Origin of the sequence: Variovorax gracilis, from assembly GCF_030317115.1 — a bacterium.
In the GTDB taxonomy this organism is placed as follows: domain Bacteria; phylum Pseudomonadota; class Gammaproteobacteria; order Burkholderiales; family Burkholderiaceae_C; genus Variovorax; species Variovorax gracilis.
Map to the genome: position 1 here is coordinate 1 of NZ_JASZYF010000019.1, position 107,730 is coordinate 107,730.

The window sequence follows — 107,730 nt, forward strand, 5'->3', positions numbered from 1 at the left end:
TCCACCTCAAGTAAGCATCTCGACCTCGCCGTACTACTGGACGACCACCATGGCCGGCGATCGTCTACTGGCGCGGGTGACCGCCATGGCGGCCGTTCTCACACAGGCTTAATGGATTGCGGTCGCGCTGGTTCGACATCTCTGGGGACACGTAGAAGTTGGGCGCGGTTCTACACCGGCGGCGTAGGAAAAGCGCCCTTCTTACTGGCGAAGATGTCGCTGGCGTCGCAATCTGGCGAGGAATAGTCGCCCGGAGCCGCGCTGAAGGCGTACAAGCCAGGCAGGCAGAGGGTCTTGTGTTCACCGGGCGCTCACGCTTCGAGTCGGGATCCGTGCGCTGCGAAGCAAGATGAGGGGAGGAGTTGTCTCGCTTGATCGGGTGGGCACCTCACGAGGGTCTCGTACGCAGGTCGGGAAAAGCGGCTCCTACGTTCGCGCTCCGTTCGAACGAGACCGCCGTGGCAACCAAGAAACCTTCCCCTCCGCAGCCGAACTCGATGCGGCCCGCGCGGCGGCCCGAAACACCGACAGTGATCCGCCTCGCCTGCCTCGCCCGCCCCAGGCAAAGGTGACCAGATTGGCTCAAATGGCGATCGACACCGAGGCACTCGCTGGGTAGCATGCCTACCAACGTAAACAAGCCCTACGGAATGCGCAGAGGCGAACACGCCGTCGCCACCGGCCGGCGAGAGCGTGAGTCCTCCTTCGCGATTGCCCGCACGGAGCATGCTCTCCGAACTGATGAACGTCCTCCAAAGCGAATGAGGTAGGCAGTTGCGTCATGCCATTGGCGTGTCGTCTGACGTTACGAGGCGGAGTACCTGGAGAAGATTCAGTCGGATGCGTGCCGACCTCGGTGTGCCGACGAGGTCGACCGCTGCATGTGGTCGCAAGTTTCATATGAGCATGCATCAGCGTGACGAACCCTTGAGACCCACATGACCTCGTCTGAAAACACGCTGGCCGAGCAGCATCGCAAGATGGCACCGCCGGGGTCGGCGACGAAGGCCTGAAGTCGATATACCCGTACGAGCCATGACCACTTCACGCCGCGGCCTGCTGCGCCGCCATCCAGTCTGGTCTGCGGTCGCGCTGCTGATCGCGTTGGTGATCGTCTTCATCGCCCTCTTCGACTGGAACTGGGTGCGGCGGCCGCTCGAGCGCTACATCTCCCAGAAAACCGAGCGCGAGTTCCGCACTTCCGATCTGCGCGTTAAGCTCGGCCTGACGCCGACGATCCGGATGCGCGACGTTTACTTCGGCAATGCCGCCTGGTCGAAGGACGAGCCCGCGATGGCCCAGGTTGAAATGGTGGAGTTCTCGGTGTCGCTACGCGACTTGCCCGAGAAGATTCTGATACCGCGGGTGGCGCTCACGAAGCCCGATCTGGTCTTCGAGCGGCTGCCCGATAACCGAAAGAACTGGATTCTTTCCGATCCGTCCGACACCTCGCCGAGCAAGCTGCGCATCAGCACGCTCTCGGTCGACCACGGCCGGTTGCGCTACGTCGACCATGGCGAGCCGTTCGAGCTCGACATCCAGGGCACGACCTTCGAGCCCGCAGCTGAGGAGAAGTCGAAGGACGCCGACGCCAAGCCCGACAACAGCCGCTACACCACGCAATATGACTTCAAGGGCAGTTACCACCAAGCGAAGTTCTCGGGGCAGGCGCTCACGGGCGACGTTCTAAGTTTCCAGGAGTCTGGCGTCCCCTTCCCGCTCAAGGGCCGGCTCGATGCCGGGACTACGCGCGTGGCGGTCGAGGGCATGATTGCCGATGCCGCCGACATTTCGGGCATCGACGTGCAGCTGCGTATTGAAGGCCAAACCCTCGCGAATCTCTATCCCTTCCTGCTGCTGCCGCTGCCGGCCTCACCACCGTACCGGCTGCAGGGCCATCTGGTGCTGAAGGGCAACCGTTACACGATGAACGACCTGGCGGGCCAGATCGGCTCGAGCGACATCACGGGCAAGGGTACCTACGTCGATCGGGAGCCGCGTCCGCTGCTCACGGCCGATCTCCGCAGCAAGCGACTGAATCTGGCCGACCTGGGCCCGCTGATCGGGGTGCAGACCAAGGAGAGCGGCGGCAAGCCCGCGGCGTCGCAGTCCGAAACGAGCAGCCGACCGGCTGCCAAGGCCAAGGAGAAGGCGGTCGACCCGACGCACGTGCTGCCGGCAGGTAGCTTCGACGGGAGCCGGCTGCAGAAGATCGACGCCGAGGTGGACTTGGTCGCGACCCGGCTCGTGGTGCCGGATGCGCTGCCGCTCGAAAGCCTCAAGGCATCGCTGCGCCTGCGGGACGCGCGGCTCAAGGTGGATCCGCTCGACTTCGGTTTTGCCGGCGGCACCCTCGTCGCCAAAGTCGCGCTCGACGCGCGCGAGCCGACGATCAAGTCCGAGGTGCAGATCGACCTGAAGCGCGTCCGCATCATCGAACTGGTGCCCGACATGCCGGCCACAGTTGCCAAGGGCGCTGGCCGGGTCGGCGCCACGCTACGGCTCAAGGGGACGGGCAATTCGATCGCAGCTGCCGCAGCAAAGGCGGACGGGCGCATCGCCGCTACCGTGGTGAACGGCAGGATCTCGAACCTGCTGGATGCCGCGAGCGGGTTCAACGGCGGTAAGGTGCTGACGCTTCTGGCCGGCGGCGACAAGGACATCGTGATCCGGTGCGGCGGCGTGGTTTTTGACGTTGCTGCCGGTCGCGGCAAGTCGACCCTCTTCGTGGTCGATACCGAGCAGACGCAGGTTCTGGGCGGTGGCAACTTTGACCTCGAGCACGAACGCTTCGACATCACGGTGGCGCCCAAGCCGAAGGAGGTTGGGCTGCTGTCGCTGCGCACGCCGGTCCGGTTGCATGGCTCGTTCAAGCAGCCGGATTTCGAGATCGTGAAAGGTCCGCTGGCCGCGCGCGTTGGCGCTGCGCTCGGGCTCGCGGCCCTCAATCCGCTGGCTGCGCTCCTGCCGCTGATTGAGACCGGGCCCGGAGAGGAAACCAATTGCGGGGACGTTCAGCGCCAAGTGGCGGGCGAGGCGCGGCAGGCCGGCGGCTCCAAGTCATCGCGCACCCAGGGAGCAAGGAAACCATGAGCCCGAAGAAGCTTTTCGATCTCTGCCGCAAGGCCGTCATGGCCTGGGTGGATGACTACGCGCCCAGCATGGGGGCGGCCATCTCGTACTACACGATCTTCTCGCTCGCCCCGCTGCTGGTGATCGTGATCGCCGTCGCCGGCGCGATCTTCGGGCGCGATGCGGTGCAGCAGGAGATCGTCGGGCAGATCGGCGGCTTGGTGGGCGCCGACGGCGCGGGCGCGGTGGAAGCCATGCTGCGCGCGGCCTCCGACACCGACAAGGGACTGATCGCAGGTCTCATCAGCGCCGGGGTCCTCCTGGTCGGCGCCACGACGGTGTTCGCCGAGTTGCAAAGCGCACTGGACCGCATCTGGCACGTGCCGGAAAGGGAGAAACCGTCCGGCCTGTGGGCGGTGCTGCGGGCCCGCCTGCTGTCGTTCGGACTCATTCTGGGCCTGGCCTTTCTCCTCATGGTCTCGCTGATGGTGAGCGCCGCCCTGGCGGCCTTTGACAGCTGGTTTGGTGGCCTGTTGCCGGGTTGGGAAGTGCTGATGCAATGGGTCAACGTGCTCATCTCCTTCGCGATCCTGACCGTGCTGTTCGCGATGATCTTCAAGCTGATGCCCTCTTCGCCGATCGACTGGCGCGACGTATGGATCGGCGCGGCGGTCACGGCGGTGCTGTTCGAAGTGGGCAAGCTGCTGATCGGTCTCTACATAGGCAAGGCCGGAGTGACCGAGTCCTTCGCCGCTGCGGGCTCCCTCGTTGTGCTGGTGGCCTGGGTCTACTACGCAGCCCAAATCTTCCTTCTGGGCGCCGAATTCACCAAGGTCTATGCTGACGAGCATGGCTCGCTCGCGGGCGCGAAGGCGCAGCAAGCCACGAGGCAGGCGGCGCAAGTCGCTGAAGCCGGCACGGATGTAGCCGCGATTGATCCCTCGGCGCGCGCCGCGCCGGTCGTGGCCTTGGACGTGCCTGACTACGCGGGCATCGCGCGGACCGCCGAGGCACAGAGGGAAATAGACCGCCGCGTGTCGAACGCGTCGCGAGCGCTGATCTATCGGCTGATGATGCTGGCCGGGCTGGCGGTGGCCAACGCCGTGGCGGATCGCCTGGCCCGCACGCGCGGGAAGAAGCGGCGATGACCGTGGTCGCTTTGGCCGCGTCACGCAGGACTTGTCGCGCTGCCCGCGACTTTCGTCGTGCCCTCGCGATGCAGCCGGGCGTTCATTGCCGCGGAGTGGTTCCTGTCGCCTCGGCAGTGCAGCTCTTTCGCCAGTGCCGCCGGTGAGCGGTCAGGGGCCTGCCGCTTCCGTCACGACGTCGACCGCGCGCGCGGCACTTAACGTTTGTGCGCGGTCGCCGCCCGTACGAGCTGGTGCAGCACCTCGGTCGGGTCGTTGTTCTCAGTCAACGTGCGAACCTCGCGCTGATCCTTGCCCTCAACCCCCAGTTTGTTGGCCATGCGTGCCACGATCCGCAGAAGTGCGGTCCTCTCTCGTTCGTGAGAACGTCGATGTGCAAGTCGAGGTGGTGACGCCGCTCATTCTCTTCCGCCGCCATGTTCTGGCTGATCAGGATCAGGATCGACAGGAATGGCTTCCGACGAGACGTTGATTAGCAGCAAGGTAAACGGGTGCTGACCGAACTTCAAGATTGCCTCGTGAGCGCAATGCAGACCGCGAAGACTGCAAGGTTGATCCACAGGAACGCCACCGTTCCACAGTGTGGCCACTGCGAAGGCGGGGAGAGGAAAAGAGGGTGGATGTGAAGACGCGGCCGAGGTGCCATCATGTGGCGCGCGAACTTTCAGGAGCAGCCATGTCAATTGAGGATCAGGCGTTTAATTTCATCGACGATCCCCATGCTCCAGACTCTACGTGAGCGGAGCGACCGGGTTCTTCAATGAGAACGGCGTCATTCATATCACTTTTGAGGCGAACCGAATTGACCACTCGACTAGCCCGGGCCCCTGCAAAAGGGTGGTAGTCGGCCGCCTTGCCATGAACGCCATCGCGGCGCAGGGCCTGGCCGTGGGACTTTTCAATTTTCTGAAGAGCTACGGTCTGGCGCCTGACATTTCGCCGCCACCCGAGGTGCAAAGCACTAAAACAGAACGAATCAGCGCCAAGCGAAAGCCAGCTCCCACGTCGTCTCGCCGGGACTATGGCGACGATGCTGGTTGCACGAACGAGTGTTTCGAGATTGCAGTCGCACACGCCAGTTCCCGCAAAGACCTCCCAGACGCCGAGAACTGTACGCGCCTTGGCCGACAGGATCCACCGGGACTCTCGTTGCGTTCACGGTGGGAGGCGCCGACTTGCGCAAAGAGCCGAGGGGTGCAATATTGAGAGCATGAAGAAGCTGATGTCGACAATCATCCTCGCGATTGCGGGACTCATGACTTCCGGATTCGCCTATGCCCAGTGGCACAACAGCGCTCAGTTCGATCGCGATCTCAGGGCTTGCGATCGGCGCGGCGTGAACTTCGAGCGTTGCATGTGGGACCGGGGATGGCAGCGAGGCCAGGGTCGGCGGTGGAATCACAATCAGAACTGGCACCAGCCCCCTCGTCACCCGAACTGGAACAGTCCACCGCCACGTCATTGGAATCAGCCTCCGCCCCCTCGGCGCAATCAGCCACGGCTCAGCGATATGCAGCAACGCGCCTTGAACAATTGCCGACTCCTGCCTCCCGCCGAACAGCCCCATTGCCGTGCGACCGTGATGTCGACCGTGCGTCGATAGGCGGGCATTCGCGACTTACCGTCGTCGCCGTTCGGGGAAACCGAACCGCGTCTCTGACGGCCGGCGCTACGGAACTTGGAGTTGCTTCAGCGAGGAAGGTCGTCACTCCCACCTTCGACAAGCACCTTGCCATCCTGCAGTAGCGTTGCAGCATGGAAGTAGCAGTCCATGGGCTCGGCTGAGGCTATTGGCGGTTCGCGAGGAATCGTGCCAGTTTGCCGAGACCGGGTAACGGCGCTAGCGCGGCAGAACCCTGCGCAACGCTGTCGCCTCTGTCAGATGCCATTGCATGCTCATGTCTTCAAATTCCCGAAGGGCTTGATCGAGGAGAAGTTCGGCACGATCCCTATTCCCTATCACCGCTTCAATTCGTGCGCGGCACAGCTTCGTGACGGCCGCTTCGTGCGCCGACTGTCGTGCTTGCCCCACCTCCATCGCGAAGTCGATGTAGTGCCGGGCTCGCTCGAGATCCGACGATCGCGCAGCCTTGCGAGCCAGCGCGCGATAGGCCGTCGTAGCCCCAAAGAGATCGCCCTTTCGCATGCGACCAATGGCTCGCGCGGCGTGACGCCGCGCTCCTGGACGCCCGTCGGTCATAAAGGCATCCGCGAGCCAACCGTGGGTCAGCGAAGAAAAAGGGCTGCGGCGCGGTTCGAGCCACACCGCCGCGTCCAGCATGGCTTGCAGAGATTGAACTGTCCGCTCCATCGCCCAACTGGCATAGGCGCTCAGCGCGCCGCCCATCGAAAAGTAAGATAGATTGCGACCTGCCTCGGCGATGCGACAACCGTAGACAGCGGCCTGTCTCGCCTCTTCCCAGCGGCCTTGCCATAGCAGCACGATACCCTGCAATATCCGGGCAGCGGCCTCAACCTGGTGGTTGGCGCCGCCGATTGCACGCAAGGCTTCGTCGAAGCACTCGTGCGCCTGCGCGAACTCACCTCGATCCCCCAGCACGTGAGCCTTGGTGGCAAGGGTATAGCCCAGACCGACGGACAGGCGAACGCCTGTGCGGTGACTGCGTTTGACTGCGATCGCACTGTCCAGCAGTTCGAGCGCGCGATCATAGTTGGCTGAAGCGGCTTCAATCTGTCCCAATGCCGCTGCCGCCTGGACCGTCAACCGATCGTCCCCGATGCGTTGAGCGCCCTCGAAGCAAAGCGTGCAATGGTGAAGCGCGGGGCGCGTTTCGCCGAGCGCGCCATTGAAATAGCCCAACCAGTAGTGGGCCCGCGCTACGAGAGCCTCTTCTCCGCTCTCGACGGCCAATTCGAGGGCGCGTTGGAACACCGCCAACTGATCCCTTGATGGATCGAAGACGGACGCAAATCCCAACCTTTGGGCAATTGAGATCCATCGCAATGACAGCGGCTTTGATGGTTCCAGGCGATCCAAAGCAGCAAGCGCAGCCCGGTATTGAACATGTGCTCGATCAAGTGCCGAAGCGTCCATGGCCTTGTCGCCGGCAAGCTCTGCATAGTGGGCAGCTAACGCGTGCTGGCTCGCCGCACCGTAGTGGTAGGCCAATGCCTCGAAAGGTTCTTCCTCGCCGCTTGCCAAGCATTGTTCACGTATCAGATCGGCGATGCGCAAATGCGTAGCCTCGCGCTCGTGCAGGCCCACAGACTGGTAGATCACGTCGCGCGTGATCCCATGCTTGAAGCGCAGCGTTCCAGATGTCTCACCGGGAAAAATGAAGTCCTGCTCTGCCAGGCTGCGCACCACCGGGGTGTCCTGCGCGTAGCCGGTGAGACTGAGGAGCAGCCAGGACGGAATCACATTCCCGATGACCGCCGCGGTGCGGACCAAATCAGATTGCCCAGCGGTCAACCGCGCCGCGCGGGACTCGATCACCGCGTTCAGCCAAGCCGCGCCTCCATGCAGCTGACCGCGCCGGCGAGTCAGATCGCCATGCGCCGCCGAATGGCACAACTCCTCGATGTAGAGCGGATTGCCCCCTGCATACTTTTGCACTTCCTGCACCATGAAAGGGTTGCCCTGGGGTAACAGATGCTGAATGGTTTCGACGGCCTCTTCCTCGCTCAAGGGCGGAAGCTTGAGCACCTGTGCACCGCCGAGGATGGCGTCGCCGGCCATTACACCGCGCGTCGCGATGAGCACGAAGATTGCACTTCGATCAAGGCTGCGAATCGCATTCAGGATCTGGCTCGTAGCGTCATCGGCCCATTGCCAATCGTCGATGAAAAGCACAAGCGGCCGTCGCGACGCCAAGGCCGCGCAGAGTTCACACATCGCACCAGTAACGACTTCCATCGCGGGCCGCTTCGGGTCACCAATTGAGGCCGTGGGGCTGCTGACAGAAAGTGCTCCGAGAATTGCCCTTCGGTTGGCGGCAAGCCCCGGCTGAACTTCGGCGAGCACTTGGTCCACGGAGGCCGCTGCAACGACGCCAGAGGTACCATGATCGAAGTGAAACAAGGAACGCAGCATCTGCAGAAAAGGCTGCATTGGCTCTGCGCTCAAGTAGCTTTCGCAATAACCTCGATGGAGCTGGCATTCCAGTGCCGTGGCGTGAGCGAGAAACTCTTCTATCAGTCGCGTTTTTCCCACGCCCGTAGGCGCGGAGATGGCGACGCAACCGGGTCGACCTGCTAGCGTCTTGCCAAGTGTGCTCTGAAGCGTCGCCAGTTCGTGCCGCCGGCCGACAAAGGGGCTCAGTCCGCGCTGGACGTGCGCTTCGAACCGGGTATGTACAAGCGTCCGCCCAAGTATCGGAAATACGATGACGGTTTGCGTATGACCTTTCAGACGGAGTTCTCGGCGCTCGCCGGTGCGAAAGAACTGGCGTTCGAAGCCTAGCGTCTCTTCGCTTACCAGGATCTCGTTGCGCTCAGCTGCATCGGAGAGCCGAGCGGCGATGTTGGGTGCATTTCCAAGCAGTTCGAAACGCCCCCGGACTAGATCACCCTCGTCGAGAAGAACGAGACCCGCGTGGATACCAGTGTGAAGTCCAAGTGGGCCGAGCGCTTGCAGCCCGTGATGCCGGATCTGCGTCACGGCCTCATGAAAATCCAGCGCGGCCTCGGTTGCCCGCCTGCCATCGTCCTCGCGCCCCTCTGGGTGACCGAAAATCGCCAGCATGCCGTCGCCTTGGATGCGGACAATGGTGCCGCCGTTCCTCGACACAACACCGGCCCAAACTTGACCAAGCTGACCCAGCAGTTCGGCATAGTGCTCCGCCTCCATAGAGGAGGCGAGCGCGGTCGAGTCTGAAAGATCCGAGAAAACGACTGTGAGGTTGCGCCGTGTCGCCCGCCTTGGCGAAGGTGCGGCATGTGAGGACTGGTCGCTCATGCTCTATCCGTCAAAAGGTTCAGGTAGATGCCTGCTCAGTGCATACAACACTGGCCTGTGATGGACTGCCCCGCCTGGCGCGGTGAGGACGCAGTTGAAACCCGAGCAATCTACAGGCTGCGGGCGAGCTGTCAAGGGGCGTCATCGGTTCTGTCGAAGCAAATCGCAGGTAGCGTTCGAGGGCGCGTAGTCTCTCCCTTCTCAAAAGGCCAGCGCATAGAACTTGGCTGATGCGGGCGCGGTTTTTCCCTCGGGGCGGGGAGGTCGGCGACGGGGTTCCAATGTGCCCCGATGTCTTTCAGTGAGGAGTGCCTAGTGCAGGAAACACGTTATTAACTTTCGGCGATGGCAGCGGCTAACCGCCGCCTTGGTTGTCATGAATGACGACGACTTCGTCGAGCCGTTCGATCTGCTGGAGACGTTGGGTATCCAGGTATGCGTGGACGAAGCCGCCCAGTTGAAGTGGGTTGACCCAGTGCCAGTTCGCATCCCTTGCGTGTCAGTTGGTCGTCTCTCAGGTGGCGAATACAGCTCTCAGGAAACGCCTGCGGAGGTCATCTTCTCGTGGCGGCATGACCACGCAGTGATTGGCTTCATGGGACACGACGGCTTCGTCATGCCGGCGCAGAGCGAGTGTCGGGGACGACTACTGCGCTGGGTGCGCAGTGGAAACCGCTCAGTCACGACGAACTCGACGCGTTATTCAGCACCCGCTGACTAGTGACGATTGCGGAATTCCTATTACGCACAATGGCGCGTATGGCCGGCCTGCACGAACCGGCCCCCAATTGTTACGACATGAGCGAAGCCTGCATAAATCAAGGTGTGCGGCAAAAGGCGACGGACGAGTTGTCAGCGTGTGTTCCCGGCGTGTAACTCGGGAGCGCGCTGTTTGAATGGGAGAAGATCGCGCTGCGCCAGGCCCGGCGGGGCGGACTACGTCACGCTGGTATTGGTTCTGGCATGGCAAGGTCTCTTAGGAAGACAACACTCCACCGAGTGGTTAATTGGCGGAGTAGGAAACCGACGCGGAAATCGTCCGAGTCGGGCATTGCCTACCTCAAACAGCGAGGCTTCCGTACACCGAGGTCTCCGAGTGGCTTGTTCCATGCGACGTACACAACACTGAAGGACGACGCCATGGCCACCTACGCTCAAGAACCACCGATGCCGGGCATTGGCGCGAGGCATGATTCCGCCGTGCTCGAAGCTCCCCGATCCGGAGTCTCCTGGGGCGCCGTGTTTGCAGGGGCAGCGGTGGCCGCCGCGCTGACGTTGATTATGATGGTGCTGGGCGCCGGCATGGGACTGGGCCTGGCCTCTCCCTGGGAGGGCGAAGGTGCAGAAGCAAAAACCATCGGCATCGCCGGAATCTTCTGGATCACATTCACTCAGCTCGCTTCTCCCGGTCTGGGCGGATATCTTGCTGGGCGCCTACGCACGAAGTGGAGCGGACTTCATACGGATGAGGCGCGTTTTCGCGACACCGCGCACGGGATCCTTTCGTGGGCCGTGGCGACCCTTGTGACCTTCGCGTTGATCGCCTCTGCCGTCGGGTCGGCCGTGAGCGCTGGGGCCAAGGCTGGAATGGGCGTGGCCACTACTGTGGCTGGCGGCGCAGCGACCGCGGCGGCAGGAGCTGCAGCGAACCGATCGGGGGACGAAGGAAGCAACGGCCCCATGGCGTACATGACGGACTCCCTGTTCCGGAAGGATCTGAGCGCGGCGCCCGCCTCGGGCGGCTCGACCCAATCAGAGGCAGGTCAAGCCACGACGGATCGAGCGACGACCGCTGAAGTTGGGCGAATCTTTGCCAACGCACTGCGTACGGGGACGTTCTCACCTGAAGACAGCCGTTATGCAAGCCAGGTCGTCGCTCAGCGAACCGGTATGAGCCCACAGGATGCGGAAAAGCGAGTCAACGACGTCTATACGCGCGCCAAAGCGACTCTCGAAGAGACCAAGACCAAGGCGAAGGCGATGGCGGACTCAGCACGAAAGGCGACTGCCTATGGATCGCTTTGGATTTTCATCTCGTTGGTTTTGGGTGCGCTCTTTGCGTCCTACTGCGCGACGCTCGGAGGCCGTCAGCGGGACTTATGATCTAGGAATGTGAAGTCCCGGCGGCTACCGGCCGTTCGGGCCCGCGCATGAGGTACAACAGTACGGTGCCGGGACTTATAAGCTACCGCACCTGGCGCGAGACTTGGCCGCGACGCGTTCAGCCATTCAACGGATGCTTCAGAAAAAAGCGCAGCATTTCCGCGCCCGCGTTCGGTCCAGCGGAGTCTGCGAAGATTCCCGCTTCGAGCCTCCCGACCAAAACTTACACCGCCTGCTGGGAGATCAACTTCGCAAGTTCGCTAGGCACTGGCACAGGACGTTCGGCGGGTACGCCTGCCTGCCTCGAGACGGCTTGAATCCTTAGTCATGGAGCGCTCGATCAAGTGGCTTCCCAGGCCGTCGGGGATGAAGCGCGATTCGTTCGCACCTTTGGCATTGGTTCGTCCATTCGTCAATTCTTCTACAAGGTAAAAGTATCAAGGACCGCTCAATCCGCTTTTCGACGCCGTAGGCCTCCTCGCCCGGGAACTTCGAACGTGGCTTCACAAGCCCCGCAACGGACCGCTGCAATTTGGCTCCCGACGCTGAAAGGCACCAAACGCTCTATGCGCCCATGGAGGAAGCACGCCGGACATGGTAGCGGCTCGTTAGGAACCGCAAACGCCCTGTGCCAACGAGCTCCCAGTACTCGATCACAGGCTCCGTAGCGCCTGTAGATTTCAGGAAGCGGAGCAATTCGAGTTGAAGATTTCCAATTGCCATGGCGCTCTCCAACGGACCGAGCGCCGGGTGCATCAACTCGCGAGCGGCCTATGAGCTTGACGCATGCCTGCATACGGCTTGCCGATCGTCGCGTCGAACATGCCCGCAGCCTTGATGAGATGCTCACATCCAATCCTTAGTAGACGAGGCCGGTGTGATGCTGGTGAACTTGCAGGATGCGGCCATCCGCCAGAGTTCCGCGTAGCATCACAGGACAGATTTGAGCAGGTCTACGAACGCAGTCACGGCCGGTGCCAGCTGCTTTCGGCTGGGAAAAGCCACAGTGGCCGCGAGCGACGGTATTCGCATGTCGTGCAAGAGTCTCACCAGTCGTCCCGCTTCGACATCTTCGTCGCAAAGAGGCCCGAGAAGGCAGCCGATGCCTGCGCCTGCAAGCACCAAGTCACGCACTGCCGAGGGCTCGTTCGCGCTGCTTCGAGGTAGCAATACGGTGGAAAACAGTGGTTCCAGAATCGAGTCGACGAAAGAATCCGCTTCGTTACCGTCGTCGACGACAAAGCTGTGCTGGTGTAGGTCCTCAGGTCTGACCGGAATGCCCATTCGCTGAAGGTAAATCGGGCTTGCGCACAGGCGGCGTTCCACGACGCCGAGCTGCGTTCTCGTGGGGTGGGTTGAGGCACCGAGTGACACAGCGATGTCGATGTCCTCGCTCTTCAGTTCCGCCTTGTGGCGTGTGAACCGCAGCGTAAGCCGCACATCCGGAAAGAGCTCGACCCAATGGGGAAGCAGGCGTCGCTGAATTCGAGTAGCCAACCCCGCACTTTCGCTGACGGCGACCACCAGGTGCCCTTGCGGTGGCGCTGCCAGACTTCCAACGTGGCCAATCGAGTCGCTGATCCGATTCAGGATGTCGGTACAACGCTCTTGCAGTGCCGCGCCACGCGCCGTGAGTTGAACCTTCCGGGTGGAGCGGTTCAAGAGCGACGTTTGGAACAGGGCCTCCAGTCGAATGATGCTTCGACTCACACTGGACTTGTGTATCCCCAGGGCTTCGGCCGCCAGCGAAAAGCTGCTCAGCGATGCGACGTAAGCGAAGACGCGAAGGTCATTGAGGTCCAACAGCTCTCCATCGACGGGTTGCTGCTGCTGCGGTGTCTCATCCATTTGATCTGAGTGGCTGCGATCCCAAGCGCCCGATCAACATTCTTCCCGGCGGAGGGTCGGACGTGTTGCAAGGCTGGCCAACTTTAGCGAAAAAAAAGCCACCCGACTTTCGCCGGATGGCTTCAAGAACTTCCCTTGATGCTGGCTTACGCCAGCGTCAGATCAGAAAGCGTGACGGATACCGAAGTCGTAGCCCATGGAGCTCTTCGGGGTCAGGCCAGGCACGAACAGCGGGTTGGCCACAACAGTACCACCAGGGCCGGCGACAGTCGCAGGTGCATTGCCGAAGTACTCGGGGCTGTTGCCGATGGTCAGGTCAGAGCCATTCTTGTTGTCGATGTAAGCCACCGTTGCGTACAGAGCCGTGCGCTTCGACAGGTTGTGCACGTAGCCGAGGGCCCACTTGCTGGCCTTGGGATCAGGCAGACCGAAGAACTGACCAGGCACGGTCGTGTTCTTGTAGTCCACAGCCGAGTACGCAGCGCGGATCAGGCCAGGGCCGACCGGCACGGTCACGCCGAGCAGCCAACCGTCAGCGCCAGGCTCACGGAAACCGAACGCGCCAGCAACCGTGGTCGGGAACGGAGCCGAAGATTCGACCTTCGTGTCCGACTTGGCGTATTCACCGAACAGCTTCACGACGCCGAAGTCGTACGAAGCACCGATGCTGCCCGAATCGAGCTTGTTCGTGGTGCCTTGGTAGAACTGGCTGGCCAGGGTCGTTTCAGCGTAGGAGATCGCGACATCCAGCGGGCCGTTGGCGTAGCCAACGCGACCACCGATGTAACGGCCAGTGCGCGAGTCATTGAAGACAGCGCCGGCAGGGATGGTCGGCTGAATCAGCACGCCCGGATCCAGGCTGGCCTTCTCGTTGAAGGCGTACATGAACTGACCGTAGAAGCCACCCAGGTTCGGCGGCAGGAAGTAGCCGATCGAGTTGCTGGAGCGAACGTACTGGTTGTTGATCGTGAAGCCGCTGTTCGACGCGTTGCCGCTGTTGTAGCCGTTGGCCGTCGAGATCAGGTTGGTACCGACGCCGTTGGTGCCGAACGGATCGAACACGGTGTCGTTCCAGAACGTCGGGGTGTAGTCACGACCGAGGCGGACTTCACCGAATGCGCCAGACAGGCTGACCGTTGCACGACGATTGAACGTCAGGCCGCCACCGCCTTGGGCCGTCGGGCCGAGGCCGGAGATCGTTTGGCCGGTGCCGTCGTCGTTGTTGATACCGGCTTCGAGCCAGAAGCTGGCTGCCAGGCCGCCACCGAGGTCTTCCGTACCACGGAAGCCCAGACGGCTGGAGTTGTAGCCCGAGTTGGTCAGCTTGGTGGCCTTCGTCGTGACGCTGTTGCCGAAGACGTCTTCAGTCTTGTTGGAATAGCCGCTGACAGCGGCGTCAACCACGCCGAACAACGTGACAGACGACTGAGCCGAGGCGACGCCGGCGACAGCCAGAGCAGCCAGGGCAACTAGAGATTTTTTCATTGCAAGTTTCTCCAAGGTTAAACATAGGGCTCCGGTGCGAAGGGCTCACCGTGACTGGCACTTTTGTGCTCCCACCGGACCCCGGGCCAACCTCCTTTTGGGAAGTTGTCGCTATTGCACCAGAGCACGTAAGTCAGAGCAAAGCATATCGAGTGAAATGCACAGCGAATGAACCGTTTCGTTGTGGAATTGCGACACACCTCTTGGTGCGTTCCACAATGTGATCAACGCCGTCTTGGCCCCTCGGAACCGCACCCGCGCGCGTGGTCCTGCCAATCCTCGCTTCTCCTCCCATAGTAGTGAGCTTCACGCGCCAACAGTCGCTGCCATCGGTGAGGTTTTGGCTTAGCCCTCATGCGGCATCTCCGGCGAGTCCGCGTGGGGAAGCACCTTCAGCCACCGAGCATCCGCAAATCTCGATTTCGACGATCACCGTCTCAACACGGGAGGGGGAGTTAGGGGCAACACAGCTGCGACAAAAACATCAGGGGCCCTGTTGAACGCCGTCCGCGCCGTCGCCGACACTCAAGGGTCCGTCTTGCGCCATGTGCACGCTGCGGCAGGCTCGGCCTTACCGCTCCAAGCGAGCAGCTTCGCACGCACAGCGAGCCGATCCCGTGCCGCCATTTCGCCTCGGCGTCGGTGCTTAACGTTAGCACTCACTTCCATTCGGCTCAGATGGCCAAGATATCCCGATCGGGGGGCCCTCGAGGCGCTCTCCTCGGGATGTGCTGGTTGCCGATTTCATCTCGGTGCACTGGAGCGGCTCTCGCGCTCATTTCCCGAGGCACAGGGTGTGCCAGCGGTAGGAATGTTCCAACCGCCTGGTCCTGCTTCGACCAGAGTGCCTGGACCATCGGCACCGGCACCGCGAGCGCGACGGCGGCGATGGACGCCCCAGCCAGCGATTCGTGCCCCCTTGAGCATGTTGGCGTTGTCCACTTGTTCGCCTGCGCGTCTTGCAGAAGCGCCTCCAGTACGGCGACCGTGCGGTGCTAGGCTTGCTCGGTGCTTCAGTTCGCCGCCGGATTTCCCGGCCAGCCAGTCGATGGCGTACGGGCCCTGCGGCCTTGATCTGCTCGCGCCATTCGCTGATCTTGCCCAGCTCGCGTGCCAGCGGGCTCTCTGCGTCGCGTATTGATTGCGCTGCGGTGCACGAAGCCGGCCGGTCTGGACATGGGCCACCTTCCTTACGCAGAGCCTGGCCGGTCGCGGATCAGGTCGGCGAGGGGCCGTTTCCTTGGCGGGTCAGTTGCGTCAGGGGTGTCTGTCATGGCCGGGGCGCCGCGTCTTCGCTGGGCACGCGCGGCCCGATGCGCTCGTCGGTGACCAGCTTCAGCAGCGCGACGCAGCCGGCGTCGAAGGCGTCAAGCCACATGTCGTACGACTCAACGCTGGACTCGATATCCGTCCAGACGCCGCCCTCGGTGGACTCGTGCAGCACCCAGTAGAAGTGGCCCTGCTCTGACTCGTCGACGAAGACGCTGATGCGGCGAAGGTGGCCCATTTCCATATTATGAGTTCTGCCATCGTGGTCCCTCGCGGCGAGGTATTCTTTTCAGCATGAGACGGCTGGACAAGTTGATCACTGTCCTGCTCTGGCTGACCGGCTTGAGCTGGGTTGCTCTGGTCGTGGTTCTATTTCGCGAATCTAGCTGAGGGGTCAGAGCCGGCATCAGCGGTCCCGCTTTCCAAAACTCGGCGACAGGTCATTTGCACGGGATGAGCGCGGGGAGATCGGGAAATGCCGCGCAAGTACGCCGATTCACTGTCGGTGAAAATCGCGCTCAATGCCGAGCCCATCCGCTCGGCGCCACACACGCGCGGTCTCGGCTATCTGCGGAGCGGCCACCAAGGCCTGCCGGACGCGCAATAGGCCTAATTTGCGCGGGGGCTTACGCCCCCTGGCGGGTATCTGATCGGCGGGGTGCAACGACCGGACAGAGGAGAAGATCTGATTTACGCTAACGGCAAACCACTACCTTAATCCGCCCAGGTTCAACAACAAACAGCCTCCCTCCTCGCCAACCATCCGTTTCGCCGTTAGCGTATTTATGCCTTCCTATCCTCTCTTCGACGACAAGCCCTCCGAAATCCACCGCCTGGCTTTCGAGCGCTGGCTCGAGGACCAGCGCGCGTCCGGCTCGCTGCGGCAGCCCTCCTCAATCCAGGTCTACCGAGACATGTGGGGTGCCTTCACCGCGTGGTGCCTCGGTCAGTCGCCCGCCATCACCCTGTCCTCGCTCGACCTGTCCGACCTGCAGGTCTTTCAGGCCGCCCGCTTCGGCCGCAAGAGTTCGGACCTGTCGCTCTCGCCTCGGCACGCGCTGCGGCTCGTCCGACTCATCGACCGCGTGCTGCGTCACCATGCGGCGCAGAGGGACGAGCGCCCAAACACAGCGGCGTCCGATTGGCTGGCCTCCCATCCGGAAGTGCGCTATGCGGAAGCAGCCGAGGCGGACCCCTTGCCCGAGTTCCTCTCGGTGGCAGAGGCCAGGCACCTGATCACCTATCTGTCGAATGCACGACCCAGACCCGGGCTTTCCGGCGCGCGGCGCGACAGTCACGCAGCCTTTACCTGGCAGGAGCTTCGCAACCGCACCGCTGTGGCATTGCAACTGGGCGGCGGACTGACGCCGGGCGATGTTCGGGGGCTGACCTTGGCATCGCCGATCTCGCGCGGCGGCCGCGTGCGCGATCGGCCCTGGAAAGTCTTAGTACCCGGCGATGGGAATTCATCGGCGCACGAGACGCCGATTGCGCCCTGGGCCGGTGAATTGCTGCAGCATTGGCTGCAGGTTCGCGCCCAGACTCGCATCGAGGGCGATCACCTCTTCCCGTCGACGCGCAGTGGCAAACCATGGCACAAGGAGTCGCACTACAAATCCGCGAAGAAGGTACTCGAGGATGCGGGCATCGACAGCCGAGAGGGCGGCTCGTTCCGGTTGCGCCATACCTTCGCGTTGCGCCAACTGCGCCGCGGCTTCGAACCAGAGCAGGTTGCTGCCTGGCTCGGAGTCGAGCCGGAAGCGATGTACCGCTACAGGCGGATCGTGCCGATCGACGTCATTTGAACCAATCGCGCTGGGGCGACTCCATTGCATTTCGGCCTGAATTGGCAGTCGGTGGTTTATTGCAAATGCACAAACGCCAGTGAGCCAGGAAGATGCAGACTTTCAGCCCACTCGACCGCCATCGCACGGGACTGGCAGAATCAGGCGTGAAGGAGTCGCAGTACTCTTCGAACCTCAATCAAAAAGGAAAGCAAGCAATGGCACAAACCTACGAGCAGATCCAGAAGCAGATCGAGCAACTTCAACGCCAGGCGGAAGCCTTGCGGGACACCGAAGTCACGGGAGTTGTCGACCGCATCAAGGTCGCAATTGCGCAATACGGCCTGACGGCGGCCCAACTGGGCCTTGACTCCGGACCGACAAAAGGCGTGGGCAAGAAAACCAAGAAGTCCTTGTCCCAGTTCAGCGACGGCGCAGGCAATGTGTGGTCGGGCCGTGGTCCGCGCCCGCGCTGGCTGCGCGAAGCGCTCGTAGCAGGGCGGTCGGTCGAGGAGTTCAGGGCTGGTTCGACGGTCAAGTCGAAGCCGACTCCCGCAATCGATAAGGTGGCGGCAGCCAAGCCGGTCTCCAAGGCGACCGCGAAGAAGGCCAAGCGCGCTCCGTCGAAGCTTCACTACAGCGACGGCGCTGGCAATTCATGGACCGGCCGCGGTCCGAAGCCTCGATGGCTGAAGGCGGCCATCGACAGCGGCAAGACAATGCAGGACTTCCTCAGCTAGCCTTTCGAACCTCGGGGCCCAACCCCGAGCCGGCTTTCGGCTGACTGTCGGTGTCGGCAATCTCTGGCTGACGCACCAGAAATTCAGGAAAACCCAATGGCATCAGATACTCAGATGCCATCAGCCTGTGCCAACCTGGCACATCGCCCGCGGGATCGGATTGCCGCCGGAGCCTTCCAGGGGGAAGTTCGCTCCACCCGTGTCAAACCGATCGCCGATTCAGAGCGGGCCACTGCGACGTCTGACGAAGCCTGCCCGCAGCCAAATTGCCAGCGTTTCAAGTGCTGCCCCTCGCTAGCCGCAGCAATGCCGCTGACCGTTGTCTCATAGATTCGTGCTCCGGTTCCATGGGCTTTCAGTTCGCTGTAAGGTCTTCCAAGCACGACGATAGATGTAAAGCATCGCGGCCAACCCCAGCGTCGACAACAGAGTCGCCGCCAAACCCGGGGCGCCTCGGTGCGCGGTCGAACAGTCGACCAGCTGGTGGTTGTTGAGTCGTTCGGCTAGGCGGTAGGCCTCGGGCGCGGTCGAGAAGCTGGCGATGCAGTGCCCGCAGAAGCCGTCGGTCTCGGCATTGATCGAGCCGGCCCAGACGTCGTAGACGCTGGTGATATCTCCGGGCTCGAACTGCCGGATCACCTTGTAGATGGTCGACGGGTCACGTCTGCGCAGCAGCGAAAGGAGACTCAAAGCGGGACCAGACGGTGGCAGGTTAAATAAGTTGGACGGGCGGGCGATCCTCATCACTTGAACGAAGGCTGGACGATGCGGGGCGCGACCGTGATCGACCACGGCAACCGGATCGCATGGCTCATCTTGACCTCGTCGATGCCTGGACCGTCGCTTGAACTGGCGGCACAGGCGCCCTGGCCCTGGACGGGACAGACAGACTGCCTTGCGGATGCCGCTGCGACGGCGAGGCATTCGCCGAGACGTTCGTCTTGCCAAGACTGTACGGCGTCGAAGTTCTCGACACTGACATCGAGACCGCTCGATCCGAGGCGAGCGGGCGCGCCATTTCCAGGGCACGCAGCGTGCGCGGCTCGGAAAGCGAGGCCCCATCGATGGCGGATGGACGATGACGGAGTTCGCTCGCTACTTCCTGCACTGCCAATGGCTGCTTCCAGCTTCTTCCAGCTCTTACGTCGACATAAACGAGGCGATCCGCACCGTCTATCAGCGAAACACGCACAGCGACTTCGGGCCGTACCGAACGCTGATCTTCAAAGGCATCGCGACGGAAGGGAGCGCGAGCCTCACGCTTGTCAGGTCTCACGTTCGACCGTGCCTCCTTCGAGCGGTTGGCGGCGCTCGCATCACGCCTGTCCATGGCCCCGCGCAGACTGTCGGGGCAAATGTCCCTCGTGTCCGCCTCACTCGGTGACTCAGGCGTCGACTCAGGCGCTGGCGCCTTGGGCGGCGGGTTCACGAGACCGTTCCTTTTCGGAGTCGTCGCCGGCCAGGTTGGTACGCACGACATTCAGCATCCCAGCGAGATCCGCCAGCGTCACGTCGTTTCGCAGGCCCACGGCAACGTCCTTCATCAGGGTCTCGATCGAGGCCATGCCCTTGGCAGCCGCAACCACAGGGTCCGTCTTCGGAGCCCTGCGAAGCATCTTCATCTCGTCGATCCGTATCTCCAGGCCGCGCTGCTCTGTCCCATCCTTGTCGGTCCAATGCGTCGTACGCTGGCGCCCCTCGACATAGACCTCGCTACCCTTCGTGAGAAACTCCCGGGCAATCTCCGCCAGGCGGTCGTAGCAGATCAATTGGTGCCATTCCGTGTGTTCCACCAACTCGCCCGAACCGCGATCGGTCCAGTACTCGTTGGTTGCGAGGCTGAAGGTCGCATAGCTGCCCTTGCCGCTATGCCCGCCTTCGGGATCCCGGCCGAGCCGGCCGATCAGTTGCACTCGATTCATGACGCTCTCCTTGAGAACGAGGGAAACACCCTCATACATGCGCTGGTTCCACCCACTCACCGCACGACCGACAGCGCATACATCGGGTCGTAGTAGATCGCCGGCACGTGCCGGCCGCGCTCCCTGTCGAAAACCAGTTAAGCGATCACATGGACCAGCGTGTGCAGGAGCCGCATGATCTCGTCAAGCGCCAGGCTGCGACCCTCGTCCGATGCCTTGATCAACAGAGCGATCCGGATGAAGGCTTCCTGCGATGAATTCGCGTGGACGGTCGTGATGCCGCCAGGGTGGCCCGAGTTGAGGACGTTCTGGACGTAGTAGAAGGTTTCGTCGCCCCGCAGTTCGGCCAACAGCACACGGTTTGGCGTCTTGCGCATCACCGCCTGCAATACCTGCTTGGCCGTTGCCCCGACGACGCGCTCGCCCGCGTGGGAATCGCGCCGATAGAAGAGCGCTTGGGAGTTCGCATGGTTCGCGAGCGGCATCTCGGGAATGTCCTCCACCGTGATCAGCCGCTCCCAACGGGGAATCAATTCGATCAACGCTCGAATGAACGAGGTCTTGCCGCTGCCAGTCGCGCCCGACACGATCAGGTTCTGATGTTCTCGCACAGCCTGTGCGAGAAACGCTGGCCATTCCCCGCCCTTCGCCAGTTCCCACAGCTCGATCTGCGCGGGCTCGAGCTCACTGAGGAGCCTGTGGCGCTCGTCTTCAGCTAGGGCTGTCGAGCACACGTGCCGTGTTCGCTCGAAGTAGCCTTGCGCCACGAACTGGCCCAGCTCGAACGACTGGCTTGTGTGCTTGCGCAGATTGAGATAGATCATTCCGCGCGGCGCGGTTGGGGGCATCGTCATCTCGATGCGCTCGCCGCCAGGCAGGTAGGCCGAGAGGATCGGATCTGCCTCGTCGAACGGCTTTTGCGAGATGTTCGACAGGAAGTTGCCAAGAGCCTGCAGATACTCGAAGGTCATCATCGGCGCCTCTACGCGCTCCCACACGCCCTTCTTCCACAGTTGCACGGCACCCGGGGCGTTCACGGCGATTTCGTTCACGCCCGGATCGGCCAGCCAGCCCTCGAAGGCGCGCAGATGGGCCAGGATCGAGACGTATTTGTCAGGTGCACCCATGGCGATACCTCAGTTGTTCGGTGCGGCCGGGCGCAGTTCGTAGACCGTGGAAAAGTCGACGTCGCGCGCGACGAAGATCTTGATGATCTCGCCCTGGTTCTTGTAGAGGCTCGGCTTCAGCTGACTGCCCTGCTTGAGCATCTCCTCCACGATCGTGTTTGTCGCGTTTTCCGTGTTGTTCAGCTGGGCGAGCGTGCCCTGCGTTCCGATGTTGTACGTCGTGCCATAAGGGCTTCCGCTCGCCCTCTGGGCGCGGGCATCGTCCCGCGCGATATAGATCTGCTTGGCGTCCTGGAGCAGGGAGAAGAAGATGGCCCCGGCAAAGCGTTCGAACCACTTGTTGTCGACGTACCCCGAGGTGCCGGCCCGGCCAAGCGCATCGGTCCCTGGCGAGTTCAACTGCACGGACACGAAGTGGGGCGTGACGGCTCGCGACCACAACGTGAAGATCGTCTTCTGCCCCGCCTGCAGCCCTTGGGTGTATTCCCCTTCCATCGTGGTGCCGGCTTCCATGAGCACGACCTTGCCGTCCATCGACATCACCGGCGCGCTCAAGATGCATTTCAGGAAACCGGGCTGATCCGTCAGGATCGCGGTCAGCAATGTGCAGTCGGGCAATGTGCCCTTGGCGAGCGTCACCGAGGGGTTCCGGTTGACCGTTGCGCTGGTCCCGGGCGTGTTCGTGGACGACAACGCACTGGCCAGTGCGTTCGTGCCGCCCTGCGGCGTCGAGGCGCCGGGGAGGCCCGCGGTGGACGCCATCGTCGCCCCGGACCCCATCTGCGCTGCTGCGGCCGCAGCCGGCTGCGTCGCGGCCAGGGTGATCGCGCTCTTGCGTCGACGCTCGCGGATGCGGTCTTCCTCAGACATGCCGCCTTGGACCGTGGGCTGGGCTGCTTCGGCCTTCTTCTCCGGCTCCGGGCAGTTCAGTCCAATCGGCAAGCGCAAGCCGCCAGGGCACTCGACGTAGGACGGAGAGGATGGGACCGAAGGAGTCGGCCCGAGCGCCAGTGGCACCTTGATCTCCGGCGCCGACAGCGGGCGAGAGTCAATCGGCGCAGTGGTCTTCGCCGGCGCGGGCATCCCAAAGAGTCCGAAATAGTTGTTCCTGCTCGCGATCCCAAAAAGAATCAGCAACGCCGCGACGCTCGAGGTCGCCACGAGGATGAGTTTCTGGCCCGGAGCAACGGCTCGCTTGTGCTCGACGAGTCCCTCTCGCTCCTCCTCGGCCACCGGTGCTTCCAGCTTCTGTTCGAACATCACTCCCCTCCCGGTTCGCGAATCGCCCGCTGCACTTTCCCGCTGGCCGTGCCCGTAGGAGCCGACTGGATTGGGAGGGTCGGCGACTTGTTGGTGATGCCCGCGACGAGACCGCCGCGACGCAGGATCATCCGCGTCACGACGCGGTGCAGCACCATCGTGTCCTCCTCGACGTGGTAGTCGACCAGGCTCTCGGTGCCGTCCGGCTCGATGATGAAAGCCGCCGGCATCGGGTTGGCCGCGGACAACAACATGAAGGTCTGACGGCCGTTGTCGTGCATCGACAGTGGCTGCAGTTCCTGCGGCCCGATGATCCAGTAGTCGTAGTTCAGGTTGCCCTCTAGGGCCGATGCCTTGAGGTCCGCCTTCATCTGCTTGCGGTCGGCCTCCTGCTTTGCGATCGCACGCCCCTCAGCGGTCGAAGCATCGCCCTCCAGGTACTGCAGCCGAACCCAGTAGGCGACGTTGCGCGCAGTCCGGCTGGTCGTCTTGAGTTGGAACAGGTAGCTGCGACGGTTCGTGAAGAGCGTCAGGTTGGTGTCTGCCTTGACGTCCTTGGGCTTGAGCACAAACAGGTTGCCGTTGATGGCTGCGTGCCAGGCGTCGCGGTCGCCCATCGCGAAGTCCTTGATCTCTTCGTTCCTGGCGAGCTCGATGGTTGTCACGATGCCTTCGGCCGCGGCGATGCGGATGATGTTGTCGCCGGTGTAGCGAACCGTCTGGATGCGCGCATCATTGGCCGAAGGGACCGTGCCGACCTCGGCATGGCTTGCGGTTGCCGCAAGGGCAACGCACGCAAACCACGCAGAGGAGAGCGGCGTTCTCATCGCACCACTGCCTGAGGCATCCCAACATTGGCTGGGGTGATCGCAGGGACAGTTGCGGTCGCGGACACGGGCGCGGGCGTGGGTGCCGAAGTGGGACCGCCCTGCCCTGCCGAGGCCGTGCCGGCCGTACCGAGCACCTGCGACACGCCTTCCTGATCCCGCCGGTAGTTCACGGCGCAGAAGCCGAACGCGTTGACGTGCAGGTCGCGGATCTGGGAGGGCACGTTCGCCTGCTCGTACCGCACCGTGAGCGTCGAGATGTACCGGGTGCGCACTGGTGGTGCGACACCACGCGTCACCGTCTTGTCGAATCGAACCTGGGCGACGCGCAGGTCGTCCTGGTCGGTCGGCAGGAAGGTGATGCTCTGGATCTCCACGCGCTCCGAGTCGGTCGGTGTCATGGTCTTCACCGGCGACTGCGCATTGAGTTCCGGGTTGAAGAAGTCTTCCCAAGCGGAGCGCACCGGTCCGCAGGACATCAGATAGGCCGTCTTGTAGTTCGCCTCGGCTTCACCTCGGGTGAAGCCCTCGCGCGCGAGCACATAGCGGGCGACATCCGAGAGAATGATCTTCTGATCCCGATCGCGTCCGACGTTCACGATCTCGCCGGGAGCCTGCACGTCGTAGGCACCGGTGGCGTTGTCGACTCGAATGATGGCCGGTACGAACTGCTTGAGTGGCAAGAGGACGGTGACGCTCAGGACGCATAGCCCGCAAAGGATCCCGCATGCCCAGGCAATCCGGGCGTTGCGCGTCGCTCGCCGCTCAAGGTCGAGACGCGACTGGGTGTCCCAGTCGAGTGCCTTGGCGAAGTAGGACTCCTTCTCTGTCACTTGGCTGCCTTTGTGACGTGGGAAGGATTGATGGGCCGCTCGTCACCGGTGGGCCAGCCGGGCGGTGGCTTTGGCCCACCGCAGCCTGAGAGGTACATCACGAGCAACGCAATCACGAAACGAAACGTTGCGGTCATCACTCATCTCCTATCTGACCCGCGAACGAGTGAGAAGAGACTTGGCGTGCGTCAGATTCGTCAGGCCCGCACCGAATGATCCGCCGCTACCTCCCGTCAACGATGCGCAGATGGTCGGGATCTGGAGAAACATGAAGAACATCGCCAACGAAATGATCAGAATCGGAATGGTGATCGCCGCGACATTCAGGCCTTCTCCACTTGCTCCCAGCAGCCGCGCTACCATCGACAACACGTTCCCGCCGCCAACACCGCCGAGCGTCGAATTGAGCTTCCCGACATAGCTGTTCACGATGCCGATAAACATGAAGATGAAAAGTGCCGTGAACACGTGATAGAAAACGAAGTACAGCGCCGTGTTTAACCATGAGTAGAAATAGTTGCGTGTCTGAGGCAGCACGAGTGCCAGAACAAAGAATGGGCCAACAGCAAGCACCATGCTGAGACCAAGCTCAGAAAAGATGACTGAGAAGAGTGCCGCCGCCAGCATTAGATAGACCGCTACGATGACAAGGACTCCCATCAAGAAAAGCGCAATGGCGGGCCCGAACGCCAATTCTTTGATCAACTTTGTTCCAGCAGTGAACATGGCCGATACCAAGTCCACCACCTTCTCGTTCACTTGACCGAGTAGATCCGGAGCCGATCCTGAGGTTGCACTCAGCGCACGCGTCAGTTCGCTGGGCAAAGCGAAGAGCGGAGTCGCCACCCATGACAGGTACCCATTCCCCATCACGTACAACACCACCATGAAGCCGACAAACTTGAGGAGCCAATCGGTGATCGGCATGGTTACCTTGCCTTCAATGATGAGATAGCACCAGATCAGCATGCAGATGCCGAGTAGCACCCAAGCTATCGGGATCACATAGCTTGAAACTCCCATTGCGGCACTTTGGTAGAACCCGGCCAGGGCCCTCTCAAAGTTGTTGTAGATGTCGCCAATGATGTTGTCGGCCACGTCAAGCTCCGCATCAGAATCTGATGTTAAGAGGTTTGGACAGTCTGCGTACCTCATCTTGAGCCGTGCACGCGGATAGGCGCTTCCCGTGCTTTTCGATCTCAAGACTGCAAGCGGCATTCAGCTCGGTAAGCGGGGCAAGGTTTCCTTTGTCTGCCTCAGCGGCGATGAACTTCGGGTCAAACTTGGCGGCCTCGACCACTTCTTGCCGCTTACTGCAACTCGCGATCAACAGAACTCCGATCAGCACCGCAGTTCGCTCGAACAGTTGTTTTTTCATGATCTTCAGAACCTGATTCCGCCAGCAGACCCGCGCGCCATGCCAGCATTGAAGTTGTCGATGGCTGACTGCTGCTGCAGGCGACGATCGGCCTCTTCCATCGCCTGGATCGTCGAGAGCTTGATCTGCTCGTTCTGCATGCGCACGGTCTCGACCTGGATGCGGGCTTGAACTTCGGAGATGGCCTTCTGGTCGGTGGACCCGTTGATCGAGCCGACGAAGGTCTGCAGGTTGCGGATGTTCTCGGAGGCCTTGCGGTACCCCATGTCGCCGATCTGTTTCTGCAAGGCGAGTTGTTGCCACTGCTGCGTGCAGGCGGTGCGCATGGTTGCATCGCTGTTCAGTTCGGCGCACGACTTCAACTGGTTCGCCCGGACGATGTCGTTCAACGAGCCCGATATTCCTGAGAACGAGCCACTGCCGTTCCTGAGACTTTGCGCGGCGCCAACATAGTCGTGCGGCAGATACTGATTCAACAGATCGTTGTTCATCAGATTGCCGAGGTTGCGCGAGCCCTGAAGCGTCCCGTAGACCTGTCTCATCTGGTCGATTTGTTTGCTCATCGCATTCAGTTGCTCGCCCCATTTGGCGATTGTCTGCATCTGGTTCATGGCGGCCGGAATGTCGCTGGTGACAGTCACCGGCACCTGCGCGTAGGCGCCACATGCAACGATCGCGGGGCCTGCAGCCACCACGCCGAGACGACGCGTGGCGCGCTTCAACAGTTGAATCAGCTTCATCACGCTCTCCTTTTCAGAAAGACAGGTAACCACTGACGTGGATCGGGCCCGAATTCATCGATCGCGGCGTGCATGACCTCGACGTTGTCGAGGCTTGCGGAAAGTACGGCAAGCATGTCTTCCATTCCGCTCAGGTCCATCTTCGCGATCACCGACTCGGCGCCCTTCTTGAGGAGGAACTGGCCCGAGTTCTCGGGCGTCTGCTTGATGAGATGAAACTCCCGGGGCGTGAGCTTCAGCCCGTCGATGTAGTCGGCCTGCTCCGCCTCACCATTCGGCAGCAGCAGCTGCGTCGGGAACTGGGACAACAGCGTGCTACCCAACGGCGAGCGGCTGATATCGCTGGGCTCCTGCGTGTCGAGACCGATCACGCCGTCTTCCTTGCGGATCGTCTTGCCCTTGTTCTCGATGAAGGTCTGCATGAGCGGATCCTTCAGCGCGCGCCAGGCCTCCGCGATATCGATGATGTGCGGTGCACCGGAAGCGTTCTGTGCGATCTTGTGGGTGAGGTAGCGCAGGATCGGTGTGCGGGCCTCCGCGATGTCGAGAAAGTTCGTCATGTCGAACCCGAAGGTGTGCGCGCCGTCGAGGTCAAATCGATCCTCAGCGTTGTCGAGCACCCATGCAAACGCGCCGCCATCGCACCAGCGACCCAGTGCCTGATACAGGCTGTTCTCCCGATGGGTCGGAAGCGCATCGCGCACCCTTGCGTACCGCCGATGCTTCGGCTCGAGCTCGTAGACCTGGCGGATGCTCCGCAGCAGGTCCTCTTCGTCCTTGTGCGTCATGACGTACTTGCCGTCGAACTGCGCGTTCCAGCTCATGATGCTCAAGATCACGGAGATGTTCTCCGCCGTCGGCGCCATTGAAAAGGGGTTCATGCCAGTCGGCTCGCCGCCCGCGATACGGAAGTAGCGTCCGCCCATGGCCCGGATGCAGATCTCCTCGCCGTAGTCCTTGTCAAAGCTGAAGACCTTCAGTGGCTTGCCGCTGGCCATCGCCTGCTTGCGGGCGAGCAGGCGCAGCGCCAGCTTGAGCACTGTCTTGCCGCCACCTGAGCGGCCTATGATCTTGTAGTTGCCAAGCTCCTTCCGGTGGGCCTTGACTGCCGGACCATCTCGCCGGTCGTTGGCAGCCTGGTCTCCCGCGAGGTCAGCTCTGGCTGGCTCCTCGTCGTAGTCCAGTCGGATGCCCTGCTCCAGCAACCTGTCGCGGCTCACATGGAAGTTGAAGAAGTAGGGACCGCCGGCCGCCGTCTTCATGAGCGCGATCGGTGCGCCCCACTGACTGCCACTGGCATTCCCGCGCGGATGGTTGTGCATCGGGAAGAACTTGGAGAAGTTCTTGCTGCTGATCGGCATGGCCCGGATGCGGCCGTACTTGAAGTTTGCCGGGAGCGTGCTGAAGTAGGTGCAGATAAGCGCCCCACCCCGCTCGCGCGAGGTGTTCATGCTCTTCTGGTCGAGCAAGGTCACCGCTGCGTTGACGTTCTGATTGAGTTCCTTGATGGAATCGCCGTAGACGAACAGGATCAGCTCGTGCTCGAACATCGAGAACTTGCCGGCCTGCAGTTGGGTGCGGGCGGCCGCGACCTCATTCAACTGCTCCTCGTTGTCGCTGGTGGACTTGATCTTGTTGTACTGGGTCTTGAGCAGCGCGTCGGCCTTGTCGAAGGCCAATACGGTCACCGACTGGCTCAACACGAACTCGAAGGAGGATGACAGGAGCCCATCGAAGACCTTGGAATCCAATTGCTCGGCGCGGTACGGCGCGACCAGGGTGAGGACGGCCGCGAAGCGTGATCCGGAGGCGCCCTCGATCTCGACCGTTTCCGCCCCGAAGTTCAGTGCAGCGGCCTGCAGGCTTTGGCTTAGTTCGTACGCCTCGAGATGGATATGCCGGTCGGTGTTGTTCAGGACCCGGCTATAGAACTCGGCCGTGCGCGAGCAAAGCGCGCCCTGATTCTCATAGGCGCCGAGCAGCCGCGGGTGGTAGCGCTTCAGGCTGGCCATCAACTGCGCCGAGAGTTTCGAGAGTTCGTCCCGCGCGCGCAGGCGCAGTCCGTTCATTCCCTCGCTTGCCCGCTCGGAAAGGCGGATGCTCGCTCGATCCGCCTTGTTCCCCGCCAATCGGTACACCGGTGACACGAACAGCCGATTGACGAAGTGCTGCTCGCCATCGAACTTGCGCGCGTATTGGCGCGCGAACTCCGTGCTGAGGTCGTTGTCGTAGGAGAAGCTCAAGAGGTCGTAGCGAACCCGTCGCCGGTCGACATGCGTCCAGAGCGCTACGTTGGAACTGCGTGCAATGTTGTTGATGGCGGAGAACCATTGCTGGTTCAGGTTGTCGAGCTCCTTGTGGCCAATCGTCTCGAAGGACAAGCCCTGTACCTCGAAGGTTTGGGTCAGATCGCCCTCATAGGTGATGACCGTGTGCTCGTCGATCTGCTGCGAGTATGGCAGGCAACTGGCGACGCTGCGCTCAGCCCCGATGTTGAGCACGTTGGAAACATTGGGGATGGCTGACATCACTTCACCTCGCGGCGACTCGCGTGGGGACTGAAGCTCACAACGCCGTCGCCGTGCGTGTTCTTGTTCTGCGCAAACCAGCGGTGGCGATAGCTGGCCACAAAGTCTCGCACCCAGAACGGGTTGTCGTTGGTCTTGAGCACTAGGACCAAGTGCATCGGCAGCAGGAGCAGCGTCCAGAAGCCAAATAGACGCATGCACAGCAGGAGCATCATGCATTCGGCTCCGAACACGGGAAGCGGCACGTAGGCCTGCAGAACCGGAGCCTGTGGCCCCCTGTAGATCACCGCGCGCTCCAGCGCGGGTTCCTCATGACGATGGTCGATGTCGTTCATGTCGCCCCGGCTCATGCCAGTCTCAGAGGTTGGAGATACCCGACGCCGAGCCGCCCACCATGTCCTTGACGAACTGGACAATGGCCACGACGCCGAAAGCCAGCGCCGTGCCGACCAGCGCCTGGAAGAAGATCTTCTTGGGGTCGTCGCGGCCAAGCCAGTTGCCCGTCACCCAGTTCAGGAGCGTCAGCAGGCATGCGATGGCGCCGATCACGCCAACGACGCCATAGATGACGTTGAAGATGTTGACGCCGGCCTGCCTTAGGCTTTGCGCCATTGCTGGATGGGCTGCCAACGCCAGCACGGCGGTGCTGCCTGTCAGCCGTGTGATCGCAAGGCCTCTTCGAAACCGGAAGGTGTCGATGCGCGACAGTGCGGCGATGACCTGCTCTTTCATGGAGCCTCCCAAAGTGATAGGGCGGAGTTGGTTGGTGTTGCGCTTGCTAAAGGGACGAGCGGCTAGAAGCCCGCCTCCTTGGTCCTCTCGAAGATGTCGAGGGATTCGCCCGGGCGCTTTGCCTTCGCGGAATCCGCCGGAACAACTGGGGACGATACGGGCGTCAGGAAAGCAGCCGTAGGAGCCTTGGTGACCGGCACGTCCGACCCAAGCTGAAACTGCGACGGTGCGCTGCTCATGTAGGCAAAGATCCGGTTTGCGTACTCGTCGCTCACGGCACTGTCGACGCCGCCCGAGTTGTAGCCGCGAAGGGCGGCCCATATGGCGGCAACACCCGAGTAGCCGGACGCAGATGCGCGTTGATAGAAGTTCCAGAGGATCTTCTGACTCACGGCGAGGTTCTGGCAGGCATCGAAGGCCTGCTCCCACGTCATGCCGTAGAGGGCGACATTGCTCACGTGGATCTGGGCCAGACCGACCGAAAACTTCCGGCCCGCTGCGGCCAATTCCTTCGCGGTTGCAATCGCCTCGGCAAGCGTCGCGGGTTGCTTGACGGTTCCCTGCGCGTTGTCCATGCCGATCGCCAAGGGCTGCCAAGCCGACTCGGTACGCACCAGCGCCTGCATTAGAACCGGCGACACCTGCGGCGCGCACTGCTCAAGGAGCGCGGCGATGGTCAGCACTTGGCCGTCTCCCCCTGATACGTGGCGAGCACCGATTCCAATCCCGCCGTGGCTTGATCGAGAATAGAAGCAAACATCACTCACTCGCTTCAGATGTAGCCCAGAGGTTTCAGTTTTTAATCCGTTAGCGGATCAGTTCTAGCAGATGTCGCCCGCCTCGGATCAATTATGTGCCTCTGAAGGAGACAAATGGCATTTAACTGTTGCGCGTAACGATAAATTACAAAAATGGCGTCGATGCACGAATCACACCCTCCTGACCAAGAAGAAGACTTTCCATCACAGGCTGCGCACGCTGTCAGGGCGCTGCTGGAACGCCACGGCATCCCGAAGCACCGGCAGGCCGCCTTCGTTGGCGTTTTTTTTGGGATCTCTCGTGCGGCTTCTCATCGGCGCACGCACGGCACCGCGGCCTGGACCTTGGAAGAGCTACAAGCGATCGCAGAGAAATTCGGAGAGACCTTGCCGGAAATGCTGGGCGGCGGTCGCCTCGCAGGCGGTACGCGTGCGACGCTGCAGCTCGGGGATGTTCAAACGCCCTGCCGCATATGGCTTCAGCCTGACGAAGAAGAATTCGGCAGCGGCGCTTTCGTGGCCATGGAGAACGCCGGGATCTATACGGTTGTGCCGGCGTCGGCAGCGGCTGGCCAGCCCACGCTACGCGTCCAGCGCATCGAGATCGATCAATCCGTCGACACGCCTCCCCGCATCGCCGTGCTGGACGACGACCGGGATGTGACCAAGTCCATCTGCGCCGGCCTTCGCGAAAGGGGCTACGCGGCATCGCCCTTCAACACCATTGACGCATTGATGGCCGAGATCAAGCGGGAGCCATTCGATGGCTACATCCTCGACTGGAAGTTGCGCGGCGGCGCCACCGTCCTCCCACTTATCGCGATGATCCGCGAGGAAACCAAGCACGGCGCGATCGCCCTGGTTAGCGGCAAATTTCGGGACTCCAACCTCAACACCCATGAGGTCGCGGTGGCCTCGAGCGACTACAACTTCCCAACCTTCGAGAAGCCGGTTCAGCTCGAATTCATCGTTGCCGCTCTCGCTCGCGATGGGTTAGCACCCGCTCGAAGCGCGCCGTTTCGATCGGCTTCTCCATGACCTGGTCGAAGGGCCATGGCACGAGCGCTCGCTCGGGCGCAGCCGCGCTCATCGCCACCAGATATCCGTTCTGGTTCGGGCCGTCGAGGCGCCGCGTCTCCATTGCGAGTTCAATCCCGCCTCTCACAGGCATGTCCAGGTCGATCAGCACCGTGTAGTAGGGAGTCGCTGCAAGATAGTTGGCTGCGGCGGCCGCTGAGTCCGCCACATCGCAGCGGTAGCCCATGCGCGTGGCCAAGCTGTGAATCGAGGCGCGGATGTAGCCGCGGTCTTCCACGATGAGCACCGCGTCCATCGCGTCAGAGTGACCGTGCACCGCGTCGGGATCCTCGATGAGCGCTGGCACACGCACCGTGACCCTGGTGCCCTGCCCTTCCTGGCTGTCGATCTCGACAGTCCCACCCAGATGTTTCACCACGGTACGCACGATGGTGAGTCCAATGCCGGCGCTTTCGTCTGCCTTGCCGGGCGCGCCGACACGCTCAAAGGGCTCAAACGCCGTTGCGAGGCGCGCCGAGGGGATACCGGGCCCCGTGTCGGTGACATGAAAGACCAACTTGCTCGAACCGAGCGGCGCGGGTTCGAGTTCGAGGGACACGTGGCCACGCTCCGTGTACTTGATCGCGTTGCTCACGAGGTTCGCTAGGATTTGGCTGATGCGCAGGACATCCGCCATCGCAAAGACTGGTTCTTTGGGCATCAACAGATTGAACGTGAGGCCCTTGTCGCGCGCGCGCTCGCCTGCCACGTCGGCGACATCGTCCATGAGCGCTCGTGCCTCGAACGACTCCGGCCGGATCTCCAACTTCCCGGCTTCGCCTCGGGCCAGCGTCAGCAAATCCCGCAACTGCACGCCTAGCACCATCGAGGAACGCCGGATGCGTCCGATCGCCTGTTCGCGCTCGGCGGGTGGAATCGCCATACCAAGGACGTCGACTGATGACAGTATCGCTTGCAGCGGCGAGCGAAGTTCGTGGCTCACCATGCTCAGGAACTGGGTCTTGGCCCGAACCGCCTCCTCCATTTCTGCCTTGGCATTCTTCTCTGCCTCGAGTGCCAACAGTCGCTGTTGGGCCACCATCCGAAAGGCACGACGCTCACCCAGAATGGACAGGAGCCAGATGCACCCACCGACTCCCAACAACGCCGCGGCGAACAGGGCCATGTTGCGGGTGTGCGTCATCCGGAGTAGCACCTCATCGCCGCTCGCCATTTCCTTGGAGCGGGCAGCTTCGACCCAGTCCTGGACCACAGGCTCGACTTCACTGAAGCGGCTCAGGAGGTCTCGCGCCGCCCCGGCGTCGAAATCCTGTGCATGGACGCGGGCAACAACTTCCTGATCGAAACGAGCGAGTTGTTCAGCCATAGCGGGGTAGCCGTCGATCGTCCTCAACGCGTCGTTGAGCTTCGATGGCGCAAGCAATCGATCGGCGGTTGAGCCGAGCACGGATGTGACGCGATCGAGGGTCTCGGGCCGGACGGTCTCGCCGGCTGCAATCGCACGCAACTCTTCCCTCGCTCTGCCGAACGCCTTCTCATACTGTGCAGCGGACCAATAGAAGCCTTCCCTGGGTTCGCTGCGCGGCCAATCCGACCCACCCGGCCAGAACAACAGCAACGCCGTGACGCTGAAGATCGCGGGGAGCAACCCGATCGCCGCGTAGAAGCGCCGGCCCTTGAACCAGGTGGACATGCGTTCGTTCATACGCTCACCCAAACTCTCACCGAACATGGATGCCGCAGACCTGCCAGATGAACTTCTCTGTCCCAGTCGGGGTGTCAAGCACCGATGCGTACTGATCGCGCGGGTACATCAGGAAAAGCGGCCCGAACTTGCGCTTGGAGAGCCGCTCGCCGTTTTGCGAGTGCGCGAGGATGATGCCGTACCGGTCCATGTCGCTCCAGGGAATCGTGATCGAGTAGTTGTCCAGTGCGAACAACCTGACGGATTTTCCTCGGACCTTGGCAAGCGCGAGGACGTCGCTCAGGAGCGGGCCATCAAAGCGGCTTCTCGGTGTCCAGTCGGTAGCCGTAGTGATCGCATGAACCGGAAGGGAAAGCAGCTGGGCCTCGGATATCGCGATCCCACCCATGGCGACTCCGTTCGGCTGCGCATCTTCCGGCAGCGACTCCGAACGAATCACCAAAAAGGTGTCTGGCAAGCATCGCGCGGCAAGTGCGGGTGCGGGCGCTACAAACTCCAGCCCCATGACGATGGAAGTCACCACGATCAGCTTACGCGCATTCATGTTTCGCGCTTTCATGATCCACCCCGCTGCCGAATGCCGAAAGGTTCGATTCCTCGAGGCGCGACAGTGCAATCGACGTGGACACCCGCACCTCTAGCAACGCACTTTGAGCGTGTCCTCGCGAGGTGCTGTAGGCGGCGGGCGCATCCTGATTTGAGCCGCCAATCTGACCTGCGCCGACCGGTCGATTCTGGCCTTCAGCACTCGAGATTCCAAGCGTCCATCCCGCAACTCCAACGCCGCAAACTTTTTCGGCTCCCGACTCATTGCCGCGGCAAGCTTCGACGCATCGTCCGTGAAAAGCGTGATGTCATTCCGGGGTCGGGAGATCGCCACGTAGAAGACCGCCCTATTGCTGGTCAAGCTCTTGGTGTTGGCATCGACCAGCACGCGGTTCTTCGTAAGTCCCTGCGCCGAATGAATCGTGCTCGCGTAGCCGTGCTGCAGGTGCATGGGCCGGACGCGATTGATGCGAATGTCCGACTGAATGTCCGAGCCTGTTCGTGCGTCGCGCTTCAAGACCAACTGACCGGCTTCCACCGCGCTGACCTGGTAGCGCTCGCCATTGCATACGCCGAGCACCTTGTTGTTGGCCGTTGCGCGAACCCAATCACCGGGCGCGATATCGACCGTCTCCTTCTCATAGAGACGCAACATGGAGCAGCGCGCGGGATTGAAGGTCACCTTTTGGCCCCCTTCGCGCTCGACCGTCACCGTGTTGGACCGGATGTCGTGGCTCACAACCCTGAGCTGCTCGTCTTGCACAAGCTCCCGCGAGTAAGTGCGCTGCGGCACCACAATCTGTCCTGCGTCGTAACTCTGCGCGGATCTCAATTCGGCGCGCGTCATGTCCACGTTGTTCAGGACCTCGACTGACTGCCCCTTCGGCAGCGACAAGCCCTTGCGCACTAACGCATTGATCGAGCGCCGGGCATCGTTCGTTCCGGCCACGATGAGTGTCTCGCTGCGCTCAGCCTCCGGCAATTGAACATAGGCTTGCGCAAGTCGAGCATGGCGGTGCGCATCCTGCCGAACCTCGACGATGGTGTGGTGAAGCACGGCGACGGCCCGAGGTACCTCGTCGTTCGCGGCATGGACCACGGCTGTGCGGATCGCCTCGTTTCTCTGGCGCCTGATCTCTGTGAGAAACGCCTTCGTCATCCCGGCATCCTGGAGTTGCTCGAAGGGTTTACCGGCCTCCACGGCATGCGTCTGCCTGCGGTCACCACAGAGGACGAGCCGCGCATCCTGCTTCTCGACGATCGACATGAGCTTCTCGAGCTGGTGCGCAGGGACCACGCCGGCTTCATCCAGGAACACAATGCTGCGCCGATCCAGCGTGCGCTGCTGGGAAGTTCGGGCCAGAAATGATGCGAGCGTCTGCGATTCCATCCCGAGCGCCGCCAACGCTTCGTTCTGCGACGCATAAGGAGCCAAGCCGATCACGCGATAGCCGTGCTTGCCAGAGAGGCGATACGCCTCTGCCTTGATCCCCTCAACCGCCTTGCTCAACATGTGGCTCTTGCCGGTGCCGGCCAGACCCTGAATACCGACGAAGCGGTCGCTCGCCGTCAGCACCATCGCTACAGCGTTATGCTGGCCCGGATTGAGATCGCTGGTGGAGAGCATGGTGGCGACGCGCTCCTTGGACGCGATTGGCACTACTGCACCTCGCCCCGCTTTCTCAAGCCCGAGGATGCGAATTTCGCTGCGTTTCGCCTCCGGCGTCGCGAACCGGGCCTCCGCCGCGACGAGGGCACCACGCTTGATCGCCGAATCGACCGTCGCCTCGGCCTGCACCTGGGTCTGGCCGCGCGCGGCCATGGTCAGGGCCACCCAAGACGAGCGTGTGAGCTTCTCGAAGTCGTCGTGCCCCTTGAACCGGGCGGCATTGGGATCCTTGGCCAATTCGCCGGCGCTGATATTGAGCGACCTGGCGGTCTGAAAGAGGGGCAGTTCCGGCAGCAGCCGTCCATCGGTCTTGGCCTTGTCGAGCGCTTTCTCCACGGCCGTGGTCGTGGTTCGCGTCGCCGCACGCCCGTAGGCGACCTCGAGCAGTTCCGCCCGGGAGAAGATGCCCTGGCGCTCCGCAAGATGGGCGATCGCGAAGTCGATCGCGTCATCGGCGGCTTGGCGGTTACGGCTCTTGCCGCTGAGTTCCTCGACAATGGCCTCGCCGGCCCTCCTCGCCCGGTGTTGCGCCGCATGGATCATTCCGCTCTGCGCGTCGAGGTCCACACCCGCCTCTCTCGCTGTCTGCAGCCAGTGCGAACGCAGCCAAGCCCGATCGCTCTCGGTCTTCTTCTGCCTTGTCGCGAGCGTGATGATCTGCTTCTGCGCAGTGGTCGCGCTCACCCGATCCTGTCCTCGCGATGCAAGCAGCTTCTCGATTTCCTGGCTGCGCTGGCTGAAATGCTGGATCGCTGCGTCCGTGACGTGCGCCAGTTCCCACCCGCCCTTGCGCGTCTCCCGCAGGTCCAAGCCGAGCGCCTGGAGTTCGGCCGCGAGCGTGGCGCGGTAGAACGCGCCAATCACCTTGACGTTTTTGAGCAAGTCTTCGTTCGACAGTGCTCGCCATTCGCCGTCGGAGCGCCGGGTAAGGTTCATCACGATGGCGTGGGTATGCAGCTGCGGATCCTGCGCTCGTGAAAGCTCATGACGAAAAGTGGCCACAACGAGGTTGCCTGTGCGCTCCCGAAACGACAGACCACCCTGCTTCTTCCGCGTCGCCGCAAACTCCTGCATCAGCTCCAGGCTTCTCCTCACAGCAGCGTCGTGCGCCGCGACGATGCGCTCGTCCCCCTTGACCAGGGCCTGGATACTCACCGACTTCGGCGCACTGAATGTGAAGTCGATGCCCTTGCGGTCCTTGCCGCCCTTGGTCTGGCTCAGGCGCATGCGCCTGCCGTCGGGAAGCTGTCCGTCGAGCAGGTTCTGGAAGCCGTCGCGCTCGATGGTCTGCGCGCCATCCAAGCCCAGATGGATGACGCTCTGGCCGACCCACTCGCCGCGGTGCCCCTCCTTGCCGTAGTAGTCGTCCGAAGTCTCGAAGTAGTGCGCGGCGCCCGCGGCGCTGGTGACGAATTTGAAGGACAGCATGGGCGGCCTCCCGCGTCAGGACGACGAATGCGCAGTCGCGGCAATGGCGGCAGTACCCGACGAAGACAATGCCGTCGCCACGCCGTGAGGGGCCGTGAAAAGCAGATTTCGCTCGCGAGGACGGTCATGGAAGCCGTCCGCCATGATCATGGGCGCGACAACCACCGGACGGGTCTTGTACTTCATCGTCACTCGCGCGATCGGATAGTTGCCGGCGAGCTTGACGTAGCCGGTCAGGTTCGGCAGCAGATGAAACTCCGCCGGCGACACCAGACGTTCAGTGTCCTGCCGGTGCGAGAGCGTGCCCTTGCCGCCTGCCGAGCCGACCGACACGCTCGGAGCGCGACGCAGTACCGTGTGCTCACCGAGTCCGCGCGAAAACTCCTCGGCGGTGTAAGTGTCGAGTTCACCGATGCCGCACAGGAAGGCGCTGCGAAAGCAATTGCGCAAGGTCAGCGCGTCGTCCTTGCCATAGGTGTCGTTGAGCTGGGCCAGCGACTGGACGCCCGGCATGATCCGCAGGCCCTTTTTGCGCCCCTTGGTCGCTGCATCGATGATGTAGTTGAGCTTCTCGAGCGAATCGAGCTCATCGCACACGAGATGCATGCGGCGGCCCGGCGCCTCGGGCATCGAGAGCACGCTGGCACAGGTCACATCGACCCAGCACGAGATTAGCGGCTTCAGTGCCTGCAGCATGTCCTCGCGCCAGGTGATCCAGAGGCTGCCGTGCCCGCGGTCGAGCCAGTCGCGGAAGGAGAAGTCGCCCGACGGCAGGTACTTGTGCGGCGTGATGTACTGAGTCAGCACCGTGCGAATGCTGGCCAAGGTATCCGGCGCCCCATGGAAGCAGCCCGCGGCAGGGGTGCCTGCCAGAAGCGCCTTCAGGTCGTCATTGCTGGCTGTGGTCAGCCAGTGCACCAGCCGCTCTGTTGTTCCCGCACCCTGCCTCAAGAGGACCGTCAACGTCTCGCTGACGATGGTGCGCCCCATGCAGTTCCAGGTCTCCTGCTCGGTCGACGGACTGCGCGGGATCAGGCTGATCGCATACTGCTCGCAGTCGAAGCTGGTGCGGATCTCATTGAAGATGCTCCAGCCCTGGCTGCGCTTGTCGAAGGGGTTCAGGATGACGTCGCCAGGCCGGAAGAAATAGCGCATTGAGGCGCCGTCCGGATCGACGCAGACGATGCGGTCGCCACGCGCCACCGCGCTCTCGATGTAGTCGCTGATGCAGACGCTCTTCCCCGTGCCGGTCGAACCGCCGACGAAGAACTGCGTATTCTCGACCTCCTTCGGGATCGGGATGCTCGCGAAGAGCAATTGCCCGTTGCTCTTGCGCCTGCCTTTAAGAGTTTGCGACGCCAGCACCTTTTGTCCGACCATCCTCGGACCGCGCAGACGCGTGACGAAGACCGAGCCGCCGAAGTGATTGGCATAGCGCTTGGTGCACACCGCGAATCCCAGGACCCCCAACACTAGGCCGAGGGCCGGGCCGATCCAGAGCGCGGGCAGGAACGGCGTGGCCTTGGCTGCATACCAAAGGCCCTTCGCAAAAAGCGGCATCGGCAGACGGTAGTACAGCGCCACGTTGGCGATCCAGCCAGCAATGATGGCCAGCAGCACGCCCAGCGCCAGCCAGGACCGCAAGGTTTTGTCGGGCGTGCGATGGTTGACGAACATGGGAGCCTCATGGTCCGCTGAGATAGCGCTCGATCGCGCTGACATCGAGCGCCTGGTCGGCCTGTGCCCGGATACTGTCGCCCACGGACTTGCGCACCATGACGTAGAGGCCGCACAGGATGCTCAACAGCATCTGGGGGTCGGTGCGCGCGTCATCGCCCCGTCGCAGGCGCTCAATGTTGCTGCCAATCCGGTCGAGGTCTCCGCGGATCTCCTGCAGCACGCTGACGTTGAGCTCGAGCGCGTCGAAGTAGACCTGCTTGATGTGCGAGCTCACGCCTGCCACGCCGGAAGCCGCGTGGGCCCGTGCAAGCACCTCGGATTCCTCGTCGTTGAACTTGATCGATACAACGCTGGCCATGGTCATACCTCCTCAGCCAGCAACCATGAGGGTTTGCGGGCGCGAGGTCCTACCTGCCCGACGCCAGGTCATACCGAAGTTTCGAGGCTGCATGCGGCTTTGCGGGCACCTCGTAGGTGCGTATGGTGTATCGCCTCTAGGCGAGTCGGCGAACCCATTGCCGTCCGCCAGAACGGAGCTTTCGACGAGGAAAACGGGTCGGACGAGCCGAAGGATCGACCGAGAGCGTGTTAGCAGGCCGAAGGCTGACTGCATTCGAACTGCGCCCAAACTGCAGCTTTTCTGTAGCGCTTCAGCATCCCCACTGCACTCGAACTGCATCACTACTGCATCCTTCATTTGCTTCTCCATTCGATCCTCTAATAGAGACAAATAGGTTCGGACAGTTCACAATGTACCCCTCGAAGCAACGATTTGACAAATCAAATGCAAGAGCCGGACGTTTTGCAGCGCGTAAGGAACCGGGCCAGTGAACTGGTGGCCCAAAACCTTCGAAGTGCCTCGATCGTGCTCTGCCACATGCGCGAGCTCATCCTTGAGGCGCACGGTGTCGGTCACAGCCACAGGGCCATCCACACCGCGCTCGAAGCCGCAGGGCTTCGGGCGAGCTGGAACACCTACAAGTCTTGCCTGATGCGCATGAGGAAGGCGTCGCGAGCGTCGCCCGCCTCAGCTGCCACCACTGCCCCCGCTTTCCCGAGCGGCTCTGCATTGAGCGCAAGGAGCGCCAGTTCTTCGATGCAGCCAGGCGCTGCGGTTGCGGACTCGATTGCAGCGCGCCTGGCTCCGGCGCCCTTCACGCACCTCAACCCCACGCATCCCACCTCCACAGCCACCCAAGTCATGGACGCGTTGCGGCAGGCCCGAGAGGTCGCCAGTTCCAAGGACTACGGGCAGATAGCTCGGGATCTGTATCGCCAACAGCAACGTGACAGACGACGAAAGGACCGACCATGAAGATCTGCGTCTTGAACCTCTCGGGCAACGTCGGCAAGAGCACCCTTGCCGTCCACCTGTTGGCTGCCTACTCGCCCGGCTCGCGCATCCTGAGCGTCGAGTCGATCAACGCAAGTGCTGCGAACGACATGCAAGGCCTTGATGTCGAGGAACTCGGGGCCAGTCGGTTCAAGGACATTTTCCGGGAACTCATGCAGAGCGAGAACATCGTCCTGGACGTCGGCGCCTCCAACGTCTCAATGTTCATGACGGAGATGAAGCGCTTCAAGAGCGCTGTCGGGGAATTCGACCTGGTGCTGGTGCCCACCGTGCCGGCCGCCAAGCAGCAGCTTGACACGATCGCCACCATCGACTGGCTTCACGAGCTTGGGCTGGACTCCCGCAAGGTGCGGGTGGTGTTCAACCAATACGCGGGCGATACGCAGGATCCTGTGGAGATCGTCTACTCGCAGGTGCTGGGCTACGCGACGGCCGACGGCAGGGGAAAGGCGGTCTACGAACCTCATGCAGTCATCGACCGCAACGAGGTCTTTGAGCTGGCGAAGGAGGCCGGGCAGGTCGTGCGCGAGCTCGCCGCCAACACAGCCGATTGGAAGGCGGCGCGCGGGGAAGCTAAGCGCGCAGGCGACATGGCTGCCCTGGAGCGCGCCATGACCGGCCAGATGACACACGATCTTGCAGTGACTGCGCACGAAAACTTGATGCGCGTTTACGCGTTGCTATTCGGAGAGCAGAGTGCGAATGATGTCGCTCCCGCATCGCCCGGAAGGAAGCGCGCGTGAATCCGGCAAGCGCTCAGCATGCGGCGCTGCGCATCCTGCTGGAGGACGTCGATCCATTGCTCCAGCGCGCCGAGGAAGCGGCGCAGTCACTCACGAAGGTGCGAGAGGAGCTGAGTGCCGATCTCACGACGTTAGGGTCGCTGGTCCAGCAGTCGCTGGACGCACAGCCTCTCATGCTGGAGGCCGGCCGCAAGCTCAGTGGCTCGGCCGCGCGCATCGAGGCTGCGATTGAAAGGAGCAACCCGCCGGCCAACTCAGCGCCCAACGGCATCCGGATCCCGGTCTGGGTCGCCTGTTCCCTCAGCGCAACGCTGTCGGCGGCGTTGGTCACTGGCACGGTCTGGCTCGGATCGCGTGACGTGCTGGAACAGGCGCGCATCGGCCGCGCACTCATGTCGGCGTGGCCGTCGCTTGACGCAGCCACGCGTATCAAGGTGCACGAGCTGATCGGTAGATCCTGAGAAGCCCGCGACGTTGATCAGTCGTCGGTGCAGGCGGCCAACACAAGCCCTCGAGCTTGGCTGCGTGTCCAGGCCACCAATGCCAAGACAAGCCGAAGCGAAGAAAGGGGGTCACCGACTCGCGGCGACCCCGTGGAGCCGGGAACAAGCTCAGGTCACGATGTGCCCGACACGCCGGGCATCGCGAGCGTATTCGCTCAGGGGCTTGACGGGATGAAAGGCCCGATCCTGTCGCACGGACAGTTCACCGCCAACGCGCAGTTCTTCCAGTTCGTCGAGGCTGATGAAACCCAGCTCCGGGAAGCCAAGATCCGCGAGGCCGAAGGCAATCCCTGGTGTGCGTGGATCGATGGCCGAAAGCAGCCACGTCGCGCGCATGCCGGGCACATAGAGCTTCACGATCGGATGAGGATCGAAGAGCTCGCCGCGCTCATCGTGCAGCCGCGCCATCAGGCCATTGGCGCGCAGCAGGTCGAACTGCTTGTCGGTCAGTAAAGAGAACGCAGACGATGTCAGGAAAGCGATCGAAGTGGTAGTCATGTGAAGCTCCTGGACGGTTGCGGGCGGGATTGCCCGGGACCGTGTCGGGTCACGCGGCAGCGCAGCGGTCAAGGCTCGAAGACGGCCGCAGGCCGCAAGCACGCATCGCGTGCGCAGGCCTTGACGGCGAGAACCGCGTGGCACGATGAAGGTCACAGCAAGCCAGCCCGCCCCCAATCAACCAATCGGACCTAGCCAGCACGATGCGAAGCGAGGCGGCGAGAAGCTCATACGAGGCGGCCTTCAGGACGCGAGAAGGAGCCAGGAAGATTCGCCTGCGTCACGTACCGCCGGCCAGGAGCGCGCGATCTGCGGTTGCCGTCTGAGCAAGGCCGCATCAGCGGGCTCATGCCTGCGGACCCATGCAGCCTCACGCCCGGTTGCGCTGCATGCGGACACCGCCGAGCCGAAGCCCGGCGGACGTGGTGATCACTCCTTGGGCGTCGTCCGATCGATCCACTCGGCCGGCGCGACTTGCGCGAAGAAAGGATTGAGGGCCGGTCGGCGGTTGCCGATGATCCTGCGCACCGCCGAATTCGGATTGCTGAGATCGGTCAGCATTGAAGTCGCTGCGAAGTGGCGCACCTCCTCGGGACTGAGCAGGCGCAGCGGTCCCTGCGAACGCGCGAAATATTTGTCGCGCTCGGTGTCGCGCTGCGGCATGCGGCCAAAGGCCAATGCCCGCTGTGCTTCCAGCATGGGGCGCGATGCCGTCGAACTGAGGGCTGCTGCTTCCAGACCGCTGTCCTTGCCGTCCAGGCGGATCGATTCCAGTTCGGCCGAGCCCATGAAGCTCATGCCGCACCAGAGCGTGCGGATGTCGAGCAGGTAGATGCCCGAGGCCCGGCCCGCGAGTTGGCCATCGTCCGCAATGCGGATGCGCCATCCGGGCGCGACGGATTGCACGAGGCCCGCGGAGCGCACTTCGCGTTAGGCCCGCGTACGACACCCATCAAATGCTGGTTCTGCGGCTGCTGCTTCCACTTGATCGAGCAGGACTTCATGCCGAAGGCGAGCGACGGCAGGGTCTCGTTGGCCAGGCAGTTGCCTTGCAGGTCGTTGTAGGGCGTACCGGGTTGAGTGAGCTTGCGGCAGGTTTCGATGGGTGGCCATCCCCATGCGCGCAGCACGTGCTCGATGCGCGTGATGTGTGCGAGGGTCGGCGGCTTCTCGCCACCGGCGTCGGCGAACGTGATGGCGTCGGGCCTGAGGCCTGCGAGGCGCCGGGCGACGAGCATGGCCGCGGAATCGACGCCGGCGCCAAAGCACAGGACGACGAGACGATTGATCAGCGCGGCGCGCAGCGCCGTACGCTGAACAGAGGTCAGCGAGAAGGACATGACGGGCTCCTGGGAGGTTGCGGCGGAACAGGTGAGGGAAAAGAGAGAAGGAACGCCGGAAGGGACGGGTCGACGCCCTCCCCTTCCGGCGTTCAGCGATCAGTCAGGACTGCCGTCATCGCCGAGATCGCCCTGCCCTTGCGCGTCTTCGGCGGTTTCTGCCCCGATGTCACCCCTGAATTTTTTATCCACACCGGCCGAGCCTGTTGCATACGGGCGCAGCGTCGAAGGCAGCCAGCGCTTGCCTTCCAACTGCGTTGCCGCCGCCTTCACGGCCTCGTCCTTCTTCATCTTCTCCAAGGGCTGCGCCGCCAGTGCGCCGCATGCTTCGGTCACCGCCGCGATCACCTTGGCCTTGGGGACATGGCGCAGGTAGCACTCGGGCGTTGGGGTCCACCAGTCGGCCATGTCGATGCCGAGGGCCTCGGCGATGGCATCGCTCTGATCGCGCGACCGTTCGCGGCCCGCGACGGCGTCGATGCTGCGCGCGGTGCAGTAGGCCAGCAGTTCCAGCAGCGTCTCGCGATCCTGGCCGAGCAGCCAGGCGAACATCGCTTCGGGGTTGCCGGGGAGCCGGTCGCCCCACTCCGTCTCGGCCTGGCCGAGGATCGCGCCGGCCGGCGAGTTCTCGTAGCCGGTGGCGTGCTGCGCGAGGCTGTAGTCGCTGGTCAGGTGCACGTTCACCTTCACCACATCGTTGCCCCGGCTGTACTGGCCGAAGACGGTCTCGGCCATCCGATGCACGAGCGTGACGAGTGCCACCTGCGGGTTCTGCGTCAGTGCGGCTTGAAGGACAGCGGTGCGATGCGCCGTCAGATCGCGCATCAGCTTCTCGCTCAACTCGGGGCGCTTCCGCGTGTCCTCGCCTGCCTCGCGGTGACCGTCTTCTTCATCACCGCTGCCGTTGGCATTGCTGCCGGAGGCCGAGTTGCCTGCGCCTTTCCCGGCACCCTCTTTCCCTGGACCACCCTTGCCCGCACCGCCCTCGTTCTTTCTTTGGTCCTCGGGCCGGATCAAGCCCCGATGGACGCTCGGGCGTCCCACGTGGTCGATGCGAGCAATGCACCGGTGCGCGCCATCTGTTCAGGCGTCCACGCTTGCAAAGCTGCGCGGGCCGCGTCGAGCTTGTCCTCCAGGTCGTCCAAGGCAGTGGACAGGCGCTCTTCCTCGGCCTCGTAGTCGTCGGATTCGGAACTGCCCTTTTCCTCGCTCGGCTCATCCTCGTTCCGGCGATCCTCGTTCCTGTCATAGGCCTTGGAGAGACGCTCGCGCTCGGCTTCCAGGGCTTCGATGGCCTGTGCTTCCTCCGGTGTCGGCACGCGCTCGTCCTGCGGCTCGACCTGGTAGCGGCGCAGCGCGAGGGAGTCGCCCTCGGTGAGGCAGTCCACCCAACCCCAGCCTTCGGCGCGGACTTCCTCGGCCAGGGCGCGCAGCTTCTCCAGCGCGAGGGTCTGCAGCAGCACCGGGTCGTCCAGATAGACGCTCCCCGCGTCGTCGCCATCGGCAAAGAGGTCGCGGCGCACCGTACCGCCCCGGGCCTCATAGGCTTCGATGCCCACGAAGCGAGCCAACCGGCTGTCGCCTGCGCACGACTGTTCGGTCAGCAGGCGCCGGATCGTCCATGCATCGTGGTCATAGGCGGGCAGGCCATCCCACACGGCCTCCTGCGCAGCGTGCTCCTCGATGAGCGCCAATGCCTGCAACTGGTCGGGTTGGATCTCGTCGGCGCGGTACATCGCGAGGAATCGGGGAGCCAGACGTGCGAGCCGGAGGCGGCGTTCGACGGTCAGCGCGCTCACCCCGAAGCGGCCGGCAATCTGCGCCACGGTCAGGCCCTGCTCGACCAGCTTCCGAAAGGCCTCCATCTCGTCGGCGGGATGCATGGCCTCGCGGCCCGAGTTCTCCGCCAGCGACACTTCGGCGGCGCGGGCGTCGTCGTAAAGCTTGCATTCCACGGGCTGCGATGCGCTCCATTTGCCGTCGGCGACCAGCTGGTGCATGGCGCGCAGGCGGCGTCCGCCTGCCACCACGGCGAAGCGGCCATCGGCCCGGGCGACCACCGACAGCCGCTGCAGCAGGCCCTGCGACGCGATGAGCGCGGCGAGTTCGGCAATGCCGTCCTCGTGGAACACGCGGCGCACGTTGGCCTCGCTGAGCACCAGCAGGTGGAGCGGCACCCGCACGTCCCGGGCGGTGGGCTTTGCAGCCTTGGGCGTCTTCGGGGGCTTGGCCCCATTGAGCTTGCGTCGCGTCTTGCCTCGGGCGGCGACGGGAGTCTCGGCAACAGCAGTCATGTCCGTTTCCTTTGCAGTTGAAGTTGAGGAGAGAGGCCGGGCTTCTAGATCTGGAGCCCTTCGACGAAGGGTGGGGGTTCGCATCGGCCTCCTGCCCGGAGCTGGCCGCCGTTCTCCTGAGTCTTTCGCCCGGTGAACGACCGCGACGGCGGGGCCGGAGGAGCAAGGGGGAAGGTGTGTAAAGCGCAGCTTTATGAAAACCCCCTTGCAGGCGAAGCCGGTCCCCCGGCCCCGCGGGCGCAGAGTCACCGGACCAGGCGAAGACGCAGGGGAACGGCAGAACCGCCCGAGGCCGACGCGCACCCCGACCGCCGCGCGGCGAGCGCCTCTACCTGCCGCAGGCAGGTCTGATCAGGGGAAGTCGTGAACGCAGTTCACCGGGCGCAGCCCGTGCGCCAGGGATGCGCAAGGCGGGCCGCGAGGCCCGTCCCCATGAGGGAATGAGTGCGAAGGCGCGAAGCTGGAGCAGCCCGACAGCGGCGAAGCCGGCGGGGCGCCCTACGACCAAAGAGAGTCGATCTTTGAGGGAGGCAGCGCTATAAACGCATCGCCATGGAGCCCAGTCCGATCGTCCGATTCCGTATCGACAAAGACATCTCCAGGCGTGCCCATCAGATGGCCAAGGCACGTGGGATGGAGCTGCCGGACGTTCTGCGCATGATGCTGACGAAGGCAGTGCTGAGCCGCAGTTTCTCGCTCGATCTGGCGAAGGGCGCGGACCAGGGCCAGGCTCCGAAGGAACGCGAGCAGCTGAACCCTTTCGAGCCGCGGTATGGGGGCCCTTGCAAGACCACGATCGATGCCGAGCTTGCCCTCGCCCTGCTGCAACGGTCCGTTGCGGACGCGAGCGCAAGACGCGACGAGGCCAGGCAGGCTGACCCTCAGGACCAGCACGAGAACGAGCACGAGAACGAACACGAACGATTCGACCGGGAGCGCCAGGAGGCGCAGCGCCTCCTGGCGGATTTCGATGTGGCGGACATGAGCGCCATCGCAGGCGTGCTGAAGCGAATGACCGGGACGCCAGCGTCATTGCCCGCGCCGGCCATGGATCTCCACCCCGGTCGACGAGACGGCGGACGACGGCAGGGCGAGACCGCTTCATGGTGGAGTGCTGCCTTCCCGACCTCACCGAGTGCGCGACTCCCACCTCCGCATTCCCATCCGCGCAGCCTGCCGCCATGGTGGTCATGGGCCAGCCGGGCTCCGGCGTATCGGTCGTGGCCGCCTTGCTAGGTCGCGAGATGCGCTGCAGCGCCGACCCTGCGGTTGCCCCTTCGGTGAAGCGGATTCGCGCCTACGAGCCCAGCGCGTCTGATCGCGCCCGCTCTGGCCGGTTCCGACGACGCCCCGCGCGGCCTATTGCTCATGCGCCGCTCAAGCCGTATGACGCGACGTGCTGCCCGAATTGACCCCTTGACTTAACTTTCGTCGGCTGAAAATGGGGAGGACGCGTGCCGTGGCGACGCCGCGTCCACGACGACCGATGCGCACGCGAGGCCAGGAAAAGCCGCATGCTTCCGGCGCGGTGCGCGCCTGCTGAGGCCAGTGCGATGGGCGCTGGACCACAATCCCTCTCGACCTCTCAACCGCAAAGCGGCGCGAGAAGCGAATGCCTCGGCAGGCCGCCGGCTGTGCGTTTCCACGGCAAAAGGGCCGGCGCCGCCGGCCCTGATGACGAGGCCTTAGCGGCCGATGCGCCGCAGCGCCAGATCCCACAGCCCGGTGTTCAGGCGCACGTTCTCGCGGATCGCGCGAATGCCGCGGGTATGCATCGGACGGCCCTTGACGGTGCGGCCAGGCAGGCCGCCCCGGATGACCGCCTCCTGGGTGCGCTGGAAGACCCGCCACACGTCGTCACCGACGTCGGCCATGCGGCGCTCCTGTAGCAGTTGCGTCGGCTGGACCGGCGGTTGCGCCTGCTCCGGGAAGCGCAGCTTCAGCGCCTCGCGTGCGAAGTCCAGCTGCTGGTGTTCCGTGAGCATCGTGCCGCGCATCTGCTCGACCACGTCTCCGACGCGACCGAACTCCCGGGTGATGCGTTGCGCCGCCTCGACGACGTTGGCCACCACGTTGCCGCGATGGCTCACGTGGACCAGCCCGAAGTCGCCCAGCGTCGTGAGCATGCCGTTCATGCATACGGGCCTGTACAACCCAGCGCGCAGCGTGTACGCGCTGCGTCCATCGTGGGAGTTGATCAGCACGATCTCGCCGAGCACGTCGTCCCAGGCCAGAGTCTTGACCACCGGCTGGAAGCGCAGCATGTGCCGCGCGTGCGCTGCGTTGCCCAGCCGGGAGTGCGTCTGCGTGGCCTCGGTCGGTTCGAAGCCCGCGTCCATCAGCGCCCCGACGATGTCCCGGGTACTGATGAAAACATACCTTGCGCCGGTGGTGACCGCGGCCTGTTCGGCGAAGACCGCCGGTGCGCGGTGCTGCACTTGCTCCAGCGTAAGGGATGATCGAGCAACGTGAGAAATCGAGGACAGCGAAGAAGAAGAAGCAGAAGAAAAGGCGAAGTTCATGACGAGCTCCATGGGTGACACAGGCGGGATTGCCTGCGTCGTCCTGCGCTCACGCGGCAGCGCAGCGGTCAAGGCTCGAAGACGGCCGCGGGCCGCAAGCGCCGAGCCTGCTTGGCGCGCTGGCCTTGACGGCGAGAACCGCGTGATACGGTCAAGCGGCACAGGCAAGCCCACCCTTTCCCGCCGCCCGCGCTCGCCCAGCCCTTCGCTCTACGCGTTGGCTACAGGCGTTGGCGTCGACCTACGAGCAGCCGGCTAGGGCCCTGGCCAGCCGCCCGCCCTTAGCGCTCGAGCGTCGCCGAATCGGAGACAGCGACATCCTGGTGGCTCGGGTGCGGCGCTGCCATGGAAGGAAGGCTTGGGCCAAAGGTGTCATGCAGATCGTCAACGAACGACTTGCCGATGGCGAGGAACACCGCGCAACCGACAACCAGCCATGCGGCGTCTTTGATGCGGTCCATCTGGGCTCCTCGTGGGGGATTTATGTCGCTGTCACGAGAGAGTACGAACAAAGGCTTAAGAAGTGCTTATGCTGTCCCTGGTCGGACTGGCACGACGTGGGCAAGCTACGGACAACGGTGGCTCTTCTCAGACAGCTCTCGAAGGTCGGCTGTTGCGCCAACACCGGTCAAGCTCGCTCGTGACGGCGTTATTGTCGGACGACATGGAGGTACGCGGAACGCCCAAGATAGGACACGCCCGTCCCAACCGCGCCGAGCTACTCAGCGTCGAAGGAGTCTGGCAGGACGAGAATGGCATGCAGCCGCTGGTGGCCATGAAGCTCGTTGATCACACGTCGTTCCTGGGCACGCTTCGAACGAAGAGCCGGACTTTCGGTGATCGCCTTCCGCCGTTGCGCGCAATATCAACGGACCACCTGCGGAACCTGATTGGCCGTACGGCGAAAGAGACCAGATGCATCAACATCTTGGCCAAACCACCAACAGCGTCCGCCTTGAGACACAAGCAAAGCATCAGAGAGAAACCTAAGGTCTATTGCGCACGTACCCAGTTCCTTGTCCTCTGGATGGTCCGACCTAGGTGGCCGCAGCTCCGCGAACCGTCAGCACACCATCTTCGACAATGCAGTTGCGTGTCCCGAACCCGTCGTCCGATGGAATCGGATTGCTGGTCACTTCCAGTCGGAAGCGGGCGCGCTTGTCAGATTCCGCTGCCAGCTCCAACAGCCCGATTTCCCGGCCGCCCGAAGGAAACATCGGCGAAGGTGTGACGCGTTCAAAAAAGACGACCTTTGCCAGCCGAGGTCTCTGCATGCACGCTTCCACATAGGCATGCGGTGAATGCGCAAGTTACGACGCCGATGGCGACGGCGGTGGCGATGGCGATGGCGATGGCGATGGCGATGGCCGCCGCCGTTTGAACTCGAGAGGAGATGGTCAGCTGAAGGCTACGCTGCATTTCGGATGTGCCGGGCCTCATGGAACGGCGCGTGCCTCGGCGCGACCAGCGGCCCCCTGCCCTGATTGGATTTGCACAGCCGCCGGCAATCAAAGTGCCGGCAGCTTGCAAATCCTTTCCCTGGCCCAGCTCCGTTAGTTACAAAATGATACCAGGTGACGTATCATACATAGACAAGACTGAGTAGAGGGAGGCTCATGCGGGCCATTTTCGTTAATTTGCAGAGATTCGTAATTGCTTTTTTAACCCTAGTGGGAGCGGCCACCAATGCGTACGCTATAGGAGATTCCGGCGGATGCACTCGCTCGACTAAGATAATCGACGTGGCGTCGTTTGGCACTGCGGAGGAGTTGAGCAGATTAATAAGCGAGGGGGTTGATCGTCAATGGCGTGCGCTTGATGGCGTCATGCAAGATTTGATGCATAGCGATCCAAGGGCATTCGAAGCATGGCAGCGTGACGCGAGGAAAGAGGTCGATCGCAACTTGTGCGCTGAAGGATCGCTTCTTTACTTTGCCGTCCAAAATGGCAATCTAGAGGTTGTGACGTGGCTTCTGGATGCTGGAATCAATCCAAGTGGAACTGACAGCGGGACCGTTCGTAATACCATTTTTTCGGCGTGCCCCGTATCTTATTCCGGCAAGAAACGCCCAGACGGACTCACTTTCGAAGACGTGATGCCTCGAACCGTCAAAGCGTATCAGCTGCTTGTAAGCCGAGGGGGCGACCTGAATCGCGTCGAGGCTTGGGGCGAAAATGCCCTTATGGTGTGCCGCAACGAGGCCATGTGGCCAATCTTGATCGAACTCGGGGTGAGCCGTTCGCCGCAGGGCGACAAGAAGAATGTCCGGCTCGCAGTGCTGCAAGACGCTGTGAACGGCGCTCTCAGTTACGACCAGGCGCGCGCTCCCGCGGCACTGCGCAAGGCACAGTTGTTGGCGATTAATGGGTTCAATGATCTGCGCGGCACGACCGTGGAGAAGTCCGTCTTCGAAGCGTGTAAGAGGCCCGAGAGAAGAGCGACATGTGAAGTGCTTGCGAAGCTCATTTACTTTAGCCCAGGGACATTTGATCCATCTTTTGCGCGGTACTCTTTTCCAGGTGGCGCCGATGAAAAGCCAAAAGAAAAGGAAATTTGTTTTTTCCCAGAGCTTCAGGTTTATACTGAAGATCTTGACGTCCTGCCGGTCCTTGGTACGAAGGGAAAGGCATTGGACGCAGCATTTAATTGGCGCGAAGGGGAAGTGCGCCAGCACGATATAGCCGTAAGGCACCGAGCACGCCCGGTCATCCTTTATCTGCGATCTAAACAACCAGCGCTTTGGAATGTTCGATATGCGACGGACAGCAGGATCGCCGCGGTTATCATTGATCCAAAGCCATACGGCGCACAAAGCAAAGTTATTGGCTTACCCCCAACTACTCCCGTCTATCTCGGCGCCTTATGTAACGCAAGTTTTCTTGATAGAGATATTCCGACTCTTCACAGAAACAAAGATATCGATCCGGGGTCGCTCGATCCGCTAGCGCGCCATCAACGGAAGCCCATTGCGGCTTTGTTAGCGGAAAAAGACGTGATTGGTGACGGTCAGACGATAGGCGCGTTGTCGCCGAGTGAAGCCTGGACCTTAGAGGGCATAGGCGCCAGCACGACCAAGCCAAGAGTGCTTGAAGGTCGCGAGCAGCTGGAGTATCTCGTCAAAAAGGGCCAGCTTCGCCGATCGAATGCGCAGGTTTTCCTTCGCTGGGCGCAAGAGGCGCGAGGAGCTTGGTGGGGGCTGGGCCGAATTCCACGAACAGTTCCTCCTTTTTGGGATGGCTACTACCTTGTTGACGGCGCCTCGAGAGCGTACTTGACCCTTCCGGGTGGGCTGAAGGGCCCAGACGCGCCAGTCCTGTTTGTTCCCGAAACCGCGGGTATCTCGGGTGATCCAGCTGACGCGACGATCTTTTATATGGAGGCATCCAATGGCGACCATCGTTTTCCACAAGGGCGTTGCCAAGGGCCGCGCTGCTAGTTTGGAGCTTTTGAACTACGACGCATTGCCTTCGTTCAACTAGCGTGATACCGCGAAGGCTCCCGCCTCCGTCTTTGGGCACGGGGCAAAGCAAGCGCTCACGCCTTCGTGGTCGGCGTTGCCTTGAGGACACGCGTCTCAGGCCTCGCGGGCCATGCAGCCCTTTGAGATGCTCGAGCGTGGCGTCCGGATGGCTGACCATCAGCCCACGCGGTTGAGAGTGAACAAGCGTGGCAGGATCGCGACGAGGAACACGTCATCGCTGTCGCTGGCTCGGTTGGCTAGGCTGAAGAGCTCGCCAACAAGCGCCGATGCCTGCTTCGCAAGAGATCTACGACCAGTGGCCTAGGCGCTTAAGCCCATGCGCACGCGCGACCAGGCCCCGTCCAGCCACCCTGCGACCTTGGGATTCCAGCGCCCGGCCGCTGACCGAGCCTATTTGCAGAGCTTTGCGCCGGCAGCGATGGCATCGAAGCCATCGGGCCACTTCGTGCTCGCCAGGAAACAGGTGTCGCGAAGGACGACTCCCTCGAGATTGGCCAGAGTCAAGTCGGCGCGGTCGAGGCGGGCTCCACTGAGGTCGGCGCCGGCAAAGGAGGCGCCCTTGAAGTCGACCCCAATCACCAGGGCATTCTTGAGGATGGCCCCATCGAATCGGGTTCCATCGTAGGAACCACTCTGGATGTCCGCGTTGGTGAGGTTTGCACCTCGAAAATCGCTTCCGTCTAGGTTGGTCCTCCAGAAACCGAATCCAGATAGATCCCGCTTCGCGAGCCGCGAACCCTTCGCGTCCACGCTCTGCAGTTTCGGTCCACGCTGGCGCTCATAGCCCGCCGGCAAAGCCGTCATAGGCGGCTCTCCTGCGCAATCGCGCCAGAGCGGCAACAGGGGAAGCGTTTCGACCTTGAGGTGCGGTGAAAACTTCGTACGGCAGTCGATCAGGATCGCGCTCCATTTGACGTCGGTCAGATCGGCACTCGAAAGATCGGCACCGCGCCAGTCTCCGATGTCGGCCATCGGATAGAAGCCCACCTGAGCACCCTTGAGCGATACCCGTCGCAGCACTGCGCCGTTCAGCTTTGCGCTGCGCAAGTCGGCACCAGACAGGTCTTCACCATCCCATTCGACTTCGGTGAGGTCCGCCAGAAGCATCGACGTTCCCTTGAAGTTCGCACCCCGGACCGCAGCACCCTTCAACGAGGTGCTCTCGAGCTTGGCGCCCTCGAAGTCGGCCCTGACGAGCACGGCGTCGTCGAATTTCACATGAAAGAGGTTTGCCTTCCTGAAGCTCGTGAACTGTGCCGCCGCGCCTTTGAAGGTGGAGTTGTAGGAACCCTTCAGGCCGTCAAACTTCGCGCGCTCCAACTTGGCGTCGTTGAAGTTGACCGTGTGGAAGTTGGCATCGCTGAAATCAGCCCCGCGCAGATCCGCACCCGAGAAGTCGACGCCGTTGAGCTTGGCACCCTTGAAGGACGCGCCCCGCAGATCCAGGCCGGCAAAGGAGTAGCGCTTTGCATAGCCGCTATCAAACCCCGTGAAGTCCTTGTCTCCAGGGCCAAGTTGCTCTGGCTTGCTCATTTTGACCAGGGTCATGGTGCGACCACGCTGCGCCTCTGCATCACGCGGCTTGAGCGAGAGCGCAAGATCGAAGTCGGCCAGTGCGCCCTCGTACTGTGTGGTTTGGTATCGGGCAGTGGCTCGCCCCAGGATCGCAGGCACGTCTCGAGGGGCGATCGCCATGAGTTTGCCGAAGGCGACGTCAGCCTCGGCGAAATCCTTATAGCGAACGAACAACTGCGCCCGCTCTCGCAGCGCTTCGCGATCGGCGGGGTTTTTGAGCAGGCGCTGATCCAGGCCATCCAGCTTCGCGCGATACGCCGTCAGCGCGTTCGTGTAGCGCGTGTCCCCCTGCCCCGTGTATGAGGCGAATGGGATCATCATGCACATGCTGGTGCCGTAGACCCCGGGCGCCGAACTGCCCGCGAAGACGGTGACCTCTTGCCCCACCTTGAAGCTCCAGCCACAGTTGGCGCCATCGCTCGCGGTGTACGAGACGTCCACCTCCTCCGGCGCAGTTCCCTTCCAGAGCTTTTCGATCTGGAATCTCGCTCGCATGCCCGATTGAGGGCCGCGGATGGTTACCCCGGCGGCGCCCGCCGGGAGAGCCCCTTGGCCCGCGCCGCCGGCATCCACGCTGAGGACTCTGCCCTTGAACACAAGCCTTGCGGATGCGAGGTACTCGTCGGGCTCTGGATGCCAGCAACTGCAGGCGAACGCGGGACGGGGCAAGAGCGCCAGCGCGGCGAGAAGCGCAAAGTACACGGCTCGGAGGTTTCGCATGTGATCGACGCTGACGTCGCCGGAATGATCGAGGGCGCATTGTTGTCGCCCGGCCGGTGGTGTGCACACGCTTCGTAGAGTTCCGCGATCTGCCGCCGCCGATGACTTCGAGCCCGAAGAGCGTCTCAAGAGACGCTCGTTGTTCAGCGGTTTTGAGCTAGCCCTGGGTGGCCGGCTTTTCCTAGTCACCAACGTCCGCGTTGCAGCCAGCAGGAGCAGTCTTTCGCAGCGCGACGGTCTACGATTCAAGTCTGCCGATACCGGCCGGTCGTCAACGCAGCACATTCATGAAATTCCCGGTCGTCTTTGGCAACAGTTCTTGAGGACGCTGGAGCTCACGAGGCCGCGACCCGGCCTTTCAAGCGTCTTGTATGGCGCCGTCCGCCACTTCACCAAATAGGCGCAGGCTGTAGTCTCAGACGGAAGTGCTGCGGCCGGGCCAGTTTCGGACATTCGCCTTGAGGCAAGACCGCTCGGGTCATGGCGCTGTACGTTGATAGAAATCAAGCGAAGGAGACGTGAATGCGCCAGCCCTCCAAGACTTCACTTTTCGCTGCGGCAAAGAGCTGGGACGAAGCCTCGGTCGCGGCGACATTGACTAGGGCGCCTGAGTTGCTCAGGGCGAATGACCCCAAGGGTCGCGCTGCCCTCCACCTCGCCTGCGCCGTGAAGCCCGGCAGCAAACCACTTGCGGAAACGCACGGGTCGTCAAGGCATTCGGGCAGCAGCGTCACCTGCTGCCGATCCTCGCCTTCGATGAATCGCTTCATAGGCCACCACCTCGCTCAGACGGGTTGGCTCAATATAGGCGACCATCAGGAGAGTTTCCACACAGGCTCGGCCAGAAGCGGACGATGAGACTGTGGCAGTATTCAACGGTTTCGACGATGCCCATGGTAGCGATAAGCCAAGGGCGGGCCACCATTTATGTTTACCAGACCGAAGAACACTCACATAAAAACAGTTGACTATTTTCTTCGTTGCGGATTGGCGATTTTTGCTGCTTGTATGCTCACTGCGTGCGATGCAAGACACGAAGAGCGGGAAGGAATGGAAGCCCGATGCCGGTACAAGATTTGCGAAGGTGACGTGTTTCCAGCATACGATCACAACCGAGAAGTAGTCTTCAAGCGAAATGGTGACTGGTTTGTTGCGCCTCGGGTGTACGGCGATCCAAATTTCGGTGCACTCGCCTTCTACTGGCCCAGCAAAAGGCCTTTGCGAGATTGGAAAGAGCCGGCCCCTGAGCTTCGGCCTTCTTCGGCAAATACCTTGAGCAACTATCCGGACGTTGCGATCGAGCTAATCTTCCACCCTGAGCACATGTTTAAGGGCCAAGAAGCTTCTTGGACTTCCGGTTCGTTGGACAAAGAGACGGTCGTTGAAGGGCGGCACATCCGCCAGGGGCTCGAAGCGGTGCGGATACTGGAAGAAGGCAGAACTTCGAGAGCGACCAAGTACATAGCAACAGACCTAAGAGGATTCGACGATCTTCCGCCAATGCTTAACTGCTATCTCGAAGATTCCCGCAACGGTGCGAGTGCACTTCTGCGGTGGCGCGACGGGGTTCGCGTGGGAATAAGAATGGCTAACAGGCATTGCGGCGACTGGCCCGAAATTTATAAGGAAGTCGCGAATGTTCTCAACAAAGTTGAGAGAAGGTGATAGCTAGCAACGCTTCTGGTGACGACCTATGGCAGCGATGGGCAGGGAGGCGACGACGCACCTGAATGTCCGCTCCGGGGAAGGGGTGAACGTCGCCTTTGGGCCCAACGCAGTCGATCAGCATCCACCGGGTGGGGTCGTTCAAGCCGCAGCGCTTTGACAACGACAGGCGACTCGGGTTGCCACGGGCAAGATCATCAAGCTGGTGCTTCGAGTTCCGAAGCTGACCGTCGTCCACCTGCTCGAATCACCCTTGTCGCAGGACCAGACTGCCGTCGAGACATCGGAAGGCCTGAAGATCACCGCAACGGTGACTGAATGAGAGCAACTCAAGGGGTGGCTGCGCGGTTTCGGTCGCGCCTTGAACTGATCAGCCCGCCAGGCTTTTTGGGTTCGTGATCGAGGCGGCCTGCCTCGCGCCTGCGAGCGGCCGCCTCGCCGCGGCACAATGTGTCGCACATCGCGGCACCATGTTGGCATGAGCCACTCAACCCACGATCCATCCTTTTCGCCGGTGCCAGTCGACCTGGTCGCCGACATCCGCGCAGCCCGCCGCATCGTCGTGTTGACCGGTGCGGGCATGTCCGCGGAGAGCGGAATCGCCACGTTCCGGGATGCGCTGACTGGCCTATGGTCCAGATTCGATCCCCAGACACTTGCAACGCGAGAAGGTTTCAAGCGCGACCCAGCTTTGGTCTGGGGTTGGTACGAGGCGCGCCGCCGAGGCGTGTTGAACGCAACCCCGAACGCAGGCCACCTCGCCTTGCGGGATCTGGCGGCGATGGATGGCGTCGCGGACCTTGCGATCGTGACGCAGAACGTGGACAACCTGCATGAACGCGCTGGTTCACAGCAGGTGATTCATCTGCACGGCAGCCTGTTCGCGCCGCGCTGTCTGGCCTGCGCCCACGCCTACGCGTACGCCGAAACGGACGGCGCCGGGCAGACGTCACCCGGCGAGCCGGATCGCCCCGTCCAGCCACCCAGGTGCACTCACTGCGGCGGGCCGATCAGGCCAGGCGTGGTCTGGTTTGGAGAAGAGTTGCCTACGCGGGAGTGGGCACAGGCTGTCGACCGCGTTCGCGAAGCGGACCTGCTCCTTGTCGTCGGCACCTCCGGACAGGTCTACCCGGCAGCCAGCCTTCCTGCAATCGTCGAGCAAAACGGGCGGCCCGTCTGGATCATCGATCCCGACGAGGGCCTGGCCAAGGGCACAAGGGAGTTCTGGAATTCGACCGCAGCCGCGGGCTTGCCGGCGCTAGTAGCAGCGTGCGCCCGGAAGCAGCACTAAGCATTTTCGAGGCACGGGCTTCACGCCTGCTTGCATGCGACGCGATCTGTCGCATGGCTTCCGAGAATTCCGTTGTCATGCACTACGGGAAATCTGCTTGCTGCAAATCCTCGACATTCAAGCGCATCGCGGCAACGAAAATCCTCATCCGACGCCTGAAGGGCACTGGGTCGGCCTGGTCTTCAAGAATGCATTCGGGACGCACGTCCTCGAACTCAATGGCCGCAAGCCCTTGCCAGACCATGATCCGCAACTGCGCGCGGACCTGGAGTTCCTGCTGTGGGACTACGGGCTGTTATCACAACAGGATAGCGAGACTCCCGAGGAGCGCATCCGCGCGGCGCAGGCGCTGTGGCACACCGACCGCAACCATGCCCATGCGCGCCGCTACATGGAACGGCTGGGCGTCGCTGCCGGGGCTGTAGCGGCATAGCCCGCGCTCTGCACGCCCACGGCTACCCGAGTCACCGCCGTTCGCTTGTTGTCCCACGACGACCTGCGCGAAAGGGAGTGTTGGGAGGTGTTCGTCCTGCGGCATCAGCCGGCGACCTTATGTCCCGCGCAGGCTGGCAGACCGTCCTGCAGCGCGCCTACGGGCATTCCACCACGCCGGTGCGGCTGCTGGACTTTGCAACCCGCTTTGCCGCCTTCTTCTTCGAGCGCGACGCCACAGAAGTCCATGCTGACACAAAGATCGGCGAAGAGCTCGTGGGACATGGGGCAATGGAAGGAGGCACCAATGCGGCGCGGGCCGATTGGACGACCCCTTGGACCTGGCGATCGTCAGCTTCCGTCTTCCAAGCCGCTTTCGGGAAGGCGATTGGGGTTGGATCTTTTGACAGTGACATCGATCCAGAGCACCTCACGATTGGCGATCTGACGAAGGCCATCGCGCAGGTGGTCTGTATTGGGCAGGCCAGCGGAACGCCTGCCGCTTCAACGCGCTCGCGCGGGCGCCGTGACGGCGGGACCCGTGCCCGGATGCCGGGCCCCTCGCGCAATGGCCTGCCGGTTTCGGGCAATGGTCCACATGAGCGTGAGGCGGCCACACGACATGCGACTCAATTTGTCGCGTCAGCGGCCGAAAATTCAGTCTCCCAAGGAAGCCTGATGACCGAGACCCTATACCGCGCCGTCAAGACACTGTCGGCCACCGAAGCCGAGACGATCCACCGCTGGCGCCCCACTGTCCGCCTGCCGTCCAACGTGTCGTACATGGTGGACAACCTCTGGGAGTTCCTGCGGCCCGCGGACATGCCTTGCCGCCGACACGCGGTCTATGCCAGCCCCTCGGCCGAACTGGCTGTGCAGTGTGCAGCCCAGCTGTCCAATCCGCTGCCGACTGCCTATGTGGTCGCGATCACCGGCCCCTACCGCGTCGCTCAGCTGGACGTGGAGGATGCGCGCGAGCATGCCGACCTGCGCGCGGTCCGGGCGATGGTGCAGGAGCGGCAGAAGGAATGGACCGAGCTGCCTTGGGACACGCGCCTGCGGCTCGGCATACTGTTCGCGCCGGGCGCGACCAAGGCCGACTGGGAGCGGGTGATCCGCGAGGACGCGGTGGTGGCCGGCGTCGTTGCCGAGCTGTCCAGCGTGTCCACGTTCTGGGCCTCGGCCCATGCGCCCGTGGCCTCGTCCCGCGGCGAACTGTTCTTCGAACTGCAGGACGACGCGAGTTACCAGCTGCGGCCGCTAGCCGCCACGTGAACGCCATCGCGCCGGCGACGGTGACGCCACGGTACCTGACCAAGAGCCGCTTCAAGCTCGCGCTCGAATGCCCGACCAAGCTGTTCTATACGGGCAAGGCCGGCTACCTTGACAACGCGCTGGACGACAGCTTCCTGCAGGCGCTGGCGGAAGGGGGTTTCCAGGTCGGCGCATTGGCGTGCCTGATGTACCCGGGCGGCATCGAGGTCACGGAGCGCGGGCACGCGGCGCAGCTGGCCCGCACGCAGGAACTGCTGCAACGCGACGAGGTGACGATCTACGAGGCCGCGCTGCAGGTCCAGGGCCTGTTCGTGCGCGTCGATATCCTGCGCAAGCGCGGCGACCAGATCGAGCTCATCGAGGTCAAGGCCAAGTCCTACGACCCGCAGGAGGACGGCAATTTCCGCAACAGGCAGGGCCGGCTGAAGCCGGGCATGCTGCCGTACCTGCAGGACATTGCCTTCCAGCGGCATGTGGCATCGCTTGCCCATCCGGAGTTCCGGTTCCGCAGCTTCCTGATGCTGGCGGACAAGTCGGCCGTCGCGACCGTGGATGGCCTGAATCAGCGCTTCCGCATCCAGCGCGATGGCGGCCGATCACATGTGGAGGTCGCGCCTGGCACCGACCCTGCACACCTGGGGGCGCCGCTGTTGCGCGCCGTGCCCGTGGACGAACAGGTGGACGAGATCCTGGCGGGGAACCTGCGCGTGGGAGACCAAGAGGAACCATTCGCACAAGTCGTCGACCGGCTCGCTGTGGCCTACCGGATGGACAAGCGTTTTCCGGCCAGGCCCGGCGTCCAATGCGCACGCTGCGAGTTCAAGACAGCCGCGCCTCCGATCGTAGGCCAACCCCGCAGCGGCTTCCACGAGTGTTGGAGCGAAGCCTTTGGCTGGCAGGCCGCCGACTTCGCCGGTGGCACGGTGTTGGACCTGTGGAATTCGCGCAAAAAGGCCGAGCTGCTAGCCACTGGCGTGCGCAAGCTGCGCGAGATCACGCTGGCCGATCTGCCGCTCGACGACCCCGTCCCTGGCGCCGAGGGCATGAGCCGCGAGCAACGCCAATGGTTCCAGTGCAGCGGCCAGTGGCCGGAGGGCGGGGAGCAGTACGTCGACACCGCAGGCCTTGCCCGCGCCATGACCGGCTGGCGTTACCCGCTGCACTTCATCGACTTCGAAACCAGCGCTGTTGCCATCCCTTTCGGGCGTGGCCAGCGTCCGTACCAGACCACGGCTTTCCAGTTCTCGCACCACGTCATGCACGCCGATGGTCGGGTCGAGCACAAGACCCAATTCCTGGAAGCGCGTCCCGGTGTCCCGCCCAGCCTGCCGTTCCTGCGCGCGCTGCGCGATGCGCTGGGACAGGACGAAGGCACGGTGTTTCGCTGGGCAACGCACGAGAACACCGTGTTGAACCAGCTGGCGGCCCTGTTGCGCGCCATGGCCTCGCCGCCGCCGGACGCGCAGGCGCTGATCGCTTTCGTCGAGACGCTGACTGAACGCAGGGTCGACAACGTGAAGGTCGTCGGGCCGCGCAACATGATCGACCTGTGCGCGCTGGCCGAGCGGCACTACTTCCACCCGGCGACGCAGGGCAGTTGCTCGCTCAAGAAGGTGTTGCCGGCATTGATGCAGAGCTCGGCCCGGCTGCGGGAGCTCTATGCCCAACCGGCATACGGGCAGGGCGCGCAGATCAACAGCCTGAACCACCAGACTCCCATGGCTTGGTGGGTGCGGCGAGACGTCCGCATCCTGGATCCGTACGAGCTGCTGCCCCCTGTGTTCACGGACCTGCCGGTCGACGCGCGTGCCGAGCTCGAAGACAGCTCCGGCGCGGAGCTGCGTTCGGGCGGCAGCGCGATGGCCGCCTACGCTCGGCTGCAATTCGAAGACCTCGACCCGCGCGAGCGGCAGTCCATCGAAGCGGCGCTGCTGCGCTACTGCGAGCTGGACACGCTGGCCATGGTCATGGCGGTCCAGGCCTGGCAGGCCTGGGTGGCCAGAGCTGAAACCTGATCCCCACCCATGCCGAAACGATCCAACAATCTCGACACCCTGCTGATGTCCCTGGAGATGCTCAAGCGCATCCCGCGCGGCCGCAAGATCTCTGCGCCCGAACTGCAGGAACAGCTGCGCGACATCGGTTTCGACCGCGACCTGCGCACCATCCAGCGCCAACTGGAGGTGCTGACGAATCATTTCGAGATCGAACGCGACGATCGCAGCAAGCCCTATGGTTACCGCTGGAAGGAACTCAGCAAGGGCCTGTCATTGCCGGGGCTGAACGAGCAGGAATCGGTGCTGCTGACGCTGGCCGAACAGCACCTGCGCAATCTTTTACCCGACAACCTGATGCGGTCGATGGAGGGCTTCTTCAGCCAAGCCAAGCTGCGGTTGGAGGACGAGAAGTCCAAGAACGCCAAGATGTGGCAGCAAAAGGTGCGGGTGGTGAGCACCACGCAGCGGCTGCTGCCGCCCAAGATGAAGAAGGAGGTGTTCCAGGCGTTGAGCAATGCGCTGTACGCGGATCACTGGCTGGAGGTCATGTATGTGAACGCGGGGGGCGGGCGCACGGAGTCGAAGGTGATGCCGCTGGGGTTGGCGCAGCAGGGCCCTCGGATGTTGCTGGTGTGCCGCTTCGACGGCTACGACGATGAGCGGTCGCTGTCGCTGCACCGGATCCGCGCGGCCCACGACACGGGCCTGCCGTTCAAGCGCCCGCCGGACTTCAACCTAGAGCGCTACGAGGCAGAGGGTCGGTTTGGCTTCAGCACGGGCAAGCCCATTGACCTTGTGTTCCGGCTGCCGAAGCTAGCGGGTGTGCACCTGACCGAGTCGCCCTTGGCGGAGAACCAGACGTTCATTTCCACCGAGGATGGTTACCAGTTCGCGGTGACGGTGACCGAGTCCGAGCAGCTCAAATGGTGGCTGCGCGGGTTCGGGCGTGATCTGGACCTCATCTGTCCTCGGGGTTATCTGGGCACCTGACGCGCGCCGCCCCCCTGGCTGGGGCGCAATTGATCAAGCACGACACCGCAATCTCCGTTTATTTTCATTTTCGATCCGAGTTCTGACCCTATGAATGAAGCAACACAGCAGTTCTTTAATGACTACGTTAGGCGCCTTGATGCATTGCAGGGGTGGAACGACGTCAACACGCAGCTTGCGGACTGGCACTTTCAACAGAAAGATGAACAGGTCATCGCACCCGTAGTAGACGACATCAATGCTTGCTTGAATTGGGAGAATCACCGAAACAGGTTTCGCGACCATGTGCTCACTACCCTAGTTGGGCAGCCAGGCAACGGGCTCTTGTTCGTGTCTGCAAACCCTGGGTGGAACGAGCGAGCTAACAACGTCGAATCCGCTTTCCGGGCAAATCAAGCCAACAACCAGCAGTTCGGTTCAGACTTTTTCCACGTCTTCCATCAACTCGGATTGAAGAACAACTGGTGGTCAAGGGCAATCCTTCTTGCACACCTCGTTTACACCGGCGGGGAGGCGGAAATTCCAGCGGGGCTTCGCTGGAACTGGGCTCAAGAAGGGCATGCGATTGGCAACTTGGATCTGCTGCCCTTTCATTCGACGGGCGATCAATTCGGCACCCTTCGAGGTCCCGGTGTTAGAGCGGCACTTCGTGATGTTGCTCGCTCCACTCTCCAAACGGCGCTCAGATTGACGCCGATGCCTCGCCTCATATTTGTCGCCTCGGCCTTGGGCGCACCAATCGCCGACGCCTTGTGTGTGGAGCTCGGCATGGTTCATGTGCCAGGTCCCGACGATGCGCCCCAACCGTTTGCGCAGCTGAATCGCTATGTGCACCTGGAGACAGGAGCCCGTGTAATGACGTTCCCGTACCAGACTTTTGCGGGCAATGCGGCGATCTATTTGCCGGTCGGGTTCATGCGGCCGTTGGCAGCGCAATTGCGCCAGTTCGGGAACTTCTGACCAATGCCATGGCGCGTCAGCGCATCGCAAACACAGGTCGCGTGCTCCTGAACGGTAGCCGCCGCCAAGCACTAGCAAGTCGAAGAGCTTTCCACCACGCCGGGCGGCGCCCAGCCGAAGACCTGGCGGAATCGGGGAAGCAGGAACTCATTGGCCCCGCTGGCTCGACAGTGTGGTGGTGGATGACATCGGGGGACTCAAAGAAAGCCGATACGCTGGCCTGCGCCGTCCGACTTGGCACGGTGCTCGGCCTGCAGCTCTTCGAGCCAGGCCGATGCCGGCAGCTCGAGTGTGCGAATGCGGCGCGCCGCATTCGCGTAGTCGCCCGGTGTCAGGCCCTCCAGGCCCTCCAGATGGCGCCGCATGGCGTCGTCGACCGGCAATGCGTCTTGGCCGACCTCCGGTCTCCAACCATGCGCCAGCTCTGCGTACAGCTCCACGCGCTGCTGGTGGTGCAACGGCTGGAACTCCAGACGGAAGGTGAAGCGTCGCATCAGCGCCGCGTCGAAGTCGCTGGCGTGGTTGGTCGCGCAGACGAAGATGCCCTGGAACAACTCCAGCCAGCGCAGGAACTCGGCCGTGACCGCGCGGTCGGCGCGATGTCCACTTTGTTCGCGCGCGCTGAGCAGGATCTCCGCTTCGTCCAGGAACAACAGCTCGGTGCACGGATCGCAGTCGCGGAACATGCGCGCTACGTTGCCTTCGGACTCGCCATACCATTTGGAGTTGATGTCGGAGGCCGTGCGCACGACCAGCCGCCGTCCCAGCCGCGTGGCGATTTCGGCGGCCAGCTGCGTCTTGCCGGTGCCGGGCGAACCGGAGAACAGCAAGGCGGTGCCAGTGCCTGCACCGATCGTTCCGCTCGTGCGCTCCAGCGAGCGGACGACCGCTTCCGGTGCCGCGTTGCCGTGAACGTTCAGGTACCGCAGGTCGAAACGAGTGCTGCGCGATGGCACGACCGCTGGCGAGGCTTTGCCACTGGCCTTGAGGTGCGACTCCAAAACGAAGCGCACGGCGGCATTGGCATCCATGCCCGTCTGCTGGCCCAGGTTTGCGAATCGGGCCGCTGCGTCCAGGTGCGCAGGCGTGACCGCCGGCATCGCCGAGGCGAAGTCGATGGTGGCTTCATTGCAGTTCAGCGCGCCCAGGCGATGATGCGCAATAGTGCGGCGCAACGCGTACGGTGTGGCCGGAAACTCCAGGCAGCACGAGAAGCGGCGCAGGTAGGCCGGATCGAGCTGCGAAATGCGGTTGCTGATCCAGATGACCGGCGCGCTGTTGCTCTCAAGCAGGTTGTTGATCCAGGCTTTGCTCCCTCCTTTCGATTGGAAGACACCGGCCAGCGGGTGGTTGTAGTCGCTCTGGAAGATGTCCTCTGCCTCGTCGAGGACGATGACCGAACGGCCGGCCTGTCCGACGAAGCTCTGGCTGAGCTGGAGGCTGGCAAGGCGCTCCGAGCGGGTGGCCTCGCCGCCGTCTTCATCGGTCTCGTCGACGCAGAAAGCGCTGGCGCCCAACTCGTCGATCAAATCCCGCACGAACGCGGTCTTGCCCGTCCCAGGAGCCCCGTACAACAGGATGTTGATCCCGCGCTCACGGCGCTCGAGTGCGCCGCTGAGAGCCGCTTTCAGAAGCTCACGCTGGCTGTGCAGGTGCGGCCAGTCCAGCTGTGTGGCGGTCGAGGTTGGCATGGGCGTCAGGACGGAGCGCGCCATGGCTTTCTCATCGTCGAACGGCGTGCTCATCAGACGTTCGCCGGTGCCGCTCAGACACAGCAGATCGTCCAGGTCGATGCGACCGCGGCTGGCACTCGTGGCATTCAGCAGCCCGCAGCGGGCGATCGAGCTGTTGCGTCCGAACACACGGGTCAGCGCGCTGACACTGACATCCAACAACGCCTCCAGCGCACGCGTCATGCGCGATGCCGAGTCGACAAAGGCGAACAGCGATCGGTCGATGGTGCTGTGCGAGCAGGCTGTGACCAACCGCAGCAGCCGCGCCTCCGCTGGCGTCAAACCGATCAGGCGTGTCAGCATCTCCAGGTTGCGGTCACCGTGGTACGTGCGATCCGCCACGAACTTCTGCAGAGACTTCAGCATCTTGTCCGCCAGAATTCGGAATCGTGGCAGATCGCGTGAGACACCTTCGCCCAGCCCGGCAAGAACGCGCTCGTTCAGATTGAGCGCTTGCTCGGCGTCCGGTTGCAGACAGGGCTCCCGGCCAGCGGCAATCTGGTCACGGCTGTGACCTTGCAGTGCAGTCTTGAAAGCGCGCGCATGCTTTTGCGCGACCGGTGCCAGTGCCGCGCCGAGATCGTCCCAGTTGGCCTCGCGAAAGGCCGTACCGGACCGCCGCACGCAGATCAACAGCGCCAGCGCCACGCGCGCATTCGGTACGGCGAGCGGATCTGCTTCCTCAAGGTTCCAAAGGTTCTTATTGACGCGGCGGACTGCCATGGACGCTCCTGCTGATTGCTGATATGAGCGCAATGTTCGAGGCGCGTGCGACAGCATGTGTCGCGTCTGCGCCTAGCGGACGTCCGGGAGCCTGCAGCCGTCATGGTGACGGGACATCGGGGGCCGATCGAAAGAACGTTGGCGGGCGCCGGATGACTCCCTGGCGCCGGCGGCCATGCGCATGCCTGCACTGCTTGGCCAGAATGTACGGCTGGTGTTGGAATGGGTGGACGCCGTCTGCGTGCAGCACGGCCAGGTCGTCGTGCTGGAGAACTGTCGTTTGAACATGGCCGAGCGGCAATGCGACGAGCACCTGTCACGGAAGATGGCAAGCTTGTGCGAAATCCAAGGGCGAGCGAGCCGATGTCCGGGACAACGGACCTGACTGCCGCGGGCAGGCCCATTGGCCAACGTCTGGCCCCTCGCCCACTCTTGCTCATGACCCCCGGCACTCACCACCGGGCGTCGACGCCCACTTCATCGGCAATGCGCTGGATGCGCGCGGCGCCTTCGCGCAGTCGCTCAAAGTCAGCCTCGCTCAGCGGGTAGCCATGGGCCAGGTTCCCTGCGGCAATGGCCACCACCATTGCGTCCTCGCGCAGCAGCGCGAGCGCGTCGCGCGCTGGCAGGCCCGACGGGCGGCGCGGCCGACGCGTGGCCTCGTGCTGCGGATCGTCTTCCCAGGCGCCCAGGTCCTTGGCCGCCTCCACGAAGCCCAGGCCCTGCGCGGCCATGTGGTACGCCAGGACATCCCCGCCCCGGGCGCCGCAGCCGGCCATGCAGACAAAGGCCCCGTTTCGCAGGTTCACCCGCATGCTGTCGCTGCCGCCGTGAAAGGCGCAGCGTGTGGTGCGCCACGTGCCCTTTCCGAGCAACGCCAGGTCCTGGCTCTCGTAGTACGCCTGCGGCTCGGGTAGCCGGTCGCGGATCAGTGGCATGTCGCTCTCCTGCAAGAATGAAGTTCTGGCTTCGGTCGATCTGCTTTGGGTGAGCCCTCGGGGGGTGCGGGGGGAACGCCCGCCTGAGCCTTGGCGCCGAGCGCGCCGCGCGATGAAGTCCAAGGGGATGCGTGCATGGCGTGGCCTTTCTGCGGCGGATGCCGCGAGGGATGGATGGGATGTGCTTTCGGAGCCGCCTCGGCGCCATGAAGGCGAGCGCAAGTGACGCAGTCCAGGGACCGCTAGCGGTGGCGAAGCCCCTGCCCTGGACGGCGGAGCGCGCGAGCCAGGCGTCGAGAAGAGGCGGCTGCGGGCAAGCCCATCCGGCCCGAAGAGCCGAGCAGGCCCTGTACGCCAGTACGCCCCGACCGCGCTGTGCACCGATCGTCAAGGCGCTTTTCGAGGGGACGGAAAACCGGGACGCTTCGCGCCCGCTGGCGCTGCACCCATCAAAATCGATGGGCCGAGGTCGATGCATGGCTGATCGACCATGCGCGAGAAAGCTTTCGCCGAAGGCGCCGTTGTCACCGCGGCGCACCGATCCCGGGGCGACGCGACGCCCACCAGTTCACCAGTTGTGCGCGCTTTGGAACCTCGCGCCATTGGCCACCAGCATCGCGAATGGCGCGTCGCTGATGACGGGCAACTTGGACGTCTTGTCGCTCTCCTGGGAACAGCACAGAGCTGCGCGTGTCCGTTTCCGGCATGCCGCAGCGCAAGCGTTCAGGGGCGAAGACGGCGGCGGGCCGCAAGCACCGCAGGCGGGCAGAACTTCTCGGCAAGAACGGCGCGGCATCTTGAAGGAGCAGCAAGCCAGCCGCCCCCTGCCCGCTCTTTTTCTCTTGCCTCTTTCAGCGCGTGGCGAAAACGAGCTTGGGTGAGTCCGACGAGCCGCAAGTCGCCAAGTCGAAACCGGTTTGCCGGACATTGCCCGTCACAATGGAATCGGAGACCCGAGACGAACGCCCATGACCCCAACAATTGGACGCGACGAACACCCGCGCTGCGACGGCGCAGGGAAATACGAGCACCACGACCGAAGGCAGCTGCATGCCGCGCCGGCCGTCGATGCGATAGACCACGCGATCGCCGGTGGCCCCCGCGATCGGACCGTGTGGGGTTGCCCTTTCCACCTTCTTCCGCCGGCCATGGGCGTCACCTTGATTCCAGGGTGATGGGATGCAACTCGACATTTTCGAAAACAGTCGCGAGGTGATGCTGAGGAACGACGCTGCGCATGCGCTCGAGCGGCGCGACGCGGACGGCGCACTGGAAGCGTGTGAACGTCTTGCGCAGGAATACCCAGCCGACGAAGCCTTGCCGGCGCTGCGCGTTCTTGCCGGGTACATCGAGGCGACCGAAGCCGACCGACAGGTTGCGCTTCGCGACCACGAATCCCTGCGCGAGGCGCGGCAGACCTTGCAAGAGATCATTCGTTTCGCTGCGCAGCGCACCTTCGGGGAGCCGGCTGCCGCGGTCTGGGTCGCTGCGAGATGGCAGGATCTTGCTCGGCGCGCCGGGACGCTCGCTTTCGACGCTCGGTATCCGCACGACCATGCCGCGGCGCTGTGGCTTCGCGCGGGCGACTGGGAAAACGCCGCTCAGGCGGTCGAGTCGATCGAATCGTGGCGACGGATACCGGTGCCGCTCGCCTGGATGGCCGAGGCCCGGTTGAAGCTGCTCGGCCTGCGGCCGAGCTGGCCGTTGCTCGCGGAGCTGGGATGGCTGTCGCCTGCGCTGCTCGGGGAAGTCGCGCAACGCGCGGCAGACCCGCTCTTGACGCAGTTGATGCGCAGCTTCGAGGCGAACTTTGATGCGGCCTCCACGGACGGGGGTGAGGCCGGCGACTTGAGCTGGTTTGCGGCGTGGGTGCTCACCGAGCGCTCCGATCTTCGTGAGGCACTGGCGCTCGCGCAGGCCTCGCAGCACAGTGCCCCGGAGCAGGCGACGCGACTCATGGTGGAACTGCTCGGCCTGGAGCGGCAGGGCCGGCACTCCGACATCGTTGCTCGACGCAAGGTGCTGCGCGACCTCCAGCCCGCGCTGTACGCGGCTTACATGAAGCGTCGCTGACGACAGTGGCGCACGCGTGGACTCGGGCGCAGCACTATCCGCGGTCGGTCCGGCTTGCTTCTGCTGCGGCCGCGGCTTGCGCTATTGTTGCCGTCATCGTCAGCCAGGTCTGATAGTCGAACAGCAGAAGCTGTCTCCGGGACGTCCGCGCACGCGCAGTCCGGGCCTGACGGCGAGCGGGCGCAGGCGCAGTTTTTGTGTTCCCTGAGAGAGGAAGTTCGAGATTCTTGTGGCGATCTTTCGCCATGTGGGAGGGTCGCCGGTGCCGCTGGGAATTCCGCGCCATCGACAGTGAACTTACCTCGTCGCCGCGCCTGCTGTCGTTGATGCCGCGCCCGCGGTGGCGTCGGAGGACGCCGCGGGAGACGGCCTTCTGCGCAGCAACTCGCGCAGAGCCGCGCTGGCGGAAAAGTAAAGCCAGCGCGCATCCTGGCTGCCGGCCTGGAGTCCCCGCTCGATCCACGCGAGGTCTTGCGGGCTGGCGGTGGCCCCGGCCTGAACGAGCGACTTGGCTTGCGATGGCGTCAACTGGCCGACCCATTGGTTCGTGGTTGAGCGCTTGAGTTTGCCAAGAAAGCTCTGGATGTCGGGAGGGGTTGACGTCATGGGGCGCATTTTCTCAAGGAACGGCAGCGCCGGACATTAGGGAACGCACGACCATGGACGCGCCAGACCTTATGAGTCACCGCCGGCCAGGTCTCATCGTCGAGCGCCGGCAGAGGTCGACGCGAAGAAGGAATGCGCGACTTCGAGGCTGGCGTCTCTGGTTGTTCGCGCCGCCGGCGCGATATCCAGTCGGGTGGAGCGAGCCTTGCGCATTCGCACAGCATGCCGCTTGCTCGGCCGACTGACAGGTCGTTTCGGCGCCCCTGTCGTGACGCACAAAAAAATCCCCAGGAGCAAGTCCCGGGGATTGAAATCCACCAAGAAAGGGTGGAGGAGACAACCGGATGCCCTCGGATGGGGCAAGAACGTCCGTTCGAGGCCTGGATGCTTGCGATGACGCAAGCAACGTGCCTCGCGCGGCATCCGGCAGTCATGAATGGACGCTCTCCTACAAATCCGGCGCGTGACAGCTTCGTCGACCTATTGCCCCACAGCGACGCAACGGAGGGGCGGCCCATCGCAGCTTTCGTGACCGCCTTCACGTCGACGCGCCATTTTGGCGACAGGCACCCCAATGCGCCGGCTTCCGGATCGCTTTGCGAGAGGTCGGGATCACGTCGCGAAGCTAGGCCGCTTGCAGTTCCTCATCGAGGAGGTGGCGGCGTACCCAGTGGGCGTGCTGCCAAGGATGTGCTGAAACCGCGCGAAGCACCATTGCCCGCCACGGGCGGCGCCACGGGTGTCACGACGCCGATGCGGATCGCCGGAAAGTCCTCGCGCAGCGCGGCGAGCACGGGCTCGGCATCGCTGTCGTTGGAGCACAGCGCGACCTGATCGAAGAGTCCTCTGGCGGCTCACGGTAAATCGCCATCGCCAGGTTGACATCCGTTTTTTTGTCCTCGATCTTCCACACACGCGTTCGGACATTCCGGTCATAGGGAAGCCCATCTCGGAAGGCGGGAAGCAAGGCGCCGTGTGAATCCATGCTGTGGGCACACAACGTGATGGAGAACACGCCCGGGTAGAGGGTCTCGAGCGCGCGGTGGTACCGGTGCTGAGCTTCCACGGACGTCTGGCCGTGTGAAGCGAACCTGGCCAAGCGGGAGCGGTGAAGAACTCGACTGCCTGCACCACTGCGGCGTTGTCCTGAACCCTCAGAAGGGCCGAGAACAGGGCAAGCTCGCCGCCGGTTTTCCGTCTCGACCGATGACTTCCTGGTCAAGCGACACGACCTCCCAGGCGTCTTCAGGCCACCTTCTTCTGGCAGTTCAGCGGCCATCGATGCAGGAGGCAGGCATCGATGACGGCGACATCCTGGTGGTCGATCGCGCCTTGAAACCTCGACATGGCTGCATCGTCGTCGCGCAGGTCGACGGCGATTTCACCGTGAAGACGCTGCACAGCGCGCGGACCGGGTCGAGCTCGTGCCGGCGAACCCGACCGTCCCCGAGATCACCTTCTGGGAGGGCCAGCAACTCATCATCTCCGGGGTCGTCACCGCCGCCATCAAGCGATTTGCCGCGTGAGCGCCCCGCCCGCCAGGGACACAGCAATGAGCGACCGTCCTCCATGCGCTTTGCGTTTGCGCCACCCGGTTGCGTTGGCGCGCGTCGCCCACTTCGTAGGCAGCTCATACCCCGGTCGACGGCAAGAACTTCCATGCCAGCTGAGAGCGCGTGTTCAGGCCAAGTCTGCAGGGCCGCCCTGTCATCGTGCGGGCATAGAGCCATCGCACGTGGACCACTCACGGATGGCCCTCTTTTTTGCCGTAGGGCCGGCGCAGGGGGCCGCTGCTGCGTCGAGAACTTTGTCGCGATTGCGCGCCCTCCTTTCCGCGGGGGATTTGAAGCCACGACGGCGACCGTCATACTGGGCGCATGGCCGGCGAAACTCCGACCGAAGCGCACAACGGCGCCTGGTGGCGCCGCGAACTCGCACGCTTTGACGGCCTGGCCCGGGCCTCCCTCAAGCGCCAGTTTCCATCCGTCGGGAGACTCCACGACGACCTCGTTCACGAGGCCCTTGTCGCTCTGACTGCGCAACTGAGCCAGCGCCCCTCCGCCGCCCTGCCCGCTTCGTGGTTCAAGGACGAGGAGCCGGCGGCCGAAGACGTCCGCCGCTTTCAATCGCTTGCCTTCGCGGTGCTCCGGAATAAAGTGATGGATCACTTCCGTTCGGACTACCGAAAATGGGCGCTCCAGTTGCCGATCGAGGCACTTGGGACGTCGGAAGAGCAAGACCACGATTCGGCCGAGGAGCCGGCAGTGGAAGGCCGGGATGCCGGGGGAGCGCTTGACCTGACGCGAACCGCACGGGCCTTGATGGTCTTGCTCGCGGAGCTCCCGGATCGCGATCGGCTCTTGATGGAGGAGGTCGCCTTGGGTGGTCGCGACCACCCCTTGGATGAAAGTGAGCGTCAACGCATACATCGTTTGCGAGCTCGGCTGCTCGGCGCCCTGAAAGGGCGGCTTGGGCTTGACCCGATCGACTTGCTACGACAGCTTTGAGAGGAGACGGCCATGGACCCCTTGCTGCAAATCATCCACTACACGGACATGCACCTGGTGACGGACGGGTATGCGCGAAGCCGGTGGATGCTCAGGCGCGCCCTGCCCTTCCTCCCGGCCGACCATAAGCAGGGCTGGGCAGGCCCTCGACGGGCTGTGCTCAAGGACTTCGAGAACCTCGTCGCGTCGCTGGCCAGCGAGTGGCGCGAACAGCAGACGTGGTTGGTCGACACTGGCGATGGAACGACCTTCGGAGATGCTGCCTCCCTCGACGAATGGAAGGAATGGTCAGACAAGTTCCTCGCCGCGGCCGGCCCCAAGGGCAGTCTGGTGAGGGTGTATGGCAATCACGATGGCTGGCCAGCCACTTTTCCGGGCTTCGCCGCTGGCCAAGTGCTCATGGACAAGCAGCGGGATCTACTGCGAAGAGACCACTTCCCCGCGGTTTGGCCCGAGAAGCCGCTCACTGTCCAAGTGCCGGCGACGATGCAAAACCGCCACCCGTCGCAGATCGAGCTGTATGTCGTGAACACGGTCGACCATGAGCGCATGCGGAACTCCGCCGCGCTTGGGTTGGCCGCACGCGACTGGCACTGGACTCGTCCTCCGCCCATCGACACCCCGGCTTGCGATCTGCTGGACCACGCCCGGACCCAGCCGGGCGGCGCCAATGGCAAGCACCTGCGCGTTGTGGCCATGCACTATCCGATCGCAGATGCAGCCACGCCGGGAAATCCGACCTGGTCCAAGTCGCTGGCGAATCGAAGGCGCTTTGCCAGGGACCTCCATGCCGAAGTGGCGCCGCCGGTCGCGCATCTCGTGCTGGCGGGGCACACGCACCTGGCCTTCCCTGCCCTGGGTCAGTTGCCAGACACCGCCCTCAACGCTCAGCACAGCCCGCTGGGCGCTGGCAAATGCCAGATCGTGAGTGGGAGCTTGAGCCAGGAGTTGCTGAGTTCCACCAAGCCGAAGGCGGGCATCAGTTGGGCGGACCAGCAGGCCTTCGACTTTCCGCAGCAGTGCACGGTGCTGCGCTTCTATTCGCAGCCCAACGACCCCGATGAGATCGTGATGGATCGGGTCATTCTGGGTGCCGACGACAGCGGGATGTTCGACTACCTCCCGATTGCGCAGGGCTCGCAGCAAACGGTCGAGACGATGACCTTCCGGCTTTAGTCTCACGCAGGCGCGTTCTCCCGGCGCCTCTCTTTCGAGGGGTGCTCGCGGTCCAGTTTCGCGGCACGCGCCTGGATGGCATCTCTTGCACGCCGGTAGCTGGCAACCGCGTCACGAAGGTGCACCTCCAGCGCAGGGCGATCGACCTTGAGTCCGAGCGGCAACCGGAGACACTCGCGGTCCGTCTCCGCCTCGAGCATCGCGTTGAGCGTCTTGAACATGGCGACATTCAACTCCTCCGCGCGGAGTTCAAAGTGCCGGGCGTCTGACAAGACTTCCTCGACGAGCGGGGTCTGCCCGAACAAGAGATCTCCCGGAAGCAACTCGGCCGGAGCGACTCGTGCGTCTGGCCTTCGACGCCGATGCAACTCCGAGACCATGGTGGCCCAGGCTGCGCGTGCGAACTCCCTGGCCATTTCGCTCGCCAAGGCGTCATCGCTCGCCTTTGCCTCATCGGCTGGCAAGCTGACCTGCAAGGAACGCTCCAAGTCCGCTTGCAAGGATCGCAAGTCGGGTCCCGGGTCGTGATCTTCCGACTCGACCTTGTCCAAGAGAAACCTGCGCAGAGCCTCCGCCTGAGAGGCGAACGAACGCGCAAGCTCCCGTGCACTGAATGCGCGAAAGCGAGACTGGAACAACGGTGTGACGGAGGCCGCCATCGCCTCATGAAGGCGTTCAAAGAGGGCTGCATCGCCTTCACGCCCGCCCGGAAGCCGGGCTTGAGGTACCCAACCTGAGCGATCGAGATCTGGCATAGCGTTCTCCGAAAAGGGCACATGCCCTTACTCACTTAGTCGCAGATTGCGGCCAAGTGTGACGGCTCCTCGGTGAATTCTTCCGCACTTTACATTCCCGGCTCGATGGGCTCCTATGCAGTAGTCGCCGTCGTGTGAGTTTCGTGACATGAATCTGGCTCGAAATCCCAAAAGTTCTCACATCAGAGGTTTCACAGAGGTACAAGGCCTTCAAATCAGTGTCAGAGCGCTCTGAAGATGCTCAGCCGTCGGAGGCAGACCTCGGGCGTCCAGCACGGCCGGCAGATGTCGATCGTTTGCATCGGCAAGGCGTCGGGTCACCCCCCGGGCGCTGCGGCCACCAACAGCAATTGCGCGTCGGTGGGCTGGTTCCAGTTCGGGCCATACGCGCCGGCTGCGTAGTAGCTGACCATCTCGTGGCGCACCATTGGGTGCGTCCATCCCTTTCCGACCAGTCGCTGGATGACGGCGGGATGCGCATTTCGACGGACGAGATCCTCCCGCAGCCCCTGCATGAGATCCGCCTGGCGCTGTACTGGGAGCGCAGACAATTCGGCCGTGAGCACTTCGATGCGTTCCGCCAGCCACTTCTTCTCCCATTGCGCCAGACGCTCGTTGGGCGCCACTTGCGGCGCCTGGGGTTCGTGGGCCAGTGCCGCCTTCTCGATCGATTCCTCGTGCGCGGCCACGTGACCGGGTAGCACGCTCTTGAGATACCGCAAAGGATCTCGCAAGGGCTCCGGGAACGCACTGGCAGCGCGCTTTTCCACGGCCTCGATCGCGGTGGCGACGGCCGAATCGCCAAACTCCTCGATCAGCCGCTCGATGCGGGTGTGATCGATACCCAGGCGCTCCGCGCTGGCCAGAACGGCCACGTCCACGGGCTCGGCCGCCGAGCGCTGCTGCAGAGCCAAAACCCGCTGCGGCTTCTTGCGCACCGTGAACTGGAGATCCGACACGAACCGGCCCGACTTGAACTCGAGCATCTCGATTTCAATGTCCGCCAGGGCGTTGATTTCGGCCAGAGCAGGTCGAAGGGTGTCTCTCTTGAAGATCCGGTACTCCAGACGCTGCAGGCGTTCGTCGTCCGGGCGGCCCAGGAGCACGGGGCGCCACCAGGTCCAGGCTTTTCGCGCGGTCTGGCCGACACCCAGGTAGCGCGAACAGATCTCGTAGAGTGCGACCGCAGGATGCGAGCCCAGTTGCGAGATGACTTCGAGCGACAGCTTGGCAAAGATCTCCGGATCGAGGAGTTCGTTACGCATGTTCACCGCGTAGGACCACTCCACCCAGATTTGGCCCCGCTCTTTCACGAGCCGGGCGTGGGAAAGCATCCCGCAGACATCCCAGGTTTGCCATTCGCCTGCGGTGGGCGATTGCCACTCGACGAGCGTCGTGATCATCGAGCGCAGGTGCGTCTTGATGATCTTCATGTCGCCGCTGTTGTAATCGAGGCCCTTGACGATGTCCGTCAGGGCAGCACGAAACGTCTCGCGCTCCAGACCCTGGTTCTGCGCGATGTGGAGCAGGACGTTCCAGGTCCGCCGTCCCAGGGCGGTGATCTTGTTGTTCTGGGGCACGAGGGCCAGGGAGAACACGGGCTTGAGCAACGGCACCGCGCCGCGGGCAGGTGTGGACATATCTCGGTGGGCGGCTGTGACCATGGCTGACTGTAGCGCAGCGGGCGGGTCATGTGAAACCGCGATTCACCTGTCGCATCGGCGCATTCCACGTGAACTTCACTGAAAAAGCTCCACTTCCGCGTGCCCGCAAGGAGCATTCAACGGATGGGAGATCACTGAAAAAGCTCCACTTCGGCGGCTTCACAGTGCCATAAACACCCGGCGCGATCCCTCAGTGAGGGCGATTATGCGTCTACCGTATCCCCTTCTCCTGCAGCCTGCAACGGCTCCGCATGCCACTGAATCCACTCTGAGGCCCACCGAAAAAGCTCCATTGCTGCCTGAAAACACTCCAGAAATATCGCTAAGTTGTTGATTTCATTGAAGAAAATGGACGTAAAGTATTCAAGGAGTTGAAGGAGTTGGACTTCAGAAAATACCCGCTGGAGCTCTTCTGGAGCTTTTTCAGGAAACAGAGCACAAGAGTTGGACGAAACTTCGATTGTTTGCGTAAAACTCGTCCAACACGCACAATCTCGACATCAATCACAAACTCGTTCAATGATGGAAATTCGACCTCAGATCACCCTCGCCGGCGTTCACCAGCAGGCAGCGGATGCGGCAGCCATGTTGTCGAGCATCCGCTCGGCCATGTTGGCGCCCATGGTGCGAAAAGCGGCCCCGTCGTTCAGCGCGGACCAGGTGGCCACCCTTTGCGAAGCGTCGTCGCGTGGCTCGTTCGCGCACCGCGTCGCGAGTCGCAAGGATATGCCGTCCGGCACACTCGTGTCCAACGGACGCAAGCGGATCTTCACCTTGGCCGAGACGCGCCAGTGGGTTCGGGACTACCGCAAGGACATGTTGAGGCCGGAAGGGGCCGAGGCGATCACCATCTCGATCGCAAATTTCAAGGGCGGCACCACAAAGACGACGACCGCCATGACACTGGCGCAGGGTCTCACGTTGCTGGGACACCGGGTGCTGGTCATCGATACCGATCCACAGGCCTCGCTGACGACCCTCTTCGGCATCCTGCCGGATGTCGAGATCGGTGCCCAGGACACCATCATGTCTCTGGCCGATGGCTCCTCCACCACGGTCCGGCCCATGATCCGGTCCACCTATTGGGATGGCCTCGACCTGGTGCCTGCGGCGAGTTCGTTGTTTGATGCGGAGTTCATGCTTCCCTCCCGTCAGGGCAAGGAGGGGATCTCGGGTTTCGAGTTCTACAAGGTCCTGGATCTGGGCATCGACGATGTACGCACGGACTATGACGTGATCATCATCGACAGCCCCCCTGCCCTGTCTTACCTGACGATCAACGCGTTGATGGCGGCGAACGGAATCATCATGCCGTTGCCTCCGGAGACGCTGGACTTCGCCTCCTCCACGCAGTTCTGGTCCTTGTTCTCTGATCTGACCGAGACGATGCTGGAAGGCCGGGGGCAGACCAAGAGCTTTGACTTCATCAATATCCTGCTGTCGCGGGTGCCGCCCAAGGCCGGACGCGGTGCGTCGACGACCGCCGACGCCGTGCGCGAATGGATCGGTGCGACGTACAAGGAGAAGGTGCTGCCGTTGGAGATTCCCCGCACCTCGATCGCATCGCAGAAGTCGTCGGGCTTCGGCACGGTCTATGACAGCGAAGCAGGCGACGCCAAGGACAAGACCTACAAGCGGGCGCGAGATGCGTACGACCTCTTTGTGCAGCACATTGAGGTGTCGATCCGCAATGCGTGGGCCAGGCAACTCCCTCAGCCGCAGGGAGGGTTGTACGGTACAACCCCCCTACGCATCGAGGCTTGACGTGGGAATTTTTCGGGATCGACGGCGTGCGACGACGGGGGTTGTACGGTACAACCCCCTGCCCGCATGGCAAGACGCGACGCCGCCGGCGGGTGCGCGTCAGCCGTCTGTCTCTTCAAAAAGAGCGCAGTCAGCGCTTTTCAAAAGAACCTATTAGGAACATGCAATGGCGAACAAGGACTTGGTGAAGCGTGCGTTCAGCGTCACCGCAAACCTGCCGAGCGCGCAGCGCAACGACGCGGCGAATTCTCAAGAAGCAAGCCCGATCACTCCGAAGCCGGCGGTTTCAACGCCAGTGGCGCAGCCTGAACCTGTGGAGCCGGGCGGGTCGCCCGTAACGCCCAAGACAGGACCGGGCTCCATGCTCGCGTTCATGACCGAGCAATCCGAGGTCCATCGCGAGGTGGTGCATCTTCGCGAGCGGCTGGCCCAATTCGACGGTGCTCAGGCGATGCGCAAGCTCGATCCGAAACTCATCACCGCATCCAGGTGGGCCAATCGCGACGCCTCGCATTTCCAGACCGAGGCGTTCACTCGACTGAAGGAAGACATTGCCGGCGCCGGTGGCAATGTTCAGCCGATCAAGGTTCGGCCGATCGCGGGCGCGCCCTCAGGAGCGCCTCAGTTCGAGGTCGTGTTTGGCCATCGTCGGCATCAGGCGTGTCTGGAACTGGGCATCCCGGTACAGGCCGTCGTGGAACCGGATATGAAGGACGTCGACCTGTTCGTGGAGATGGAGCGGGAAAACCGCGAGCGCGAGGACCTGTCGGCGTGGGAGCAGGGCGTGATGTACATGCGAGCGCTCGAGCAGGGACTTTTCCCGTCGGCCAAGCAACTCGCCGCGGCCATCGATCGCGACCTAGGCAACATTGGCAAGGCCATGGCCCTCGCCAAGTTGCCCAGCGAGGTCGTACACGCGTTCGGATCGCCTCTGAACCTCCAGTTCCGGTGGGCGACGGCCCTCAAGGACGCCCATCAACGCGACCCGGAGGGCTTGCTGGCTGCCGCACGCGAGATGGCCACGAAGGTGCCGGCTGCCACCCCGGCCGAGGTCTTTGCCACGCTCACGGGGGCAGGGAGGGCAGGTCGACAAGGCGAGACGCCGTCGACGGAATGGACGGACGACGACGGCCGGCGCATCGCGGTGTTGACGATCGATCGCAAGGGCAGGGCGACCCTGTCCTTCGACCGGCCCCTGGACGAATCGCAGCGTCGGAGGCTCGCCAAGGCGGTCGATGCCTTCGTGGGGCGAAAGGCGTGAATCAAGTTTCTCTGCGCCGATGTGAGTGAATATTCACTTCAAATTTAGCGCGACGCATGACGGCGTGGGGTTGCGATCTGACTGCTTTGTGCCGTTCTATCGGGTACGCCCAGATCGCGATATGCGCACGCCCATGGCATCGCGACGGTGGCGACCCGCGCCATCGGGCCGTTCGTTCCGATCGGCCTGCAAGTGCTCCACGGGTGGACCGTCGAGAGCCCGGAGCCCCATGGGCGAACTCTGGAGTGAGCGAAGGGTCCGACGAGCAGCGGACTCAAAAACCTCAATCAAATCAACGACTTGAGCGCAGGCGCTCAAAAAAGGTCCCCAGAAGCATCGTAAATCTACATTGATGATAATTGGATTTATCATCTAGACTGGATCAGGGCGCCTCCGGATCTGTCATTCCCAGGCGGAAGGGTGCCGGGGGCAATACCTCATCGTGCCGCACCTCAACTGTCCAGCTTTTGATCGGGTGGATCTCTCCACCTTTTCCGTCCGACCTGTCAATGCCGACCTTGTCCACCCAGCAGCTGGCCCACCTCGATGACGAGGAGGTGGCTCGCCTCGCGGCCATGTGGCGCGCCCGGGCCCTGCGCGGCGACCGCGAGGCCAATGGCATCGCCCACGCCTTCGAGGTCGAGCGGCGCCGGCGAACCAGGGCGAGCTACCTGGCGCAGCTGCCGCCGGAGCCGCCCGAGCGGCCGCGACCCTGGTGGAAGTTCTGGGGCGCCCCTTACCGCAAGAACAGCGAGTCAAGGTGGCCGCCATGAGGAAAGCAGCCCCAGTTCTTCCGCGCAAGCTTCATGGCGGGCATTTCGCCTTCATGCGGGCGCTGGCCCAGGGGCTCGATGAGCGCGCGAGCTGGGACCGGTACCTGCGGCTCGAAGGCGAGCACGCGGACTTGCGGACGGTGCGTCGCACGATCGCCTGGATCCGCGACGAGTTCGCCGCGGCCGCCCGGCGCGAGAACAAGCCGGGGACGGCGCGTCTGATCCTGCTGGACCCGGACCGGTTTGCCGCGGCGCCGAAGCAGCCGACCCTGGCCGAGTTCGCCGCCGAGCGGGGCCTGGAGGACTTTTCGGAAGCCGAGCAGCTCGAGGCCTACGAGGAAGCCTACCCGCCAGGAGGCCAGGGAGGGCGGGGCAAGGCCGCGCCGGGCAGGGGAGGGCAGGGCGGCGCCGTCCCGCCCACGCGCCGAAGCCGGGTGATCGCGCGGCAGCTTGAGGCGCTGCGCTGGCTGCAGGACCTGGTCGCGCAGGATCCGCGGCCTGGCGACCGCGTGAGCGCCTGGTTGAATCCAACGCTCGCGAAGCGCCTCGAGCGCGCGGGGGTGACGACGCTTTTGAATCTGGTGGAACGCATCAACGGGATCGGTGCGCGCTGGTGGGTGCCTGTGCCGGGGGTGGGAGAACTCAAGGCCTCACGGGTCCTCGAGTGGCTGCAGGCCAACGAGGCGGTCTTGGGGCTGCGCGTCGGGCGACATGTGCTGCAGCCACGCTCCCAATTGACGCCTGTGGTGCTGGCCGGGGTCGTGCCGGCGGCCACGGCGCTGCGCCCGTTCGAGAAATTTCTGGTGCCGCCAGCGCTGGACGGGAGGGCGGGGGGGTTCAGGGCGCCGCTCGAACAAAGCGTCCTGCTGGCGCGCAACGACCCCGAGGCGATCGGCGCCTGGCTGGCTTCAAAAAGTGCAGGGCGCGGGAACGCATTGTCGGCGACGCAGCGGGCCTATCGCAAGGAGGCGGAACGGCTGCTGTTGTGGGCCGTCCTCGAACGGCAGAAGGCGCTGTCGTCTTTGACGGTGGAGGATGTGAACGGCTATCGGTCCTTCCTCGCAGATCCCCCGGCGGCCTGGTGCGGGCCGCGCCATCACCAGCGCTGGTCGCCGCTGTGGCGGCCGCTCGAAGGGCCGCTCTCGGCAGTTGCGCTGCGGCATGCGCTGACCATCCTCAAGGGCTTGTTTGCCTTCCTGATGAGCCAGGGCTATGTGACGGGCAATCCGTTCGCGGCGTTCGCGTTGCCGAGTCATTCGCCGCGGCCCTTGGGCTCCCGTCGAACCCTGACCTTCTCCCAGTGGGATCACATTGAGGCGCTGCTGGACCAACAGGTCGACACGGAAGCCGGGCGTCGGCTTCGGCGCGCCATGCGCTGGCTCTATGCGACCGGGTTGCGTCTGGCCGAGATCACGAGCGTAAAGTGCGAGGACCTGGAGAAGATCGACTACCGGGCCACCGACGGGACGATGGCAACCGATTGGATGCTCTCAGTGGTCGGAAAAGGCGGGCGCAGCCGCGAGGTGCCCATTCCGCGCGACCTGGTCGACGAGCTCGGCGACGAGCTGGCCAGGCATGGCTTCGAGCGCGAGGTCAGCGCGCCGGGCAATCGAGGCATCCGCGTGATGGCGCGCTTCCATACAGGCTTCGAAAGTGGCTTCAATAGCGACTTCGTTGTCGGCTTGGATACCGGGCCACAATGCCCCCTATCCTGGCGGCCGGTGCCCTGGTCGGCCTCGGGCCTGTACCAGGCGATCAAGGCATTTCTAGCGCACGCCGCCGACAGTCTCGAAGGGTCGGACGCGCAGCATCTGAAAGAGGCCAGCACGCACTGGTTGCGCCATTCGCATGCATCCCATGCCTTGCAGGGCAGGGCGGGGCAGACCCCGGTGCCCCTTCAGGTAGTGCAGAACAATCTCGGGCACGCGTCCGTCGGCACAACCTCCCTGTACCTGATGACCGAGCGCGACGAGCGGATACGGGCGATGCGAGGGTTTTGGCACTCGAGAGGCGCCCCGTAAAGGGCTGCCATGGAAATCGGCGTCGGCCGACCGTCAAGACCTAGCGGCATTCAGCGACAGGCGTTTCACCGTTCACACGCGTGCAGATATTTCGCCTGAGGGACTCCAGGTACACGCCGTTCGCTCGGTAGAGGGTTGCGAAGATCGGACTGAGCTGTTCTTGAAGGACTGCGATCGATTGGAACTGCTGCGTGCCATCCGACTTGGGCAGCTTCGCCGCAATGGGCTTCAACGCTTCCGCGACAGCGCGCATGCGTTGCTCGAGCGGAGGGTGGTCGATGGCGCGCAACGGATACAGCACGACGCCCTTCTTTTGCGTCAGGACGTCGCACACGAACTTGCGGGCGTTGCTGTCAATCACTGGAGGTGGCGTGGGAAATTCCGTGGCAATGAAACTCGCGTGCGGCTTCGGCTGGCTCATGAACTCGCGCGTCATCGCTGCGCTCTGCCACGCGTTGGCGGCAAGGTAGAGCTGATCCACCGCCCAATAGACAGAGCCCTGTTCGGAGAACGCGGGCTCGCGGTACGGCGGCTTCGGCACCAACGCCTTGAGCACCTCGATCGACATGGCGTCGGCCGCCGCCTCGAGCTTGACGTTTGCCGGCTCGCATGAGCTTCGGAGCTGATTGAGTTTCTCGTCAGCGGGCTTGGCAAGGTCGATACGTTCGAGTCGGCCGGCGTATTCGCCCAACCGACCCTGGCTGATGTGGCCGAGCTCGTGAGCCAGCACGTACAAGAGCGCCGGATTGGCGCGGTCGGGCCGCCCCTTCATCTCCCCAAACACCCGCACAGCCGCGGACGAGCAGCGCAACTCAAGGCGGTCAGCGGCCGTCACCACACAACCGCCGCGCACGCTCCGTTCGTCCAGAACGTCGTCGCGCCCGGGCGCCGCCTTCGCACATCCATCCTTGGAGGTGCCGTCCTTGGCAGCGTCCTTCACCACGAATACGCGAAGCACCCGCTCGCCGTGGGCAGGGGTCGTTGGATTGACCGCCACGTCATCGAAGGGCAGTGGCCTGCCCAGCGCCGCGTACCCTGCGGCCGCACCCTTCAAGGTGCGGCCGACCAAGGCCGCATCCCGGTCGTCCAGACGACAGCGCGGCGGGGCATCAGCCGAAGCGGCCATTGCCGTGATCGAGACGATGCCAAGCAACGTCCCGATCGCCCACGGTGTCGCTGAACGTGCCACGTCAGAGCCCGCGACGGTCGACCAAGACCTCGAACGCGACATACTTGCCGTTGAGTTCGTCCAGCAGGGGCCAGCGCTTGAAGCTGTACCGCAGGAAATCCGAGGATGCCTGGCGCGCCGCCACGATGGCCAGACGGTACTGGCTCAGGTTCTCGAGGTGCGCGACGCGCACCTTGCCGCTTTTCGTGTCCTCGCTGTCCTTGGCGAGGTCTGCATGCGACTGGGCGCCGGCAGGGCACAGCTGCGGGATGCCCCAGAAGACAAAGCCCGAGACCAGGCCGTTTTGCTGAAGCTTGCGCAGCGCAGCGTTTCCTTCCGGCGTCCAGAAGGGGATGACGGCGATGTCGGTCGCATCCTTCACCGTGTCCTTGGTCATTTCGATGTAGTTGCTGTGCGCGTAGAAATCCTGGACCGCGTGCAATGCCTGACCGATCGAGAAGAATGCCTTCTCGCCAGCAGCCACCATGGCCACCGTGTCCTTCTTCGCCTTTCCCGCTTGCGCGACCAGGACCTGCTGTTCGGCCTCGTTGAGCAGCGTATCGACATACGCGGTCGCCCCGTCGAAGTCGCAGTTGTCGAAATGCGCCTTCGATTCGAACTGATGGACGGAGTCCTGGTAGAAGAGGGCGCGGCGTAGCTGCTTCGCATACTCGTTGCTCGCCAGGTCCTTCATTGCCTCCTTGTGACCTTCGCTGCCAAAGGGCTTGTCGCAATTCACGCAGAGGATCGTCACCGAACTCCCAGGCCGCATTGGCAATTCCGCGACCGTCTGCGGGGGAGGCGCAGGCTTGAGCGGATTCGCTGACTGACACCATGCCCACGCAGCGGATCCGAGGGACAATGCGGCCAGCGTGGCCACAAGGGCGGCCCGTCGAGCAAGGCGAAGTGTCACGTCTGGACTCCTGTTGCGTTTTCATGCGGCTGCGGCCGAGAGGGGGCGGGATGGTGTCGGCATCATCGCAGTCCGTTCGCCTGGCAGCGAGCAATTTTGGCCATCGAGGGCTGTTCTCGCTCATCCTTCTCGCCGGGCTGCCCGCATGGAGCGCGACGCTTGACGAGGTGACCGAGCGAGGGTTCCGACATACGACGCTGGACCAGGCTCTGGTGGCGAAAGCCACTGCACGCGCCAACAAAGTCCTGGCGACGACCGGCATCCGGTTCGTGCCAACGTGGCAGATGAAGGCGAACGAGCAGGGCGGTGCCGGGAGCGTGCCACTGTATCTGGTCGATTCCGCGAAGGAAGCGACCACGCCAGCGGCGGTGCCGGAGGGCTGCCATTGCGTCTTCGTGAATCCCAGGTTTTTAGCGAGGTGGGCGACCTTCAACTCGACAGGCGCCGCCCGCATGATGATTGATCGCGACTACTTCCTGACCTTCGTGTTGCTTCACGAGGCGGGACACATCCACGACGGCACCTCGGCGGGCGCCTTCAAGGATGGCGAGATGTCGCAGCTGAATGTCGACCCCAGCAAGGCGAAGACTGAGGAGCGGCAGGCGGACGAGTTCGCCGCCAATCTGCTGCGACAGCGCGCGAACGCGACGCCAGCCAATGATTCCTCCATCGCGGCCAACTTCGTGGTCAACGAACTCACGAAGCTGGGCTGGAACATGCAGGCGTTTCGCACGCTCGATGAATTCGGCTCCTTTTCGGTGGGCAGGCCCAGCGTCTTTTTCGACGATGGCTACTCGCACCCCAACATGGCCTTGCGCATCCTGCGCACCAACAACTTGATCCAGCGCTCGCCAGAAACGCAGCTGCTTCTGGATGCTTTCGAGGAGGCTCGCGAGAGAGGTGCGAACGCGAAGCGGCTGCACGCTCCAAGATAGCCGCGTCACGTAAATTCAGAACATGGTTGAGTTGGACCTCGTACAAGGATTCGAATGTCGGTTCGGCGGCACGTGAACAAGCAGGCGTGATGCGAGAGAAGACCAGATGCCTAGCAACCACCGGCCGTGGCCGCGGATGCCGAAGCCCGAGATTCATCAACCGTCGACATTGGACGCCATAAGGCGCGCTTGCTGACCCCAATGCTTCGGCCGATTTGCCAATGGCGAGTAGGCCGGTGGTGTATGGCGCGAATGGGAGGGAGCCCGCGCGCGGCAGACAACCAAGGCGAATGGCTCTTTCAGACTGATTGTCGCCATTCACGTTGGAAGCCCGGATGGCAGGGGAGGGCCCATCTCAGTCCTTCAGCATCGACCACTGTCCGGCGGCTCGGCAGCGAAAGCGGACCGTCAAAGGTGCCGCGCACATCGACTGCTTGATCGGCGACAGCGGTCACCCGTATTGGCGTCGCGTCCCATGGTTCACCTCAGGTCTTAGCAGGTCCATAGCCTAGCTTTCTGTTGGCTAGGTGGATCACATCGCTGGTAAGCAGGCGATCGACAATGAATTGGACCTTTTGAGGCACCGGCACAGGGCCAAACTTAGTTTGGACGTAGCGTTCCAGTGCAGACAGGCTTTTGGGACGGTTCGGCGCCTTCAGATCTTTGAGAAGGTCACGATACATCGCGATTGGCAGCTTTTCGCCAGTTTTCTTCTTCGCCACCGGTTGCTGTACGGGCGATCCCTTGGGCGCGACGGGAGCCTTCAGCTTTTTCGGCGGCTCCGCGTTTACTGCTGCCTTTTCTTTAGACGTTTTCGCCACCTTGCTTGTCTTTCCTAGTACGAATGGAGACGGCGCTGATTGAGTGATGGCCGGCGAAGCGACGGCCGGGAGCGCCTTCATGCGCTGGACAGAAAATGCCAGGGTTCGCGCGTGCGCGATCGGCGGGTCGTAGCCGGTGTCCTTGGCAAGAACCACGAATCGACAGCTGGGATGCTTGGCAGCAAGGTAGCCGAGGTAGAACACAAGGTGAAAGTCCAGCGAGTTCGAACCGGTTCGCGAGATCGGTATGAGCGTCGATCGCGGGCTGTCGAGTTCAAAAGCTGCCTTGCGTTTGAGCTGGGTCGGGCCGTAGAAGACCCACGCCTGTCCCGCGTCCCCTAGCCACGCTTCCACTTCCTTTGGAGATGGTTGAACGTTCTCCAAGTCGACCAGCAAGTGAATGCTGATTGTCATGTTCAAGCCGTGCCGCGGCAACGCGGATAGTCCGAGCACCCCCAGAATTGCTGGCCCGCGCTGGCCCCTTTCTTTGCCGTGCGGCGGACCATAGTCTGCGCGCATCGTGGGCAGTTCGGAGCAGCGGTACTCGCTGATGCGTAGGCCGGAGCTGCGGGCCGGTTTGGACTGCTCTCAGGTTTCGAGCCCCCGGCGCTCGCGGCCCCTTTCGCCTGCTTGAGCAACTGGTGCAACTTTGAACCATCGATCAGCAAGACGTTGCGCCCGCTGGCAAAGTCTTCCGCCTCGGAGGTGAATCGGCCCGAGGTTACAACGAAGCCGCCGGCCGCCCCCTTTGCCGCCATGACCCCATACAACTCTCGCACCACCGCTACACCGACCTTAAAGGCTCGCCATTGCTTGCACTGCACCAGGTAGTGCTCGCCGTTCTTGCGGACTACCAAATCGACACCGTCGTCAGGGCCGGGCTTGAAGTTCTCCACGACCGAGTAACCCTGCAGGCGGAAACCCTCGCCCACGAGCGTCTCAAACTCCCTCCAACTCATTCCGTCTAGAACGCTTGGAGCATCAGAGCGCGTTGCGCTGTCCAACAACGATTGACGCGAATGACGTCGCCAAGCCGAGATGGCGGCGCCCGCGAGGCAGATGAGCGGCAAGAAGTACTGTCCGACCGAAGCTAGCCCGCGCCACAGTGCTTCAATCATTGTTCCGCCCACCTCGCCGGGCCTGATCGCAACCAATGGCGCTCCTGCGACTCGATGGAGGACGAGGTATCCGACGACGGCCAAGACGACGCCAACATGCCAAGGTAGTAGAGCGACCAGATCGATGAGGTTTTCTGCGGGGCTGTTCTTTTTTCGGCGCGCCATCGGACGATTCTGCCCGCGGGGCACAAGGGGGCACAGTCGTCGATGACCAACTGCGAAATACTTCACAGTCGACTGTGGGCTGAATGCCACGCGGGGCTGCGAACGACTGAGTGCCACCGCGAACTGCGAGCCCGGGCCCGAACGCTGTCGGGGGCTGCCACGTATGATTGCTCGCGACAGACGCGGAGGAAAACGAAATGGAGCAGCAAAACCCGGAATGGCCCGGAAGTCTACAGATCGTCTACGTGTTGACGAACGCAGCGATGCCGGGCCTCATCAAGATCGGCATGACGCGTGGCAATGAGGCGGCTTTGCGCACCAGCCAGCTATACACGACCGGGGTGCCGCTCCCCTTCGAATGTGCATACGAATGCGCGGTGCCAAACGCTGCCGAGGTGGAACGCGCATTGCACGTGGCCTTTGCTCCATTCCGCATCAACCCGAACCGCGAGTTCTTTCGCATGGAGCCGAATCAGGCGATAGCGATCTTGCGACTGCTGCACGCCCGTCCGACCGCAGTAGTGACCCAAGAACTCGAGGCGAACACGCCGTTGGTGGACAAGGAGGCAGCGCAGCGCGAAGAGGATGAGGCCCAACTGCGTCGTGCACGGCGACCACGGTTCGACTACATCGCACTCGGTTTGCCGATCGGCACGGTGCTGACGTATAAGGACGGCACAAGAACCTGCATGGTCGCTGGACCTCGCACCGTCGAAGTTGATGGTGAAGTGTGCAGCCTAACGCAGCTAACCCGGCGCGTGATGGGGCTCGCCGACGACTATCCGCTGCAGCCCAGCCCGCACTGGCTGCATGGCGATCGGACGCTCAAAGAGATCTACGACGAGTTCTACGGGGACCTTCCCGAAGGCGAAGTAGCGAGTGGCGGAACTATCGCTGCACTAAAAGCACACGCGACCCGCGCGCAACAGGCAGCCAGTGAAGCCGAGACGGAATCTGAAAAGTCCGAACTCCTGAAGAAGGCGGACGGCTATCTGCAACGAGTTCGCGAGATGACAACTGGCCTAGAGTCCTGATCGCGGCCTTCGCGCCCTTCGCGCCCAACGAGCGGGCTGCCTTGGCCGGAGCGCAGCGTGTGCCGACCTTAAAGCTAGGACCGCTTGGTGGCAGAGACCTGCCGTTCCCGCCGGGCGCGGAGAAGTCTTCAGTGGGCCCTGAACCGAAATCGGGTTGCCGAGATTGCTCGCCGCAAAGCGGCCGTTCCCAACCAACTGGGTATCGCGGCATTGCTCGACAGACCCGGCAGGCACCGCGTCGATCTTAAACCGCGCGGTGCAGCCCGCGCTGCCACGCGCGATCGCGCGCTGCCCCGGCTCGATGAGGGACCAACCTGGGACGCCGACTTGCAGGAGGCCATCCGTGAAGGCGTGGTGCTACGCGTGCGGCCAAGGTAATGACGGTGCCGTCATCCTGGCCGGCCTGTTCCCGATCATGTTGGGCAGCGTCACCGGCTCCGAGGTGATGCAGCGCATCGCGGCGCCGATGGTAGGCGGGACGCGAGCCAGGCGCGGACCGATCAAATGAAAGCGCTGACATGGGGTTGCTATGCCGCGGATCGGCAGGCGTACGCGGGACTGCTGCCCTGAGGGTTGGCGCAATGCCAGTTTTTCTAATGAAGCATTCGGACGGGAAGTTCAATGGTGAAGACGCACCCGACACCGGGCAAGTCCCGGACGCCCAAGACACCGCCGTCCGCATTCACATGCCGCCGGGCGATGGAAAGACCAAGCCCCAAGCCGCTCTTGTCGTCGCCGACCTGAATGAACGGCCGAAAGATGTTTGCGGTAGCTCCTGGCGGGAGCCCTCCGCAGTTGTCCTTGACGTCGATCAGAACACTGTCGCCCTTGGCGTACGCGCTCAGGGTGACCTCCGTATGAGCATGGGTGAACTTGAATGCGTTGTGGAGCAAGTTGACCAAAGCCGCCAAAAGATGGTCCCGATTCCCCGAGATGCCCAGTTGGGCGTCCACGTCGGCCACCGCAAACGTGCAGCCCTTGACACTCGCGTCGAGCGAAGCGGCATTCTTGGCGTCAGCCACAAACGATGCGAACGCGCGCCTTCTCGCTTGCGCTGGAACTCGACAGAAGCTCTGGAGGGGTCGCCAGGACGACGCGGATCAGCGAGTTGCGGCCAACGTGCAGCGCTGACCAGAACAGAAAATCTGAACCGATCAGCGTCATCATCGTGCTTTCTACCCAGGTCGGCAGCGGCGGCGCGGAATCCGCCTGTGCAGCCGGCTTGTAGGCGAGCGGCACCAGGAGCACCAGCGCAGCGACCCGATCTGGTGGATCGCCATTTGCAGCGCGGATGGGGCTCCTGCCGAGCCGCCCATGACTGCATGCCGTCGAATTCCCAATGCATCCAGCAGACACAAATGAGCGTCGGCCTGCGCGGCTGCCGAGGCATCTGCGGGCATCGGGGTGCGCAGGTAGCCGAAGCGCGACATCGTAATCACCCGGATGCCCCGATGCGTCAGCGCAGCCGCTAACGCCATGCCTTGGTCGTGTCCGCCGCCGCTTCCGTGCACCGCCAGTAGCGGAATGCCTGAGCCCGCCTCCTGGTACTCAATGACGCCGCAGCGGGTGGAGACCAGCGTGCTGCCCTGCGACACGCGGGCCACCGCCAGCTTCAAGTCGCGCTCGAAGCGCCCGCTGATGCACAGGGCGCCCGCTGCAAGGACCAAGCCAATCGCACCGGCGACGGCTGCAGCGACGCGCAGGCGTGCGGTCACGGCAGAAACTCGAAACGCATCGACGTCACGGTGCCGCGGAAGTAGCTTCTGCGCCCTTCTGGCCAAAGCCATTCGACCTCGCCGACGTTCGGCACCGTCATGCCGTTTCGCGTCCGATAGTCGGACCACCGGCCCTCCCACGGGATCATGACCATTTCCCGGCCGACCATGGCGCCGCGCGCGTCCGCACGAAACGAGTCGATCAACCCGGCGTCGTTGAATCGGAACAGCAGTGTCAGCGTGAGCGGGTCATCCACGAGCGTGGCAAATGCAGAGTGATCGTCGAACGCGTCCCAGCGAACACCCTGGCTCGGCAGCAGCGCCGTCGGATACCACGCCGCTTCAGCGAAGAAGCGGAACAGCTCGCCGCGGGCGATCTCACCATCGCCGTGAATGTCGGCCACCTGGAACAGGCCAAGCACCGCGGCGCGCAGCATGCCTTGGCCCCCGATGTACGCGTCGAGCACTCGCACCGCCAACCCGGGCAGCACAACGATCTCGGCGTCCCACAGGAAGCCGGGGCGGCGGGTGACGATCCTGTGCCGCGAGGTGAACGGCTTCCACCGCTCCGAGGTAGGAGACAGGTTGAAGGTGCCCACCAGATCGACGGTCAATGCCGAGATGATCGGTTGTCCTTCCGTCAGCGCGGCACGGAAGTAGCGCTGCACCGGTGCGGGCAGGCCTTGGAGTTCGCGGAAGTGGACGCGGGCTATGGCTGGCGAATGACTCGCATCGTCGACCTGGGTTGCCGCGAGCGTGCCCCTCAGACGCGTTGCAGTGTCGGCCCACCGCCGGGTCCCGAAGCGGAGACACCCAGGACGGCCGCGGTCGGCAAGGACAGGGCCAGAGCGAGCCAGAGCAACCAAGTTGGCATCGCCAAATGTATGCGGTCGCTGCCTCGAGATGTGGATGTCCAGCGCGCCTCTGTCTTACCTCGCAGCGGCGCGAGCGCCGGGAGCCGACGATGGGCACCAGAGTACCGTGAACTCTACGTCTTGGAAGTCTTCCAGGCGCCCACTTTTAGGAGAACTGCCCATGGCCATGATGAAAGCAGCCATCTTCGTCGAGCCGGGGCGCATCGTTCTCGATGACAAACCCATTCCCAATGTCGGTCCGCAGGACGCGTTGCTGCGTGTGACGACGACCACGATCTGTGGCACAGACATCCACATCCTCAAGGGCGAGTACCCCGTGCAGCGGGGCCTGACGATCGGCCACGAGCCGGTCGGCGTGATCGAGAAGCTCGGGTCGGGGGTACGCGGGTACCGCGAGGGCCAGCGCGTCATCGCCGGGGCGATCACGCCGAGCGGCTGGAGCACCGCGTGCCTGTGTGGTGTCGGCTCCCAGGACGGTGCCGGCACGGCGCACGGCTGGAAGGCGATGGGTGGCTGGAAGTTTGGCAACACCATCGACGGCTGCCAGGCTGAATATGTGCTGGTACCCGACGCGATGGCCAACCTGGCGCCGGTGCCCGACTCGCTCCGCGACGAGCAGGTGCTAATGTGCCCCGACATCATGTCGACCGGCTTCAGCGGTGCTGAGAGCGTAGGTGTGCGCATCGGCGACACAGTGGCGGTGTTTGCCCAGGGTCCCATCGGCCTGTGCGCCACAGCCGGTGCCAAGCTCAGCGGTGCTGCGACGGTGATCGGAGTTGACCGGCTCGCCAACCGTCTGGCCATTGCCACGAAGTTTGGCGCAGATCACGTGATCGATGGCAGCAAGGTGGATCCCGTCGAGGAGATCATGCGCCTCACCGACGGCCGTGGCGTGGACGTGGCGATCGAGGCGCTCGGCACGCAACAGACCTTCGAGGCGTGCCTTCGGGCGCTGCGCCCGGGGGGAACACTGTCGAGCCTCGGCGTCTATTCGACTGACCTGACGATCCCGCTCGGCCCCTTTGCCGCCGGACTGGGCGACCACAAGATCGTCACCACGCTTTGCCCTGGTGGCAAGGAGCGGATGCGCCGGCTGATGGCGGTGATCGCCGCGCGGCGGGTCGATCTGGAGGCGATGGTGACGCACCGCTTCAAGCTCGACGACATCGAGGCAGCCTACGAACTCTTCGGCCACCAGCGCGACGGCGTTCTGAAAGTCGCGATCACGCCTTGAGCCAGACGGATTGGATTCAAGCGCGCTCGCTGAAAAACGCCAGACAGGGCCGACCATCTACGGTCCGAGCCGGCCAAGCCGAATCGCAAGGGCTCGGCCTCACTGCGTCTGCCAGCGCCTGCTGGGCCGTGGAATCGCGACAACAACCTCACGCGTAAAGGTGTCAGTCGCCGATGCATCATTCATCGCGATGACCAATGGTTTGGTGGCCGGCACCCGAACCTCGTCCCGGCTGTCAACACCGGTGCTACTTGGCCGTCGCCTTCTGCCGTCGCCGGGGCCGGCCTGTTGGGACTACTGCTGAGCTCCGGCACTCAGCCTGGTCCGGACGCCGATTCAAAGGTGCAGCCACCCGCTTGAACACCCGCTACGCGACGAAGAGCGGACCTTCGACAGGTCATGGCATATGACCGCTCGTGGCCGCGAGAACCTATCGCGGCCGCGCTTGGTAGCTGACCTAAAGACGCGTCGACACGTACCACGGTTTCACGCTCACCGGATCGTGCGTCAACGCACAGACAGGGCCCACGGATCCCTCCATGATTCAAGGTGACAGTCGTCCCAGTTGGTAGAGGTTGCTTCGGCATTCGCCCGCGAGGGCCGGCACCTCGGTGCCGGCGACAGTCCCAGATTCTCTCGACAAACAGGCAACCCGAATTCGGAGCAATATCATGGACCCGGCCGCTGGAGCTCCGCCTGAAGAAGTGCTGGTCGCGCAAGCACTGGCTGCACGCCAGCTCGCTCACGACAGGATCGTTCTCGCCTATCGGGAGCAGTTGTGCGGCAATGGGCCCGGCCCGACGGAGGGCGACCTGCAGGCCTTCGCCAGGCATGTCCTCGTGGAGCAAACGCTCGTTCGCCTAAGGCAACGCGGCGACTGAGATTCCGGCCTGTCGGGAGGCATCGCATGGCGAACGCGCACTTTGAACATCACGGGCTTCTGGTGACGATCAACGTCTCGAACACCGGGGAGCGTTGGAGTTGGTCCTACCGGAGCGACGACCGGACACCTGTAGCGAATATCGAAACCGGTGCGCGCACTCAGGAAAAGGCGCTCCACGAGGCAAGGCACGAAGCTATCGCGGCGATCAAGGCGCTCGTGGACGACCCGTAGTCTCACTTCGGCACGCCGTTCGACTCCCGCCCGCCCGACTCTGGGCCGACTTGCCTGCGGGCGAAACCCTCTCAGTCTTTGCCCAGGTCTGGGGCGCCACGGCGTCGCCCGCGGGCGACGAAGCGGTGAGGCATGGATTGCGGCCGACGTCAAAGCGCAGGAAGGTGCGGGGCAATGCTTGCGAGCCGAAGTCGCGGAGAACATCACTCTCTTCGACGCGCGCGTCGCAGACTGGTTGTTGGCGAGAGCTTCGCCCGCCGATTCTCTTGTCCCTCGCATGCGTTCGGTATCGAACAGACGATGATGTCGTCCATCGCTACGCTGGGTCGATCATCGGGCGCAATAGCATGTCACTTTCCCTGTTTGCCGCCGAGACTCTAGTACTGGACTATCTGAATGGGCGGGTCATGCCCCGCGCCCTGCACCGCGCGCTCGTTCTCGCGATCGAGACCAGACTGGTGAACGGCCTGGTGCCAGTGCTCGACGAGACCCTGTGCGCCGAGATCGAGGAAGGGGCCACTGCACCGCCCATCTGGTCGTCTGAATCCGTCTTGAGGGCGGCCCAGGAGCGCAGAACGAATCTCCGCAAGGCTGCGGAGCGAATGACGACATTCCAGTCGGCGTAGGCGGTTGGCCTCCATGCATCAACTTGACGACATCGCAACGAAGCTCCTGGGTTCGCGTTACGACGCCCTCGACGAGCGGACCCGGCGTGTCGCGCAACACGTCGCGGAGCGAACGCCTGTTTCGCGCAATGTCGTGCAAGACGCCGATGCTGGGCAGTCAATGGGCCAGCGCGCGGCAGACGCGGTCGCGTCGTTCGGCGGCTCCTGGACCTTCGTCGGACTCTTCGGCGCCACCATGCTGCTGTGGGTCGCGCTCAACGCCCTGCTCCTGGCGACGCGCGGCTCGACCTTCGACCCCTACCCGTTCATTCTGCTCAACCTGTTTCTTTCCATGCTGGCGGCAGTGCAGGCGCCGATCATCCTGATGTCGCAGAACCGGCAATCCGAGAAGGACCGGATCCATGCGGAACACGACTACGAGGTCAACCTCAAGGCCGAACTGGAGATCATGCTGCTGCACGACAAGATCGATCAATTGCGCGAGAGGCAATGGGAGGAATTGCTGGAGATCCAGAAGCAGCAACTCGCGCTGTTGACGGGGTTGATCGAGAAAGAGGCGCCGGCGCCACAGGGCCCCGGTCTGTGTGCCAGCGCACAGTAGGTCCCCACAGTCCCCATACTGGCCCTTGTCGAGAACGCGCTGCGGGAGCGCTCTCCGAACGAATCCGATTTGCGTGGAGGCTCGTACAGACCGCCGAGTGCGCCCGGCATCACTAGCTGGAGCAGCACCTGTGCCGATGGGTCCTGCTGAGCCTAGACCGCCGGGAGGGCAGCGAACTGGTGATGACGCAGGGCCCGCAATCATCCGGGGTCTGTGCGCTCGCAGACAGACGCACCCTGCGCGTTTGCGCATTGACGCGTACCCCATGGGAGGGGTGACGGACCTCGGTGTGCTACCGCACAGACCTGGCGACGCATTGCGCGCAGGGTACCCGCATCCTGCCAGATGCGGCGAGTGTCACGATTCTCATCCCTCAGGACCTCGCATCGATGCGGATGAGAGCTTCGTATGGTGACCCAGGGGCTGAGGTTTTTCGTAACTGCCGGCGGAAGGTCACGGGTTCCGTGATTTCGGCGTGGGCGTAGTTGCCCGAAGGGGCAAGTGGCTTTGCCCCAAAGAAGAACGGGCGACCTCAAAGTGATGCTCGAGGCTTGCGCCCGTGGGGCGTTGCACCAAGGGGCAATATCAGCGGGCATCGATTGCGTGCCTCTGTAGAGTTGCTATGCAGCTTGAAGCTGCGCGCAGTTTCGCGTAAACGGTACCGCATCCGGGCAAAGCGGCTACCATGGTCCGCCCTTAAAGAGGAGAGTGGAAATGTCTGGCCGACCAATGCACGAGGAACCGCCACCCGTACTGGATGCCTTGGACAAGAGCAAACAGGCAACCGAGACTGTCCGCCAAGCAGCGGACGATCTCGCAGTCGTACATGCAGTGCTCGATACGCAAGTCCCCGAAGAGGCTCGGAACGATGAAGTGGATCAGGCCCTCGCCCAGGCTGATCAACTGCAGGCGGAGTTGGACAAGTCCGTGGAACTCTTGCACGACGTCACCAGGACCTTGGAAGCTGAGGTTAAGAAAAGCACGGCTTGATCACGGTCGAACCGAGCGCGCGAATTCCGACATTTCCTTAAGGTCCTTGCTTCTTGGGCGAGGGAATCCTTGCTCTGCTGCGAGGGCTCATCTGGGAAAGGACCGACGCCGCTCATCGCTCATCTTGCTAGCAGCTTCCCGTAGTTCGCTCAGCGCCGCGCTGCCGGATGTCGGGCAGCCGTCTGACATCGGAACCGCCTAATAGAGGAGTAAATCCCACCTGCTCCGCTAAGACCCGGTGGCAGGTTATTTACGTATGTGAGCAGTAGTGAACGGGACGCCAAAAGCGTATGCACGATGCCACTCACCACTATCCTTGTCGAGGACAGCGAGACGATCCGGGACAACCTCATCCCAGCGATGGGCGAGCTCGCCGACATCGTGGTCATCGCCGTCGCCGAGACCGCAGCCGAAGCTCTGGCTGCCATGGAGGAATACAGCAGCTATTGGGATCTGGCGGTAGTCGATCTTTTCCTTAGAGAGGGTTCAGGGCTGACCGTTTTGCGTGCTTGCCAAAGTCGGTCTCCGCACCAGCGCGCGGTCGTTCTGACCAACTATCCCACGTCCCAGATGCGCCGTCGGTGCCTTGATTTGGGCGCAGATGCGGTCTTCGACAAATCTGGCGAGCTGGAGGCGTTCTTCGACTACTGCAATGCGACGCCACGAGCCGGATGACTTGCCGGCAAGCGGGCGCTGGGCGCCGGGTCGGGCGCTCAACCGGGCCTGCAGAGGTTGTCATATGCCCGCCGCGAAGGTCGGCTTCGGGGCAAATTGGACCAAGTCTGCGAAATGTCGGGTTGTGGCCGGGTGCCGCCATGCTACGGCGACGACGCCGTGTCCTTGGCAGGCCTGGCTAGCTAGGGGCCGAGACGCGCCGGTCCGCACTGGGCCATACACCGGCGATTCATGCCCTGGCGCGGGCGCTGAACTCACGAAGGTGCGGGGCAACTTACAGCACGCTCGCGCCGGGGTTCATGATCGTGCCGCGGCTTTGCGCAGCGCGCGAAGCTCGATTCGCGCCGATTCGCGGATCTGCTCCCGATCGAGTTCGCCAACGGACGGATCGACCATGCCGGCGAAGATGCTGTCGAGCCATGGCTCGCGGGTGCTGAAGCACTCGACTGCGTAGTCGAGCCAACTTGCGTATCCCACGGGCGGTGGCAATGGTTCTTGAATGGGGAAAGCAGTCTCCTCGATACGAATGCCGTTTAGCCACGGCCGGCCCACCGCAATGCAGGCATATGAGGATTTTCGTTGATCGCCGATGGGACCGGAAGGAACTACGCCGAGAGATGGAGAAGCTCGCCGGGCGCCAGGCCGATCCAATAACCGGAGTTCGCCCCGACGAAAGCTCAAACGTCTGCGTTGATCGGGCGACCTACTTCTCCTTTGGGCACACAGCGGCACCTGCGCAGCGCCGCCAAGAACTTCGGCTTTCGCTGCGTACCGACGCATGGAAGTGGCTGGGAGCCGAGCAAGTGGTACGGGATGGGTTGGGCGCCCCCAGCAGCGACATGTTCGCGGGCCAAAGGCGAACACAATGAAGCCGAGGACTCTTCAAAGTCTTGGGTCGCATCTATCCCGCGAGAACCGGTCGACGGCGCGGGCGGCCGCCGCTAGCATCGTATCCATGAGCTCTCTTCCCCAGGGCACGATCACCTTTCTGTTCTCCGACATCGAAGGATCGACCCAACTCGCCAAGCGGTTTGGGGATGCACAATGGGCTGACCTGCTCGAGGCTCATCGCACGGTATTACGCCGGGCCTTCGTGGGGCACGCTGGCAGCGAAGTAGATACGCAGGGTGATGCCTTTTTTGTCGCTTTTTCTCGTGCAACCGATGCGATAGCAGCCGCCGTGGCAGCACAACAGGCGTTGCTCGCACATGACTGGCCCGCCGGCGGAGCAGTGCGAGTCCGGATGGGCCTTCACACAGGGGAGGCGACTCTTCGCGATGGTTGCTACATCGGGCAGGAGGTGCACCGCGCCAGCCGTATCTGTGACGTCGGCCACGGCGGGCAGATTCTCCTGTCGCAGGCCACCTCTGAGATCGTGCGGTCGAATCTGCCACATAGCTTCACGCTCAACGAACTCGGGGAGCACCGGCTTAAAGGGCTAAGTGAGCTGCATCACCTGTTCCAACTTCTGGCGCCTGGCCTGACGACGACGTTCCCGCCTCTGCGCAGCTTGAGGGCGCCCAACAATTTGCCGGTCGAGCGGTCCAGCTTCGTCGGTCGCGAGCAGGAGATCATTGCCTTGCTTGGTGCGCTTGCCGAGCACCGCCTGATCACGCTGACTGGCATCGGAGGCTCGGGAAAGACCCGCTTGGCGCTGCAGGTCGGAGCGCTGGAGATCGGCAACTTCCCGGACGGTGTTTTTTTTGTTGACCTCGCTCCCGTGTCCGACCCCGACTTGGTTCCGCAAACCCTAGCCGCCGCTTGCGGTATGGCGCCAGGGGATTCGCCATCGGAAACCGCGCGTACCTTTGTGGAACGGGTGGCGGTTGCCATGGCGCCGCGCCGCAGCCTATTGCTGGTAGACAATTGCGAGCATGTGTTGGACGCAGCTGCGCTACTGATCGATCGATTACTGACAGTTTGCGAGCAGATTGTGGTGTTGGCCACAAGCCGAGAAAGCCTGGGCGTCGAAGGGGAACAGATAGTGCAGGTGCAGTCGCTCGCTGTGCCTGGAGAGTCCGCGAACGCCGAGGTGACCGAAGCGATGCGTCTGTTCGCAGAAAGAGCCCACGCGTGCCACGCATCGTTCAAGCTCGGTGCCAACACCATGGGACCGGTGGCCGAAATATGCCGGCGCCTGGACGGCATTCCGCTGGCAATCGAGTTTGCCGCAGCGCGTGTTAGCCACCTGTCGGTTCAACAGATAGCCGAGCGATTGGAGGACCGCTTCAGCCTGCTAACTGCCGGACGCAGACGCATTCATCGACAGCAGACTCTGGCGGCATCCCTCGACTGGAGCCATGACCTGCTTGATGAAGAAGAACGCATAGTCTTCCGGCGCACGGGTGTGTTTGCAGGTGGCTTCGAGCTGAATGCGGCAGAGGCCGTGTGCAGCGGCTACGGCATCTTTAGCGGCGCGGTTCTAGATCTACTTGGCTCATTGACCGCCAAGTCACTCGTCACTGTAGGGCAAGGCGCGCGCGGCGAAACTCGTTATCGACTGCTCGAAACCGTACGACTGTACGCCCTTGACAAACTCGAAGCGGCGGGCGAAACGCACACCTTCCGTTCACAGCACCGTGATCACTTCCTTGCCTGGCTGGAGGCCATGCCGCTGGACAAGCTAGTCTTCGGGACCGAATCCATTAAAGCGGTCGGCCGCGAAATCGATAACCTGCGCACGGCCACCGACTGGTGTCTTGCCGACGATCGCCCCGAACTGGTCGCCCGTTTGGTTACGGCGATGATGGGCTATTGGATCACGGGCAACTCCTATCGCATTCCAAAGGTGCTGCTCGAAAGGGCTTTGGACTGGGAGGATCGGCTGTCCGTTCAAGAGCGGGTGGCGAGCCATTCGATTCTTGGATGGCTAAGCATCATGGCGCTCGATCTGCCAACAGCACTGAATCACGGCACGTGCGCCGTCGACCTTGCTGCGGGAGCACTTGGGCCCTTGCCGGTGCTCGCCCAGACTCTCTGTGCCTTTGGGCACGCTGTGCTCGCATCCACGCAAGGCGCCGATTCGGTTCCCATCAACGAGGCGCGTCGCGCTGCCGAGGATGCGGTTTCCAATGCGCGGAAGGGCGTGTCCAAGGCATGGCTCGCAAACGCCGAGTTGTTCTCCGCCTACGTCGAGCTTCATGTCAACAACGTCGAGGCCTCCGCCCATTGGTTCACCGCCTGTGTCCAAACCTGTCGCGGAGTTGAGTTCGAGGGATGGCTGCTCCCCGCGGCGATGTCCGGACTGGCTGCGTCGCTGCACTTGCTCGGACGCGTCGACGAAGGGCTTGCGGCCGCGCAGGGTTTGTTGGCACTGCAGGACTTGGTCGGAACACGTTTGCCGTGGTTCGACGGGTTGGCGATCGAGGTGGCGCCTGCGCTGTTCGCTGGCGGTCATAAGCCAAGGGCCGACTTGGAGCTTTATAAGGCCGCCACCTCCATGAGACGCAACGGGGTAGATCTGGCGCCCAATCACTTCTTGGGCATGGCCGCCATCGTGGAGTTTCTGCGCGGTCGGCCCGAGCGTGCCGGGCGTCTCATGGGTGCGGCGCGCGGCCTAGGAGGCGCTGACAGGGAACTCATGGCGTTTCGTACACCGATCAGCTTGGCCTACTACCTGCGGTACCAGCCACTTGTACGGAAAGCGCTTGGGCCCGAAGCCGCTCGGCGCGCGCGTGACGAAGGGCGCGCAATGACCATCGACGAGGCTTTCAGCTATGCGCTGCAAGGGCTGGGTACGTCGGCGCCTCCAGACGTTTGACTCGGGCAAAAGACCTGCTCCCGCACCTACTCGACACCAGGCATTGACATGGTGTAGGGTGCTTTTTAATGTCCGCAGAGTGGCAGCTTGAAGACGTCCGTGCTTGACAGAGTGGAAGACTGCTTTCGCTGCACAAGCGACCTTACTCATGAGAAGGGCGACAAGCACGCTACATGTCGACCTGAATGAGGTTGGAACCATCGGAAGAGTTTGCCCTCCGCATTGCGTCCGCGAATTGGCCTAGCGACAACAGGCGGACATTCCATGTCCGGCGCAAACGCCGTGCATCAAGAGCAGGCCGGTCGATGCTAAGCATGTCGCTGGCCCGTCGGCCCGGCGACCACGGGTCAATTTGGGCGTACTACCCACTAAGGATCGAGTTTGGCCAACACACATTCTCAGTCGGGATCCGACCTTCGGCGGCGGCGCGATGCAGCAGAGGGAGCGGCTTCGCATTAGTTCTTCCAATCAGCCGCATGAATGGCGGCGACGATTTCAGCAGCGGCGCTCACTAGCAGCGGCCCGACCTCGTCGTGCAAAAAGCTGCCGTTCAGCCATGTTGACGCTCCGCCGACCGACAAGCCGAGAAGGGTGCGGCCGTCGCCCAGATTCACCGGCACGGCAGCTGCGGAAATTGCTGGATCCCATTCGCCTTCGGTCGTGACAAAGCCTCGTGCGTCAAACTGAGCTTGCACTTCCGTGAGCCGCCGACTCAGCGGCGGCCAACCGTCGCCCTCTGCCGAGGCGATGCTCTCGAGTAGCAACTCGCGCTCGATCTTCGGCGTGGCGCACATCACCGCACGGCCCATGGCGGTGCGAGCGAGCGGCAAGCGTGCGCCGACGTCCAGGCCGAGGATCAGTCGCGCTGTGCTGCGGCAATGTGCGACGTAGATCATTTCCAGGTTGTGCCTTGCGCCGAGCGATACGGCCGCCTTGCACCTGTCGGCAAGGGCCTGCAGGGTCGGCCTTGCAATACGAGCGATGTCGAAGTTGCCGAGCATCGCGAATCCGAGGCCGAGCACTGCGGGGCTCAGTGCGTATTCGCCAACCTCGTCCCGGTGCTGCAGATAGCCGAGCGCTGTCAGCGTGAAGGTCAGGCGGGACACCGTCGCCCGCGGCAATGCGGTACGTCGCACGATCTCGCCATGGCTCAACCAACGGTCCTGTGGCTTGAACGCCCGTAGCAGTTCAATGCCGCGCGCCAACGCGGTGACGTATCGCGGATCGGTCGTCGCGTCGCCCGTGTTGCGCAATGGAGCTGCGGCTCGTCTTCGTCCCATGTGACTTCCTTATTCCGTTGTACGGAATATAGCAAATGAAGACCATTGTTGTAGGGCTAGGGTTCTACCGATCCGGAAATTCCCTAAGGGGTGTTTACATCAAAAATGCACGCTCGTAGACTTTGTTGGGACTGGAATTGATATTCCGTATATCGGAATAAATGGCAGTCCTTGAATTCACAGCGAACGACGATTCCAAGGGCTCACATGAAACCTGGCACTCCCGATTCCACGTCTCCAGGCAGTTCCCGGCGGGCAGTTCTGGCCGGAGCGGTTGGTGCGGCAGCGCTTTCGGCACTTCGCCCGGCGGGCGCCCAGTCCTTTCCAAGCAGGCCGGTGACGTTGATCTGCCCTTGGCCGGCCGGCGGCTCGACGGACAGGCACATGCGTGCACTGGCCGAGTTGGCTGGTAAGAACCTCGGGCAGTCCGTGATCGTCGAGAACCGACCGGGCGGCGGAGGGACCACTGGCCCTGGAACCATGGCACTCACCGCCAAGCCTGATGGGTACACGATCTCCCAGTACCCGATGGGCATGCTGCGCGTGCCGCACATGCAGAAAATGCAATGGCATCCACTGAAGGACTTCACCTTCATTCTTGGCGTTTCGGGCTACACCTTCGGCCTCACGGTGCGCGCGGATTCACCGTTCAGGACATTCAACGACTACATCGAAGCAGCGCGCAAGGACCCCGGCAAGGTCGACTACGGCTCCACCGGCATCGGCTCCTCGCCACATCTGCTGATGGAGGAGGTGGCGATCAACGCGAAGGTTTCGCTGAATCACATTTCGTTCAAGGGCAACGCCGATCTGCAGCAGGCTCTTCTCGGCGGCCACGTGATGGCCCAGAGCGACGCCAGCGGCTGGGGCAAGCTGGTCGACGACGGCCAGATGCGGTTGCTCGTGACCTTTGGCGACAAGCGCACCAAGCGCTGGCCGAACGTGCCCACCGCGCAAGAACTGGGCTATGGCGTCGTCTCGACTTCGCCCTACGGACTGGCCGCACCGAAGGGCATGGACCCCGTCGTCGCGAGGACATTGCACGACGCCTTCAAGAAGGCCATGGAAGACCCCCGGCACGTCGAACTGCTGGATCAGCTGGACCAGGACGCCTGGTACCGCAGCGGCGACGACTACGCGAAGTGGGCGCGCGACACCCATGCCAAGGACAAGCTGCTGATCGAACGCCTCGGCCTGGCGTCGAAGTGAAGATTGATTTTTGTTTTTGAGTACCGACAACACAACCAAGGAGACAAGATGAAGAGATCGGATACCTGGGCCAAGAGCCGACCGCTGCGTGCCTCGGGCTTGCTGCTGATGGCGCTGGCCTCCGCGCTGGCCGGCTGCGGCGGTGGCAACAACGGCGGCTTCTTCGGAGGCGGCGCAGGCAATGGCGGCAACAATGGAAACGGTGGGAACGGCGGCGGCGGTGGGACGGCGGTTCTGGTTCAAAGCTTGTCCTCGCCGGAAAAGATGACCAGTGGCAGCGACACGCTGATTCAGTTGACGGCCACCGACGGTGCCGCAGTGTCTGGTGTCAAGGTCACGCTCAACGACGTGGACGTGACGGGTCAGTTCCAGAAGGCCGCCACCGGCAACGGTTCGATCGGGCTGCTGACTGGCCTGGTGCAAGGGGAGAATACGATCGAGGTGCGTGACGCCAGCAACGCAGTGCGCGGAAGTCTCAAGCTGACCGCCTATCCGATCCAGGGCCCGATCCTGTATGCACCGCAGGAAGGCAGCTTCCACTGCCAGACCGACACCTTCAATGTCTATCCCGGCGGCCCCACCCTGACTGCAGGCCCGAACACAGATCCGAACTGCGCCGCGTCCACCCGCGTCGATTGGGTCTACCACGACGCGACCAAGGCAGGCACCGCCGTCTGGCAGAAGTACGACCCGGCGAACCCGCCGGCAACGATCGAGACGACTACATTGCTCGACGGAAAGACCGTGCCCTACATCGTGCGGATCGAGACCGGGGTCATCAATCGCGGCATCTATCAGATTGCCGTGCTTGGCGAGCCGGTCAACAATCCCAACCCCACCGCTGTGAAGCCGCCGAGCGCCTTCAATGGTCGCTTGGTCTATCCCTTCGGCCAAAGCTGCGGCGGCGGCTGGTACGTGCAAGGTCGCTCGATGGGTCCGGTGGGTGGATCCACCAATTCGTCGAACGGCGCAGCAGGCGACTTCAATGCGTTGAACGACCTGCCGCTGAGCAAGGGTTTTGCCGTCGCGAATTCGACGCTGAACTACTTCGGCCAGAACTGCAATCACATCATTTCGGCAGAGACGATGATGATGGTCAAGGAGCGCTTCATCAAGGCCAACGGCCCGGTCCTCTACACGATGGGTTGGGGAAGCTCGGGCTCTGCAATGCAGCAAAGCATGATTGCCGACACCTACCCGGGCCTGCTCGACGGCATCGTGATGCTGGCCGGCTTCCCGGACAACTCGGGCCCCCAGAGCATGGAAGGGCGTTTGTTCTACAACTACCAACTGAACCACACCAAGAACGGAACGACGCAGAACGGCACTTACTCGCCGGTGCCGAACAGCCCGTACGACCCGACCTATGACACCGCCACAGCGGCGGCACGCGCGGCCAACTCGACGTTGTTGAACTGGACCAATTCGGAGATCGCGGCGGCGTCGGGGTACTCGACGTACCACAGCGTCCGGCAGCAGGCGAGCTTCTGGGCGGCCCGGACAGACACGGTCTTGCGCCAGCCCAACCAGGGCGATCGCGACAACGTGACGGCTGGCCCTGGAAACAGCTCGGTGTTCAGTACGGTGATCGGGGCCAGCGAAAAGTACAGCCCAGCCAACGTGGTCACTACTGCGCCGATGGGCGTCCTTCCTGCGCCGCCTGTCAGTCTGTTGGCGGCCAATCCGACAGGCCTGCGCCCGAGCGTGCCAGATCACAACAAGAACGTGCTCGGCGTCGATGCCACGACCGGCTTCGCCCGTTCGTACGTGGGCAATGCCGGTGTGCAGTTTGGTCTGAACGCGTTGAACTCCGGCCAGATCACGATGGCGCAGTTCATCCACCTGAACCAGAACATCGGCGGTCAGGACCCGGACGGCAACTTGAGCACCGCGCGCATGCAGCCTGATCCGGAGGCTCTGAAGATGGCTTACCAGACCGGCATGATCATGTACGGCGGGGCGGGCTTGGCGTCGACTGCGATTCTGGACCTCGACGGGATCAACAACGAGTTCACGGGTGCCGGCGACATGCACCTGAAGTTCTTCCACTACATCTTGCGAGCGCGCATTGCCGCTGCCGCCGGAAAGTTCGACAACCACGTGATGTGGAACGGCATGGCCAATGTCGCCGCGTTCACGCCGGACCCGAACGCCAACCACACGACGCCGTTGCAGGCACCGCGGCCAGCAAAAACCGGACGCAGCAACATTGCCCTCCAGAAGGCGTTCCTGGCAATGGATCAGTGGCTGACAGCAGTGGCCAATGACAAGTCGGCAGACAAACTGGCGGCCAAGGTGGTCAAGAACAAGCCAACGACCATGGTGGACGGCTGCTTCGGCGCGACGACGGCGGGGGCCGCGGATGACTTCATCGCCGAACCGCAGGTCTTTGGTGGGTTCAATTCGGTGTTCGTAAACGGCAATGGCAGCACCTCGCCAGCCGGGACCGTCGGCTTCGGGTCAGAGCCGTCGCGCTGCAACGCGATGTACCCGGCGTCTTCGTTCCCCCGGTTCGAGGCGGGCGAACCGTTGCCGTCGCGTGCGATGCAGTGCCAGCTCCGACCGCTCACGGCCGGGGACTATGCCGGCTACGCTTCGCGGAACCCTGCATGGACCGGTGCAACGCGCGATGCAGATCTCGCGTCCCTGCGCGCCGTCTTCCCGAGCGGGGTGTGTGACTACACCAAGCCTGGCTTGCAAGAGCAACCCCTGGCAGGCACCTGGATCCAGATCACCGGCCCCAATCAGATGAAGGTCGGGCATCCCTTGAGCCAATAGGACCTACGCAATTGACTGTTGCTCCGGAGGGCAACAGTCCTGCGTGCGCGGCGTCACCCCCCGCGCTGCGCGCGCTTCCATGCCCCCTTTAGGCCAGCAGTCTGATTCGAGGTCCAGCTCGGACAGGTGCTTCAGACTGGTTGGGGCCGGTCGCTTGCGAACCGTGGATGTCGCAGATGGGCCCATTGCGGAAGTAGCCGCTACAAAATTGATTGCCCCAAACCAGACACTGACGCGTTGGATCACCGCCGACGGAGACACCCGGGTGTCGGGTCGCGGTTCCCATGGTGAAAGTCGCAAGGCAGGCAGCCTCGCGTCCTGGAGGCGCCTTCCGGAAAGGAGCCCTTTGACGGGCAGTTCATGGAGATAGCAGACTTCGACCGAAACGGCTGGTGCGTCTCACCGGACCTCCAGGCTCACCTTATCGATCTTCCCAGTGAATCGGCTCTTGATGCCCGCCACGTAGTCGCCTGAGACGGGCGTGTCATCGTCCTCGCCAACGTCGGCGCCCTCGTCGGGCGAGATGAGGAATGGAATTGTCTTTTCGATTCGGCCTTCGGCCACTTTCTGCCCGCCGACCGATAGTGAGGCCGTGCCACCTTTGCCGGGGCCGCCGCCGTCATACGCGAAGTCCAGCTTGATGGTCGCCTTACCCGGCGGAAGCGCCTGAGGAGAGGCCACCGTGTAGCGTTCGAGGCCAACCCAGTTATAGGTGTACGTGGGCCTGCCGTCCTTCAGGTACAGGCTCAAGCCGCCGAAACGCCCGCCTTGCGCGAAGATCACGCCCTCGGCGCCGCCTTGTGGGACGTCGATCTCGGCGGTGATCGTGCTGGAGCGGTTCTTCGCGTTGATGAACGTGTTCTCCATCATGCCTGTCATGCCCGGGTAGAGCGTGATCGAAGTACGCGTTCCCATCAAGTCAGGACGCCCGGCGATCGCCGCGTTGAAGCGCTCGACGCTGCGGTCGTCGATCGGAAGCACGTTGTACTTTGCCGCCTCTTTCAGGAACACGGCCTGCATCTGCTTCAACTTCGCCGGCTGCCTCCCAGCGAGGTCGGTGGCAAGGCTGTAGTCGTTGCGCGCATCGAAGAGTTCCCACGTGTCCTTGTCGAGCGTCGCGCGTGGCTTGGGTTCCCATGGCGCCCTGTGCACGGTACGCGCGAGCCAGCCATCGTGGTAGATGCCGCGGTTGCCGAGAATCTCAAAATACTGCGTTTTCCGTCGGTCGGCCGCCTTCGCATCGTTGAGCGTGTAAGCCATGCTCACGCCCTCGAAGGGCTTCTGGACCGTGCCGTTGACTGACTTTGGAAACGACAACTGCGCAACTTCGAGCACCGTCGGCGCGAGATCGGTGATGTACTGCCACTGGGAGCGAATTTCTCCCCTCGTCTTGATCCCCTTTGGCCAGTGCACGACCATGCCGGTCTTGGTGCCGCCGTAGTCCCCCGCCACCTGCTTTGTCCAGGCGAAAGGCGCATCGCCAGCGACGGCCCAGCCGGCGGCATAGTGTGGGTAGGTTTCCGGGCCGCCCCACTTGTCGAGGTTCTTCAACTGGTTTTCGACGGTCTCCTGGACACCATTGAAGAACGTAAGTTCATTGAACAGGCCGGTCGCCCCACCCTCGGCGCTCGCACCGTTGTCACCGGCGACGTAGATGAAGAGCGTGTTGTCCATCACGCCCAGATCCTCGATCGCCTTCACCAGGCGACCGATCTCATAGTCGGCCTGCTCGGCAAATCCCGCGAAGACTTCCATCTGCCGCGCGAACAGCCGTCGCTCATCGGGCGTCAGCTTGTCCCAATCCTTGATTCCGGCGGGCTTGGGCGCGAGCTTCGTTCCAGCCGGCACGATGCCGAGCTTGATCTGCCGGGCCAGAGCGTCCTCGCGGTACTTGTCCCAGCCCTCATCGAATTTGCCCTTGTATTTATCGGCCCATTCCTTGGACACATGGTGCGGCGCGTGGGTAGCGCCAGGGGCGAAGTACATGAAGAACGGCCGGTCGGGTGTCATCGACTGCTGGAACCGAGCCCAGGCGATGGCTTGGTTCGTCATGTCTGTCATGAAGTGGTAGTTCGGATCGGCGGGCAACTCGACCCGGGTCACCCCGTCGTACAAGAGCGGCGACCATTGGTTGGTCTCTCCGCCGAGGAAGCCGTAGAACTTCTCGAAGCCCGACTGGGTGGGCCACGTCGTGAAGGGGCCGGAGATGCTGGTTTCCCAGGCCGGCGTCAGATGCCACTTGCCGAATGCAGCCGTGTTGTAGCCGTTCAGACGCAGCATCTCTGGCAGCGGCGCGACGCTCGCCGGACGGATGCCGGTGTTGCCCTCGAACGCGGTGGCGATTTCCTGCACGGCGCCGGTGTTGTTGGTGTGATGATTGCGGCCCGTGATCAACGCCGCTCGCGAGGGCGAGCACAACGCAGCGACGTGCATGTTGTTGTAGCGCAGGCCGTTGGCGGCGAGCCGGTCGAGCGTCGGCATGGCAATCGCGCCGCCGAAGGTGCTCGGATGCGCAAACCCCATGTCGTCGAGCAACACGATCACGACGTTCGGCGCGCCCTTCGGAGCTTTCACCTCGAAACGGGGCGGCGCCTTTGCGTTGCGCACATCGACTTGGGTGATGGGCGTGCGCCGTGGCTCGGCGATCGGAAGGACCGCCCGGTCGAGCGCGCCCGGTGACGCCTTCTGTGCCGCAGCGATGCCCGCGAGGCTGAGGCCCAGCGCGAATGCAGTAAACGCGCAACGCAGGCTGTCCCGTTTCATCGGCGTGCGGCCCCCGGAAAAATCGTCATTCGACTTTCTCATGGGGCTTCCTCCAAGTTCGATCGTGTTGCCGGCCGATGTGGCGTTTCGCGAACTACTTGCGGACGACTGCCGCGCCATTGGGGCCGGCGCACCCCGCACGGTAAACGCCCTTCGCGCAAACCACCTTTGGTGCCGGTGGCGGTACCGGCTTGCGGACGGCCGCGGCGCCGTTCGGTCCGACACAGCCCGCGCGGTAGACGCCCTTGGCGCAGGCCGCCGCCGAGGCGTCCAGCGGCAGCAAAGCCGCCAGCATCAGCACGACGGCGGCGGCGGTAAATGAGCACGGTCCGTTCATGGTGAGTTCCTTTCTAGAGACGACGTTTCTCAATCACCGGCACAGCTTCTCGAACAAGCTCGCCCTCGGCTAGACGATCGCCGAGGGCAGCACGGACCACTGTAGACCTCGCGCGCACTGCGCGCACTGCCACCTACCCTTGCTGGCAGTAGACGGCGAGCATTCCGAAGTCCATAGTGGATGCGAGAGATATTCGCGTCTGGACCTTGCCCTCGAGCCATCGTCGTCATCGTCCCTGGCGAATTCAGTTTCGGTTCAGGTGAACTCGAGCGGCGGCGCTGACGCGACTCGCGCCATCATTGATCGGAGGTCCACGAAATGAAGCATCGAACCCTGTGCTTCCTGGCGTTGGCAGGTTTGTTGATTTCCGAAGCCAGCGCACAACAGTACGTGTACCCGGCCAAGGGCCAGAGCCCAGAGCAACAGAAGAGTGACGAGGCCGCCTGCTATTCGTGGGCGGTCAAGCAGTCCGGCTTTGATCCAGCCAAACCACCTCCTCCTGCGCCCACGGCCAAGCCGCCGACCACAGCGACTGGGACGACCCCGGGGGCAGGTGCTCGCGGCGCATTGCGCGGCGCTGCTGTCGGCGAGATCGCCGGCGGAAACGCCAGCGCCGGTGCGGCGGCGGGTGCGGTGGCTGCGCGTGGGCAAAGCCGCCGGCAGAACGTGGCGGCAGCGAATTCGGCCCAGCAGCAGCAGGCGTCGGCCACGCAGCAAAAGCAGGCTTCGTTTGCCAGGGCTCGCGCCGCATGCCTAGAGGGTCGTGGCTACACGGTCAAGTAAGGCGGGGCCCAGGTCGAGGCATTCGGCCAGCAATGGTGGCTTTGACGCGGGGCGCAAACGTTGGGGGCGTCCGCACGCCTCGCGGCGCCGACTAGCTCAAGCGGCGCCGCGGCGCTCATCTTCTCCATCACGGGAAAGGCTGAAGCTGGCAGGCCCCGCACATCTGCAACGACGCATCCGCATTCCGAACACGCGCCTCCATTGCTCGAGACGGATCGCTCAGAAACAGACCTTGCCGTATGTCGGCTCGTGGCCGAACTGAGCCGCGGGAGTGCAGCGGTAGCCGCCCTTCGCACGGCGACGGCCGAAGACGCAGTTCGGCCAGGAACGGAAGTTCAGGGGTGGAACAATCCTCGTCCGGAAATGGTCGCTAACCAGTCATGAGGCGTGCACGTCGTTAGTCGGCTCTGTGCCCGTTGCAGACATCTGCGTGAGCTTGTCGAACTGAAGCAGCCGGCCATGAGGAGCCACTCGTTCCGAGGGTGCGTATGACTGCACAGGATCTGCGGATTCAACCGGTCGATGCAACGGTTTGACCCTGCCTCGATTTCACGTACAGCAAGAAGTTGGTAACTTCTGGAGTACGGAGAAAATGAAATGAGAGATGGCAAGTTGCCGAAGCGCCAATACACGGACGAGTTCAAGATCGAAGCCATCAGGCTG

At 63.0% G+C, this 107,730-nt stretch carries 91 protein-coding genes and 3 pseudogenes; 43 read left to right on the forward strand and 51 right to left on the reverse strand.

From position 1 onward, the window contains the following. The first annotated feature begins 1,035 nt into the window (after window positions 1-1,035). The gene (locus QTH97_RS26035) at window positions 1,036-3,093 is read left to right on the forward strand and encodes an AsmA family protein (protein ID WP_286571410.1); all 2,058 of its coding nucleotides are present in this window, start codon (window positions 1,036-1,038) and stop codon (window positions 3,091-3,093) included. Continuing rightward, entirely contained in the window at window positions 3,090-4,220 is a 1,131-nt protein-coding gene (locus tag QTH97_RS26040; RefSeq protein ID WP_286571412.1) for a YihY/virulence factor BrkB family protein, read from the forward strand. The genes QTH97_RS26035 and QTH97_RS26040 overlap by 4 nt, the downstream gene beginning before the upstream one ends. A 197-nt stretch (window positions 4,221-4,417) precedes the next feature. Here the strand turns inward: QTH97_RS26040 and QTH97_RS26045 are convergent, their stop codons facing one another. Continuing rightward, the gene (locus tag QTH97_RS26045) at window positions 4,418-4,540 is read right to left on the reverse strand and encodes a hypothetical protein (RefSeq protein ID WP_286571413.1); all 123 of its coding nucleotides are present in this window, start codon (window positions 4,538-4,540) and stop codon (window positions 4,418-4,420) included. Window positions 4,541-6,060: 1,520 nt separating this feature from the next. Beyond that, complete coding sequence (locus QTH97_RS26050) at window positions 6,061-9,138, reverse strand: ATP-binding protein (RefSeq protein WP_286571414.1); 3,078 nt, start codon at window positions 9,136-9,138, stop codon at window positions 6,061-6,063. A 376-nt stretch (window positions 9,139-9,514) separates the two neighbouring features. Here QTH97_RS26050 and QTH97_RS26055 point away from each other — a divergent pair, with 376 nt between their 5' ends. Next, a complete protein-coding gene (locus QTH97_RS26055) occupies window positions 9,515-9,859 on the forward strand; it encodes a hypothetical protein (protein WP_286571415.1) in 345 nt (114 codons plus the stop codon). 419 nt (window positions 9,860-10,278) lie between these two features. Then, window positions 10,279-11,241 carry a hypothetical protein gene (locus QTH97_RS26060; RefSeq protein ID WP_286571416.1) on the forward strand — a complete coding sequence of 321 codons (963 nt, stop codon included), beginning with the start codon at window positions 10,279-10,281 and terminating at the stop codon, window positions 11,239-11,241. A 930-nt stretch (window positions 11,242-12,171) separates the two neighbouring features. Here the strand turns inward: QTH97_RS26060 and QTH97_RS26065 are convergent. The 3 genes from QTH97_RS26065 to QTH97_RS26075 all read right to left on the reverse strand — a co-directional run bounded on the left by QTH97_RS26065 (window position 12,172) and on the right by QTH97_RS26075 (window position 16,081). Further along, window positions 12,172-13,089 (reverse strand): LysR family transcriptional regulator, encoded by a 918-nt coding sequence (locus QTH97_RS26065; RefSeq protein WP_286571417.1) that lies wholly within the window; start codon window positions 13,087-13,089, stop codon window positions 12,172-12,174. A gap of 162 nt (window positions 13,090-13,251) precedes the next feature. Then, the gene (locus QTH97_RS26070; RefSeq protein WP_286571418.1) at window positions 13,252-14,574 is read right to left on the reverse strand and encodes a porin; all 1,323 of its coding nucleotides are present in this window, start codon (window positions 14,572-14,574) and stop codon (window positions 13,252-13,254) included. Between the two features lie 1,270 nt (window positions 14,575-15,844). Beyond that, window positions 15,845-16,081: a hypothetical protein gene (locus QTH97_RS26075; RefSeq protein ID WP_286571419.1), complete on the reverse strand. Its 237-nt coding sequence runs from the start codon at window positions 16,079-16,081 to the stop codon at window positions 15,845-15,847. A gap of 237 nt (window positions 16,082-16,318) precedes the next feature. Here QTH97_RS26075 and QTH97_RS26080 point away from each other — a divergent pair, with 237 nt between their 5' ends. The 3 genes from QTH97_RS26080 to QTH97_RS26090 all read left to right on the forward strand — a co-directional run bounded on the left by QTH97_RS26080 (window position 16,319) and on the right by QTH97_RS26090 (window position 18,367). Then, window positions 16,319-16,450, forward strand: a complete 132-nt coding sequence (locus QTH97_RS26080) for a hypothetical protein (RefSeq protein ID WP_286571420.1) — start codon at window positions 16,319-16,321, stop codon at window positions 16,448-16,450. 178 nt (window positions 16,451-16,628) lie between these two features. Next, window positions 16,629-17,648, forward strand: coding sequence for a tyrosine-type recombinase/integrase (locus tag QTH97_RS26085; protein ID WP_286571421.1), 1,020 nt, complete (start codon window positions 16,629-16,631; stop codon window positions 17,646-17,648). A 197-nt stretch (window positions 17,649-17,845) separates the two neighbouring features. Next, window positions 17,846-18,367: an H-NS family nucleoid-associated regulatory protein gene (locus QTH97_RS26090; RefSeq protein WP_286571422.1), complete on the forward strand. Its 522-nt coding sequence runs from the start codon at window positions 17,846-17,848 to the stop codon at window positions 18,365-18,367. Window positions 18,368-18,691: 324 nt separating this feature from the next. Here the strand turns inward: QTH97_RS26090 and QTH97_RS26095 are convergent, their stop codons facing one another. The 14 genes from QTH97_RS26095 to QTH97_RS26160 form a co-directional block, all read right to left on the reverse strand. Further along, window positions 18,692-19,111 (reverse strand): hypothetical protein, encoded by a 420-nt coding sequence (locus QTH97_RS26095; protein ID WP_286571423.1) that lies wholly within the window; start codon window positions 19,109-19,111, stop codon window positions 18,692-18,694. Window positions 19,112-19,764: 653 nt separating this feature from the next. Beyond that, window positions 19,765-20,289, reverse strand: a complete 525-nt coding sequence (locus tag QTH97_RS26100) for a single-stranded DNA-binding protein (protein ID WP_286571424.1) — start codon at window positions 20,287-20,289, stop codon at window positions 19,765-19,767. A gap of 137 nt (window positions 20,290-20,426) precedes the next feature. Beyond that, window positions 20,427-21,416 (reverse strand): P-type DNA transfer ATPase VirB11, encoded by a 990-nt coding sequence (virB11, locus tag QTH97_RS26105; RefSeq protein ID WP_286571425.1) that lies wholly within the window; start codon window positions 21,414-21,416, stop codon window positions 20,427-20,429. A gap of 9 nt (window positions 21,417-21,425) precedes the next feature. Continuing rightward, on the reverse strand, window positions 21,426-22,676 hold the full coding sequence (locus tag QTH97_RS26110) for a TrbI/VirB10 family protein (protein WP_286571426.1): 1,251 nt from the start codon (window positions 22,674-22,676) through the stop codon (window positions 21,426-21,428). Continuing rightward, entirely contained in the window at window positions 22,676-23,503 is an 828-nt protein-coding gene (locus QTH97_RS26115) for a TrbG/VirB9 family P-type conjugative transfer protein (protein WP_286571427.1), read from the reverse strand. The genes QTH97_RS26110 and QTH97_RS26115 overlap by 1 nt, the downstream gene beginning before the upstream one ends. Next, complete coding sequence (locus QTH97_RS26120; RefSeq protein ID WP_286571429.1) at window positions 23,500-24,336, reverse strand: VirB8 family type IV secretion system protein; 837 nt, start codon at window positions 24,334-24,336, stop codon at window positions 23,500-23,502. The genes QTH97_RS26115 and QTH97_RS26120 overlap by 4 nt, the downstream gene beginning before the upstream one ends. After that, a complete protein-coding gene (locus QTH97_RS26125; RefSeq protein ID WP_286571430.1) occupies window positions 24,333-24,473 on the reverse strand; it encodes a hypothetical protein in 141 nt (46 codons plus the stop codon). Before QTH97_RS26125 ends, QTH97_RS26120 begins: the two co-directional genes overlap by 4 nt. Window positions 24,474-24,483: 10 nt before the next feature. Beyond that, the gene (locus QTH97_RS26130) at window positions 24,484-25,434 is read right to left on the reverse strand and encodes a TrbL/VirB6 family protein (protein WP_286571431.1); all 951 of its coding nucleotides are present in this window, start codon (window positions 25,432-25,434) and stop codon (window positions 24,484-24,486) included. A 13-nt stretch (window positions 25,435-25,447) separates the two neighbouring features. Further along, window positions 25,448-25,714, reverse strand: coding sequence for a hypothetical protein (locus tag QTH97_RS26135; protein WP_286571432.1), 267 nt, complete (start codon window positions 25,712-25,714; stop codon window positions 25,448-25,450). Between the two features lie 5 nt (window positions 25,715-25,719). Next, window positions 25,720-26,436, reverse strand: coding sequence for a P-type DNA transfer protein VirB5 (gene virB5, locus QTH97_RS26140; protein WP_286571433.1), 717 nt, complete (start codon window positions 26,434-26,436; stop codon window positions 25,720-25,722). A gap of 17 nt (window positions 26,437-26,453) precedes the next feature. Next, on the reverse strand, window positions 26,454-28,982 hold the full coding sequence (locus QTH97_RS26145) for a VirB4 family type IV secretion/conjugal transfer ATPase (protein ID WP_286571434.1): 2,529 nt from the start codon (window positions 28,980-28,982) through the stop codon (window positions 26,454-26,456). Then, a complete protein-coding gene (locus tag QTH97_RS26150; protein ID WP_286571435.1) occupies window positions 28,982-29,317 on the reverse strand; it encodes a hypothetical protein in 336 nt (111 codons plus the stop codon). Before QTH97_RS26150 ends, QTH97_RS26145 begins: the two co-directional genes overlap by 1 nt. Before the next feature lie 22 nt (window positions 29,318-29,339). Then, on the reverse strand, window positions 29,340-29,714 hold the full coding sequence (locus QTH97_RS26155; protein ID WP_286571436.1) for a hypothetical protein: 375 nt from the start codon (window positions 29,712-29,714) through the stop codon (window positions 29,340-29,342). A 62-nt stretch (window positions 29,715-29,776) separates the two neighbouring features. Continuing rightward, on the reverse strand, window positions 29,777-30,397 hold the full coding sequence (locus QTH97_RS26160; protein WP_286571437.1) for a lytic transglycosylase domain-containing protein: 621 nt from the start codon (window positions 30,395-30,397) through the stop codon (window positions 29,777-29,779). Between the two features lie 228 nt (window positions 30,398-30,625). Here QTH97_RS26160 and QTH97_RS26165 point away from each other — a divergent pair, with 228 nt between their 5' ends. Continuing rightward, complete coding sequence (locus QTH97_RS26165; protein ID WP_286571438.1) at window positions 30,626-31,510, forward strand: helix-turn-helix domain-containing protein; 885 nt, start codon at window positions 30,626-30,628, stop codon at window positions 31,508-31,510. On the opposite strand, the gene QTH97_RS26170 is transcribed toward QTH97_RS26165, so the two are convergent. From QTH97_RS26170 to QTH97_RS26190, 5 genes are all read right to left on the reverse strand, one after another. Then, window positions 31,437-33,215 carry a hybrid sensor histidine kinase/response regulator gene (locus QTH97_RS26170; RefSeq protein ID WP_286571439.1) on the reverse strand — a complete coding sequence of 593 codons (1,779 nt, stop codon included), beginning with the start codon at window positions 33,213-33,215 and terminating at the stop codon, window positions 31,437-31,439. The two genes, QTH97_RS26165 and QTH97_RS26170, sit on opposite strands and share 74 nt — an antisense overlap. 16 nt (window positions 33,216-33,231) lie before the next feature. Next, on the reverse strand, window positions 33,232-33,759 hold the full coding sequence (locus tag QTH97_RS26175; protein ID WP_286571440.1) for a putative pterin-binding protein: 528 nt from the start codon (window positions 33,757-33,759) through the stop codon (window positions 33,232-33,234). A gap of 93 nt (window positions 33,760-33,852) precedes the next feature. Then, window positions 33,853-36,858 carry a MobF family relaxase gene (gene mobF / locus QTH97_RS26180; protein ID WP_286571441.1) on the reverse strand — a complete coding sequence of 1,002 codons (3,006 nt, stop codon included), beginning with the start codon at window positions 36,856-36,858 and terminating at the stop codon, window positions 33,853-33,855. Window positions 36,859-36,873: 15 nt separating this feature from the next. Then, window positions 36,874-38,535, reverse strand: a complete 1,662-nt coding sequence (locus QTH97_RS26185) for a type IV secretion system DNA-binding domain-containing protein (RefSeq protein ID WP_286571442.1) — start codon at window positions 38,533-38,535, stop codon at window positions 36,874-36,876. A 7-nt stretch (window positions 38,536-38,542) separates the two neighbouring features. Continuing rightward, on the reverse strand, window positions 38,543-38,896 hold the full coding sequence (locus QTH97_RS26190) for a hypothetical protein (protein ID WP_286571443.1): 354 nt from the start codon (window positions 38,894-38,896) through the stop codon (window positions 38,543-38,545). A 953-nt stretch (window positions 38,897-39,849) separates the two neighbouring features. On the opposite strand from QTH97_RS26190, the gene stbB reads away from it, so the two are divergent. Together stbB and QTH97_RS26200 are read left to right on the forward strand one after the other, a co-directional pair. Beyond that, entirely contained in the window at window positions 39,850-40,635 is a 786-nt protein-coding gene (gene stbB / locus QTH97_RS26195; protein ID WP_286571444.1) for a StbB family protein, read from the forward strand. Continuing rightward, window positions 40,632-41,096, forward strand: a complete 465-nt coding sequence (locus QTH97_RS26200; protein ID WP_286571445.1) for a hypothetical protein — start codon at window positions 40,632-40,634, stop codon at window positions 41,094-41,096. Before stbB ends, QTH97_RS26200 begins: the two co-directional genes overlap by 4 nt. A 150-nt stretch (window positions 41,097-41,246) precedes the next feature. Here QTH97_RS26200 and QTH97_RS26205 read toward each other — a convergent pair whose 3' ends face one another. The 5 genes from QTH97_RS26205 to QTH97_RS26225 all read right to left on the reverse strand — a co-directional run bounded on the left by QTH97_RS26205 (window position 41,247) and on the right by QTH97_RS26225 (window position 45,270). Further along, window positions 41,247-41,636, reverse strand: coding sequence for a DUF2958 domain-containing protein (locus QTH97_RS26205; protein WP_286571446.1), 390 nt, complete (start codon window positions 41,634-41,636; stop codon window positions 41,247-41,249). Window positions 41,637-42,065: 429 nt separating this feature from the next. Continuing rightward, window positions 42,066-42,434 (reverse strand): hypothetical protein, encoded by a 369-nt coding sequence (locus QTH97_RS26210; protein ID WP_286571447.1) that lies wholly within the window; start codon window positions 42,432-42,434, stop codon window positions 42,066-42,068. After that, window positions 42,431-42,976 carry a hypothetical protein gene (locus tag QTH97_RS26215; protein ID WP_286571448.1) on the reverse strand — a complete coding sequence of 182 codons (546 nt, stop codon included), beginning with the start codon at window positions 42,974-42,976 and terminating at the stop codon, window positions 42,431-42,433. Before QTH97_RS26215 ends, QTH97_RS26210 begins: the two co-directional genes overlap by 4 nt. Before the next feature lie 99 nt (window positions 42,977-43,075). Next, complete coding sequence (locus QTH97_RS26220; RefSeq protein WP_286571449.1) at window positions 43,076-43,993, reverse strand: hypothetical protein; 918 nt, start codon at window positions 43,991-43,993, stop codon at window positions 43,076-43,078. After that, a complete protein-coding gene (locus QTH97_RS26225) occupies window positions 43,990-45,270 on the reverse strand; it encodes a ParB/RepB/Spo0J family partition protein (RefSeq protein WP_286571450.1) in 1,281 nt (426 codons plus the stop codon). The genes QTH97_RS26220 and QTH97_RS26225 overlap by 4 nt, the downstream gene beginning before the upstream one ends. 615 nt (window positions 45,271-45,885) lie before the next feature. On the opposite strand from QTH97_RS26225, the gene QTH97_RS26230 reads away from it, so the two are divergent. Then, window positions 45,886-46,506 carry a hypothetical protein gene (locus QTH97_RS26230; protein WP_286571451.1) on the forward strand — a complete coding sequence of 207 codons (621 nt, stop codon included), beginning with the start codon at window positions 45,886-45,888 and terminating at the stop codon, window positions 46,504-46,506. A 449-nt stretch (window positions 46,507-46,955) separates the two neighbouring features. Here the strand turns inward: QTH97_RS26230 and QTH97_RS26235 are convergent, their stop codons facing one another. From QTH97_RS26235 to QTH97_RS26245, 3 genes are all read right to left on the reverse strand, one after another. Then, window positions 46,956-47,792, reverse strand: coding sequence for a DUF932 domain-containing protein (locus tag QTH97_RS26235; RefSeq protein WP_286571452.1), 837 nt, complete (start codon window positions 47,790-47,792; stop codon window positions 46,956-46,958). 281 nt (window positions 47,793-48,073) lie between these two features. Beyond that, window positions 48,074-48,253, reverse strand: a complete 180-nt coding sequence (locus tag QTH97_RS26240) for a hypothetical protein (protein ID WP_286571453.1) — start codon at window positions 48,251-48,253, stop codon at window positions 48,074-48,076. 576 nt (window positions 48,254-48,829) lie between these two features. Further along, window positions 48,830-49,066, reverse strand: coding sequence for a hypothetical protein (locus QTH97_RS26245; protein WP_286571454.1), 237 nt, complete (start codon window positions 49,064-49,066; stop codon window positions 48,830-48,832). A 552-nt stretch (window positions 49,067-49,618) separates the two neighbouring features. Here QTH97_RS26245 and QTH97_RS26250 point away from each other — a divergent pair. Then, window positions 49,619-51,229, forward strand: a complete 1,611-nt coding sequence (locus QTH97_RS26250) for an ankyrin repeat domain-containing protein (RefSeq protein WP_286571455.1) — start codon at window positions 49,619-49,621, stop codon at window positions 51,227-51,229. A gap of 435 nt (window positions 51,230-51,664) precedes the next feature. Here QTH97_RS26250 and QTH97_RS26255 read toward each other — a convergent pair whose 3' ends face one another. After that, entirely contained in the window at window positions 51,665-53,422 is a 1,758-nt protein-coding gene (locus QTH97_RS26255; RefSeq protein WP_286571456.1) for a pentapeptide repeat-containing protein, read from the reverse strand. Between the two features lie 650 nt (window positions 53,423-54,072). After that, complete coding sequence (locus QTH97_RS26260; RefSeq protein WP_286571457.1) at window positions 54,073-54,339, reverse strand: hypothetical protein; 267 nt, start codon at window positions 54,337-54,339, stop codon at window positions 54,073-54,075. 157 nt (window positions 54,340-54,496) lie between these two features. Between QTH97_RS26260 and QTH97_RS26265 the strand changes: the two genes are divergently transcribed. From QTH97_RS26265 to QTH97_RS26295, 7 genes are all read left to right on the forward strand, one after another. Next, window positions 54,497-55,234, forward strand: a complete 738-nt coding sequence (locus QTH97_RS26265) for a hypothetical protein (protein ID WP_286571458.1) — start codon at window positions 54,497-54,499, stop codon at window positions 55,232-55,234. Window positions 55,235-55,748: 514 nt separating this feature from the next. After that, window positions 55,749-56,525 (forward strand): SIR2 family NAD-dependent protein deacylase, encoded by a 777-nt coding sequence (locus QTH97_RS26270; RefSeq protein WP_286571459.1) that lies wholly within the window; start codon window positions 55,749-55,751, stop codon window positions 56,523-56,525. Between the two features lie 97 nt (window positions 56,526-56,622). Continuing rightward, window positions 56,623-56,958: a hypothetical protein gene (locus QTH97_RS26275; protein WP_286571460.1), complete on the forward strand. Its 336-nt coding sequence runs from the start codon at window positions 56,623-56,625 to the stop codon at window positions 56,956-56,958. 119 nt (window positions 56,959-57,077) lie between these two features. Beyond that, a complete protein-coding gene (locus QTH97_RS26280; RefSeq protein WP_286571461.1) occupies window positions 57,078-58,232 on the forward strand; it encodes a hypothetical protein in 1,155 nt (384 codons plus the stop codon). Next, window positions 58,229-60,247, forward strand: coding sequence for a DUF2779 domain-containing protein (locus tag QTH97_RS26285; RefSeq protein ID WP_286571462.1), 2,019 nt, complete (start codon window positions 58,229-58,231; stop codon window positions 60,245-60,247). The genes QTH97_RS26280 and QTH97_RS26285 overlap by 4 nt, the downstream gene beginning before the upstream one ends. A 45-nt stretch (window positions 60,248-60,292) precedes the next feature. Next, window positions 60,293-61,219, forward strand: a complete 927-nt coding sequence (locus tag QTH97_RS26290; RefSeq protein WP_286571463.1) for a helix-turn-helix transcriptional regulator — start codon at window positions 60,293-60,295, stop codon at window positions 61,217-61,219. 90 nt (window positions 61,220-61,309) lie between these two features. Continuing rightward, a complete protein-coding gene (locus QTH97_RS26295; protein ID WP_286571464.1) occupies window positions 61,310-62,179 on the forward strand; it encodes a hypothetical protein in 870 nt (289 codons plus the stop codon). A 197-nt stretch (window positions 62,180-62,376) separates the two neighbouring features. On the opposite strand, the gene QTH97_RS26300 is transcribed toward QTH97_RS26295, so the two are convergent. After that, a complete protein-coding gene (locus QTH97_RS26300) occupies window positions 62,377-64,692 on the reverse strand; it encodes an AAA family ATPase (RefSeq protein WP_286571465.1) in 2,316 nt (771 codons plus the stop codon). A 58-nt stretch (window positions 64,693-64,750) separates the two neighbouring features. On the opposite strand from QTH97_RS26300, the gene pgk reads away from it, so the two are divergent. Continuing rightward, a complete protein-coding gene (gene pgk / locus QTH97_RS37040) occupies window positions 64,751-65,020 on the forward strand; it encodes a phosphoglycerate kinase (protein ID WP_353655654.1) in 270 nt (89 codons plus the stop codon). A gap of 67 nt (window positions 65,021-65,087) precedes the next feature. Here the strand turns inward: pgk and QTH97_RS26305 are convergent, their stop codons facing one another. Further along, complete coding sequence (locus QTH97_RS26305) at window positions 65,088-65,573, reverse strand: CHC2 zinc finger domain-containing protein (RefSeq protein ID WP_286571466.1); 486 nt, start codon at window positions 65,571-65,573, stop codon at window positions 65,088-65,090. A 1,179-nt stretch (window positions 65,574-66,752) separates the two neighbouring features. Between QTH97_RS26305 and QTH97_RS26310 the strand changes: the two genes are divergently transcribed. Continuing rightward, entirely contained in the window at window positions 66,753-67,646 is an 894-nt protein-coding gene (locus tag QTH97_RS26310; RefSeq protein WP_286571467.1) for a hypothetical protein, read from the forward strand. A 297-nt stretch (window positions 67,647-67,943) separates the two neighbouring features. On the opposite strand, the gene QTH97_RS26315 is transcribed toward QTH97_RS26310, so the two are convergent. Then, on the reverse strand, window positions 67,944-68,252 hold the full coding sequence (locus tag QTH97_RS26315; protein WP_286571468.1) for a hypothetical protein: 309 nt from the start codon (window positions 68,250-68,252) through the stop codon (window positions 67,944-67,946). Between the two features lie 1,206 nt (window positions 68,253-69,458). Here QTH97_RS26315 and QTH97_RS26320 point away from each other — a divergent pair. The 3 genes and pseudogenes from QTH97_RS26320 to QTH97_RS26330 form a co-directional block, all read left to right on the forward strand. Further along, window positions 69,459-69,596: pseudogene (locus QTH97_RS26320) on the forward strand (hypothetical protein); the annotation flags it as partial. Window positions 69,597-70,129: 533 nt separating this feature from the next. Further along, complete coding sequence (locus QTH97_RS26325; protein ID WP_286571502.1) at window positions 70,130-70,759, forward strand: RNA polymerase sigma factor; 630 nt, start codon at window positions 70,130-70,132, stop codon at window positions 70,757-70,759. A 12-nt stretch (window positions 70,760-70,771) separates the two neighbouring features. Beyond that, window positions 70,772-71,935: a hypothetical protein gene (locus QTH97_RS26330; protein WP_286571469.1), complete on the forward strand. Its 1,164-nt coding sequence runs from the start codon at window positions 70,772-70,774 to the stop codon at window positions 71,933-71,935. Window positions 71,936-71,937: 2 nt separating this feature from the next. On the opposite strand, the gene QTH97_RS26335 is transcribed toward QTH97_RS26330, so the two are convergent. Both QTH97_RS26335 and QTH97_RS26340 read right to left on the reverse strand, forming a co-directional pair. Beyond that, window positions 71,938-72,690 carry a hypothetical protein gene (locus tag QTH97_RS26335; protein ID WP_286571470.1) on the reverse strand — a complete coding sequence of 251 codons (753 nt, stop codon included), beginning with the start codon at window positions 72,688-72,690 and terminating at the stop codon, window positions 71,938-71,940. Window positions 72,691-73,007: 317 nt separating this feature from the next. Next, window positions 73,008-74,330, reverse strand: a complete 1,323-nt coding sequence (locus tag QTH97_RS26340; RefSeq protein WP_286571471.1) for a replication initiation protein — start codon at window positions 74,328-74,330, stop codon at window positions 73,008-73,010. 543 nt (window positions 74,331-74,873) lie between these two features. On the opposite strand from QTH97_RS26340, the gene QTH97_RS26345 reads away from it, so the two are divergent. The 4 genes from QTH97_RS26345 to QTH97_RS26360 all read left to right on the forward strand — a co-directional run bounded on the left by QTH97_RS26345 (window position 74,874) and on the right by QTH97_RS26360 (window position 80,173). Further along, on the forward strand, window positions 74,874-76,118 hold the full coding sequence (locus tag QTH97_RS26345) for an AAA family ATPase (protein ID WP_286571472.1): 1,245 nt from the start codon (window positions 74,874-74,876) through the stop codon (window positions 76,116-76,118). 361 nt (window positions 76,119-76,479) lie between these two features. Then, window positions 76,480-77,379 carry a ParB/RepB/Spo0J family partition protein gene (locus tag QTH97_RS26350; RefSeq protein WP_286571473.1) on the forward strand — a complete coding sequence of 300 codons (900 nt, stop codon included), beginning with the start codon at window positions 76,480-76,482 and terminating at the stop codon, window positions 77,377-77,379. Between the two features lie 509 nt (window positions 77,380-77,888). Next, window positions 77,889-78,152 (forward strand): hypothetical protein, encoded by a 264-nt coding sequence (locus QTH97_RS26355; protein WP_286571474.1) that lies wholly within the window; start codon window positions 77,889-77,891, stop codon window positions 78,150-78,152. Beyond that, complete coding sequence (locus tag QTH97_RS26360) at window positions 78,149-80,173, forward strand: site-specific integrase (RefSeq protein ID WP_286571475.1); 2,025 nt, start codon at window positions 78,149-78,151, stop codon at window positions 80,171-80,173. Before QTH97_RS26355 ends, QTH97_RS26360 begins: the two co-directional genes overlap by 4 nt. A gap of 40 nt (window positions 80,174-80,213) precedes the next feature. Here the strand turns inward: QTH97_RS26360 and QTH97_RS26365 are convergent, their stop codons facing one another. Both QTH97_RS26365 and QTH97_RS26370 read right to left on the reverse strand, forming a co-directional pair. Then, window positions 80,214-81,299: a hypothetical protein gene (locus tag QTH97_RS26365; protein ID WP_286571476.1), complete on the reverse strand. Its 1,086-nt coding sequence runs from the start codon at window positions 81,297-81,299 to the stop codon at window positions 80,214-80,216. A gap of 64 nt (window positions 81,300-81,363) precedes the next feature. Then, a complete protein-coding gene (locus QTH97_RS26370; protein WP_286571477.1) occupies window positions 81,364-82,080 on the reverse strand; it encodes an HET-C-related protein in 717 nt (238 codons plus the stop codon). Between the two features lie 197 nt (window positions 82,081-82,277). On the opposite strand from QTH97_RS26370, the gene QTH97_RS26375 reads away from it, so the two are divergent. Beyond that, window positions 82,278-83,189: an ImmA/IrrE family metallo-endopeptidase gene (locus QTH97_RS26375; protein ID WP_286571478.1), complete on the forward strand. Its 912-nt coding sequence runs from the start codon at window positions 82,278-82,280 to the stop codon at window positions 83,187-83,189. A 485-nt stretch (window positions 83,190-83,674) separates the two neighbouring features. Here QTH97_RS26375 and QTH97_RS26380 read toward each other — a convergent pair whose 3' ends face one another. Both QTH97_RS26380 and QTH97_RS26385 read right to left on the reverse strand, forming a co-directional pair. Continuing rightward, the gene (locus QTH97_RS26380) at window positions 83,675-84,424 is read right to left on the reverse strand and encodes a PIN domain-containing protein (RefSeq protein WP_286571479.1); all 750 of its coding nucleotides are present in this window, start codon (window positions 84,422-84,424) and stop codon (window positions 83,675-83,677) included. Between the two features lie 2 nt (window positions 84,425-84,426). Beyond that, the gene (locus QTH97_RS26385) at window positions 84,427-85,293 is read right to left on the reverse strand and encodes a restriction endonuclease (protein ID WP_286571480.1); all 867 of its coding nucleotides are present in this window, start codon (window positions 85,291-85,293) and stop codon (window positions 84,427-84,429) included. A 197-nt stretch (window positions 85,294-85,490) separates the two neighbouring features. Between QTH97_RS26385 and QTH97_RS26390 the strand changes: the two genes are divergently transcribed. Together QTH97_RS26390 and QTH97_RS26395 are read left to right on the forward strand one after the other, a co-directional pair. After that, window positions 85,491-86,327, forward strand: coding sequence for a GIY-YIG nuclease family protein (locus tag QTH97_RS26390; RefSeq protein WP_286571481.1), 837 nt, complete (start codon window positions 85,491-85,493; stop codon window positions 86,325-86,327). A gap of 294 nt (window positions 86,328-86,621) precedes the next feature. Continuing rightward, window positions 86,622-86,805: pseudogene (locus tag QTH97_RS26395) on the forward strand (hypothetical protein); the annotation flags it as partial. Window positions 86,806-86,920: 115 nt separating this feature from the next. On the opposite strand, the gene QTH97_RS26400 reads toward QTH97_RS26395, so the two are convergent. From QTH97_RS26400 to QTH97_RS26415, 4 genes are read right to left on the reverse strand one after another with little or no spacing between them, the layout of a single operon-like run. After that, a complete protein-coding gene (locus QTH97_RS26400; RefSeq protein ID WP_286571483.1) occupies window positions 86,921-87,349 on the reverse strand; it encodes a sensor histidine kinase in 429 nt (142 codons plus the stop codon). Further along, window positions 87,342-87,494, reverse strand: coding sequence for a hypothetical protein (locus QTH97_RS26405; protein ID WP_286571484.1), 153 nt, complete (start codon window positions 87,492-87,494; stop codon window positions 87,342-87,344). The genes QTH97_RS26400 and QTH97_RS26405 overlap by 8 nt, the downstream gene beginning before the upstream one ends. An 8-nt stretch (window positions 87,495-87,502) precedes the next feature. Beyond that, on the reverse strand, window positions 87,503-88,042 hold the full coding sequence (locus QTH97_RS26410; RefSeq protein WP_286571485.1) for an alpha/beta fold hydrolase: 540 nt from the start codon (window positions 88,040-88,042) through the stop codon (window positions 87,503-87,505). Beyond that, window positions 88,039-88,710, reverse strand: coding sequence for a DUF6920 family protein (locus tag QTH97_RS26415; RefSeq protein WP_286571486.1), 672 nt, complete (start codon window positions 88,708-88,710; stop codon window positions 88,039-88,041). The genes QTH97_RS26410 and QTH97_RS26415 overlap by 4 nt, the downstream gene beginning before the upstream one ends. A gap of 367 nt (window positions 88,711-89,077) precedes the next feature. On the opposite strand from QTH97_RS26415, the gene QTH97_RS26420 reads away from it, so the two are divergent. The 8 genes and pseudogenes from QTH97_RS26420 (at window position 89,078) to QTH97_RS26455 (ending at window position 94,157) form a co-directional block, all read left to right on the forward strand. Further along, a complete protein-coding gene (locus tag QTH97_RS26420; protein ID WP_286571487.1) occupies window positions 89,078-90,151 on the forward strand; it encodes an NAD(P)-dependent alcohol dehydrogenase in 1,074 nt (357 codons plus the stop codon). A gap of 671 nt (window positions 90,152-90,822) precedes the next feature. Beyond that, a complete protein-coding gene (locus QTH97_RS26425) occupies window positions 90,823-91,032 on the forward strand; it encodes a hypothetical protein (protein WP_286571488.1) in 210 nt (69 codons plus the stop codon). A 26-nt stretch (window positions 91,033-91,058) separates the two neighbouring features. Then, complete coding sequence (locus QTH97_RS26430) at window positions 91,059-91,265, forward strand: hypothetical protein (RefSeq protein ID WP_286571489.1); 207 nt, start codon at window positions 91,059-91,061, stop codon at window positions 91,263-91,265. A gap of 347 nt (window positions 91,266-91,612) precedes the next feature. Further along, on the forward strand, window positions 91,613-91,891 hold the full coding sequence (locus tag QTH97_RS26435) for a hypothetical protein (protein ID WP_286571490.1): 279 nt from the start codon (window positions 91,613-91,615) through the stop codon (window positions 91,889-91,891). Window positions 91,892-91,904: 13 nt separating this feature from the next. Then, window positions 91,905-92,492, forward strand: a complete 588-nt coding sequence (locus tag QTH97_RS26440) for a DUF1003 domain-containing protein (RefSeq protein ID WP_286571491.1) — start codon at window positions 91,905-91,907, stop codon at window positions 92,490-92,492. Window positions 92,493-92,569: 77 nt separating this feature from the next. Next, window positions 92,570-92,683: pseudogene (locus tag QTH97_RS26445) on the forward strand (Crp/Fnr family transcriptional regulator); the annotation flags it as partial. Between the two features lie 523 nt (window positions 92,684-93,206). Further along, entirely contained in the window at window positions 93,207-93,482 is a 276-nt protein-coding gene (locus tag QTH97_RS26450; protein WP_286571492.1) for a hypothetical protein, read from the forward strand. A gap of 297 nt (window positions 93,483-93,779) precedes the next feature. Then, window positions 93,780-94,157: a response regulator gene (locus QTH97_RS26455; RefSeq protein WP_286571493.1), complete on the forward strand. Its 378-nt coding sequence runs from the start codon at window positions 93,780-93,782 to the stop codon at window positions 94,155-94,157. Between the two features lie 297 nt (window positions 94,158-94,454). On the opposite strand, the gene QTH97_RS26460 is transcribed toward QTH97_RS26455, so the two are convergent. Then, on the reverse strand, window positions 94,455-94,634 hold the full coding sequence (locus QTH97_RS26460) for a hypothetical protein (protein WP_286571494.1): 180 nt from the start codon (window positions 94,632-94,634) through the stop codon (window positions 94,455-94,457). A 478-nt stretch (window positions 94,635-95,112) separates the two neighbouring features. Here QTH97_RS26460 and QTH97_RS26465 point away from each other — a divergent pair, with 478 nt between their 5' ends. Next, window positions 95,113-97,917: an ATP-binding protein gene (locus tag QTH97_RS26465; RefSeq protein WP_286571495.1), complete on the forward strand. Its 2,805-nt coding sequence runs from the start codon at window positions 95,113-95,115 to the stop codon at window positions 97,915-97,917. 455 nt (window positions 97,918-98,372) lie between these two features. On the opposite strand, the gene QTH97_RS26470 is transcribed toward QTH97_RS26465, so the two are convergent. Further along, window positions 98,373-99,122 carry an IclR family transcriptional regulator gene (locus QTH97_RS26470; protein ID WP_286571496.1) on the reverse strand — a complete coding sequence of 250 codons (750 nt, stop codon included), beginning with the start codon at window positions 99,120-99,122 and terminating at the stop codon, window positions 98,373-98,375. A gap of 282 nt (window positions 99,123-99,404) precedes the next feature. Between QTH97_RS26470 and QTH97_RS26475 the strand changes: the two genes are divergently transcribed. Together QTH97_RS26475 and QTH97_RS26480 are read left to right on the forward strand one after the other, a co-directional pair. Further along, on the forward strand, window positions 99,405-100,406 hold the full coding sequence (locus tag QTH97_RS26475) for a tripartite tricarboxylate transporter substrate binding protein (protein ID WP_286571497.1): 1,002 nt from the start codon (window positions 99,405-99,407) through the stop codon (window positions 100,404-100,406). 48 nt (window positions 100,407-100,454) lie between these two features. Next, a complete protein-coding gene (locus QTH97_RS26480; protein ID WP_286571498.1) occupies window positions 100,455-103,184 on the forward strand; it encodes a DUF6351 family protein in 2,730 nt (909 codons plus the stop codon). Between the two features lie 399 nt (window positions 103,185-103,583). On the opposite strand, the gene QTH97_RS26485 is transcribed toward QTH97_RS26480, so the two are convergent. After that, a complete protein-coding gene (locus QTH97_RS26485; RefSeq protein WP_286571499.1) occupies window positions 103,584-105,989 on the reverse strand; it encodes an arylsulfatase in 2,406 nt (801 codons plus the stop codon). A gap of 52 nt (window positions 105,990-106,041) precedes the next feature. After that, entirely contained in the window at window positions 106,042-106,284 is a 243-nt protein-coding gene (locus QTH97_RS26490) for a hypothetical protein (protein ID WP_286571500.1), read from the reverse strand. 318 nt (window positions 106,285-106,602) lie between these two features. On the opposite strand from QTH97_RS26490, the gene QTH97_RS26495 reads away from it, so the two are divergent. Further along, a complete protein-coding gene (locus tag QTH97_RS26495; protein WP_286571501.1) occupies window positions 106,603-107,067 on the forward strand; it encodes a hypothetical protein in 465 nt (154 codons plus the stop codon). Window positions 107,068-107,730 lie beyond the last annotated feature (663 nt).

What these genes read in the sequence shown, in the direction of transcription:
- QTH97_RS26035 (WP_286571410.1), top strand. Translation starts at nt 1,036, where the DNA reads ATGACCACTTCACGCCGCGGCCTGCTGCGCCGCCATCCAGTCTGGTCT.
- QTH97_RS26040 (WP_286571412.1), top strand. Translation starts at nt 3,090, where the DNA reads ATGAGCCCGAAGAAGCTTTTCGATCTCTGCCGCAAGGCCGTCATGGCC.
- QTH97_RS26045 (WP_286571413.1), bottom strand. Translation starts at nt 4,540, where the DNA reads ATGGCCAACAAACTGGGGGTTGAGGGCAAGGATCAGCGCGAGGTTCGC.
- QTH97_RS26050 (WP_286571414.1), bottom strand. Translation starts at nt 9,138, where the DNA reads ATGAGCGACCAGTCCTCACATGCCGCACCTTCGCCAAGGCGGGCGACA.
- QTH97_RS26055 (WP_286571415.1), top strand. Translation starts at nt 9,515, where the DNA reads ATGAATGACGACGACTTCGTCGAGCCGTTCGATCTGCTGGAGACGTTG.
- QTH97_RS26060 (WP_286571416.1), top strand. Translation starts at nt 10,279, where the DNA reads ATGGCCACCTACGCTCAAGAACCACCGATGCCGGGCATTGGCGCGAGG.
- QTH97_RS26065 (WP_286571417.1), bottom strand. Translation starts at nt 13,089, where the DNA reads ATGGATGAGACACCGCAGCAGCAGCAACCCGTCGATGGAGAGCTGTTG.
- QTH97_RS26070 (WP_286571418.1), bottom strand. Translation starts at nt 14,574, where the DNA reads ATGAAAAAATCTCTAGTTGCCCTGGCTGCTCTGGCTGTCGCCGGCGTC.
- QTH97_RS26075 (WP_286571419.1), bottom strand. Translation starts at nt 16,081, where the DNA reads ATGGGCCACCTTCGCCGCATCAGCGTCTTCGTCGACGAGTCAGAGCAG.
- QTH97_RS26080 (WP_286571420.1), top strand. Translation starts at nt 16,319, where the DNA reads ATGCCGCGCAAGTACGCCGATTCACTGTCGGTGAAAATCGCGCTCAAT.
- QTH97_RS26085 (WP_286571421.1), top strand. Translation starts at nt 16,629, where the DNA reads ATGCCTTCCTATCCTCTCTTCGACGACAAGCCCTCCGAAATCCACCGC.
- QTH97_RS26090 (WP_286571422.1), top strand. Translation starts at nt 17,846, where the DNA reads ATGGCACAAACCTACGAGCAGATCCAGAAGCAGATCGAGCAACTTCAA.
- QTH97_RS26095 (WP_286571423.1), bottom strand. Translation starts at nt 19,111, where the DNA reads ATGAGGATCGCCCGCCCGTCCAACTTATTTAACCTGCCACCGTCTGGT.
- QTH97_RS26100 (WP_286571424.1), bottom strand. Translation starts at nt 20,289, where the DNA reads ATGAATCGAGTGCAACTGATCGGCCGGCTCGGCCGGGATCCCGAAGGC.
- virB11 (WP_286571425.1), bottom strand. Translation starts at nt 21,416, where the DNA reads ATGGGTGCACCTGACAAATACGTCTCGATCCTGGCCCATCTGCGCGCC.
- QTH97_RS26110 (WP_286571426.1), bottom strand. Translation starts at nt 22,676, where the DNA reads ATGTTCGAACAGAAGCTGGAAGCACCGGTGGCCGAGGAGGAGCGAGAG.
- QTH97_RS26115 (WP_286571427.1), bottom strand. Translation starts at nt 23,503, where the DNA reads ATGAGAACGCCGCTCTCCTCTGCGTGGTTTGCGTGCGTTGCCCTTGCG.
- QTH97_RS26125 (WP_286571430.1), bottom strand. Translation starts at nt 24,473, where the DNA reads ATGACCGCAACGTTTCGTTTCGTGATTGCGTTGCTCGTGATGTACCTC.
- QTH97_RS26135 (WP_286571432.1), bottom strand. Translation starts at nt 25,714, where the DNA reads ATGAAAAAACAACTGTTCGAGCGAACTGCGGTGCTGATCGGAGTTCTG.
- QTH97_RS26145 (WP_286571434.1), bottom strand. Translation starts at nt 28,982, where the DNA reads ATGTCAGCCATCCCCAATGTTTCCAACGTGCTCAACATCGGGGCTGAG.
- QTH97_RS26150 (WP_286571435.1), bottom strand. Translation starts at nt 29,317, where the DNA reads ATGAACGACATCGACCATCGTCATGAGGAACCCGCGCTGGAGCGCGCG.
- QTH97_RS26155 (WP_286571436.1), bottom strand. Translation starts at nt 29,714, where the DNA reads ATGAAAGAGCAGGTCATCGCCGCACTGTCGCGCATCGACACCTTCCGG.
- QTH97_RS26165 (WP_286571438.1), top strand. Translation starts at nt 30,626, where the DNA reads ATGGCGTCGATGCACGAATCACACCCTCCTGACCAAGAAGAAGACTTT.
- QTH97_RS26170 (WP_286571439.1), bottom strand. Translation starts at nt 33,215, where the DNA reads ATGAACGAACGCATGTCCACCTGGTTCAAGGGCCGGCGCTTCTACGCG.
- QTH97_RS26175 (WP_286571440.1), bottom strand. Translation starts at nt 33,759, where the DNA reads ATGAATGCGCGTAAGCTGATCGTGGTGACTTCCATCGTCATGGGGCTG.
- mobF (WP_286571441.1), bottom strand. Translation starts at nt 36,858, where the DNA reads ATGCTGTCCTTCAAATTCGTCACCAGCGCCGCGGGCGCCGCGCACTAC.
- QTH97_RS26185 (WP_286571442.1), bottom strand. Translation starts at nt 38,535, where the DNA reads ATGTTCGTCAACCATCGCACGCCCGACAAAACCTTGCGGTCCTGGCTG.
- QTH97_RS26190 (WP_286571443.1), bottom strand. Translation starts at nt 38,896, where the DNA reads ATGGCCAGCGTTGTATCGATCAAGTTCAACGACGAGGAATCCGAGGTG.
- stbB (WP_286571444.1), top strand. Translation starts at nt 39,850, where the DNA reads ATGAAGATCTGCGTCTTGAACCTCTCGGGCAACGTCGGCAAGAGCACC.
- QTH97_RS26205 (WP_286571446.1), bottom strand. Translation starts at nt 41,636, where the DNA reads ATGACTACCACTTCGATCGCTTTCCTGACATCGTCTGCGTTCTCTTTA.
- QTH97_RS26210 (WP_286571447.1), bottom strand. Translation starts at nt 42,434, where the DNA reads ATGAGCTTCATGGGCTCGGCCGAACTGGAATCGATCCGCCTGGACGGC.
- QTH97_RS26215 (WP_286571448.1), bottom strand. Translation starts at nt 42,976, where the DNA reads ATGTCCTTCTCGCTGACCTCTGTTCAGCGTACGGCGCTGCGCGCCGCG.
- QTH97_RS26225 (WP_286571450.1), bottom strand. Translation starts at nt 45,270, where the DNA reads ATGACTGCTGTTGCCGAGACTCCCGTCGCCGCCCGAGGCAAGACGCGA.
- QTH97_RS26230 (WP_286571451.1), top strand. Translation starts at nt 45,886, where the DNA reads ATGGCCAAGGCACGTGGGATGGAGCTGCCGGACGTTCTGCGCATGATG.
- QTH97_RS26235 (WP_286571452.1), bottom strand. Translation starts at nt 47,792, where the DNA reads ATGAACTTCGCCTTTTCTTCTGCTTCTTCTTCTTCGCTGTCCTCGATT.
- QTH97_RS26240 (WP_286571453.1), bottom strand. Translation starts at nt 48,253, where the DNA reads ATGGACCGCATCAAAGACGCCGCATGGCTGGTTGTCGGTTGCGCGGTG.
- QTH97_RS26245 (WP_286571454.1), bottom strand. Translation starts at nt 49,066, where the DNA reads ATGCAGAGACCTCGGCTGGCAAAGGTCGTCTTTTTTGAACGCGTCACA.
- QTH97_RS26250 (WP_286571455.1), top strand. Translation starts at nt 49,619, where the DNA reads ATGCAAGATTTGATGCATAGCGATCCAAGGGCATTCGAAGCATGGCAG.
- QTH97_RS26260 (WP_286571457.1), bottom strand. Translation starts at nt 54,339, where the DNA reads ATGAAGCGATTCATCGAAGGCGAGGATCGGCAGCAGGTGACGCTGCTG.
- QTH97_RS26265 (WP_286571458.1), top strand. Translation starts at nt 54,497, where the DNA reads ATGTTTACCAGACCGAAGAACACTCACATAAAAACAGTTGACTATTTT.
- QTH97_RS26280 (WP_286571461.1), top strand. Translation starts at nt 57,078, where the DNA reads ATGTCCCGCGCAGGCTGGCAGACCGTCCTGCAGCGCGCCTACGGGCAT.
- QTH97_RS26290 (WP_286571463.1), top strand. Translation starts at nt 60,293, where the DNA reads ATGTCCCTGGAGATGCTCAAGCGCATCCCGCGCGGCCGCAAGATCTCT.
- QTH97_RS26295 (WP_286571464.1), top strand. Translation starts at nt 61,310, where the DNA reads ATGAATGAAGCAACACAGCAGTTCTTTAATGACTACGTTAGGCGCCTT.
- QTH97_RS26300 (WP_286571465.1), bottom strand. Translation starts at nt 64,692, where the DNA reads ATGCTGTCGCACGCGCCTCGAACATTGCGCTCATATCAGCAATCAGCA.
- QTH97_RS26305 (WP_286571466.1), bottom strand. Translation starts at nt 65,573, where the DNA reads ATGCCACTGATCCGCGACCGGCTACCCGAGCCGCAGGCGTACTACGAG.
- QTH97_RS26310 (WP_286571467.1), top strand. Translation starts at nt 66,753, where the DNA reads ATGCAACTCGACATTTTCGAAAACAGTCGCGAGGTGATGCTGAGGAAC.
- QTH97_RS26315 (WP_286571468.1), bottom strand. Translation starts at nt 68,252, where the DNA reads ATGACGTCAACCCCTCCCGACATCCAGAGCTTTCTTGGCAAACTCAAG.
- QTH97_RS26325 (WP_286571502.1), top strand. Translation starts at nt 70,130, where the DNA reads ATGGCCGGCGAAACTCCGACCGAAGCGCACAACGGCGCCTGGTGGCGC.
- QTH97_RS26330 (WP_286571469.1), top strand. Translation starts at nt 70,772, where the DNA reads ATGGACCCCTTGCTGCAAATCATCCACTACACGGACATGCACCTGGTG.
- QTH97_RS26335 (WP_286571470.1), bottom strand. Translation starts at nt 72,690, where the DNA reads ATGCCAGATCTCGATCGCTCAGGTTGGGTACCTCAAGCCCGGCTTCCG.
- QTH97_RS26340 (WP_286571471.1), bottom strand. Translation starts at nt 74,330, where the DNA reads ATGTCCACACCTGCCCGCGGCGCGGTGCCGTTGCTCAAGCCCGTGTTC.
- QTH97_RS26345 (WP_286571472.1), top strand. Translation starts at nt 74,874, where the DNA reads ATGATGGAAATTCGACCTCAGATCACCCTCGCCGGCGTTCACCAGCAG.
- QTH97_RS26350 (WP_286571473.1), top strand. Translation starts at nt 76,480, where the DNA reads ATGCTCGCGTTCATGACCGAGCAATCCGAGGTCCATCGCGAGGTGGTG.
- QTH97_RS26355 (WP_286571474.1), top strand. Translation starts at nt 77,889, where the DNA reads ATGCCGACCTTGTCCACCCAGCAGCTGGCCCACCTCGATGACGAGGAG.
- QTH97_RS26360 (WP_286571475.1), top strand. Translation starts at nt 78,149, where the DNA reads ATGAGGAAAGCAGCCCCAGTTCTTCCGCGCAAGCTTCATGGCGGGCAT.
- QTH97_RS26365 (WP_286571476.1), bottom strand. Translation starts at nt 81,299, where the DNA reads ATGGCCGCTTCGGCTGATGCCCCGCCGCGCTGTCGTCTGGACGACCGG.
- QTH97_RS26375 (WP_286571478.1), top strand. Translation starts at nt 82,278, where the DNA reads ATGCGGCTGCGGCCGAGAGGGGGCGGGATGGTGTCGGCATCATCGCAG.
- QTH97_RS26380 (WP_286571479.1), bottom strand. Translation starts at nt 84,424, where the DNA reads ATGACAATCAGCATTCACTTGCTGGTCGACTTGGAGAACGTTCAACCA.
- QTH97_RS26385 (WP_286571480.1), bottom strand. Translation starts at nt 85,293, where the DNA reads ATGGCGCGCCGAAAAAAGAACAGCCCCGCAGAAAACCTCATCGATCTG.
- QTH97_RS26390 (WP_286571481.1), top strand. Translation starts at nt 85,491, where the DNA reads ATGGAGCAGCAAAACCCGGAATGGCCCGGAAGTCTACAGATCGTCTAC.
- QTH97_RS26405 (WP_286571484.1), bottom strand. Translation starts at nt 87,494, where the DNA reads ATGATGACGCTGATCGGTTCAGATTTTCTGTTCTGGTCAGCGCTGCAC.
- QTH97_RS26420 (WP_286571487.1), top strand. Translation starts at nt 89,078, where the DNA reads ATGGCCATGATGAAAGCAGCCATCTTCGTCGAGCCGGGGCGCATCGTT.
- QTH97_RS26425 (WP_286571488.1), top strand. Translation starts at nt 90,823, where the DNA reads ATGGACCCGGCCGCTGGAGCTCCGCCTGAAGAAGTGCTGGTCGCGCAA.
- QTH97_RS26430 (WP_286571489.1), top strand. Translation starts at nt 91,059, where the DNA reads ATGGCGAACGCGCACTTTGAACATCACGGGCTTCTGGTGACGATCAAC.
- QTH97_RS26435 (WP_286571490.1), top strand. Translation starts at nt 91,613, where the DNA reads ATGTCACTTTCCCTGTTTGCCGCCGAGACTCTAGTACTGGACTATCTG.
- QTH97_RS26440 (WP_286571491.1), top strand. Translation starts at nt 91,905, where the DNA reads ATGCATCAACTTGACGACATCGCAACGAAGCTCCTGGGTTCGCGTTAC.
- QTH97_RS26450 (WP_286571492.1), top strand. Translation starts at nt 93,207, where the DNA reads ATGTCTGGCCGACCAATGCACGAGGAACCGCCACCCGTACTGGATGCC.
- QTH97_RS26455 (WP_286571493.1), top strand. Translation starts at nt 93,780, where the DNA reads ATGCCACTCACCACTATCCTTGTCGAGGACAGCGAGACGATCCGGGAC.
- QTH97_RS26465 (WP_286571495.1), top strand. Translation starts at nt 95,113, where the DNA reads ATGAGCTCTCTTCCCCAGGGCACGATCACCTTTCTGTTCTCCGACATC.
- QTH97_RS26475 (WP_286571497.1), top strand. Translation starts at nt 99,405, where the DNA reads ATGAAACCTGGCACTCCCGATTCCACGTCTCCAGGCAGTTCCCGGCGG.
- QTH97_RS26480 (WP_286571498.1), top strand. Translation starts at nt 100,455, where the DNA reads ATGAAGAGATCGGATACCTGGGCCAAGAGCCGACCGCTGCGTGCCTCG.
- QTH97_RS26485 (WP_286571499.1), bottom strand. Translation starts at nt 105,989, where the DNA reads ATGAGAAAGTCGAATGACGATTTTTCCGGGGGCCGCACGCCGATGAAA.
- QTH97_RS26490 (WP_286571500.1), bottom strand. Translation starts at nt 106,284, where the DNA reads ATGAACGGACCGTGCTCATTTACCGCCGCCGCCGTCGTGCTGATGCTG.
- QTH97_RS26495 (WP_286571501.1), top strand. Translation starts at nt 106,603, where the DNA reads ATGAAGCATCGAACCCTGTGCTTCCTGGCGTTGGCAGGTTTGTTGATT.